Below are 115,343 nucleotides of genomic sequence, written 5' to 3' on the forward strand. Positions count from 1 at the left end.
GGGAAAAGTCGTGGTGTGCGCGGCGATGAAGAAGCTGCTGCAGCTGGCTTATGGCGTGCTGAAATCGGGTCGTCCGTTCGATGCCGAAATATGTCTTGCCAGGTAACCGGCAAGACGGTATCTACAGCAGGACGGCAAGCCTGAGCTGGTCAGGTAAATTCAATCCCACACATTGCGCGATGAATCGCGCCGCTACGGGTTAGTGCACCTACTTTCTGCGAAATAATTTGTGCCACAGCAGCCCGTCAAGCCCGAGCTGTTCAGGCAGGTTTCAGTCCCATTCCGCAACGATCGCGGGTTTAGTTGCGGCGCACTTTATTGCGCGATGAATCGCGCCGCTACGGGTTAATGCACCTAATTTCTGCGAAATAATTTGTGCCACCGCAGGACGACAAGCCCGAGCTGGTCAGGCAAGTTATAGCCCCATTCCACACCGGTTGCGGTTTTGGTAGCGGCGCAATTTATTGCGCGATGAATCGGACCGCTACGGGTCAGTGCAGCTAATTTCTGCGAAATAATTTGTGCTAGCGCAAGGCGGCAAGCCTGAGAGTCCCCGGGAGCATACATTAGTATGTGACCGGGGCGAGCAGGCGCTGCCAACGCCGCGATAGTGCAAAGAATGAAGCAGAAGTTCTGCGAAATAATTTGTGCCACCGCAGGACGACAAGCCCGAGCTGGTCAGGCGAGTTATAGCCCCATTCCACATCGGTTGCGGTCTTGGTAGCGGCGCAATTTATTGCGCGATGAATCGCGCCGCTACGGGTTAGTGCACCTAATTTCTGCGAAATAATTTGTGCCACCGCAGGACGACAAGCCCGAGCTGTTCAGGCTGGTTTCAGCCCCATTCCACAACGATCGCGGGTTTAGTTGCGGCGCAATTTATTGCGCGATGAATCGCGCCGCTACAAATGTTATGCGGCCTGCAGTTACCTGCATTAATACGAAGCAGCCAATCTGCGAAATAATTTGTGCTAGCGCAAGGCGGCAAGCCTGAGAGTCCCCGGGAGCATACATTAGTATGTGACCGGGGCGAGCAGGTGCAGCCAACGCCGCGGTAGTGCAAAGTATGAAGCAGGCGCAGCCAGCGCCGCGATAGCGCAAAGTATGAAGCAGAACTAGCGTTCGTCGCGCCGTCCGCCGACTGCCGCCCAAATCCGGCGCACATGCACGGTCACTTCTTCGCGGTCGTGATACAGCTGGCGCGCCTGGATCTGCGCGTTTACGCCCTTCTCCTTCAGCGCCGCGTCCATCATTGCCAGGTTCTGCGTAACTTCTTCATAGCGCTTTTTCATTGGCAGCTTGAGGTTGAAGATCGCCTCACGGCACCAGCCGTTGACCAGCCATTCGGTCATCAGGCTGGCGACGCGCACCGGTTTTTCCACCATGTCGCACACCAGCCAGCTGATGTTGCTGCGCGGCGGGCGGAATTTGAACCCGTCTTCGCGGCAGTGCGTAACCTGTCCGGTATCCATCAGGCTTGGTGCCATCGGGCCGTTATCCACCGCGTAGACCCACATGCTGCGCTTCACCAGCTGATAGGTCCAGCCGCCGGGGCAGGCACCGAGATCGACCGCATACATGCCGCTGCCCAACCGTTCATCCCACTCATCGGCCGGCACGAACACATGGAATGCTTCTTCCAGCTTCAGCGTAGAGCGGCTTGGCGCATCGGCCGGGAACTTCAGGCGCGGAATGCCCATGTAAAACGGCGAGTTGTTGTGCGGCAGCGAATAACCAACATAGCAGGTGCCCGGCGCGATAAAGAACACATGCACCACCGGACGTTTATTGCTCTCATAATTCAGCAGGATTTTGCTGTCGCGCAGGCTGGCGCGCAGCGGTACCGTCAGCTTGCGGCAAAATTTGGTCAGCTCTTTGGCTTCATTGGTGTCGGGCACTTCAACGCGCAGCTCGCCGCCCTTCTCCACTACGCCGCTCAGCATACCGACGATCGGGGTAATACGATCTTCTGGCGGGAGATCGCGCAGCAGCTCGCCCACCACCAGCATTTGCCGGGCAAAAATCAGCTCCGCGAACGGCAGCGTGGCGATCAGTTTTTCCGCCTCTTCCGGCTGATAGCACTCAAACAGCACGTAACCGGCGTCATCTTTAACGCGCGGAAAACCGTAGATTTCGCGTTCCGCTGCTTTGGCACTGATTTCTGCCGCACACTCTTTCTCAAATCCCGGACGGCAATAGAGTAAAACTTTATTCATGGCGATCTGCCTTTCGTTTCAGACGCAGCGCGCCAATCAACATCAAAAACCAGCCAATCAGGAAGCACAGGCCTCCAACCGGCGTAACAAACACCCAAAACTTCAGGTGCGACAGCGCCAGACAATACAGGCTGCCGCTGAACAGGACGATACCCAGCGCCATCGCGGCGCTACTCCAGTAAAACCAGATATTGGCGCGACGCAGCATCGCTGCGCCAATACCGATAATCGCCAGCGTATGATACGCCTGATATTCAAGGCCGGTATGGATCCACGCCATCTCGGCCGCGCCGAGCGCTTTGCTCAGCACGTGCGCCCCAAAAGCACCAAACGCCACCAGCAGAAAGCCGCTGATGGCGGCAAATATAAACATGGCACGACTGGACATTCATTTATCCTCATGGTGAAACCGCACATCACTGTGCGGCAGGCAACGCGTTAGTGATCGTAGCGGAAGCGGAATTTTTCTTGTTCAGTTGCGGCTTTTTCCAGAATCCACTGCCGAAAGGCGGCTATTTTACCCAGTTCTGCCTGGCTGTCATGACAAACCAGATAAAAAGCATTTTTACTCACTAAGACATCGTTGAAAGGACAGACCAGCCGTCCGGCCTCAATTTCACTCTGCGCCATCACGTTATTGGCCAGCGCCACGCCCTGGCCGTGGATCGCCGCCTGCAGCACCATGGCGCTGTGGCTGAAGATCGGCCCCTGCTGAACATTAATGTGCTGCAAGCCCAGCTGACGAATATAGGATTGCCAGTCACGGCGCGAGGCGTCATGCAGCAGCGTGAAATGCGCCAGATCGGCTGGTGATTTGAGCGGATTGTCGCCGGTCAGCAGCAGCGGCGAGCACACCGGCAGCAGATATTCGGCATACAATTTTTCTACCCGCAAACCGGGCCAGTTGCCGCGGCCGTAAAAAATCGCCACGTCGACATCGTCGGCCAGCTTCTCCTCATCACGGTCTACCGCCTGGATACGCACATCAATGCCCGGATAAGCCAGATTAAAGCTGGAGAGGCGCGGAACCAACCACTGAATGGCGAAACTCGGCAACAGGCTGACGGTGAGAGCCCCTTTGGCACTGCGCGCCTGCAGTTTGCGCGTGGCATCGTTCAGTGCCGAAAAAATCTCTTTGATATCGAGATAGTAGCTTTGACCCTCTTCGGTCAGTAACAGCGAACGATTGCGCCGGCGAAACAGCTTGAGACCGAGAAAATCTTCCAGCGATTTAATCTGATGGCTGACAGCCGCCTGGGTGACAAACAGCTCCTCAGCGGCTTTGGTGAAGCTCAAATGACGGGCCGCAGCGTCGAAGACGCGAAGAGCATTAAGCGGCGGAAGGCGTTTTGACATGGTTTTCCGTACCCGGATTGACAGCGTAACACTGCAACTTATACAAAGTCGTTACGTATTAGATTTTTTAATCCGAGACATTATAATTTGTCCGTTGAGGAAGCTCCAGCAAATACCTATAGTTGCCGCACTTCCTGAGCCGGAACGAAAAGATTTCTGGAAACGTGCGAGAGATCGCAGACTTTTAGAGAGCTTTTGGCTTGTGGTCGTGATGTTGTGTTTGCATTTTGATCTGACGATTGCAGATCAAACTTTTAATTCCTGTAGATTTACCCTGTCTGTCCATAGTGATTTTAAATAGCACCGCAAATTGCGGTGCTTTTTTTTACCTGCTAGCCGGGCTTACTGGCCCATTTCCACCATCTCTTTCACATCTGAGCGGTTAATCTGCTGCTCGTTGCCATTGGCATCTTTATAGCTGATCATACCGGTTTCATCGTCAACTTTTGGTTTGCCATCCGCAACAATGGTGCGACCATCATTAGTATGCATGACGTAGTTGCTGGAACAGGCGGCCAGGGTAAAGGCCATGGTGCACACGGCCAGCACTGCGGCGAGTTTATTCATCTTCTATCTCCTTGCAGATTGATTGCATTAAACCACCCGCGTGCGCTGACCAGTGGCAGCAAACAGAGCGATCGACTGGAACAGACCGATTCGTTATGCGGGTTTCGGTTCAAACCTTGCAATAATTAGCATAACGCGCTTTTCCAGCTTTGCCAGGCCACGGCGTGGCTTTCAGCCTGGTCCTAACATCCAAGTAAGTGAGCTGAGTATGACCCATTTCTCTCCTGGCGAGTTTCGTCAGCAGTTTCCCGCGCTGAGCGATGCGGGTGTCTATCTCGACAGCGCTGCCACCGCGCTGAAGCCGCAGGCGGTGATTGACGCGACCGCACAGTTTTATTCGCTGAGCGGCGGCACCGTCCACCGCAGCCAGTTCGCCGCTGCCCGCGCGCTGACGGCACAGTATGAACAGGCGCGTGCGCGCGTGGCGCACTGGCTGCAGGCGGCGGACGATCGGCAAATCGTCTGGACGCGTGGCACCACGGAAGCCATCAACCTGGTGGCGCACAGCTGGCTGGCGCCGCGCCTGCAGCCGGGCGACGAGATTGTAGTGAGCGAAGCCGAGCACCACGCCAATCTGGTGCCGTGGCTGATGGTGGCGCAGGCCAGCGGTGCGAAAGTGATTAAGTGGCCGCTTGGCGCTGACCGGCGGCCGGATATCGCCCTGCTGCCGCAACTGCTCAACGCGCGCACCCGGCTGCTGGCGATAGGTCAGATGTCTAACGTGACCGGCGGCTGTCCGGATCTGGCGCAGGCGATTACGCTGGCGCACGGCGTTGGGGCGAAAGTGATGGTGGATGGCGCGCAGGGCGTGGTGCACTGCCCGCCGGATGTGCAGGCGCTGGATATCGACTTCTACGCCTTTTCCGCGCACAAGCTGTACGGCCCGATGGGCACTGGTGTGCTGTACGGCAAAGCGGAGCTGCTGGACGCGATGCCGCCGTGGCAGGGCGGCGGCAAGATGCTGACGCAGGTCGATTTCAGCGGCTTCACGCCGCAGCCGGTGCCGTGGCGCTTTGAAGCAGGCACGCCGAACGTGGCGGGCGTGGTCGGGCTGAGTGCGGCGCTGGACTGGCTGGGGCAGTACGATGCGGAAAAAGCCGAACGCTGGAGCCAGCAGCTGGCCAGCCTTGCCGAAGAGCAACTCAGCGCTATTCCCGGCTTCCGCAGTTTCCGCTGCGGCAGCGCCAGCCTGCTGGCGTTTGATATCGCCGGTATTCACCACAGCGATATCGTGACGCTGCTGGCGGAACAGGGCATCGCGTTGCGCGCCGGCCAGCACTGTGCCCAGCCGCTGATGGCGGCGCTTGGCGTCAGCGGCACGCTGCGCGTCTCATTTGCCCCCTATAATAATCTGCAGGACGTGGACGCGCTGGTGCGCGCCATGCACCATGCCGTGGATTTACTGAGTGAGTAACGTAATGACATCAGCCCTGCTTGCCCCCCATCCGTTTGGTGATCTGATTACCGAAGCCAGCCTGACGGAGAAGTTTGCCCATTTTCATCAGTGGGAAGATCGCTATCGCCAGCTGATTCAGCTCAGCCGCCAGCTGCCGGCGCTGCCGGAAGCGCTGAAAACGGCGGACATTGAGCTCTCCGGCTGCGAAAACCGCGTCTGGCTCAGCAGCCAGCAGCGGGCCGACGGCACGCTGCATTTTTACGGCGACAGTGAGGGGCGCATTGTGCGCGGATTGCTGGCGGTGCTACTGACAGCGGTGGAAGGAAAAACGCCCGCAGCGCTGTTAGCCACAGACCCGCTGGCGCTGTTTGATACCTTAGGGCTGCGCGCGCAGCTGAGCGCCTCGCGCAGCAGTGGTTTACAGGCGCTGGCTGAGGCGGTACAGCGTGCTGCCCGCGCGCATCAGGCAGACTGACGCGCCGCGCGCGCGAGGAATTTTTTCAGCGCGTGCGACACTGCAACAAAACCAAAGGTGGCGGTCACCATGGTGGCCGCACCAAAGCCGGCGGCACAGTCCATGCGCTTTGGCCCTTCCGCCGTGCTGCGCGAAGCGCATACGCTGCCGTCCGGCTGCGGATATACCAGGGCTTCGGTAGAGAACACGCAGTCGATCCCCAGTTTACCCTTGCTGTTTTTCACTACGCCAAAATCACTTTTCAGCCGCTCGCGCAGTTTGGCAGCCAGCGGATCCTGAATGGTTTTGGCTAAGTCACTGACCTGAATCTGCGTCGGATCGATCTGTCCGCCGGCGCCACCGGTAGTGATCAGCGGGATCTTATTGCGCCGGCACCAGGCGATCAGCGCAGCCTTAGGGCGCACGCTATCAATCGCGTCAATCACATAGTCGAACCCCGCCGCCATCAGCTCAGCGGTATTGTCCGGCGTGATAAAGTCATCGATGCAGATCACCTCACACTCCGGATTGATGGCGTGAATACGCTGCGCCATCACCTCGGTTTTCGCCTGACCGACATGCCCCTGCAACGCATGAATCTGACGGTTGGTATTAGTAATACACACATCGTCCATGTCGATCAGGGTAATTTTACCGATGCCGGTGCGCGCCAGCGCTTCGGCCGCCCAGGAACCGACGCCGCCGATGCCGATGACGCAGAAATGCGCGTCAGCAAAACGCTGCAGTGCTTCCTGCCCGTAGAGACGCGCCGTGCCGCCAAATCGCTGGCGCCAGGCGTCGCTGACAACTTTCATAGCTAACCTTTTAGTACGATGCGCGGACGCGCACCCGACAAACCCAGGGTGCGCAGCCTATCAATTTGCGCCGATAATCAATGAACCATTATTGCCGTTTTGCGGATTGCTGAACAGCGGCTGGCCGGTTCCCGGCGCGGCTTTCAGTACCCAGACGCGGCCATAATGGTTGTAGAAGCCCGCCAGATGCGCCGCATCCGGGCCGACACCCTGGTAGATATCGAAGTGCTGGCCTTTGATCGCGCCGCCCACGTCCAGCGCGACCATCAGGCGCATCTCATATTTGCCGTTGAATTTGCCCTTCTCATTCAGCTGCGGCACTTCAGCCAGCAGCGCCGTGCCGGCGGGAATCAGCGAACGATCGGACGCTACCGAGGCTTTGGCAATCAGCGGTACCGCGCTGGCACCGCGCACCGGCACATACTCTTCCGGCTTGAAGAACACGAACGACTGGTTGGTTTCCAGCACATTGCGCACTTCCTGCGGCGAGTGCTCCTGCGCCCACTGCCGAATCGCCTGCATCGACATGTCTTCGCGCTTCACTTCACCGCGATCGATCAGCTCTTTGCCAATACTGTGGTAAGCCCAGCCGTTCTTGCCGCCGTAGCCGAAGAAGCGCAGCGGACGGCCATCGCCGAAATCGACATAGCCGCTGCCCTGCACGTCCATCATAAAGTTGTCGATCAGCGAGTTGCTCCAGGCAATCACATAACGCTCATCCAGTGCGCCACTATAGATAGAAGCGCGGCTTGGCAGCTTCTGTCCGCGTGGGCGCGGCGGCATGCGATAAATCGGATACTGGAATTCGCCCTGACGGGTATAACGCGCTTCCACCACCGGCGTGTAGTAACCGGTAAACTGTACGTTGCCGTAGCTGTCGGTGCCTTCCATCTGATAGGCGTTCAGGCCGAACTGGCGCAGCTGACGCGTATCGGCGCCGGAGAGCAGCCAGTTCTGAATCGCACTGTAAGTGCCGAGGTTGCGGCCATACAGACCGGACGACGCCGACTGGATCTGCTGCACCTGCAGGCCGAAATCACGGCCATTGACCGGACGCCCTTTGGCGTTCGGCTCATTCACCAGCCCGAGCGGTTGCTCCAGCTTGCCATCAATATATTGCTGACCGCGATCGGTCGGCTTAGAGCTACAACCGGCTAACAGCGCCAGAAATGCGCCAGTAAGTGCATACTTCGCCCAATGTCCTTTCATTACCTTCTCTTTTTAAGCTGGTTGTTTGCACGGCGACGATAGCAAAGGGGCAGACAGAATGAAATCTGCCGCAGGCTAGCGCGCTCACATCTGTATAATAAATCGCCCAATGGCCAAATAATTCAGCAACTGTTTGTCTATTTAGCGCTTTAACGCAAAAAAGGGGTTGCATCATCATACGCCCGGTGTATAGTGCGCATCCACGGACGCGGGGTGGAGCAGCCTGGTAGCTCGTCGGGCTCATAACCCGAAGGTCGTCGGTTCAAATCCGGCCCCCGCAACCAATTCTTCGTAATGAAGAGACAATGTGGCAAGTCGCTTAGCGCGACAGACGGACGCGGGGTGGAGCAGCCTGGTAGCTCGTCGGGCTCATAACCCGAAGGTCGTCGGTTCGAATCCGGCCCCCGCAACCAATTGTCTTAACGAAGAATACAATGTGCAAAGTCGCTCAGTGCGACAGACGGACGCGGGGTGGAGCAGCCTGGTAGCTCGTCGGGCTCATAACCCGAAGGTCGTCGGTTCGAATCCGGCCCCCGCAACCACTTCTTCAGACGAAGAACATCACAACACCCTGACGGGTGTTTTTTTGTTTCTGCGCCCGGTAAAAAGCGGCATCGCTGCCGCCCTGCCCTAACGCCGTGCCAGCACGCCGCCTTTGTCAAAATACGCCTTGATGCCGTGCAGAATGGCTTCCGCCACCTGATGCTGATAGCGCGGCGTACGCAGCTTCCGCTCCTCTTCAACGTTACTGATAAACGCCGTTTCCACCAGAATCGACGGGATATCCGGCGCTTTCAGCACCGCAAAGCCGGCCTGATCCACCGTGCGTTTATGCAGGTGGTTAATGTGGCCCATGCGCGTCAGCACTTCTTTGCCAAACTTCAGACTGTCGCTGATGGTCTGCCGCTGCACCATATCGAACATGGTGTGGTCGAGATAGCGATCGCCGCTCATGCTGACCCCGCCGATCAAATCCGCTTCGTTCTGCGTCTGGGCGAGAAAGCGCGCAGCGGCCGAGGTTGCGCCGCTGGTGGAGAGCGCGAAGACCGAAGAGCCGCGCGCCGCCCGGCTGGTAAAAGCGTCAGCGTGAATCGAGACAAACAGATCGGCGCGCTGTTTGCGCGCTTTCGCGACCCGCACGCGCAGCGGTATAAACACATCTTCGTTGCGCGTCATGTAAGCCTTCATATTACGTTCTTTGTCGATCAGCGCTTTCAGATAGCGTCCAATCTTCAGCACGATATCTTTCTCGCGCGTTTTGTACTTGCCGTGCGCGCCGGGATCTTCCCCGCCGTGACCGGGATCGATCATGATAATAATCGGTCGATCGCGCCCGGCTTTGCCCGGTAGCGGCGCCTGCGCCGGTTGATCGCGCTCCAGTTCGCCCTGGTTGTAATCCTTCAGTAACGCCAGCAGCGGATCCTCTTCCTGTGACGACTGGCTGGGATAGAGATCGACCACCAGCCGGTGGCGAATACCCGCGACCGGATCGAGGGTGAAGGTTTTCGGAGCCACGCTGCGCTTCAGCTCCAGCACCACGCGCACCGTGGTGGGATCGAACTGACCGACGCGCGCGGTTTTAATGTAGGGATCGTCCACCCGCACCAGCTTATCAATGCCTTTCAGCGCGCTGTTGATATGCAGGTTCTGGATATCGATCACCAGCCGTTCGGGATTGCTCAGCGTGAACTGCTTATAGTGCAGCGCGACGCTGGATTCCAGCGTCACGCGCGAGTAAGTCGAGGATGGCCAGATGCGCACGGCCACAATGTGCTGACTGGCCGCAAAACCGCTGCGCGTCACGCTCAGCAACCACAGCGCACCTGCGCCCTGTAAAAGTCGTCTTCGGGTAAAAGCTTCGGACATGCCGCTCCAGCTACTGTGTTATGTCTAAAAAATCGTCAGTTGACGAGCAGAAGGCGAAAACTTTATTCAATGAGGAATGTCTTGTCTTGCCGGAAAAACCAGATAATGCAGTCTGTTAGCGCGGCTTGCATCAGGAAAATCGTAAAGTAACGTCAGGTCCGATGCTTGCAAAAAGTAGCGAAAAAGCATAAAAATACAAAAATTTCGAATAACCATTCACAGAGGGTTTGCCGTGAAGGAACGCAGTACCGAACTGGTTCAGGGTTTTCGCCATACCGTTCCCTATATTAATGCCCACCGTGACAAGACGTTTGTCATCATGCTGGGTGGCGAGGCCATCGAGCATGAGAACTTCTCCAGCATCGTTAACGATATCGGCCTGTTGCATAGTCTCGGCATTCGCCTGGTGGTGGTTTATGGCGCACGGCCGCAGATCGATGCCAGCCTCGCGCAGCAGCAGCTGGAGCCGATTTACCACAAACACACGCGCGTGACCGATGCCCAATCGCTGGAGCTGGTGAAGCAGGCGGCCGGGCGTTTACAGCTCGATATTACGGCGCGTCTGTCGATGAGCCTGAATAATACGCCGCTGCAGGGCGCGCATATTAATGTGGTGAGCGGTAACTTCATCATCGCTCAGCCGCTGGGCGTGGATGACGGCGTCGATTACTGCCACAGCGGCCGCATCCGCCGCATTGACGAAGAGGCGATCCATCGTCAGCTGGATAACAATGCCATTGTGCTGCTGGGGCCGGTGGCGGTCTCGGTGACCGGCGAAAGCTTTAACCTGACCTCGGAAGAGGTGGCGACGCAGCTGGCGATCAAGCTAAAAGCCGAGAAGATGATCGGTTTCTGCTCCGAACAGGGTGTAACCGACCGCGAAGGCACCATCATTTCCGAGCTGTTCCCGAACGAGGCGCAGACGCGGATTGATGAAATGGAGAGCGACGGTGATTTTCTCTCCGGCACCGTGCGCTTCCTGCGTGGCGCGGTCAAAGCCTGCCGCAGCGGCGTGCGCCGCAGCCATCTGATCAGCTATCAGGAAGATGGCGCACTGCTGCAGGAGCTGTTCTCGCGTGACGGTATCGGTACGCAGATTGTCATGGAGTCGGCCGAGCAGATTCGCCGCGCCAACATCAACGACATCGGCGGGATTCTCGAACTGATTCGTCCGCTGGAGCAGCAGGGCATTTTGGTGCGCCGTTCACGCGAGCAGCTAGAGATGGAGATTGACAAATTCACCATTATTCAGCGCGACAATATGACCATCGCCTGCGCAGCGCTCTATCCGTTCCCGGACGAGCAAATCGGCGAGATGGCCTGCGTGGCGGTGCACCCCGACTATCGCAGCTCGTCACGCGGCGAGCTGCTGCTGGAGCGCGTAGCGCTGCAGGCGCGGCAGATGGGGCTGAAGAAGCTGTTCGTGCTGACAACGCGCAGTATCCACTGGTTCCAGGAGCGCGGCTTCACGCCGGTGGATATTGAGTCGCTGCCTGAAAGCAAAAAGCAGATGTACAACTATCAGCGTCGTTCCAAAGTGCTGATGGCAGACTTACGCTAAGCGCCACTGCTCATCAAAGCGCCGCTGAGGGAAAGTCCCCGCGGCGGCGCAATCATCTACCCTCTTCTCCCCCTAAGCGATCCAGCAGCCCGCTGCGCCGCTGCGTGCGCAGCTGCACCGCGCGCCGGAACACCGCTTCATCACTGAACAGCGTCAGCTGGCTGCGCGCCCGGGTAATAGCCGTGTAAATCAGCTCGCGCGTCAGTACCGGCAGGAACTGAGCCGGCATCACCAGCGCGGTGTGGTCAAACTCCGAACCCTGTGATTTGTGCACCGTCATCGCCCATGCCGTGTCATGGGCCGGCAGGCGACTTGGCTGTACCGCTTTGATGCTGCCATCAGGCAGCGAGAAAAACACCTTGAGCAGCCCTTCCTCATCGAACAGCGTAATGCCGATGTCACCATTGAACAGGCCGAGCGCGCTGTCGTTACGCGTCACCATCACCGGACGCCCCTGATACCAGCGGCTGCCCCCTGCCGGACGCCGAATCAGCTGCAGCTGCATCAGCTTGTGCTCAATACGCTGATTGAGCCCCTGCACGCCAAATGGCCCTTCGCGCAGGGCGCACAGCAGCTGATAACGGCCAAACGCAGCAATCACCTCGGCCGGTGCGGCACGCTGGTTAATCAGCTGGAGAAATGGCCGATAGCCTTCGGCAATCTGCGTCAGCATCGCCTGATACGCTTCGGCATCGTTGAGCGGCTGGCGCACGATATCGCTGAAGCCCGCCTGAAAGGCCGCCTCGACCGCCTGCGCTTCGCCGGCGTTGACCGCCGCAGCCAGCTGACCGATGCCGGAGTGCGCCGCGAAACGGTAGCTTTTGCGCAGCAGGCAGATGGCATCACGCACCGCCGGGGCCACCGCATCATCGGTGCCGGCAACCTCGCAGCCGGTCAGCGTGGTGAGCTGCAGCGCACGCACCGGACTATAGCCCGCCTCGGCACAGCGGCAGATATCCCCGAGTACCGCACCGGCTTCAACCGAGGCCAGCTGGTCGCGATCGCCGAGAAAAATCACCCGCGCGTGAGCGGGCAGCGCGGCGATCAGGTTTGCCATCATGCCGAGATCGACCATCGAGGCTTCATCGACCACCAGCACGTCGAGATGCAGCGGATTACCGGCGTGGTAGCGCAGGCGCTGCGTCTCCGGCTGGGCACCGAGTAAACGGTGCAGCGTGGTGGCTTCTGCCGGAAAACGCTGGCGCTCCGCATCGCTGACGTCGAGACTGCGCAGCGCCTTACCCAGCGACTCGGTGAGCCGCGCCGCCGCCTTGCCGGTAGGGGCGGCCAGCTGAATGCGCAGGGTTCCCTCACTGAGGCGAATCAGCGCCGCCAGCAGCTTCGCCACCGTGGTGGTTTTGCCGGTGCCAGGCCCGCCGGAGATCACCGCGGTTTTTTGCGTCAGCGCCACCGCCGCCGCAATTTTCTGCCAGTCCTCAGGCTGACTGCCGAAAAAGGTATCCAGCACGCTGCGTACCTGTTCGGGTGCAAACAGCTGCGGCGCCGCCTGTGGCTGGAAGAAGCGCGCCACTTCCCCTTCGTGATGCCAGAGCCGGTGCAGATAGAGCCGGTTATCACGCAGCACCACCGGTGCCGGGCGATCGCTGGCGCTGAGCGCCTGCCAGTCCGCCAGCAGCGTCGGCCAGTCCTGCGGCTCGCCGGCGGCCTGCCAGATGGCGTGCGCCATCTCCGGATGACGACCGCTGAAAAGCCCTTCGCGGGTAAGCTGCGACAACGGCAGGCAGACGTGACCGTCACCGGCTTCCGCGCTGAGACAGGCAGCCGCCAGCAGATGCGCGGGCCGATCGTCGTCGGCCAGCAGCCGGGCAAACTGAATATCCAGCGCCCGCAGCAGGCGCAGTTCTGCCGCCTGTGCCAATAGCGTACTCATGCTACTCATGCTGCTGCTCCCGGCCCGCGAAACAGGCTATCCAGTTGTGAAACGAAATCTGACGTCGGTCGGGTATGGAACACCCCGTTATCTGGCGAGCTGCCATCCATGCCGCGTAAAAACAGATAGAATACGCCGCCAAAATGCTGTTCATAATCGTAATCCGTCAGGCGGTGCTGCAAATAGCGATGCAGTGCCAGCGTATACAGCTGATACTGCAAATCGTAACGGTGGTCGATCATCGCCTGCGCCATCGCCTGCGGTGTGTATGCCTGATGGCTCTCGCCCAGCCAGTTAGATTTGTAATCCAGCAGATAGTATTTGCCCTGCCAGCGAAATACCAGGTCGATGAAGCCTTTCAGCATGCCCTGCACCTGGCGGAAGTCGAGCGGCGGCGCCTGACGCGACAGCGGATCCTGTCGCATCAACGCGTCCAGCGCCGGTGCCGTCAGCAGTCCGTCAATCGGCAGATAGAACTCCATCTCGATCAGGCGATTGCCCGGTGTGATGTCGCTCAGCCGGGTCCCTTCAGTGTTGAGCGGCGTGTTCACCACGCGGGTAATCCACTCGCTCAGCATCGGCTGCCAGTGCAGCGGATAGCCGCTCTGCTGCAACTGCTGTTCCAGCTGCGGCGCTGAAGGCGGCTGGGTGAAGTCGAGCGATTCAAACAGCGTATGCAGGAAAGTCCCGGGCGCTGCGCCGCGCGGGAAATGGTGCGGCGTCAGCGCGGCTTCCAGCACTTCCGCCTCGCGATCTTCCCCGACCGCTTCCGCATCGAAGCCCGGCATCACATCCAGCAGACGGTGACTGCCGTGCTGCTGCAGCCCGGAGTAGCTGGTAACCCGCCACGGATCGGCCAGCGCACGCGTGATACTGCGCGCATCCAGCGTATCGTCAATCTCGTCCGGCGTCTGCCAGCGTTCGTGGCCCTGCGGCTGCGCCAGCACCACTTCGGTGCCCGTCACGTCGATGTCGTGCAGCAGGGTCGCCAGCTGTTCTGCCGTAGCCGGCTCGCCGCGCTGCAGCAGAAAACCCAGCGCGCTTTTGTGCACATCGCTTTCGCCCTCTTTCTTACGCGTACCGCGAAACAGCGGGGCGACACCTACACTGCAGTGATGCACCGAACGCGTCAGCGCCACGTACAGCAGACGCAAATCCTCTGCCAGCCGCTCCTGCTCTGCCAGCGCCAGACTTTGCTCATCATTCTGCAAATCCAGCACCGCGTTGTAATGCTCGCGGTCGTGATAGAGCGCGATATCGGCCTCGCGGAAACCGGCGGCAAACGGCAGCCACACCAGCGGATACTGTAACCCCTTGGATTTATGGATAGTGACAATCTGCACCAGGTGGCGGTCGCTCTCCAGCCGCAGCTGCTGGCTGGCCGACTGGCTGTCTGGTCGGGCGATCTGCTGCGCCAGATAACGCACCAGCGCGTGCGGACTGTCGAGCTGGGCCGCCGCCTCCTGCAGCAGTTCGCCGAGGTGCAGCAGATCGGTCAGGCGACGCTCGCCATTCTCTGAGGCCAGCAGGTTTTCTGCCAGCTGGCGCTCCAGCATCAGCTGACGCAGCATCGGCAGTACGCCACGCTGGTGCCACAATTGCTGCCAGCGGGCAAAGGTATCCACCAGCGCATCCCAGCCGCGCGCATCCTGATCCAGCGCGTCCAGCTGCGCGGCATCAAAGGCAAACAGCGACGTGGCCAGCGCGGTGCGCAGCATCCGCTCCTGCTCGGGCGCGAGGATCGCCTGCAACAGCCACAGCAGCTCGCGCGCCTCGGGCGTGGTATACACGCTGTCGCGGTTGGAGAGATACACCGAAGGGATGCCGAGCTGATTGAGCGCGGCGCGAATCAGATTGGCTTCGTTCCGGCTGCGCACCAGTACGGTAATGTCCGAGGCCTGCACCGGCCGCTGATCGGGGGTTTTGCCCAGCAGCGCGCGCTGTTGCTGACCCGCCTGCAGCCAGCGGCTGATATCAGCGGCGCACTGCTGCGCCATCAGCTGCTGGTATTCGCTGACGCTGCAGCCTGCGCCCGGCTGTAGCCAGAAGCGCAGCGCGGCCTGCTCCTCGCCGTCGATACTCAGCGACAAACGCTGATTGGGCGGCGCGGCATTGACCGGCAGAAACGGGATGTCCGCAAACAGAAACGGTGCGGGCTGGCGCATAAACAGCTGATTGACGCTCTCCACCATCGCCGGTGACGAGCGCCAGTTGGTATCCAGCGTGTAGTGCGCGTGAACTTCACTTCGCGCGCGAATATAGGTAAAGATGTCCGCACCGCGGAAGGCGTAAATAGCCTGTTTCGGGTCGCCAATCAGCAGCAGCGCATGCTGCGGCTGCTGTAAATAGAGCGTGCGGAAAATACGGTACTGCAGCGGGTCGGTATCCTGGAATTCGTCAATCAGCGCCACCGGAAAGCGCTGGCGAATCGCCTGCGCCAGCTGCTCGCCGCCGGGATGTTGCAGCGCCTCGTCCAGCCGGCTCAGCAGATCGTCAAACCCCAGCAGCGCCTGCAGGCGTTTCTCTTTACGCACCGCGTGACGCACCTCCACCAGCGCGCGTGCAATCACCAAATCGCGCAGCGACAGCGGCTGCGCCAGGAATGTATCAATGGCGGCAAACAACGGGTGCTGCGGTGGCGCGCCCTTTTTGGTTTTTTCATTGAGCACCTGCTGACCGAAACGCGCCAGCTCGGTGGGAATCTGGTAATCCGCGGTCTCGCTCTGCGCCCAGGCGCTGACTTTGCTGACCCACAGCGGCAGGTTTTTACTGCTGTAGCTGCGCTTATCAACATCAGACTGCCCGACCAGCGTCAGCACCTCTTCGCCCAGCGCCCGCCACTGCGCTTTCATTTCGGCAATGCGTGCCAGGTTGCTGCTGTGGCGCGATGTCAGGGTTTCACTGTCGTGCGGCGCCAGGCGCAGGCTGGGCGACTCGCCCTGCAGCCACGGGCGCAGCGTCGATAACAGCTGTTCCGGCCCGCTCCATTCCGCAACGATGACGCGCGCAATATCCAGCGTCAGCGGATAGCAGTGGCGCCGCCAGAAATCCGCCGTCGCCTGACGCAACAGCTGCTGTTCATCTTCAATCAGCTGCTGCTCGAACAGCATACCGGACTCAAACGCGTTGAGATTGAGCATGCGCTGGCAGAAGCCGTGAATGGTGAATATCGCCGCCTCGTCCATCTGCCGTTCCGCCGCCAGCAGCAGCGAGGCCGCCTCAGCGGGCTGGGCAATGTCGGCCAGCAGCTGCATCAGCATCGGATTTGCGCTGACGCCGCGCAGACAGGCCAGCCGCAGCTCATGAATATTTTCCCGGATACGGCCGCGCAGTTCGGCGGTGGCGGCTTCGGTAAAGGTCACCACCAGAATCTCTTCCACCGACAGCGGGCGCGCATAGGCATTCTGCCCGCCAAGTCCCAGCAGCAAACGCAGGTAGAGCAGACCAATGGTAAAGGTCTTACCGGTGCCGGCGGAGGCCTCAATCAGACGCTCACCCTGCAGCGGCAGCGTCAGGGGATTGAGCGATTCAGGGCGCTGACTCATGGCGCATCACTCTTCACGGAGAGCGACTGCTGCAGCCGGGCGACTTCATCCCAGGTGGTAAAGCCCGGCAGCGGCGCGTAATCCGCATCGTGGGTGCCATCGTGACTGCCGCCAATCTGCGAGATCATCGCCATGCCCTGCTGCGCCAGCACAGCCTGATGGAAAAAGTCAGCCAGGCTGGCCGGTGTCAGCTGCTGAATTTGCGCAATGGCTTTTTCGCGCGTATCAAACGCGAAGTTCTGGCGATTGAAATCACGACTGTAACGGTTGGCCTCTTCATCCAGCGTTTGCGGACGCTGTTTCAGGTCGTTGATCAGTGCCTGCTGATACTGGGCGAAATCCTCCGCTTTCATGCTGCGCAGACGCTGTTCCGCCTGCGGATAGAACGCCTGGAAACGCTGCAGCAGATAAGCGGGCGCTTTACTGTTGCTTTGCAGCAGGAAGCCAATGCCCCACTGGCGGCCAATCGGCATCTGATAAGCGAACACCGCATAGCCCAGCTGCTCCTCGGTGCGCAGCTGATTGTAGAACCACGGCTGCACAATCTGGCTCAGCATGGTGCTGTTAGCCATACTTTGATACTCGCTGTAGCCGAGCGGCACATACAGCGTCGCCAGCGCCGAGTCGGTGCTGCTGCCGGTTTTCTGCAGGTTGGCTTTGATCGGCTTATCCACCACCACATAATCGCTGTGCCAGTAACCGTGCCCCGCGCTGTGCAGCTGCTGTTTAAGCTCTTCGCCCAGCTGCCTGACGCGATCGGCCGACAGATTGCCGACCACCATCATTTCCGGCGTGGCGTGCTGGATCAGCGCATCGCGGTAATCCATCACCTCCTGCAGCGTGATCTGTTTCACCTGCTGGCGTCGCGCTTCACGCTGGGTATAAGGCAGCTGGGACAGCATTTGCATCGGCTGAATCGCCTGTTCAAACGCTTTGCCCTTTTCCGCTGCTTCCAGCCGATCCAGATACCAGGATTTCGCCTGCTCCAGCTGCTGCGCATCCGGCTGGAAGCTGGCGTAACCTTCAACCAGCTTTTTCAGCAGCTCCGGCAGGCGCTGGGTGAAGCCGCTGGCATTGAACACCAGCCCGTCGTCCTCACCGGTAGAGAAGCTGATGCCGCCCACCGAAGCCTGCGAATTCAGCTCATCCAGCGCCAGGCTGGAGAGGTAGTCGTTGAGACCAAACAACACCTGCTGGCGCGCATCGCTGATCGCGGATTTGTTTCGCAGCGCGAGCGTAATAGCGGCCTTCGGCTCGCTGGCGTAGAACTGGCTCGGCATCCAGTAGATGCGCATGCTGTCGCCATTGGTCAGCGCCACCGGATGATCGTAGTGCTTACCGTCAGACGGGATGAGGGAGAAATCCGACGGAATGTAGGGATTCAGGGTCGGCAGCGACAGCGGAATCTGCTGCGCCTGCTGCTGCCAGTCGCTGAACTGCGCGGCGCTGATTTTATCCACCTGATAAGGCGCATTCACAAAGTAAGCCTGTTTGTTGTGCGGCTCAGCGGGACTGATGTACCAGATGCGGGCGTTCTGCGGCGTCATCTCAGCCAGACGGGCGTTGATCGCGGCCGCATCATAGCGGTCGGCCAGATAAGGTGCATCCAGCGTGTGCGTCACCGGCACGCGCAGCATGGTATCCACCAGCCACTCAATGTAATCCATATCGCGGGTAATTGATGGATAGCGGAAATCCAGCGCCAGCACGTGCGCAACTTCATCGAAATAGCGCTTGTCGATGCCTTGCTTGCGCAGCATATCAAGGTAGCTGAATACCGCAGCCACCACGCGATCGCGCTGCGCCAGGCCTTTGTCGGTCAGCGAAACCGAGATGGCAAACACGCCGCTGTTGCGCTCGGTCATCGGATCCGCGCCGGCATTGACGCCATCCGCCAGTCCCTGCTGCTGCAACCAGTCGTTCAGGGTATTTTTGCTGCGGTTGCCCAGCAGATAACTGATTAAGGTGTCGGTTTTGCTGCGGAACTGGTCGCTGTCGTTGGCGATGCGAAACTCAATTTTCAGCTGCTTGCGCGGCTGCGCTGGCACGTAATGAATGATGATGCCTTTCTGCGCATCGGTGACCACCGGCACGGTAATATCCGGCACGCTGGCATGATGATTGGCCACGCGGCCAAAGGTCTGTGCAGCGATCGTCGCCATCTCCGGCAGCGGTTTGTTACTGTAAATCACCGCTTTCATCAGATTCGCCGAGTAGTGGCGGTGATAGAAATCGAGCAGCGCCTGATGCAGGTTGCTGTCGGGTTTGTCACTCAGGGTATCAAGGTTACCGCCCGAATAGCGCGAGCCGGGGTGCGCCGGGTTGAGGGTTTCCGCGCCAACCTGCGCCATACGCAGCCCATCGCGCGAGCGTGCCATCGTCAGCTCAGCGTTAACCGCATGCCGCTCGCGGTCCGCGTTGGTCGGGTCGAGCAAGGGTTGCGCAATCGCATCCGCCAGACGATCCACCGCCGGTTGCAGCGCATCGTTTTCGACTTCCAGGTAAAACGCGGTGCGGTACGAGGCTGTGCTGGCATTGTGGCTACCACCGTGCTTCTTGAGAAACTCCGCCAGGTTATCCGGCTGCGGATAATTTTTTGACCCCATCAGCACCATGTGTTCCAGATAGTGTGCCAGGCCCAGCTGACTGTCGGGATCGTCCAGAGAACCGATCGGTAACGTCAGCGCTGCCAGCGATTTCGGCGCGGCAGCATCTGACACCAGCAGCACCGTCATGCCGTTGCTCAGGGTAATGGCCTGATAACTGCGCGGATCGTGATCGCTCTTGCGGATGGTTTCATCAATCGGCTGCCAGCCGCGCCCGTCGTCGGCAAAGGCATTCAGCGCCAGCATGCTCAGCAGCAGCGCTCCTATCCAGCGTGCGTAAATCCGCATTTCAACCCCTTAACGTTACCCTTATCCGCCGGCGTTGCGCCGGTCGGGATACTCAAACACTTTCTTATAAGACGGTGGCTGCCAAGGTACAGGCCGCACTTCCGTTGCTATTCATCATCCTGATGCGCGAGGCGCACCGGCAAATACCACTGACGCGCCGCAGCGATGATCTGCTGCTGCGTCGGCTCGTCCAGCGTGCGGCACAGGCGCTGCAGATAGGGATCGCTGCCCTCGCCTTCAACCTGGTAGCCACCCTGCCACGCCTGCAACAGCTTGTTGAGCGCCTTTTTCTGCGTAGCGTCATCTTCCTGAAGCTGGCCGGATTTGCTGTCAAAGCTGGCGTCCAGCCAGGCGCCGCCGGATTTATTCAGCAGCAGCAGCGGCTGCGCCAGACCCGCCTCACAGGTGGCCACATATTCAGCCAGCTGCGCCTGCGCCTGGGCGGGAGCCACCGCCGCGAAGCGCCAGCGGCTTTGTTTGCGACCGTACATGCGGCTGGTGCCGTTGCCGCCCAGCGCACAATACACCAGATGTTCCAGCCACAGCAGCAGGCCATCGTTGATGTTGAGCACGCCCGGCCGCCAGCGTAGCAGCCCATCAGCTTGCACCTGAGTCAGCCAGCCGGTCAACTGCGTTGCGCCCAGCGTCAGGTTGACTTCCCAGCTCTCCGCCGGCAGCCGCTGCGCGCTCACTTCCGCCGCCACTTCCTGCATCTCTTCGGTCTGGCTTTGCCAGAAAAGTTCCCCGAAGGCGCCGTAAGGCAGATTACCGGCGGCGCGATGGTGCGCATACAGCTGGGCCGGATCGTCACCGTTGACCAGCGTATTGAGCAGTTCAGCGTTGATCTGATAGCGCTCCAGGCTGTCCGGTGCGAACGGTTCGCTGTCCGGCAGTTCGCTCTCCTCCATCCAGAAAGCCACGCCGAGGCGCTGCTGAAACCACGCCCGCACCGGATGACGCCAGAAGCGCAGCAGCTGCTCCAGCGACAGCGTGGTCAGCGGCTGAACCGGCAGCGGCTGGACAAACCCGGGCTGCGCCACGCCGCTGCCGGTCGCCGCCGGCAACCATTCTGCGGCGAAGCTCTGCACGTGACTTCCCGGCTGGAAATTTTCCGCTGCAAACGGCATGCGGCTGTGCAGGCGTTGCAAATGTGCCCGCACCCGCTGCTCACTGACGTCCGGCTCACAGGCTTCATCGCCCGGCAGACAGAAGCTTTGCGCCAGATAATCCACCAGTTCAGTCACCAGCACCGAGGGATAGCGCTCGGTGTTGTCCTGAATCGCCCGGCCAATGTAGCTGATGTACAGCTGCTGCTGCGCCGAGATCAGCGCTTCAAGGAACAGATAGCGGTCATCATCACGCCGGCTGCGATCGCCTTTCCGCGTCTGCTGCTGCATCAGGTCAAAACCCAGCGGCGCCAGGGTGCGCGGATACACGCCGTCGTTCATGCCCAGCAGGCACACCACTTTGAACGGGATGGAGCGCATCGGCATCAGCGTACAGAAGTTGATCGGCCCGGCCAGGAAGCGCTGGCTGATGCGCTGCTGATCGAGGCGCGCACGCAGCTCATCGCGCAGCAGCGTGACCGGAATCGGCTGCTGATAGGCGGCCTGCATCCCCTGTTCAATGATCTCCTGCCACTGCGTTTCGACCAGCAACAGCGCCGCCTCGCTGTCGGCATCGCCGCTGAAAAAGCTGTCGATCAGCTCACGGCACAGCGGCAGCCACTCGGCCAGGGTGCGTGTCTGCGTAAGGCGCGTGCGCCAGCTGTCGAGCCGCGCCAGCAGCTCGGCCAGATGGCCCGCCAGCTCGGCGATCAGGCCGCTGGATTCGTCATACGGCAGAATGCCCTGCCAGTCGCCGTTGCGGCTTTCCAGCGCGTAGCCCAGCAGCATACGCTGCAGGCCGAAGCGCCAGGTGTGCTGGCCGGTGACCGGCAGCGCCAGCGCTTCCACGCTGGCGTCATCCAGTCCCCAGCGGATGCCGGATTCCATCACCCAGCGGCGCAGCAGGCGCAGGCCGCTCTCCTCGACGGAGAAACGCTGTGCCAGCGCCGGCACCTCCAGCAGCGCCAGCACCTCTTCTGAGGCAAAGCGACTGTCCGGCAGAGCCAGCAGGCTGAGCAGCGCGAGGATGGCCGGATGCGCCTGACTGGCGCGCCGGTCAGAAATGGCGAACGGCAGATAGCGCTCAGGCGGCGCACTGGCAAAAGCCGCCTGAATAAAAGGCGCGTAGCTGTCGATGTCTGCCACCATGACGATGATATCGCGCGGCTTCAGATCCGGATCGGCTTCCATCAGCGCCAGCAGGTGATCCTGCAGCACTTCCACTTCACGCTGGGCGCTGTGACACACCTGCAGCGTGATGGAACGATCGTGTGGATCGAGCCGGCGCTTGTCCATGCTGTCTGCCAGCTCGCCAGCGCTGAGCCCAATCACCGCGCGATCGTCAAGATTGAGCAGATCGGCCTGCAGGCAGTGCAGCAGATTATCCGGTGACATCTCCACAAACGCATCGATGTCGTTGGCGGCTGACTCCATCTGGCTCAGCAGAAACAGGTTGTCGCGGCCCAGCTTGCCCCACGAGGCCAGCAGTGGATTGGTCAGCTGCTGCTCGCCCAGTTCGTTAAACAGCGCTGGCGCGGCATCCGGATCGCGGAACAGCGGCTGCGTCTCCTGCGAATGCAGGCGCAGCCGCTGGCGGCTCTGCAGCTTCGCGAGGAAGGCGTAATCCTGAATGTCGCCCCAGTAGTGACGACAGGGATTGGTAAACAGCAGGTGAATATCAATGTGGCGGCCCAGCGCTTCCAGCGCCTGCAGATAAACCGGCGGCAGCGCAGAGATACCGCAGATGAAGACGCGCTGCGGCAGCCCCGGCGGCGGCTTTGTCGCCTGCTCCAGCGCCTGGATAAACCGTGCATAGAGGTTGGCACGGTGCCACATCGGCTGACCGAGGCTGCGCGTGAATTCGACCAGATCGCGCCACAGCGCCGCCTGCCACTGCTGAGCATCGCTCAGCCCATCCACCTGTTCGCCGCGCTCCCAGCGGTTCAGCCAGTCGGAGCGGTAGACCAGATACTGGTCGAACAGATCCGCCACGCGTGCGCTGAGCTGGTAGAGTTTGCGCTGATCGTCGTCATCATGCAGATAGCTGCGCAGCGGCTGAAACGCCTCCTGCTCCAGCAGCACCGGCAGCCGGTGCATCAGCTTCCAGCTCATGCTGGCTTTGGTGAAAGCACTCTCTTCCGGGATATCCGGCAGCACTTTAACGAACATGCTCCAGATAAAGCTGGCGGGCAGCGGAAAATCAATGTTGGCGGCAATGTTGAAGCGGTTAGCCAGCTCCATCTGCAGCCACTGCGCCATACCCGGGCTCTGTACCAGCACCTGCTCAGCCGCGAGCGGATCGGCCAGCGGCTGGAGTTTTATCAGCTCTACCGCTAAGTCTTTCAATAAATCTAACCGATTGGAGTGGTAAACCCGGAACATAAAACTCCTTAAAGAAGGGAAAGCGCAGCCCGGTCACTCTACCCTTAATCGTCTGGCCTGCCTACCCGCCGGCATCACCTTCGCGGCAATTGAGCCGCGCCAGCGACGCCGTGCGCTGATGGGGTCCGGTGACGGTAACGCGATCCAGCACGCAGCCGCCAGGTAAACTCTGCGGCTGATGCACAATGTGCCAGCCGGCGGTATCACGCCCGAGCAGCGCCTGCCCGGCCACCTGCCACGCCTGGCGCTGCTGCCACTGCTGGCTAAATCCCAGCGCCAGTGCGCGATGATACTGCAGCAGCGTGCTGATGGTCATCGCCAGCAGCAGCATGGCGACCAGCGTTTCCGCCAGGCTAAAACCCTGCTGTCGCCTCTGGCAGCTGACACTGCTCCGCCTTTGCCAGCGGGCAGTAGTCGATCCAGCCATGCGGCTGTGGCTGCAGCTGACCGTTGCGCAGCGACACCCACTGATAGAGCACGAGCGCGCGTCCGGTGCCGCGCGCCGATAATAAGCCATGATTCTCCTCCTGCCGCAGCAGACAGCTTTGCCACGCGTCGGCCTGAGCGGTCTGACACTGCCAGCCCGCGGCCTGTGGCCAGTTTTGCTGCTGGCCCCACGTTAAAGCGGCCTGCGCCTGCCAGAAATCCTGCTGATGCTGCTGCTCGTCGGCGACCAGCGCCATGCCCTGCGCCAGCTGCGTGCGCGCGGCCTGTGGCCAGTTTTGCTGCTGGCCCCACGTTAAAGCGGCCTGCGCCTGCCAGAAATCCTGCTGATGCTGCTGCTCGTCGGCGACCAGCGCCATGCCCTGCGCCAGCTGCGTGCGCGCGGCGTGCAGCGTGAGCCCGCCCATTAGCAGTAACATCACGACCATGCCAAGCGTACTGTTGCCCCGCTGCTTCACAGATTCAGCCCCTCAATCATCATCGTCAGCTCTGCCTGCTGGGGGCCCGCCGTGGCGGCCAGCTGCAACAGCAGCCGCGAGTTCTGACGCTCAACCCGGAAGGTGCTGAGGGTGAGGAATGCCGGATCGGTGATGCGCTCCCAGCCGTTGCTGTTGCACTCGTCCACGCCGCGCTGCATCTCCAGCTGTCCGTTGCGCAGACGATAGCCGTAATAATCGCTTTCACTGTGACCGACGCCTTCCCAGCGTCCGTTACTGTTTTCGTCCCATCGCAGCAGTACACAGCTGCCGCTGCTCATCAGCGTGAGCGCCGCACCGGCGCACTGACCGTGACAGTAACCGGCACGGCGCAGCGCTTTGGCCAGCGAGCCGGCAATCTGCTGCAGCTCCTGTTGCAGCTGGACCCGCTGCTGCAGGCGCAGGTTCTGCTCCAGCAGCAGCGGCAGAAAGCGGCCGACGCTGACCATCAGCACCGCGCCAATCGCCATGGCGATCAGCATCTCCAGCAGACTGAAGCCCCCCTGCGCTATTCGCATCCCTTCTCTCCTGGCTGGCAGACCCGGATGCGCGCCCGGGCGGAGAGGATGACGCGCCAGCGGCCAGCTGCGCTCTCCAGTTCGATACTGCCGGGCCGGGCCACATCGCGTCGGCCGTAAAAGCCCGGCTCGCCGATCAGCGCAGTAATGCGCACTTCGCGATAAGGCGGCCGGAACAGCCAGCGGGACGGCAACTGACACCCTTCTGCAGGCTGCGGCCCGGTGCCGAGGCAGCCGTTTTCGCCCGGTCGCAGCCACAGGCTGAGGTCGCGGTTGTGCCAGCTGGCGTGCGCGCGCAGCCGCAGCAAAAAACTCTGCAGCTGCAGTACGCTGTCACGCAGTTGCTGATACTGCTGCCAGCGCTGCCAGCCCTGTAAGGCTGCGATGCTGAGGATGCCGGCAATCACCATAACCAGCAGCAGTTCCGGCAGCGTAAAGCCGGCGTTTTGGGTTCTGTTCATAACCGGCACTCTGCGCCTGCCGGACGAAAAGCAACAGCGGCAAATAGAGAAGATGGAAAGCGTGCAGCAGGAAAGTTATGCCCGGTGCAGACAACACCCTTTTTTTGCGCGTCGGATTCAGAAAATCCCCGTAGAAGCGGGCGGAGGCGAGGCAAAAAAAAGCCCTGCGCGATGGCAGGGCCTGATGCTGAAGAGCGGCAGATTACACGGCAACCGGCGCTTTGATCGCCGGATGCGGATCGTAGCCTTCGATCTCAAAATCATCGAACTGGTAATCAAAAATCGACGCGGGCTTACGCTTAATCACCAGTTTCGGCAGCGGTCGCGGTTCACGCGTCAGCTGCAGTCGCGCCTGTTCGAGATGGTTGCTGTACAGGTGCGTATCGCCGCCGGTCCAGACGAAATCACCCACCTCAAGATCGCACTGCTGTGCCACCATATGCACCAGCAGCGCATAGCTGGCGATATTGAACGGCAGGCCGAGGAAGATATCGCACGAACGCTGGTACAGCTGGCACGACAGCTTGCCATTCGCCACGTAGAACTGGAAAAACGCGTGGCACGGCGCCAGCGCCATCTGATCCAGCTCACCGACGTTCCATGCCGAAACGATAATGCGGCGCGAATCGGGATCGCGTTTCAGCTGCTCAATCACCTTGCTGATTTGATCGATCTCTTCGCCGGAAGCCTTGCCCCAGCTGCGCCACTGCTTGCCGTAGACCGGTCCCAGATCGCCGTTTTCATCCGCCCACTCGTCCCAGATGGTGACCTTGTTCTCTTTCAGGTAGCCGATGTTGGTGTCGCCTTTGAGGAACCACAGCAGCTCATGAATGATTGAGCGCAGATGCACCTTCTTGGTGGTGACCAGCGGAAAACCGTCCTGCAAATTGAAACGCATCTGGTGGCCAAAGATGGAGAGCGTGCCGGTACCGGTACGGTCGGCCTTTTCTGCGCCTTCATTCAGCACATGTTGCATCAAATCCAGATACTGTTTCATTTTACCTCACGCGTTTGTTGCTGCGGGCGACGACGATACGCCCAGACCATCATAATCACTCCGGCCAGAATCATCGGGATCGACAGAATCTGGCCCATACTGATACCGCCTTCGAACAGGCCAAGCTGGGCATCCGGCTGGCGGAAAAACTCCACGATAATGCGGAATGCGCCGTAGCCAATCAGGAACAGGCCGGAGACGCTGCCCATCGGGCGCGGCTTGCGAATAAACAGGTTGAGAATGATAAACAGCACGATGCCTTCCAGGCACAGCTCATACAGCTGTGACGGATGGCGCGGCAGCACGCCGTACGTGTTCAGCAGTTCCTGATATTGCGGGTTGTTGGCCGCCAAAGCGAGGTCTTCGCTGCGCGAACCCGGGAACAGCATGGCGAATTTAAAGTCAGGCGCCACGCGGCCCCACAGTTCGCCGTTGATGAAGTTGCCGAGACGGCCAGCACCGAGACCAAACGGGATCAGCGGCGCAATGAAATCAGAGACCTGGAAGAAGGTGCGTTTGGTACGGCGGGCGAAGATTAGCATCACCACGATCACCCCAATCAGACCACCGTGGAATGACATGCCCCCGTCCCACACTTTGAACAGATAGAGTGGGTTGTCGAGGAACAGCGGCAGGTTATAGAACAGCACGTAGCCGATGCGGCCGCCGAGGAACACGCCGAGGAAGCCCGCGTACAACAGGTTTTCAACTTCTTCTTTCTTCCAGCCGCTGCCGGGTTTGTTGGCGCGGCGCACCGCCAGCCACATAGCAAACACAAAGCCTACCAGATACATCAGGCCGTACCAGTGCAGCGAAACCGGTCCGATGGAGAAGATCACCGGATCGAATTGGGGAAATGAAATGTAGCCGTTAGTCATCTTTCACCATGTTTTTTCTGCCCGCAAAAGGGCGTGGCTAAAGGGCCATACAATAAAAGGCTGCGCATCATAGCACAGCCGCTTTTCACAATTTCCGCAGAAATGTAAACAGTTAACGTCCGCCGCGAATCAATCCGCCCAGGCCGCGCCGCTCCATGAAGGCCGACACCAGATGGCGCACTTCCGTTGCGGTGTGCGCCATCACGCCCTGCTGGCTCAGTTTCTGCGCCTCTTCATAATCGAGGTGGCGCAGCAGGTATTTGACGCGCGGAATGTTCTTGCCGTTCATGCTGAGATGGTGATAACCCAGACCCACCAGCAGCGCGACGCACATCGGATCGCCCGCCATTTCACCACACAGGCATAGCTCCAGTTTGGCCTGGCGGGCTTCACTGGCGATGGTTTGCAACGCCCGCAGCATCGCCGGATGCAGCGAATCATAAAGGTTGGCGACGCGGGTATTGTTGCGATCGACCGCCAGCAGATACTGGGTGAGATCGTTGGTGCCGACGGAGATAAAGTCCACGCGTTGCGCCAGATGCGGGATCAGGAACAGCATCGACGGCACTTCAATCATCACGCCAATGCGCGGTTTTGGAATGGCATAACCGAGCATCTCTTCCACCTCGCGACCGGCGCGATCGATCAGGCGCCGCGCCTCTTCGATCTCGTCAATATGACTGATCATCGGCAGCAGAATGCTCAGGTTGCCCGAAGCGACGTTGGCGCGCAGCATGGCGCGCACCTGCACCAGGAAGATCTCCGGCTGGTCGAGCGTCAGACGAATGCCACGCCAGCCGAGACAGGGGTTCTCTTCACTGATCGGCATGTAAGGCAGCTGTTTGTCAGCGCCGACATCCAGCGTACGCAGCGTCACCGGTTTATCGTAAAACAGTTGCAGCATGCCCTGATATTGCGCCACCTGCTCCTCTTCCGACGGGAAGCCGCTTTGCAGCATGAACGGAATTTCGGTGCGATACAGGCCGATGCCGTCAACCCAGTTGTCGAGCGCCTGTTCGTGTTCCGGGCTGAGACCGGCGTTGAGCATCACCTGCACGCGCTCGCCGCTTTTCAGCTCGCCGGGCTGTTCCACCACGTCTTCGGCCATTTTGCTCAGCGCGTTCTCTTCGCTGATCAGCCGCTGATACTCCTGCACCAGCACCGGCTCCGGATCGATCAGCACTTCGCCGCGATAGCCGTCCACGATCAGCAGCCGCTTGTTGAGCTGCGACGGCAGGATATCCGCGCCCATCACGGTCGGAATACCCATGGCGCGCGTGAGGATCGCCGCGTGCGAGTTGGCTGCGCCATCGCGCACCACTACGCCCGCCAGCCGCTCCTGCGGCAGCTCCGCCAGCGTGGTGGCGGTGAGTTCATCGGCCACCAGCACAAAACGTTCCGGCCAGGCGTTGGTGCCCACCAGCGTGTCGTCAAGGTGGAACAGCAGCCGCTGGCCGAGCACGCGCAAATCCCCGGCGCGCTCGCGTAAATAGTGATCCTGCAGGCTGGCAAACTGTGCGGCAAACTTCTCGATCACCGTTTTGACCGCCCACTCGGCTACCGATCCGCGCTCGATCTCGGCAAACAGATCTTTTTTCAGTCGCGCATCGGTGAGCAGGTGCGAGTAGAGATCGAAGATCGCCGCGCTCTCTTTCTGCACGCTGGCCGCGAAACGCTTGCTGAAGCGACGAAACTCGTTGCCCGCCTCGCCCATGGCGACAATCAGGCGCTCGCGTTCACGCTGCGGATCGAGCGTAGAGGCGGCGGACACCTGGTCGAGCAGCGGCTGCGTTTCATCAACCCAGCCAGGTGCAACGGCGACGCCCGGCGCGGCGGCAATCGCTTTGACGCGTGTCTGGCGGAACTGACCGAACAGCTGGCCAAGCTGCGACTGCGACAGCAGCGCGGCCATCTGCGTGGCCAGCGTAACCAGAAATGACTCTTCGCTTTCGTCGAACTGACGATGCTCTCGCTGTTGCACCACCAGCACGCCGAGCAGCTGACGCCGGCTGATGATTGGCACACCCAGAAACGAGCGGTAGCGCTCTTCTTTGACGGAGGGAATGTATTTGAAGCTGGGATGACTTTGCGCATCGGCGAGGTTGATCGGTTCGGCCAGGCGGCCCACCAGCCCGACGATACCTTCGTCGAACGCCAGCGTAACCGTGCGGCCGCGCGGCTTTTTCAGGCCGCGCGTCGCCATCAGGTAGTAGCAACGCCGATCGTGATCGGCGAGGTAAACCGAGCAGACCTCGGTCTCCATCGCCAGGCATATTTCGTTGACCAGAATGTCGAGTGCTTCATTCAGACGCGGTGCACTCGCCACTTTTTCTACAATTTCGCGCAACTGAGTGAGCATAAAGGGCGTGGCCTATCCTCTTTTACGTCGATGGGCGGCGTTGTTATTGCGCTGCCCCGCACTCTCCTGCATAGACATCACCACGCCAGCGAATTCCTTCATGACGCGGCGATACACATCGCGCTTGAAAGAGACAACCTGACGTACCGGATACCAGAAGCTGACCCAGCGCCAGCCATCGAACTCCGGCGTGCTGCTGTGTTGCACATTGATATCCGCGTCACTACACATCAACTGCAGAAGAAACCACTTTTGTTTCTGGCCGATACACACCGGCTTTGTGTCCCAACGCACCAAACGTTTTGGCAACTTGTAACGTAACCAGTTACGGGTTGAAGCAAGTATTCGAACATCTTTGCGGTGTAAACCCACTTCTTCGAACAGTTCGCGATACATCGCCTGTTCAGCGGTTTCACCCGGATTGATGCCTCCCTGAGGAAACTGCCAGGAGTGCTGTCCAAAGCGCCTGGCCCATAACACTTGTCCTTGCCTGTTACAGATTACGATACCAACATTCGGGCGGTAGCCATCATCATCGATCACTGGACTACCTCAAAGCTAAATTTGAATAGCCTGATTGTTTCATACTCCTTACAGGCGGTAAACCACTGGATATCCGCGCCACTGACCGGATAACAATGGGATAACTCACAGATAATAGCCATGTTATAAACAGACAGGGGCATTTAACGGCGATCTTATTCACCTTTTCTGTGGATAGCTTTGTGCAGAACACGGGAATGAGTTGAATAACCGCTTCGGAAAATTCTCATGCACGCCGGGGAGAATAGCACTAAAACCCCCATTTATCATAGCGATAGCCTATTAACCCGTTCAGATACACAGCGTGAAAGCCGGTTATTCTTCCCCACGCGCTTACCGCTGCTCAAAGATCCATCACCGTTGATTTTATCCACAGAGAATGTCCTAAACCTGGGCAGAGAATGGAAAAAAAGCGCGCAGTTCGGCAAAGTCAAGGCTGTAAATGGAAACAGGGGTGGGCAAAACGTGGGGTTATCCCACTTTTCTGTGGATAACTGGGTTTAAGATCCTGTTCATTGTCGATAACAAACCGGGATAACCGCCTCTTACCCTGGTGAGCGCCAGGTCAATCGCGCTAAAAAAGCATGCTGAATCATGCTATTATCACGTTTACATTGTCCGGCACGATGTGGACAACGCGCACTGACCTTTACTGACCACATTTTGACCAATGCGAGTTTTATCATGAATTGCCCTGCCGCCTTGCCTGCTGCGCCCCGTAACGAAGCCGAACTGCTCCAGCGTGCCCAACAGCTGGCTGGTCAGAGCTTTGCCGCGCTGGCCGCGCAGCTTGGCCTGCCGATGCCCGCCGATTTACGCCGTGATAAAGGCTGGGTTGGCATGCTGCTGGAGCTGCTGCTTGGCGCCAGCGCCGGCAGTAAAGCCGAGCAGGATTTTGCGCATCTGGGTATTGAACTCAAAACCATTCCGGTCGACGCGCAGGGTAAGCCGCTGGAAACCACCTTTGTCTGCGTGGCACCGCTCACCGGCAACAGCGGCGTTACCTGGCAAACCAGCCACGTGCGCCACAAGCTGGCGCGGGTGCTGTGGATCCCGGTGGAGGGCGATCGCGCCATTCCACTGGCCGAGCGCCGCGTGGGTTCGCCGCTGCTGTGGCAGCCGAATGCGCAGGAAGAGCAGCAGTTACGTGAGGACTGGGAAGAGCTGATGGACATGATCGTGCTCGGCCAGGTGGAGCGCATCACCGCCCGCCACGGTGCGTGGCTGCAAATCCGGCCGAAAGCGGCAAACAGCAAAGCGCTGACCGAAGCCATCGGCGAACACGGCGAGCCGATCATGACGCTGCCGCGCGGTTTTTACCTCAAGAAGAGCTTTACCGGACCGCTGCTGGCAAGGCATTTTCTGCTGTAATTCCCGGTACAACCTCGCCCTTGCAGGATCACTTTAGGCAGCGCCGCCTGCGCTGTGTATAATTCCCGTTTACTTTTCGTTTAGGAATGAAGGATTCATGTTTGACTGGATTGCTGATCCCAACGCCTGGCTGGCGCTGGGAACATTAACCATTCTGGAAGTGGTGCTGGGTATCGATAACATTATTTTCCTGTCTCTGGTGGTCGCGAAACTGCCGCAGCACCAGCAAAACCGGGCGCGCCGGCTGGGTCTGATGGGGGCGATGTTGATGCGCCTCGGGCTGCTGGCCTCCATCGCCTGGGTGGTGAGACTGACGCAGCCGTTGTTTTCCATCATGGACCACGCCTTCTCCGCGCGCGATCTGATTCTGCTGTTCGGCGGCCTGTTCCTGCTGTGGAAGTCGAGCATGGAGATCCATGAAACCATCGAAGGCGGCGAAGAGGAGCACAAAACCAATGTGCACTCTTTCTTCGGCGCCATCGTGCAGATCATGCTGCTCGACATCATCTTCAGCCTGGATTCGGTGATCACTGCCGTCGGTCTGTCCGATCACCTGTTCATTATGATGGCGGCGGTGGTTATCGCAGTGCTGATGATGATGGTGGCCGCGCGCGCGATTGGCGAGTTTGTTGAGCGGCATCCGTCGGTCAAAATGCTGGCGCTGGCGTTTCTGATTCTGGTCGGCTTTACCCTGATCCTCGAGAGTTTTGGTATGCATGTACCAAAAGGTTACATTTATTTTGCGATGTTCTTCTCCATGGCGGTAGAGTGTCTGAACCTGATGCGCAGCAGGAAAAACAAAGCGTAACCTGTCAAGGGCGAGCGCATCTCGCCCTGTTATTTTAGGAATGATGCGATTACTCCAGCTGGCAAAAGCATTTATTACTACACTTTTGCTGTTGAAGTGGCTTGAGGGAGCTGAGAATGAAAGGGTTGGTAAGTGCAGTGGGCCTGCTGCTGGCGGCGCTGGCATTAAGCGGTTGCAGCAGTGATTACGTTATGGCCACCAAAGATGGCCGCATGATTATGACCGAAGGTAAGCCGTCGATTGATAAAGAAACCGGTCTGGTGCAGTACACCGACGAACAGGGCCATGTTATGCAAATTAATGGTGACGAGGTTTCCACCATCATTGAGCGTTAAGTGCCAAATTGCCTCGCCTGTACGCGTTTTCCCCCTGTGCAGGCGATTTCCCGAACTTTCCCCCCTTCCTTCTGCGCCACTTCACAGGCTATAGTCCCAGAGAACACAACATTCCGTTTCATAATGAAAAAAGGAAGCCGGCAATGCATTATCACCGTATCCCCCATAGCACGCTGGAAGTCAGTCAGCTGGGGTTAGGCACGATGACGTTTGGTGAGCAGAATAGCGAAGCCGACGCCCACCAGCAGCTTGATTACGCCGTTAGCCAGGGTATTAACCTGATTGATACCGCCGAGATGTATCCGGTGCCACCGCGTCCGGAAACCCAGGGCCTGACCGAAAAATACATTGGCAGCTGGCTGCAAAAGCGCGGCAGCCGCGACAAAATCATTCTGGCGAGTAAAGTCGCCGGCCCGGTGCGCGGCAGCGATGCGCTGATTCGCCCCAACCAGGCGCTGGATCGCAAGAACATCCGCGAAGCGCTGGACGCCAGCCTGAAACGCCTCAATACCGATTACCTCGACCTCTACCAGCTGCACTGGCCGCAGCGCCAGACCAACTACTTTGGCAAGCTCGGTTATCAGTACAGTGATAACACCGCCACCGTTACGCTGCTGGAGACGCTGGAAGCGCTGACCGAACAGGTGCGCGCGGGCAAGATCCGTTACATTGGCGTCTCGAACGAAACGGCCTGGGGCGTGATGCGCTACCTGCAACTAGCGGAGAAGCATGAGCTGCCGCGTATCGTCACCATTCAGAATCCGTACAGCCTGCTAAACCGCAGTTTCGAAGTGGGTCTGGCAGAGATTAGCCAGCATGAGGGCGTGGAACTGCTGGCTTATTCCAGCCTGGCCTTTGGTACGCTGAGCGGCAAATACCTCAACGGGGCGAAACCGGCCGGCGCACGCAATACGCTGTTCAGCCGCTTTACCCGCTACAGCGGCGAGCAGTCACAGCAGGCGATTGCTGCTTACGTGGCGCTGGCGAAACAGCACAACCTTGATCCGTCACAGATGGCGCTGGCCTATGTGCGGCAGCAGCCGTTTGTGGCCAGCACCCTGCTCGGTGCCACCACCATGGAACAGCTGAAGGTTAACGTGGAGAGTTTCAACCTGACGCTGAGCGGCGAGGTGTTAGAGGCGCTGGAGGCGATTCACCGTCAGTACACGTATCCGGCACCGTAATCTCCCTGGTGCGCGTTAACGCGCACCCTACAGGGTTTATGGCCCTGGCGTACGTGCTGCGGTTTTGGTGCGCGTTAACGCGCACCCTACAGGGTTTGTGTTACCCTCGCATACCTGCTGTGGTTTTGGTGCGCGTTAACGCGCACCCTACAGGGTTTGTGTTACCCTCGCGTACCTGCTGCGGTTTTGGTGCGCGTTAACGCGCCCCCTACAGGGTTTGTTATCCTTGCGTACCTGCTGTGGTTTTGGCGTACGCGCCGGGCCAGGGTAGGATCGCCATTCATGGCGACCTGGTCCCTTTCTGCGCCGCTCAGCGACGCGTTCTCCACCACAGCACGGCAATCGCCATGGCGAACAGCGCGCCGAAGCCCACGCCCGTCACGACCGCCGGCGTCCCCAGCTTAATCGCCACAGTATACAGCCCCAGCATCAGCAGCATCGCGCTGTTCTCACCCAGGTTTTGCACCGCAATCGCGTTGCCTGAACCCACGGTATCTTTGCCGCGCTCCTGCAACAGCGCGTTGAGCGGCACCACAAAGAAGCCGCCAAGCGCACCAATCAGCATCAGTAGCAGATACGCATTCAGCAGGCTATGCTGCAGCGAGAACAGCACCACCATCACGCCAATCAGCACGCCGGCCGGCATGCAGCGCCGCACCGTTTGCAGCGTGACCAGTTTTGCCGCCGCGGCCGCGCCGATAACGATACCGATCGCCACCATGGCATTTAGCGTGGTCGGCGTTTTATTGTCCGTGATGCCGAGCGCCACCGGCACCCACAGCACCAGCAGGAAGCGCAGCGTGACGCCGGCGCCCCAGAACAGGCTGGTGCCGAGCAGCGAAAAGCGGGTTTCACCGTTACGCCACAGCAGCTGTGCCGAGGCGATAAAGCTGCGCAGCATCGCGCCAGCGTGCCAGCTCTGGCTGGGGCGCGCTGCCTGCAGACGCGGAATGAACAGGTTCGCCACCACCGCCAGTGTGTAAGTGAGTGCACACACCACCAGTGCTGCCAGCAGATGCCAGTCGGCGAGCACGCCGCCTGCCACCGAGCCGAGCAGAATCGCCGCGATAGTCGACGACTCCATCAGCCCGTTGGCTTTCACCAGCCGCGCGCCGCTGGTGATCTCCGTCAGGATGCCGTATTTCGCCGGCGAATATGCCGCCGCGCCAACGCCCACCAGCGTGTAGCCGAGAAACGGATTAAAGCCGAAGCAGATCACCAGCGCACCGAGCAGCTTAAGGCTGTTGGCAAACATCATCACCCGTCCTTTGGCAAAGCTGTCGGCCATCTGTCCGACAAACGGCGCGAGCAGAATGTAAGTGGCCACAAACAACATCTGCAGGATCGGCTGGCTCCAGTCCGGATAGAACTGACTTTTCAGCAGCGCCAGCGTGGCGAACAGCAGCGCATTGTCGCCAAAGGCAGAGAAAAACTGTGCCACGATCACCGCCAGCATACTGCGCGACAGCAACGGGGCGTCCGGATTCACCGACTGACTCATGCCCGCTCCTCTTCTGCCAGCTGTTTCAGGCTGACGTAGTCAGGTTTACCGCTGCCCAGCATCGGCAGCTGTTTCATGTAGCGAATATCGCGCGGCACGGCCAGTTCTGGCGCACCCATCTCACGCGCGGCCTGCTGCAGCCGCTCGCGGCTGAGTTCACTGTCAGTGGTAAACAGCACCAGCGCTTCGCCACGCTGGCCATCGGGCCGCAGCGACGCCGCGTGCTGTTTCTCCGCCGAGGCTTTCAGGGCAATCTGCTCCACGCTCTCCAGCGACACCATCTCTCCGGCGATTTTGGCGAAGCGTTTAGCGCGCCCCTGAATCTGACAGAAACCGCCCTCGTCAAAGCTGACAATATCCCCGGTATCGTACCAGCCGGCTTCCTGTTCGCCTTCGCCGTTATCCGCCACCGGTGGCTCCAGCACGCCGGGGTTTTCCACCCGCAGGTAGCCATTCATGACGTTCGGACCGAGCAGCTGCAGCCGTCCGCCCTGCTCAATGCCGGGTACCGCAATCAGACGTGAATCCATGCCCGGCAGAATACGCCCGACGGTATGCGATTTGGCGGCCATCGGCACGTTGATTGCCACCACCGGTGCACACTCGGTCACGCCGTAACCTTCGAGGATGCGGATGCCGTACTTCTCCATGTAGATCTGGCGCGTGCCTTCCTGCAGCTTCTCAGCACCGGCGACGACGTAGCGCAGCCGGGCGAAATCGTACGGGCTGGCAAAGCGCGCATAGTTGCCGAGGAAGGTGGAGGTGCCAAACAGCACGGTGCAGTTACGGTCGTATACCAGTTCCGGCACAATGCGATAGTGCAGCGGGCTGGGATAGAGAAATACCTGCGCGCCGGTCAGCAGCGGCGTGAACAGCCCGACGGTGAGGCCGAAGGCGTGGAACAGCGGCAGCGCCGACATAAAGCGATCGCGCGGGGTGAAATCCGCCACGGTGCGAATCTGCTCCACGTTCGCCAGCAGGCTTTTGTGCGAGTGCACCACGCCTTTGGGATTGCCTTCCGAGCCGGAGGTAAACAGCACCATTGCCGCGTCTTCTGGCTGCTGCGCAACCTGCGCCCGGCGTGGCAGCAGCAGGTGCGCGAGGATCCACAGTTTGTCCTGCAGCGTGACGGTATCTTTCAGATCCTCCAGATAGATCCACTGCACCTCCGTCAACCCCTGCGGCAGGTGCCACAGGTTGCCCTTCTCGAGGAACTGGCGCGAGGTAAACACGGTTTTTACCTGCGAGGCGGTCAGCGCCGCGCGCATGCCGTTGATGCCGGCGGTATAGTTGAGCATGGCCGGCACGCGCCCGCGCAGTGAAGCACCGAGAATCGCTGCCGCGGTCACCGTGGCGTTCGGCAGCAGCAGGCCAACGAATTCGCCCTGCTGGCTGTAGCGCTCCAGAATGCGTCCGACACCGAGCGCTTTTTTCAGCAGTCCGGTGTAGCTGTCCGGCTTAAAGTTGATGTCTTCGATGCAGGCTTTACTCAGCCCGTAACGGGTGCGCGCATTGAGAAAAGCGTCGAACAGCGTTTCGCGCGGGCGCACCGCCATGCGCGCTTCCATCATCACATGGTGTAAATGCTCACCGGCCAGCACGCGGCGGTCGCGCGCGCGTTTCGCTTCCGGCATGGGAATTACCGTGGCCGGCAGCACCGTCAGGGTAATGCGCGGGAACAGGCGGCGTTTAAACACCCCGGCCAGGCGGCCAAACGGCGTGTACTCTGCGCCTTCAATGCGCATCGGCACCACGGTGGCGGCGGATTTCGCAGCGACGAAGCCAGCGCCGCTGTAGATTTTCATCAATGAGCCGGTGACGGTAATGCGCCCTTCCGGAAAGATCACCACCGGACGCCCTTCGTTGATCATGCGCACCAGATGTTTGATCGACATCGGTTTGGTGGGGTCGAGCGGCACGAAGTCGATGACCGGCCTGAGCAGGCGCATATACCACTGTTCGCTGATCGAAGAGTAGACGGCGAACACCGGTTTGATGGGCAGAAACAGCGCCAGCAGCACGCCATCGAGAAACGACATATGGTTTGGCGTAATCAGTACTTTTTCTTTGTGCAGGGCAGTCAGATCGCCACGCAGCTCAACGCGCCATAACAGGCGACAGAGGAAACGCAGAACGGTAAATAGCATGCCAGCTCCTTAGCAGCGGTAAAAAATGGTTCTTACCTTGCAGGATCCGGGGATGTTCGACAAGTAGCGCAGTGATTTATCGTGATGAATTCAGGGTGATTCGCCCTGCCAGCCGCCGCCCAGCGCGGCGATCAGCGCCACGCTGCTCACCCACTGGCTGCTCTGCAACGACAGCAGGCTCTGCTGCTCGCTCAGGCTGCTGTTTTCCGTGGTAGCGACATCAAGGTAATCAATCATGCCGGCGTCATACTGGTTGCGCGTTACGCGTGCTGACGCCTGTGCTGCCACGGCGGCGCGCTGCTGCGCGGCGATTTCCCCCTGCAGGGTATTCAGTTCCACCAGGTTATCTTCCACTTCTCCCAGCGCGCTCAGCACCGTCTGGCGATAGGTGGCCACGCTGGCATCATAGGCGGCACGCGCCTGCGCCACTTTCGCCGAGGTCGCGCCAAAATCGAGCAGCGTACCGCTGAGCTCCGGCCCCAGCGACCAGGCGCGATTCGGCAGCGACAATAAACTGTGGATCGCCGAGGCGGTCACGCCACCGCTGGCGCTGAGCGTCAGGTCGGGATAATAACCGGCAATCGCCACCCCGACCGCCGCGTTGGCGGCCGCCACGTTACGTTCGGCATAGGCGATGTCCGGACGGCGCTGCAGCAGCGCCGAAGGCAGGCTCTGCGGAATGGACGGCAGCGTGGCATCCAGCTTCGCCACCGGCAACGTAAAGTCGGCTGGCGCACGCCCCAGCAGCAGCGCCACCGCGTGCTCCAGTTGCGCGCGCTGCCACTGATAATCCTGCGCCGAAGCGCGGGCGCTCTCCAGCTGCATCTGCGCCTGCGCCATGGTGGCGCGGGATTCGCTACCGGCGCGGTACTTGTTGTTAATCACGCTGAGATAGCGCTGATAAGCTTCAATGCTGCGCTGATAGAGCGCGATCTTTTCGTCGATGATGCGCAGCTGAAAATAGTCCTGCGCCAGCTCTGACTGGGCGCTCAGCGTGACATTGGCCAGTTCAGCCTGGCTGGCCTGCGCGCTGGCCTTATCCTCTTCCTGGGTGCGGCGCAGTTTGCCCCACAGATCCAGCTCCCAGCTGGCACTCAGCGTGGCGCTGTGGCTGTTGCTGACGCTGCGCTGACCGCTGGTGCTGGCACGGCTGCCGCTGCGCGTGCTGCTGGCATCGTAGTCAAGTGAGGGAAACAGCGCCGCGCGCGACTGCGCGCTCAGCGCCTGGGCTTCGCGATACTGCGCCGCATAACTGGCGACGTTCTGGTTGGAGATGCTCACCTGGCGCAGCAGGCTGGACAAGGTGGCATCGTGATACACCGTCCACCACTCCCCTTTGCGACTGGCGTCCTGCGGCGTGGCCTGCGTCCAGCCTTTGGCCTCTTTATAATGCGTCGGCAGCGCCATCGCCGGACGCTGATAATCGGGGCCAACGCTACAGCCAGCAACCAGTAGCGCCGCCGTCAGCGCGCCAATGTTCATCATTTTCATCAATCAGGATTCCACATGACGCACGCGCCGCCACTGACGCTGGGTGGCGCGGCTGAGACGATCCAGCCAGAGATAAACCACTGGCGTGGTAAACAGGGTCAGCAGCTGGCTCAGGGCCAGACCGCCGGCAATCGCAATCCCCAGCGGACTGCGTAAATCAGCGTCGCCACCGCTGCCCAGCGCCAGCGGCAGAGCGCCGAAGAAGGCGGCCAGCGTGGTCATCATGATCGGCCGAAAGCGCATCAGGCACGCCTGCGTAATCGCCTGCTGCGGCGACAGCCCCTGGCTGCGCTCGGCGTGCAGGGCAAAATCGATCATCATGATGGCGTTTTTCTTGACGATACCGATCAGCAAAATGATGCCGATCAGCGCAATCACCGTCAGCTGCGTATTGGTCAGCAGCAACAGCAGCAGCGCCCCGACGCCTGCCGACGGCAGCGTGGAGAGAATGGTCAGCGGGTGAATGTAACTCTCATACAGCACGCCCAGGACGATATACACCGCCGCCAGCGCCGCGATGATCAGCCACGGCATAGTGGCGGTGAGCTGAGAGAACGCCGCGGCGGTGCCGGCAAAGCCCGCCTGAATGCTGGAGGGCAACCCCAGCTGTGCCATCGCTTGCTTAATCAGCGTCTGCGCCTGCTCCAGCGACACGCCGTCGTTGAGGTTGAAGGCGATGGTGCTGGTCGCTGACTGGCCCTGATGCGCAACCGACAGCGGCGCGTTGCCGCCGCTGAAGCGGGCAAAGGCCGCCAGCGGCACGCGATCGCCGCTGTCGTTAATCACATACAGTTGTTGCAGCATGGCCGGATCGCGCGTGTCGCTGTCCTGCAGGGCCATCACCACATGGTACTGATTGAGCGTGTGATAGAGCGTGGCAATCTGTCGCTGGCTAAAGGCATTGTTCAGCAGCGTGTCCAGCATCTGCACATTAACGCCCAGCCGCGTGGCGCGGTCGCGATCGATGCTGATCACCACCTCCTGTCCGCCGGTTTGCGCATCGGAATCCACGCTGTTGAGTTGCGGTATCGCGGCCAGCGCCGCCTGGACTTTCGGCGTCCAGCGGCGCAGCAGGTCGAGATCGTCAGCCTGCAGGCTGTACTGATAAGTGGCGTTGGCGCTGCGCCCGCCGATGTGCAGATCCTGCGCAGCCATCAGGAACAGCTGCGCCCCGGCAATATGGCGGGTTTTCTGGCTCAGCCGGTTAGCCACTTCGGTGGCACTGGCGCTGCGCTGGTCAAAATCTTTCAGCCGGACAAAAAAGTTGGCGCTATTGCGCGAGCCAAACATGCCGCTGCCCATTGACGACATCACGCTGTCTACCGCCGGATCGGCCTCAATGATTTTGGTGAACGCCAGCATCTTTGGCTTCATCGCCTGGAAGGAGATGTTCTGGTCAGCGCGCAGGGCGCCCATCAGCAGGCCGGTGTCCTGATTGGGGAAAAAGCCCTTTTGCACCACGCTAAACAGAAACAGATTGAGCAGCACGGTGAGCAGCAAACTCAGCAGGGTGATCTTCTGGTGCGCCATCACCCACGCCAGGCCACGCGCGTAGGCGGTCAGCAGCGCGTTGAGCGCATTTTCGATCAGCTGATAGAGCGGATGCGGCCGCCGGGTGACCTGCGGCTTCGGCCGCAGCAGCCGGGCGCACAGCATCGGGGTCAGGCTGAGCGAGACAAACATGGAGATCAGCAGCGAGACCGTCAGCGTCACCGCAAATTCGCGGAACAGGCGGCCAACAATGCTGCCCATCAGCAGAATCGGGATAAACACCGCCACCAGCGACACCGTCATCGACAGCACCGTAAAGCTCACCTCATGGGCACCGCGCAGGGCGGCACGCAGCGGACTCAGACCGGCTTCGATGTGCCGGGTGATATTTTCCAGCACCACGATGGCGTCATCAACAACAAAGCCCGTGGCGATGATCAGCGCCATCAGCGACAGGTTATCGAGACTGTAGCCGAGCAGATACATCACCGCGCAGGTGCCGATTAACGACACCGGCAGCGCCAGCGCCGGAATCACCACCGCCTGCAAATTACGCAGGAAGACAAATACCACGGCAATCACCAGCAGCATCGCCACCAGCAGCGTCTCTTCGGTGTCATACAGGGAGGCGCGCACCGTTGGCGAACGGTCTACCACCACTTTGAGCTGGGTATCGGCAGGCAGATCTTTCTCCAGCTGTGGCAGCTGCGCTTTGATGGCATCGATGGTGTCGAGCATGTTAGCGCCGGCCTGACGCTTGATGGCGATCATCACCGACGGCTGTGAATTGAGAAAACCGGCCTGATACTGATCCTCCACCGAGTCATACACCGTGGCGACATCATGCAGTCGCACCGCCTTACCCGCGTGGTAGCTGACTATCAGGTCGCGGTACTGTGCCGCTTTGTCCAGCTGGCCGTTGCCGTCCACCATCCAGGACTGGCTGCTGCCCTGCAGCATGCCTTTCGGCAGATTGGTGGTGCTGCTGGCGACGGCGCTGCGCACCGTATCCAGCGCAATGCCATAGTGCGTCAGCTGTTGCGGCTGCAGATCGATGCGGACCGCCGGCAGCGCGCTGCCCATCAGCGACACCTCGCCTACGCCCCTGACCTGGCCCATCGCCTGCTCGATTTTGCTTTCGGCGAGGTCATACAGTTCACCCGGCGTGCGCGTGGCTGAGGTAAGCGCCAGCATCACAATCGGCGCGTCCGAGGGATTCGCTTTGCGATAGGTCGGCAGCGACTCCATGGCACTCGGTAACAGGCTGCGTGCCGCATTGATCGCCGCCTGCACGTCGCGCGCCGCACCATTGATATCGCGGTCAAGTTCAAACTGCAGTATCACGCTGGTCGAGCCCTGCGAGCTGGTCGACGTCATCTCCGTCACACCGGCAATCTGGCCGAGCGAACGCTCCAGCGGCGTCGCCACCGTGGCCGCCATGGTTTCCGGGCTGGCGCCGGCCAGGCTGGCGCTGACCATGATGGTAGGAAAATCCACCTGCGGCAGCGGCGCGACGGGCAGCAACCGGTAGCCCAGCGCCCCGAGCAGCAGGATCGCCAGCGTCAGCAGCAGCGTGGCAACCGGGCGAAAGATAAACAGCCGGGTGATGTTCATGGCTCGCCCCGCGCCTGCTGCTGCCGGCGCTGCACGTAGCGCTTACCGCGCTGCGCCAGCCCATCAAACCACAGATAGATCACCGGGGTGGAGAACAGCGTCAGCACCTGGCTCACCAGCAGGCCACCGACAATCACCAGCCCGAGCGGCTGACGCAGTTCAGCACCGGAGCCGGAGGCCAGCATCAGCGGCAGCGCCCCGAGCAGCGCCGCCATGGTGGTCATCAGAATCGGCCGGAAGCGCAGCAGACAGGCCTGATGGATCGCTTCGCGCGGCGTCATATGCTGCTTATGCTGCGCCTCCAGCGCGAAGTCGATCATCATAATGGCGTTCTTTTTAACGATGCCAATCAGCAGAATGACGCCAATCAGCGCGATCAGGCTGAATTCGCTGCCCGCCAGCATCAGCGTCAGCAGCGCCCCGACCGCCGCCGACGGCAGCGTGGAAAGAATGGTCACCGGATGAATAAAGCTTTCATACAGAATGCCCAGCACCACGTACATGGTGATCAGCGCCGCCAGAATCAGCCATAGCGTGTTGCCGGTGGCACTCTGAAACGCCGCGGTTTCACCCTGATAGCGCAGCGTTATGCTGGCGGGCAGTTTAAGCTGCTGCGTGACCTGCGCAATCGCCCGCTGCCCCTCCTCCAGCGAATAACCGGGGTTAAGATTGAACGACACCATCACCGCCGGGAACTGATTCAGGCGCATGTGCATCAGCGCCCCGGTCCGCGCATGCACGCTGGCGATGGCGGTGAGTTTCACCATGCCGGTGGTGGTGGTCTCACTGTCGCTGTCGCTGCTGGTTGATGCGCTGCTGCTCACCGGCAGATAAACGTCATCAAATGACGCCGGCGACTGCTGATACTGCGGCGCCACTTCCAGCACCACGCGATACTGGTTCGCCTGGGTAAAAATGGTGGAAACCAGCCGCTGACCAAAGCTGTTGTACAGCGCGGTATCGACGTCAGCTGCCGTGATGCCGTAGCGCGCCGCTTTATCGCGATTCAGCTCCACATAGGCCACGCGCCCCTGATCCTGCAGGTTGCTGACCACGCCATTAAACTCCGGGCGCTGCTGCAGCGCAGCTATCAGCTGCGGCGTCCAGCGCACCAGGTTTTCGCTGTCGGCATCATCAAGGGTGAACTGGTACTGGCTCGGCGTCACCTGATCGTTGACCGTCAGGTCCTGTGCTGGCTGCAGATAAAGCTGAATGCCGGCGACCCGGCGCGCCGCCTGCTGTAGCTGCGCAATCACCTCATCGGCTTTGACGTCGCGCTGGTCAAACGCTTTCAGGTTGATCTGCAGGCGCCCGCTATTGAGGCTGGTGTTATTGCCGTCGATACCAATGGTTGAGGACACACTCTCGACCGCCGGATTTTGCAGGATCACCGTTGCCAGCGCCTGCTGACGCTGCGCCATCGCCGTGAAGGAGACATCCTGCGACGCCACGGTCACCCCCTGAATCAGCCCGGTATCCTGCGTGGGAAAGAACCCTTTCGGGATGGCCAGATACAGCAGCGCGGTGAGTGCAAAGGTTGCCAGCGCCACCAGCAGCGTCAGCTTCTGATGGTTGAGCACTACGCTGAGCAGGCGGTCATAGCCGCGGACCAGTTTGTCAAACAGCTCGCCGCCTTTGCGCGCAAAGCGTGACTGTTGCGACTCCGGAATATGCCTTAACAGCCAGGCACACAGCATAGGCGTCAGCGTCAGCGACACCACCATCGACACCAGAATCGAGACGGCCAGGGTGATGGCGAATTCGCGGAACAGCCGTCCGACCACATCGCCCATAAACAGCAGCGGAATCAGGACCGCAATCAGGGAAAACGTCAGGGAAATAATGGTGAAGCCAATCTGCTGCGAGCCTTTCAGCGCGGCCTGCATCGGCGTTTCCCCCTGCTCCAGCCGGCGCGAAATGTTCTCCACCACCACAATCGCGTCATCAATGACAAACCCGGTGGCGATGGTCAGCGCCATCAGCGACAGGTTGTTGAGGCTGAAATCGGCGAGATACATCACGCCAAAGGTGCCAATCAGCGACAGCGGTACTGCCACGCTGGGAATCAGCGTCGCCGCCACGTTGCGCAGAAACAGGAAGGTCACCATCACCACCAGTGCGATCGACAGCATCAGTTCAAACTGTACGTCGCTGATTGAGGCGCGGATGGTCTGCGTGCGATCGGCAAGCACGCGCATTTTCACACCATCCGGCAGCGCCGCCTGCAGTACGGGCAGCTGCTTTTTAATGCTATCCACCACCTGAATGACGTTGGCGCCAGGCTGGCGCTGCACGCTGATGACAATCGCCGGACGGTTATTGGCCCACGCCGACTGAAAGCGATTCTCCGGCCCCTGTTCGATATGGGCGATATCTTTCAGCCGCAGCGCCGCACCGTTCTGCCAGGTGAGAATCAGATTGCCGTATTCGGCCGCGGTGCGCAGCTGGTCGTTGGCGTCGATGGTCACCGAGTGATATTTGCCGTCGAAGCCGCCTTTCGAACCGTTGACGTTGCTGTTGGCGATCAGCGTATTGACGTCTTCCAGCGACAGCTTGTGCGCCGCCAGCGCTTTTGGATCCATCTGCACGCGAATCGCCGGCTGATTGCCGCCCGCCAGGGTCACCATCCCCACGCCATTGATTTGCGACAGCTTCAGCGCCACGCGCGTGTTCACCAGATCCTGCACCTCAGTCAGCGGCAGCGTGTCGGAACTGGCGGCCAGCGTGATCACCGCACTGTCGGCCGGATTGACCTTTTTATACGTCGGCGGATTGGGCAGATCGTCCGGTAGCAGATTATTCGCCGCGTTGATTGCCGCCTGGACTTCCTGTTCGGCGACGTCAAGCGACAGATCGAGGCTGAACTTCAGGGTGATAATCGATGATCCGCCCGAGCTGGCAGACGTCATCTGGCTAAGACCGGCCATCTGACCGAGCTGACGCTCCAGCGGCGAGGTCACGGACGAGGCCATCACGTCCGGGCTGGCGCCAGGATAAAGGGTGGTAACCTGGATGGTCGGATAATCCACCTGCGGCAGCGCCGAGGTGGAGAGAAAGCGATAAGCGAACAGGCCGGCGATCAGCACGCCGATCATCAGCAGAATCGTCGCCACCGGGCGCAGGATAAACAGACGAGACGGATTCATGGCTGGGTACTTTTGCTGTCGTCAGCCAGCTGGACTTTGCTGCCGTTAGTCAGACGATCGATCCCCTCGGTCACCAGACGATCGCCTGGCGCCACGCCCTGCAGGATCGCCTGACGATCTTCCCCCAGTGCCGGTCCGGTGGTGACCGCTTTGCGCGTCACGCTATTGTCTTTGTTGATAATAAACACAAAGCTCCCGTCGCTGCTCAGCTGCAGCGCCTGCGCCGGAATCACCGTCGCGTTTTTCAGCGTGCCGGTTTGCAGACGCAGATTAACGAACTGGTTGGCAAACAGCGCTTCGTCTTCGTTAGGAAAGCTGGCTTTCAGTTCGATGGTGCCGGTGCTGGTATCGATCTGATTGCTGATGTATTTCACCTCACCCTGCGCCAGTATGGTGCTGTTGTCCTGATCGAAGGCCGTCGCGGGCAGGCTCTGGCCGTTGCGCAGTGCGCGCGTCAGCTGCGCGATGTAGCTCTGCGGCACGCTGAACGTCACCGCGGCAGGCTGCATTTGCGTCACCACCACAATGCCGGTGGTGTCGCTGGTCTGCACCATATTGCCGGGATCGACCAGCCGCAGGCCCACGCGGCCGCTGATCGGCGAGGTGATGCGGGCATACTCAATATCCAGTTTTGCGCTGGCGATTTGCGCCTGATCCGCCGCCACCGCGCCCTGATACTGGCCGACGGTAGCAATCTGGCTATCCAGATCCTGGCGCGACAGCGAGTCCTGCGCTGCCAGCTTTTTGTAGCGTGCCAGCGTCAGTTGCGCACTGTGCAGCAGCGCCTGGTTCTGGCTGAGATCGCCCTGATACTGCGCCAGCGTCGCCTGATAACTGCGCGGATCGATCTGCGCCAGCAGCTGACCGGCGCTGACTTTCTGCCCTTCAGTAAAGAACACCTGCTGCAACTGCCCGGCCACGCGGCTGGTGACGGTGACGCTGGCGTTGGGGATCACCGTGCCGAGCGCATTCAGGTACACCGGCACGTCGGCCGTCGCGGCAACGCCGCTGTGCACCAGCGTTGCCGGGCCGCTCATTGGCGCCGCGCCGCGATGACCGCCTGGCGGCAGGTCGCCGGGTGCTGCGCCCCGCTTGCCGCCTGCCACACGCCAGATCACGCCTGCCGCGATCAGCAGCACCAGCAACACAAGCAGCCATTTCAGCCAGCGGGAGAAACCAGAACGGGAAGCATGGATAGTCATCAGCGTCTTCAGATCAGCAAAAGTGTGGGTAAAAACCCCGGTAAGCAGGGGATTATTTCAGCGAAAATCATCACGACGCGCATTATCGGCGGATCGCCAGAACGTTTTCTATACGCAAACCGTAAGCGTTTCGTTAAGAGATGCAGGATTTAAACCGCGCCCGGCAGCGGCCGGTGATGGCGCGCGCAGGCGCTATAAACGGGAGAGGAGGACAACTTACAGGCAAAAAAAACCCACGCATCCGCGTGGGTCGGTGCAACCGAACAGGGTGAATACCACAAGGGTATCGCTGCCGCAGCAGCCGATCTTCACACCAATCAATACCTCTGGGACCTTTATCGTCGCGCAATGGCGGCACGGATAACAGCCGCAAATCGCAACGGAGTTCGGCGAAATGCAACGAGGTGTGAAAAGCTCGACTGCGCGTTTACATCCTGATTTCGTTAAGATTTATCTGATGCCGGTTTACTGTAAATCGCGTCGGGTGCCACGTTCATGTGTTTCAGCACCGGCCCCATGATGTTGCCGAATACCGGCGCGGCCACCGAGCCGCCAAAGTGATCGCCGGCAGTAGGATGGTTAATCATCACCACCAGCGCCACTTCCGGATGGCTGGCCGGCGCGATGCCGGCGGTGTAGTTGACATAGCCGCCGTCATATTTGCCGCTGCTGCCCATCTTCTCCGCGGTACCGGTTTTGGTCGCTAGCCGGTAGCCCGGAACCGCCGCTTTCACCCCGGTACCGCCCGGCAGCACGTCACTCTCCAGCATGTGCACCACGGTTTGCACGATCTGTGGATCCGCCACCTGCCTGCCCAGCACCGGTGGCGTCACTTTGGTGATCGACAGCGGGCGATAGACGCCATACGAACCGAGCGTGGCGTATTCACGCGCAATCTGCAGCGGCGTTACGCGCAGACCGTAACCGAACGAAAAGGTGGCGCGCTCAATGTCCGCCCAGCGCTGGCGATGCAGCGGGAAGTAGCCCACGCTCTCACCGGTCAGCCCCAGCCCGGTCGGCTTGCCGAGTCCAAAAGCCTGGTAGGTGTTCACCAGCGCTTCCGCCGGCATCGCCAGCGCGATGTGCGACACGCCGATGTCGCTGGATTTCTGCAAAATGCCGGTCATGGTCAGCCGCGGCCAGTGGCCGACATCACGGATCAGGTGGCCGTTGACGCTGTAGGGCGTGGTGTCGATCACCGAATCGGGGCGCACCAGATGACGCTGCAGCCCTTCCATCACCACCAGCGGCTTCACCGTCGAACCGGGCTCGTAGCTGTCGTTGATGGCGGTATTGCGCATTTGCGCCGGCGTGGCGTTGTCATAATTGTTGGGGTTGAACGACGGATAAGACGCCATAGCGAGGATTTCGCCGGTGTCGATCTTCACCAGCACCGCCGCGCCCGAATCGGCCTTGTTGAGCAGCACGCCGTCGCGCAGCTTGCTGTACAGCGTAAACTGGTCAAACTTATCGATGCTGAGCTGCACCGTCGGCGGCTGCTTCGGCGGCTCGTAATCGATCATCGCAATAATGTTGCCGTCCCCGTCCTGGCGATACACCTCTTTACCCGGCTCGCCCTGCAGTACCCGGTCAAAGCCCTTCTCCAGCCCGTTAAGCCCGTTGTTGTCCGCCCCGACGATGCCAATCAGCGGCGCCGCGGCTTCACTCATCGGATAAAAACGGCTGTCGTCATACACCGAACTGATGCCTTTCAGATGCAGCTCAGCAATATCTTTGGCAATGCCCAGCTCGATTTTGCGCCCGAGATAGAGGAAGCGCTTTTTCGGATTGGCGGTGATCTGTGTGCGCAGCTCGTCCGGTCGCAGATTCAGCGCCGCCGCCAGATAGCTCCATTTGGCGCTGGTGAAATCGGGATTGGCCTCCAGCACGCGCAGCGGATCGGCGATGATATCGCGTGATGGCACGCTGAGCGCCAGCGCCTGGCCGTCGCGGTCGAGCAGCGTGCCGCGGTTGGTCGGCAGCGTCACGGTACGCAGCGAGCGCTGGTCGGCCTCGTGCTCCAGCATCGGATGATTGATCAGCTGCAGATCCCCGACGCGCGCCAGCAGCAGGCCCATGCAGCCTAATACGCCCAGACAAATCAGACGAAAACGAAACGGGTTAAACGGGGCTTTAATCTGGTCTTTTCCCAGAAATTTTTTAATCGGGGGCATGGCGATCCGCTGCGATAAAAGATGAATCCAAAGGGGTTAGCTGCAGTTATAAAGAAAGGTAAAGCGAGTTGACAGGAAAACAATGTATCAGTTCGTTTATGCCCGATTGAGGTCACCGCAACGGGACGCATCACACCGGCAGATCGCAGGCAAAAAAAACCTGCGCATCTGCGCAGGTCGGTGTAATCAAGAAAACTGTTGATGTTCACCCATCAATACCTCTGGGACCCTGACTGTAGCAAGTTGCTCAGCGCAGAAACTATCACTCAAACGCAACAGTTACCGGCAAAATGTAACCAGCGGTGAGATTGTTAGCCGATTGTGCAACTGGCGTGTTTTTTGATTTCCACCAGGCAGCTCATGGCGTTTGGTCCCTGAGTTAACGACGAGGTCCCGATGTCGAGCGTCAGCACGTTAGGGTTGCCGGCGCGGTCCCACGGCTGCCACGCTTTGCCAAAACCGGGATCGAACCAGGCACCGGTGGCGATGATCACCACGCCGGGCGTCAGGCCGTCCGTCAGGCGGACACCAGCCAGCATACGGCCACGCGCGTTGCTCACTTCAATCTCATCGCCGTCGCTGATACCGCGCGCGGCGGCGTCGTCAACGTGCATATACAGCGTTTCGTGACCGGCAGTTTTGCCGGCCTGCACCGTGGCGGTGGCATCCAGCTGGCTGTGCAGGCGATCCGCAGGCTGCACCGAAATCATGTGCAGCGGGAACTGCGCGCTGAGCGCTGCGCCAAGCCACTCCTGCGGCGCGCGCCACTCCGGATGCCCGGCGAAATCCGCCAGCTGGTAATCGGCGATGGTCTGGCAAAACAGCTCAATTTTGCCGCTGGCGGTGTGAATCGGATGCGCCTGCGGATCGGCGCGGAAATCATCCATAAACACGTACGGCTTGCCGCCCTGCGGAATCTCAACAAAACCGCGCTGCCAGAATGCCTCGAACTCCGGGAACGCGATGTCCAGCTGCGCATGCGCCTGCGCGCACTGCTGGTAAAGATGCTCAATCCACTGCATCTCGTTGCGTCCTTCGGTAAAGCGATCACGGTAGCCAAGGCGATCGGCCAGATCGGCAAAAATATCAAAGTCGTTACGCGCCTGATGCTGCGGTTTAATCGCCTGGTGCATCGCCAGCACGAAGCGGTCACGCGACGAGCCGCCAATGTCGTTGCGCTCCAGCGTGGTGGTGGCCGGCAGCACGATGTCCGCCATCTGCGCCGCGGGCGTCCAGACGATATCCTGCACGATGACCGTATCCGGGCGCTGCCAGCCCTCGACCAGCCGGTTGAGCTGCTGGTGATGGTGGAACGGATTGCCGCCTGCCCAGTGCACCAGGTGAATGTCGGGATAGTGCAGCGTCTCGCCCTGAAACGCATACGGCTGGCCGGGATTGAGCAGCATGTCGCTGATACGCGCCACCGGGATCGACAGGTTCGCCGGATTCGGGCCGGTGCTCATCAGCGGCGCCGGGCCTTCCTGGCGCGGATTGCCGACGCTGTTCATCGAGCCATGGCCAAAAGAGAAGCCGCCGCCCGGCAGTCCCGGCTGGCCCAGCATCGACGAGAGCGCAATCATCATCCAGTACGGCTGCTCGCCGCGATGGGCGCGCTGCACCGCATAAGCACAGGTGATGAAGCTGCGTTTGCCCGCCAGCTGCTGCGCCAGCAGCGCGATACGCGCCGCCGGGATGCCGGTTATCGCACTGGCCCACGCGGGCGTTTTTGCCACGCCGTCGCTTTCGCCCAGCAGATAGGCACGCAGTTGCGGCCAGCCGGTGCAGTGGCTGGCGAGGAAAGCCTCATCGATAGCGTTGCGGCGGGTAATTTCATAGCCGAGCGCCAGCATCAGCGCCACGTCGGTGTTCGGGCGAATCGGAATCCACTCGGCGTTAACGAATGCCGGGCAGTCATCGCGCATCGGGCTGATGTTAATGATCGGCGTGCCTTTGGCGCTCAGCTGCTGCAGCGCCGGTTTCAGGCTGTGCTCGCCGGCGCCGCCGGAGGCCACCTGCGCATTTTTCAGCGCCAGGCCGCCAAAGGCGACGAAAATTTCTGCATGCTCCACCACCTGCGGCCAGTCGGTGACGCGGCCGGTGAGCGGCATATAAGTGCCAATCACGTACGGCAGAAAGAACTGTGCCGCGCCCCAGCTGTAGTTACCCTGCTGATCAACGCCACCGCCGCCCTGGAAATAGAAGCGACGAATCAGGGTGCGCGCGTGGTTAACGCGACCGGCTGATGACCAGCCGTACGAACCGTTGAAAATGCCGGAAGCGCCGTAGCGGTCGCGCACCCGGCGGTTCTCTTCCGCCACCAGATCGAGCGCGGTGTCCCAGTCCACGGCGACAAAATCTTCCCGGCCGCGCAGCGTGCGATCGCTGTTTTCACGCGACTTCAGCCACGAACGGCGCACCATCGGCTGACGGATGCGTTTATCCGAGTACACCAGTTCAGGGAGAGTGTGGATCATCGGGGAAGGATCGGCATCGGCGAAGAAAGGTTCGCAGGCAATCAGGCGCTGATTTTCGGTGACGGCGGTAAACGCGCCCCAGTGCGCAAGGTGCGGCACACGAGTTTTCATGGTTATGGGTCCGGCAGGCAGGTGTGATTCAGGCTGGCAGCATAGCACGGTGCCGTTACCGGGCTAAAGCCTCGCCGTGAGCGTCTGATTTTCCGCACTTTTGCGACAGCGCTGACATTCTGGCGGGTTGCGGCTGCCGGGCTTTTCCGTAACACTGAGAGCATGTGTAAACGTTTTCCCGGATGTCGACCATTGCATGGCTACTATTAAGGATGTTGCCCGCATGGCGGGGGTGTCGGTCGCGACCGTGTCCCGCGTCATCAATAATTCGCCCAAAGCCAGCGAGAGTTCGCGCCTCGCCGTTACCCAGGCCATGGAACAGTTGCAGTATCACCCGAACGCCAATGCCCGCGCGCTGGCGCAGCAATCCACCGAAACGCTCGGGCTGGTGGTAGGCGATGTGTCAGACCCGTTTTTTGGCGCGATGGTGAAAGCGGTCGATGAAGTCGCCGGGCAAACCGGCAACTTTCTGCTGATTGGTAACGGTTACCATAACGAGCAGAAAGAGCGTCAGGCGATTGAACAGCTGATGCGCCATCGCTGCGCCGCGCTGGTGGTGCACGCCAAGAAAATTCCCGATGACGATTTAGAGCTGCTGATGAAGCAGGTGCCGGGCATGGTGCTGCTGAACCGGCTGCTGCAGGGGTTTGAGTCACGCTGCATTGCGCTGGATGACCGCTACGGCGCCTGGCTGGCTACGCGCCACCTGATTCAGCAGGGTCATACGCAGATCGCCTTTATCTGCTCGACGCACACCATCTCTGACGCCGAAGATCGGCTGCAGGGCTACTACGATGCGCTGAAGGAGCACGGTCTGCCGTGCAACGACCGGCTGGTGGCGTGGGGAGAACCGGATGAGGTCGGTGGCGAGCAGGCAATGACGGAACTGCTCGGACGCGGCAAGCAGGTGAGCGCGGTGGCGTGCTACAACGATTCGATGGCCGCCGGTGCGCTGGCAGTGCTGAGCGATAACGGCATTCGCGTGCCGGAAGAGATGTCGCTGATTGGCTTTGATGATGTGCTGGTGTCGCGCTACGTGCGTCCGCGCCTGACCACGGTGCGCTATCCGATTGTGACCATGGCGCAGCAGGCCGCGCAGCTGGCGCTGGCGCTGGCCAACGGCACCGCGCTGCCGGAGGTGACCAATATGTTTAGCCCGACGCTGGTCAGGCGGCATTCGGTGGGTGGACCGGGTTAAACGGGGGCGGGCTTTCCCTCACCCTGACCCTCTCCCTGAGGGAGAGGGAACGTTCCAGAGCGCGGTCAGCCCTTGCGGAGAGGAACGTTCCAGAGCGCGGTCAGCCCTTGCGGAGGGGAACGTTCCAGAGCGCGCGGTCAGCCCTTGCGGCAAGGAGAGCGCGGTCAGCCCCCTCGCCCGCTTGCGGGAGAGGGTTGGGGTGAGGGCCAGCGCGCACCCAACCCACTATAAATCCTGCGAATACACCTTCACCTGCACCTCAGGAAACTCCAGCGCATCACACTGATACTGCCAGCCGAATCGCTCGTAGTAGCCGCCAAACGTCGACCACAGCCACACCGTTGCATAGCCGCGCTGGCGGGCGTAATCCAGCACGTGCTGCTGCAGGGCGGCGCTCAGCCCCTGCCCGCGCGCCGCTTCATCCACATACAGCGCGGCAACCCACGGATAGAGATCCTGACGGCTAATCAAATCACAGCGCCAGAACCCTACCGTGCCGTGCGGCACGTCATCGTCGTCCAGCGCGACAAAGGTCACCGGAAACGCGGCACCGTTCAGGCTACTGCGAACAATGCTGTCGTAAAACGCGCGCGAGGTGCCATCACCAAACGCCTGCCACAGCCAGTCGGTGATCTGGCTGGCGTGATGCGGCACGCTGCTGAGCGGCACGATGCGCATCAGTTCAGCTCCAGCGCCAGCAGTTCCTGAATGGTCTGCGCACGGCGAATCTCACGCGGCACGCCCTGCTCAAACAGTACTTCCGGGATCAGCGGACGGCTGTTGTAGTTGGAGGACATTGATGCACCGTAAGCGCCGGTATCATGGAACACCAGATAATCGCCGACCTGTGCCGCCGGCAGCGCGCGGGTTTCCACTTTGCCCCCTTCCAGCTGGGTAAACACATCTCCCGACTCACACAGCGGCCCGGCCACCACGCTCTCCACATGCGCCTCACCCGGCGCGCTGCCATCGGCAGGCAGCAGCGAAATATGGTGATAGCTGCCGTACATCGACGGACGCATCAGATCGCTGAAACCGGCATCCACCAGCACAAAGTGACGGCTGCCCATCTGCTTCACCGCCCGCACCTGCGACACCAGCACGCCCGACTCCGCCACCAGGAAACGGCCCGGCTCGATCTCCAGCTTCACCGCATGGCCGAGGTGCGCCGCGATACGCTCGCGCGCGCCGTTCCACAGGCCGTAATAGTGCTGCGTATCAATCGCCTCCTCACCAAAGCGGTAAGGAATCGACAGCCCGCCGCCCGCCGAAATGGCCTGCAGATCCTGACCAAAGGCCACCACCTGATCGACCATCGCGTCGCACACCTGCTGCAGATGGCCATAATCGACGCCGGAACCGATGTGCATATGTAAACCTACCAGCTGCAGGCCATGCTGCTGGATCGCCGTCAGCGCCAGCGGCAGATCGCTGTGCCAGATGCCGTGCTTACTGTTTTCGCCGCCGGTATTGGTTTTCTGGCTGTGACCGTGGCCAAAGCCCGGATTAATGCGCAGCCAGACGCTATGACCCGGCGAAACCGCGCCAAGCTGATGCAGCATATCCACTGAGCCGGCATTTACCGGCACCTTCAGCTCGGCGATGCGCGCCAGCGTCGGTGAGTCCAGCACATCGGCGGTGAACACAATATCCTCGCCGCCCGGCTGAAAACCGGCAGCCAGCGCACGTTCGATCTCGCCGAGCGAAACCGAATCGACCTTGACGCCGGCAGCGCGCATCAGCCGCAGAATATGAATATTCGAGCAGGCCTTTTGCGCAAAGCGCACCACGTCAAACGCGCTGAGCTGCGCAATACGCTGCTGAATGATTTCGGCATCGTAAGCCCAGAACGGGCCGCTGTAGCGCTGCGCCAGCGGCAGCAGATTTGTGGCGTTAAGCGCCGTCTGGGAATCGTTAAGTGGACGTGGCATGAGCATTCTCCTGAGTCGTTGCTGTCATTTAGCCACAGCACAGTGATGCAGAAAAATATCTGTTTAAGCGTCAGCTATGCAAATATGATATGGATGACACGGAGGCGACGATGGCAAAAATTAACTGGCGGCATATCGAAATCTTTCACGCGGTGATGACCAGCGGCAATCTGACCCAGGCCGCCACGCTGCTGCACACCTCGCAGCCAACGGTGAGCCGCGAGCTGGCGCGGCTGGAGCAGCAGCTGGGCTTACAGCTGTTTGAGCGGGTGCGCGGCCGCCTGCAGCCCACCGTGCAGGGGCTGCGGCTGTACGAAGAGGTGCAGCGCTCGTGGTACGGTCTGGATCGCATCATGGATGCCGCCGAAGGGTTGCGCAATTTCCGCCAGGGCGAGCTGTCCATCGCCTGCCTGCCGGTCTTTTCCCAGTCGCTGTTGCCGCCATTGCTGCAGCCGTTTTTACAGCGCTATCCGCAGGTGAGCCTGAATATTATTCCGCAGGAGTCGCCGCTGCTGGAGGAGTGGCTGTCGGCGCAGCGCTACGATCTCGGTCTGACCGAAACCCAGCATGCACCCGCCGGGACTGAACGCCTGGCACTGCTGACCAGTGATGAAGTGTGCGTGCTGCCGCCGCAGCATCCGCTGTGTCAGCGGGCGGTGCTGACGCCGCAGGATTTTCACGGTGAAAACTATGTCAGCCTGTCGCGCAGCGATAGCTATCGTCAGTTGCTGGATGCGCTGTTCCATGAGCAGCAGGTGGAGCGGCGGCTGGTGCTGGAGACGCACAGCGCCGCGTCGGTGTGCGCGATGGTGCGCGCCGGGGTGGGCATTTCGATTGTTAATCCGCTGACGGCGCTGGATTACGCCGACAGCGGCGTGGTGATGCGCCGCTTCAGTATTGCCGTGCCGTTCACGGTGAGCCTGGTGCGGCCACAGCATCGGCCGGCATCGGCGCTGGTCGATCACTTCTGCGACCACCTGCAGCAGCAGGTGGCCACCTTTCCGCAGCGCATCGCCCGGCGGCTGGCTTAAGCGCGCACCGTCTCGCGCTGACCGCCCGATTTGCGGAAGGTCAGCAGACAAACCACTAATCCCGCTGCCGCCAGCGCTGCCGCCGCGACCGGCACCGCCGTCAGGCCATAGCCTTTGTCGATCACAGCGCCGCCCACCCACGCACCGAGTGCGTTACCGACGTTAAAGGCCGAGATGTTGAGCGTCGACACCAGATTTGGCGCCTCTTTACCGTGGCGCACCACGTTGATTTGCAGGCCCGGCACGGTGGCGAAGGTCGCCATCGCCCACAGGAACAGGGTTACCTCTGCCAGCCACAGCGCATGGCTGGTCCAGCTGAACAGCAGCGAGAACACGGCAATCAGCGAGAAGCTGAGGATCAGGCTGAACGACACTTTCCAGTCCGCCAGTTTCCCGCCAACAATGTTACCCACCGTCAGGCCAGCACCAATCAGGAACAGCGTCCAGCTGACACCGCGATCGCTGATGCCGGTCACCTGTAACAGCAGCGGCGCAATGTAGCTGAACAGCGCAAACATCGCGGCGGCAAAACACACCGTCATCAGCAGCGACAGCCACAGTTTGCCGTTGGCCAGCGCGCTGATTTCGCTCGCCAGGTGCACCGGTTTTTCATCTTTGTTAGTCGGCAGGCTGACAATCAGCGCGATGAACGCGAGAATGCCGATAATCGCCACGCCCCAGAAGGTGGCGCGCCAGCCAAACAGCTGACCAAACCAGGTGCCGAGCGGCACGCCCAGCACGTTGGCCAGCGTCAGACCGGTAAACATCAGCGCCACCGCCGACGCCTGACGGCTCGGCGCCACCAGGCTGGCCGCGACCACTGAACCGATGCCGAAGAACGCACCGTGACACAACGCGGTAATAACGCGCGCCAGCATCAGCAGGTTATAGGTATAAGCCAGCGCACAGAGTACGTTGCCGATGATGAAGATGATCATCAGCAGAATCAGGGTACGTTTACGCGGCAGTTTCGCGGTCAGCAGCGCCATGATTGGCGCGCCGATGGCCACGCCCAGCGCATAGCCGCTGATCAGCCAGCCCGCAGAAGGAATCGACACCTGCAGGTCACCCGCCACTTCCGGCAGTAACCCCATGATGACGAACTCCGTGGTGCCGATGGCGAACGCACTCAGCGCCAGCGCCAGTAATGCAACAGGCATAACACACTCTCCCAAAATAATTTTGCAGGCGGGCCGCACGACGAACGCCGTACGGTTAAGACAGACGCGTATCCCTCCGACAGTGCGGGGATGTTTATTTTTGAACTGCGTCACAGTCTGCTATTAAAGCACAGCCTCTGACTCTCAACCACCCGGGCGGCAGCAAGGCTATTTTGTCTGCGCGGCAATAATCCCGGCGCTAAAAAGTGTCGCTAATGCATCACTGAGACAGGACGGCGATAACAGACTACGCTTGATAACAGGTTGTGATCGCTGTCACAGCGACGGCGCTTTCTGGCGTTAAATCAGGCAGTAAAGGATGGTCGCACATTGCCGATACCCCAATGGATTGCCCGGTAATGCGGCGTCAACACAACAGGGGGACAGAGTTATGCGATGGATCATCGCGCTGGCGATCGGCGGCTTAAGCGGCTGCTCGGTCGGGCACTATGAATACAGCTCAGAAGCGGCCAGGCGCGTCGATATGACCGTCACCGGCATCCCCACCGTGCTCGGCATGGGTGCGCTGGGCACCACTATCCCCCTGACGCGCGAGTACAGTCTGACGGCGGCGCACGTGGCCAAATATTCGCTGTATCGGGTGAAGGCCTGGCATCCGGAGTGCGATATCGCCGTGGTTTATCATGCGAATAAGGAAGCCAACCTGCCCCCGCAGTTCCGCAACAGCCATATCGGCGACAACGTAAATCTGTATGGGTATAGCTTTATCTCCGCGCTGCCGGTGGCATCAAGCGGCAAAAACCTGATCAATACGACGCTGAGCAATGACTGGAATAAGGCCAGCTGCGTGGTGGTGGCGGCCAATGCTGGCGTGGTGAAAGGCATGTCCGGCGGCGCGGTGTATAACGCCAGCGACGACACGCTGGCCGGGGTGATTGTCGGTTATAGCAGTCGGATTGATGATAATAAGAGCGGCAAAACGCTGTTTAAAGATGTGGCGCTGTATGTGCCTTATGCGCGGTTCCAGGCGTGGCTGGATGGGGTGGTGAAGTCTTAGGTTGGGTGCGCGCTGATGCCCTCACCCCGGCCCTCTCCCACGGGGAGAGGGAGAAAACCAGAGCTGACCTCTCCCACCGGGGAGAGGGAGAAACCAGAGCGGACCTCTGCCACAGGGAGAGGGAGAAAACCACAGCGGTCCTCTGCCACAGGGAGAGGGAGAAAACCACAGCGGCCCTCTCCCACCGGGGTACAGGCAAGTCCCCTCTCCCCATGGGAGAGGGTTAGGGTGAGGGTGAAGGCAACCTGATTACTTACCGGTCGGGCGCAGAGCCGGGAACAGGATCACGTCACGAATGGTGTGGCTGTTGGTGAACAGCATGACCAGACGGTCGATACCAATGCCCAGACCTGCAGTCGGTGGCAGACCGTGCTCCAGCGCGGTGACGTAGTCTTCGTCGTAGAACATCGCTTCGTCATCACCGGCGTCCTTCGCGTTAACCTGTTGCAGGAAACGCTCGGCCTGATCTTCCGCATCGTTCAGCTCGGAGAAGCCGTTACCGATTTCACGGCCGCCGATGAAGAACTCAAAGCGGTCGGTGATTTCCGGGTTCTCGTCATTACGACGCGCCAGCGGTGACACCTCTGCCGGATACTCGGTGATGAAAGTTGGCTGAATCAGGTGCGCTTCTGCCGTCTCTTCGAAGATCTCGGTCACCACGCGGCCCAGACCCCAGCTCTTCTCCACTTTGATGTGCAGCGCGTTGGCAATCGCCACGGCTTTATCAAAGTCATCCAGATCGGCGAGGTCCGTTTCCGGACGGTATTTCTTGATCGCTTCACGCATGGTGAGCTTCTCAAACGGCTTGCCGAAATCGAAGGTGTGCTCACCGTATGGCACTTCCGTCGTGCCCAGCACGTCCTGCGCCAGGGTGCGGAACAGGCTCTCGGTCAGTTCGATCAGATCTTTGTAATCCGCATACGCCATATAGAGTTCCATCATGGTGAACTCTGGATTATGGCGCGGCGAAATCCCTTCGTTACGGAAGTTACGGTTGATCTCAAACACGCGATCGAAACCGCCAACCACCAGACGCTTGAGGTACAGCTCCGGCGCGATACGCAGGTACATGTCGATGTCGAGCGCATTATGATGGGTGATGAACGGACGCGCGGAGGCGCCGCCCGGAATCACCTGCATCATCGGTGTTTCCACTTCCATAAAGTCGCGGTTAACCATGAACTGACGAATGCCGGCCATGATTTGTGAGCGAATTTTGAAGGTCTTACGCGAATCGTCGTTGGAGATCAGGTCAAGGTAACGCTGACGGTAACGGGTTTCCTGATCGGCGAGGCCGTGGAATTTGTCCGGCAGCGGACGCAGCGCTTTGGTCAGCAGGCGCAGCTCAGAGATGTGGATCGACAGCTCGCCGGTTTTGGTTTTGAACAGCTTACCGCGCGCGCCGAGGATATCGCCGAGATCCCATTTTTTGAACTGCTCGTTGTAGACGCCTTCCGGCAGATCGTCACGGGAAACGTAGATCTGGATCTGACCGCCCACATCCTGCAGGGTGGCGAACGACGCCTTACCCATGATGCGGCGGGTCATCATACGACCGGCTACGCTCACCTCAACGCCGAGCGCTTCCAGCTCGTCGTTCTCTTTGCTGTCATAGTCGGCATGCAGACGATCGGAGGTGGTGTCACGGCGGAAATCGTTAGGAAACGCCACGCCCTTTTCACGCAGCGCGCTGAGTTTTTCGCGACGCGCTTTCAGTTCGTTGTTTAACTCAAGGGCGGCATCAGCGCTCTGCGGTTGTTGTTCAGACATGTCGGTTCCTTATAGCCCTGCTTTTAAACTTGCTTCAATAAAACGGTCAAGATCGCCATCCAGTACGGCCTGGGTGTTACGCGTTTCTACGCTGGTACGCAGATCCTTGATGCGCGAATCGTCAAGAACGTATGAACGGATCTGGCTGCCCCAGCCGATGTCCGACTTGTTCTCTTCCGCCGCCTGCTTGTCGGCATTCTTCTTCTGCATTTCGTATTCATACAGCTTGGCACGCAGCTGTTTGAAGGCCTGATCTTTGTTCTTATGCTGCGAGCGGTCGTTCTGGCACTGCACCACAATGTTGGTCGGCAGGTGAGTAATACGCACCGCTGACTCGGTTTTGTTAACGTGCTGACCACCGGCACCCGAGGCGCGATAGACGTCGATACGCAGGTCGGCCGGGTTGATTTCGATGTCGATGTTGTCATCCACTTCCGGGTAAATAAATACTGAACTGAATGAGGTGTGACGACGACCGCCGGAGTCGAACGGGCTCTTACGCACCAGACGATGAACGCCGGTTTCGGTACGCAGCCAGCCGTAAGCGTAATCACCGATGATTTTGATGGTGGCTGATTTGGTACCGGCCACTTCGCCTTCGGACTCTTCGATGATCTCGGTTTTGAAGCCTTTGGCTTCCGCCCAGCGCAGATACATGCGCAGCAGCATGCTGGCCCAGTCCTGCGCTTCGGTGCCGCCGGAGCCGGCCTGAATATCCATGTAGCAGTCGGCGCTGTCGTATTCGCCGGAGAACATACGGCGGAACTCCAGTTCACCCAGCTTCACGTCCAGCGCGTCCAGCTCGACTACGGCTTCGTTAAAAGTCTCTTCGTCGTCGGCTTCAACCGCCAGCTCCAGCAGACCCTGCACGTCTTCCAGCCCTTGCTGCATCTGGTCGAGCGTTTCAACTACCGCTTCCAGCGAGGCGCGCTCTTTGCCCAGCGCCTGCGCGCGTTCAGGTTCGTTCCAGACGTCCGGCTGTTCCAGCTCGGCGTTTACTTCTTCGAGGCGTTCTTTCTTGGCATCGTAGTCAAAGATACCCCCTAAGAACGCTGCTGCGCTCGCTGAGGTCCTGGATACGATTTTTGACCGGATTAATTTCAAACATGGCTTTTCAGTCTTTTTTGACGATTCGGTGAGAGGAGATAAAAGTAACGAGCTAGTTTACCCGAAAGCGCGCCTGGTTTGTAGCTTTGCACATCAATGGCTATACCGCGTATGAACCGGCAGAAAATAATTGCGCCAGTTCTGGAAACCAGCAGGTATGGCGGTTGCCAGAAATCCCGCTGTCACTCGCCACCTACGCGGTGTGTCTTCAGAATTTTCCTACATAATCACGGCAATAAACGCCAGCTGGCGTCATTAAAACCCATGATTTCTCAGACAAAATCATTAAAACTCCACCATCAGAAATGTCTGGTTCGAAGCGTGATATAGCGTGATTAGCCTGCGCAATGCTGCGCTGTCCTGGCCATCAACCGGCCAGTGCGCACCTTATCCTTTCTGCACCCTGACGGAATCTCAGGGGTTCGTGCTTCATCTATTGCGTTCTGTCTGTCAGCCACGTTGCTCAGGAGTATTCGTGACAGGGAAAGACTGCATTCAGGCCCGTTAACGTGAACGGGCGACAACATGCCCTGAGAGGCATGAGGAGTTGCCATGCATTATCCTGTTGTTACTTTTCGATCCTCACCGCGCCTGCTGGCGCTGATCATCCCGTTTCTGCTGAGCGCCTGTGGTGGCGGCGGCGGTGGTAGCGGCGGCGGCAGCACCCTGACCCCGGTCACGCCGGTCGTTGAACCTGCGGTGCCGGCCACGGCCGCCAGCAATAAAGTAGGCATCATTGACTCTGGTCTGGCCCCGGGCCGCAGCGAAATTAATTACGCCAACGTGAATTTCTCCAGTTATGTCGACAGCAACACCGCGCTGAATGACAACATGGGGATCAACGGGCACGGCACGCTGGTGGCGATGACGCTGCTGGGGCTGTCGCCTGACAGCGCGCTGTATGTGGCGCAGGCGTCACAAAATAATATTTTCAGCTACGACAATACTGCGCGCGCCGTGCAGGGCTTAGTGGCGCAGGGCGTGCGCATCTTCAATATGTCCTACGGTTCGCAGGAGCGCCTCACCAGCCAGCAGGCGTTAACCGATGCGCGCCAGCGCTATCAGTCGCTGTATCAGGGGCTCAACGCGGTGGCTGCGGCAGATGGGCTGGCGGTGATGATCACCGGCAACAACAGCGGCGCCACGCCGGCACCGGACGTGCTGACACCGCTGATGTATAACGACCCGCAGCTGGCGCGTAATCTGCTGGCGGTGACCGGTATCCTGAGTCATACCGGTTATGACCTGCCAGGCCGCGCAGCCGGCACCGGACCGTTTGACGCCTGCGGCGCGGCCGCCGCGTGGTGCCTGACCGCGCCGGGCTATACCGATTACCTGTATCAAAACTCCGACGGCAGTTGGGTGCAGGCGCGCAGCTACGGCACCTCGTTTGCCGCACCGCGCGTGACGGCCGCGGCCTCGCAGCTGCTGCAGCGTTTCCCGTGGATGAGCGGCCATAACCTGCAGCAAACCCTGCTGACCACCGCCACCTACCGCAGTGATGCGCACGATAACGTCGCCGACAGCGCGAACGGGCGGCCATACAATGAGACGTTCGGCTGGGGCGATCTTAACGCCGCCAAAGCCTTAAACGGGCCGGGACAATTCTGGGCAGAGGACTTCAGTGCGCGCCTCGACGGCGGCCAGTATGTGTTCAGCAATGACATCAGCGGCGATCGTGGGCTGGTGCTGGACGGCAGCGAACGCGGCGGTACGCTTCAGCTGACCGGCAACAACAGCTATCAGGGCCTGACGCAGGTCTCCGCCAATAGCCTGCTGATTGACGGTGCGATTGCCGGCAACGCGCTGGTGAACGGCAGCGGCAAACTGGGTGGCAGCGGACGCATCGGCGGCAATCTGGTCAACCAGGGATCGGTTAACGGCGGCCTGCAGGTGGCGGGCAACTATCAGCAAAGCGCCGACGGTACGCTCAACGTCACGCTGAACAATCCGCTGCGCGTGACCGGCAACGCGGCGCTCAACGGCACGCTAAACCTGGCGCCGCCCTCCGCCAGCTACGTGGTGAAACAGCAGGAAACGCTGCTGACCAGCGGCGGCGGCGTGAGCGGTCAGTTTAGCCAGGTCAATACCGGCGTATTTCTCGACGGTTCCGTCAGCTATGACGCCCACAGCGTTACCGGCCAGCTAACGCGCAAGAACACCGCCGCAGCGGCACAGGCGATGGGAATCGATAGCACCAGCGCGCAGCAAACCGGCCGCAACCTGGAGCAGGCGTTTGAGCTGGCGGACCGCTGGCAGGGTCAGGCGACGCTGAGCAGTGCGCAGCAGTCAGCGCTGGCGGCCGCAGGCGCCTTCCAGACGCTGGCGGACACCCGCAGCGCACAGGCGGCAATCAACTCCCTGTCCGGCCAGGCGCATGCCTCCGGCAATGCGGTGCTGTTCAACGCGCTTGATTATCAGACGCGCCTGCTCAACAACCGCATCGATGATGCCAGCGAACAGGGGCGCTTCGGCTTCTGGCTGGAGAGCGGTCAGCTGCGCGGCTCGCTCGATCAGGACGGCTATCTCGGCAACCGCTATCGCAATACCCTGACCGCGCTGGGTGCCGACAGCGATTTTGGCCTGCCCGGCCTGCGCCTCGGCATCGCCTGGACGCACACTCAGCTTGATGCCACCTATGACGACACCGGCGGCAACAGCCAGAACAGCCTGCAGGGCGTAATGCTGTATGGGCGCTATGCGGTGACGCCAGCCTGGTACTGGCAGGCCAATCTCAGCTATCAGCATGGACGCGACAAACTGCAGCGCCTGGTGCTGCTGGACGAGGCCGCGCCGGTCTCCTCTTCCGCCCGCACTGACAGCTGGCAGGCAGCGTTACAGAGCGGCTATCGCTGGACGCTACAGGAGGATTATCGCATTGAGCCCTATCTCGGCTGGCGTGAAACCGGCCTGCAAACCGGCAGCTTCAGCGACAGCGGCAGCGCGTTTGGTCTGCAGGGCGACGGCGACAGCTATCGCCGCAGCGTCGGTTACGGTGGCCTGAATCTCAGCGCGCGCCAGGACTGGTCGGCGGGCTGGTGGAGCATGCTGAGCCTGTATGGCGAATACCAGTACGCGTTCAGCAATCCGTCGATGGACGTCAGCGCGCGCTGGAGCGGCTTCGGCAGTGGTCAGCAGAGCTTCACCATCCCGGGTATGCAGCTCGATCGCCGCTCGCAGTGGTTTGGTGCGCGGGTTGATCTGGTGCAGTCGGCACGCGCGCGGCTGTTCCTGCGTGCCGACCGCCACGTGGCCGATCGCGGCGATGAGAAGGTGCTGCGCGGCGGTGTCGACGTCACGTTCTAAAGGTTACGACTGCGGCCAGATATGGTCGATGATCAGCTGTACCGAGCGGTTGCCGCGGTATTCGTTGATATCCAGCTTGTAGGCCAGCTGCACCTGACGCACGCTGCTGTCTGGCCACAGGCTGGTGTCGACGTTAAAAGCGATACCATCCAGTAACGGGCCGCCGCCCAGCGGCTCGACCATCACCTTAAGGTGACGCTCGCCCACCAGACGCTGCTGCAACAGCTTAAACTGACCGTCGAACACCGGCTCCGGAAACGCCTGGCCCCAGGGGCCGGCTTCCCGCAGCATTTCCGCGGTGTGCAGGGTAAACTCCTGCGCATGCAGTTCGCCATCGGACCACATCACGCCCTGCAGCGCCTCGCCTTCCAGCCATTCGTCGATCAGCGCGGCAAAGCGCTGGCGGAACTCATCGTACTTCGCCTCTTCCAGCGACAGCCCCGCCGCCATGGCGTGCCCGCCAAATTTGATGATCAGCCCAGGATAGAGCGTGTCGATACGTTCCAGCGCGTCGCGCAGGTGCAGCCCGGCAATCGAACGGCCAGAGCCCTTCAGCGTGCCGTCACCGGCGGGCGCGAAGGCGATGACCGGACGGTGGAAGCGCTCTTTCAGGCGTGACGCGAGGATGCCAACCACGCCCTGATGCCACTCCGGGTGATAAAACGCCAGCCCGAGCGGCAGATCGCGATGCTGGCGCTCCAGCTCATCGCACAGCGCCAGCGCCTCGCTCTTCATGCCCTGCTCAATCTCTTTGCGCGTCTGATTAAGCGCATCAAGTTCGCTGGCCAGCATGCGCGCCTGGGCAATATCTTCCGTCAGCAGCAGCGCAACGCCAACCGACATATCGTCCAGCCGGCCGGCAGCATTGAGGCGTGGCCCGACGGCAAAACCGAGGTCGCTCGCCGCCAGCTGACGCGCATCGCGGTTGGCAATCTCCAGCAGCGCGCGGATGCCGGCACGGCATTTCCCGGCGCGGATGCGGCTCAGCCCCTGCCACACCAGAATGCGGTTGTTGGCATCCAGCGGCACCACGTCGGCCACGGTACCGAGCGCCACCAGATCCAGCAGTTCAGCCAGATTGGGTTCACTGTGTCCGTCGCTGAACCAGCTATGCTGACGCAGATGAGCACGCAGCGCCAGCATCAGATAAAACGCCACGCCGACGCCTGCCAGCGAACGTGACGGGAATGCGCTGTCGCTCAGGTTAGGGTTAACGATGGCCTCTGCCGCCGGCAGCGTTTCGCCCGGCAGGTGGTGATCGGTGATCAGTACCGGAATACCGTGCTGGTGCGCGGTGTCGACGCCCGCGTGCGACGAAATTCCGTTATCCACGGTGAGGATCAGCTCGGCGCCGCGCGCGCGCGCCTGCTCCACCACTTCCGGGCTCAGGCCATAGCCGTCTTCAAAGCGGTTCGGCACCAGATAATCGACGTTGCCGCCCATGCTGCGCAGCGCCAGTACGGTGAGCGCAGTGCTGGTGGCACCATCGGCATCGAAATCGCCCACCACCACGATACGGCGTTGCTGCTGCAGCATCTGGTGCAGCAGCGTCACGGCGCGCTCAATGCCGCCAAGGCTTTGCCACGGCAGCAGGAATTTCGCGCCACGTTCCAGTTCGACGGCGTCTTTGACACCGCGCTGCAGGTAGAGACGACGCAGCAGCGGCGGTAGATCATCGGGTAACTGCGCGTCGGCCTGGGCTTCACGCCGACGCAATTCTACAGAGTGCATCACTGTGTCTTAACCACCACGCTTCTGGCCGTCCAGTACCTGCTTCAGCTCCTGCGGTCCCTGGTAGCCAGGAATCATCATGCCGCTGTCGGTGAGGATGGCGGGCGTGCCCTGAATACCAAACAGAATGCCCAGCTTGTAGTGCTGGTCGAGATTGATTTTGCAGCTCGCCGGCGCATCCATTTGCGGTGCATCGCCTTTCATTGCGGCATCAAACGCCTTGTTGCGATCGGCGCTGCACCAGATGGCGGTCATGGCTTTCTCCACCTGGCCGTGCAGGCCTTCACGCGGGAACGCCAGATAGCGCACGGTGATGCCCAGCGCGTTGTAGTCAGCCATCTGCTCGTGCAGCTTGCGGCAGTAGCCGCAGGTGATGTCGGTGAACACGGTAATCACGTGCTGCTCTTTCGGCGCTTTGTAGACAATCATTTCCGGTGCCAGCGCGGCGACTTTTTTCTCCAGCAGCTGATTGGTGACATTCACCGGCTGCGCGCCGCTGACATCGTACAGCGGGCCCTGAATCATGTGCTTGCCGTCTTCGGTGACGTACAGCACGCCGCTTTCGGTCATCACCGTTTTGATACCCGGCAGCGGCGACGGCTGGATTTCCGCCTGCTGCATACCCAGTTTTTTCAGTGATTGCTGAATCGCGCTGTCATCGGCATGGGCCAGCGCAGAAAAGGCGCTGACCAGCAGAGCCAGCGTCGTAACGGTTTTTTTCATCTCAAATCCTTGTTGCCGCTGCTCAGGCGCGCGGATGATGCTGTTGATGTAACTGACGCAGGCGCTCGGTCGCCACGTGCGTGTAAATCTGGGTGGTCGACAGGTCGCTGTGCCCCAGCAACATCTGTACGACGCGTAAATCGGCACCATGGTTCAGTAAATGTGTGGCAAATGCGTGGCGCAGCACGTGCGGTGACAGCTTTTCGCTGTCGATGCCGGCAAGGGTGGCATAGTGTTTGATGCGATGCCAGAAGGTCTGGCGTGTCATCTGCTGCGCGCGGTTGCTGGGGAACAGCACGTCAATGGTCTGTCCGTTCAGCAGCCAGGGCCGCCCGTGTTCCATATAGTGCTCCAGCCAGTAAATGGCTTCTTCACCTAATGGCACCAGCCGCTCTTTATTGCCTTTACCGATGACGCGCACCACGCCCTGACGCAGGCTGACATCACTCAACGTCAGACCGACCAGCTCAGAGACGCGCAGCCCGGTAGCGTACAGCAGCTCCAGCATCGCTTTGTCACGCAGTTCGAGCGGTATGTCCGTCGCCGGCGCCTGTAACAGGCGCTCGACCTGATTTTCTGACAGGTCTTTTGGCAGGCGCTGCGGCAATTTCGGCGCTGATAACAGCGCGCTGGGATCGTCACTGCGCAGCTTTTCGCGGTACAGATACTGAAACAGACGGCGCATTGCGCTCAGGGTACGCGCTGAGCTGGTGGCTTTGTAACCGCCCTCAATCCGCTCAGCCAGAAACTGCTGTAAATCAGCGGCTTCCAGCGTCAGCAGCGTGCGCTCATGGTGGTGCAGCCAGGCAGTGAGCGTCTGCAAATCCTGACGATAGGACGCCAGCGTGTTCTGCGCCAGGTTGCGCTCAATCCAGAGCGCGTCGAGAAACTGTTCTATCAGATCGCTGTCCTGCACTGTTGCCCCTCGCCGTGTGAAATCGTGCTCATTATGCCTGAAACTGGCCTGCTTCTGGTACAATTGCGCCAGAGTGAGTTTCAGTCAGAGCATTAATTGCATGAATATCGGTCTGTTTTACGGTTCCAGTACCTGTTACACCGAGATGACGGCGGAGAAAATCCGCGACTTTATCGGTGAAGAATTAGTCACACTGCATAACCTGAAAGATGACGATCCGTCGCTGATGGAGCAGTACGATTTACTGATTCTCGGTATTCCGACCTGGGATTTCGGCGAACTGCAGGAGGACTGGGAAGCGGTGTGGCAACAGCTGCCGGCGCTCAACCTGCAGGGCAAAATTGTGGCGCTGTACGGAATGGGCGACCAGGTCGAGTACAGCGAATGGTTCCTTGATGCGCTGGGTATGCTGCACGAACTGCTGCTGCCGATGGGCGTGCAGTTTGTCGGTTACTGGCCGCTCGACGGCTACCAGTTCACCAGTAAAAAACCACTGACCGCCGATGGTCAGCAGTTTGTCGGTCTGGCGCTCGACGACGTTAATCAGTTTGAGCTGAGCGAAGAGCGCGTCGAGCAGTGGTGCGAACAGATTCTGACCGAAACCGCCGCGCTGCTTTAATGCGGCGTCGCGCCATCCAGCAAAAAACAGCGGGCGCGTAACGCGCGCCACGCGTCGGGCGGCATGCTGTCGTGCAGCAGCCACAGCCGCCAGCGCTGCCCGCGCCGGTTACGCAGCACCAGCAACACGCCCCACGGTAGCCAGTCCGGCGTCCGTTGCGCCTGCCAGCGCTCACCGCGCCAGTACCAGTCACCCTTGTCATCCAGCATGAGCGCTCCGCAGCGCTGCTGCAGGCGACGCGCGTTACGCCAGTACTGCAGTGTCAGCAGAATCACTACCGCGATCTGAACCCAGGCCCAGCCCGCCGGCCAGCGACAGCTCAGCAACAGCGCGCCACCCAGCCCGAACAGCGTCACATTCAGCACACGCGCGCTGCGTGACGCGCGCAGATCACATTGCCACCGGCCCGCGTTCACGGTTGCGCTGCTGAATCAGTTTCACCATGCGTTTGAACTCGGGATCGGCCGGTTCGCCGTGGTTCATCATCCAGTTAAACAGGTCCGGATCGTCGCTCTTCAGCAGCGCGACAAACACCTGCTTGTCGCTGTCGCTCAGCGAATCATACTCATATTTAAAGAACGGCATGATCGAGACATCCAGCTCCAGCATGCCGCGACGGCATGCCCACTGGACGCGCGCTTTGTCATGAATATCCATGTGTCTTCTTCCACAGCTGATAACAGTGGCGCTCAGTGTACCTGCTTTTTCGCCGCGCTGCAGGCGTGCAACCAGACGCTGCGCGCGATGACGCACAGCAATGCCACCGGTTACAGGGTTATCACGCGATTTGTGCGCCAGATTCCGCAAACAGGTTGCAATGGCGCACTGCTCTTTTAACATTGGTAAGCATATTACTGGATAAACCTTATTGATCAGGACGGACTCATGCCGATTTTCACCCTTCCGCCTCGCCAGCCCGCTGCGGCGTCGCGCCTGCCTTTAACGCTGATGTCGCTCGACGAGTGGGCGCTGGTGTCGGTGCAGGGCAAAGACAGCACCTCTTATCTGCAGGGTCAGCTGACGCTGGACGTGGCGGCGCTGGACGCAGTGCAGCATCGCCCGGCAGCGCACTGTGATGCCAAAGGCAAAATGTGGAGCAATCTGCGTCTGTTCCATCGTGGAGAAGGTTATGCCTATGTTGTGCGGCGCAATCTGCGCGAGCAGCAGGTGACCGAACTGAAGAAGTATGCGGTGTTCGCCAAAGTGACCATTGCGGCCGATGATGACGCAGTCCTGCTCGGCGTTGCCGGTTTTCAGGCGCGCGCCGCGCTGGCTAACGTTTTCGCCACGCTGCCGGATGCCACAACCCCAGTGGTACAGCAGGATGACACCACCCTGCTGTGGTTCGCCGAGCCAGCCGAGCGTTTTCTGCTGATCACCACGCCGGCGCAGGCCGAAGCGCTGCAGCAGAAGCTGGCCGGGGAAGCGCAGCTGAATGACAGCACGCAGTGGCTGGCGCTGGATATTGCGGCGGGCGTGCCGGTGATCGACAGCGCCACCACGGCGCAGCTGATTCCGCAAGCCACCAACCTGCAGGCGCTGGATGCCATCAGCTTTAAAAAAGGCTGTTATACCGGCCAGGAGATGGTGGCGCGCGCCAAATTCCGCGGCGCCAATAAACGTGCGCTCTACTGGCTGGCGGGCAGCGCCAGCAAAATACCGGACGCAGCCAGTTCGCTGGAGTTGCAGATGGGCGACAAATGGCGTCGCACCGGCACGGTGCTGAGCGGCGTACAGCTGGATGATGGCAGCGTGTGGGTGCAGGCGGTGCTGAACAACGATCTGGAGCCGGATAGCGTGCTGCGCGTTGAAGGCGATGAAAACGGTAAGCTGACCATTCAGCCGCTGCCCTATTCGCTGGAAGAGTAACGGTTACGGCTGGTATGCCGCAGGGTCGCCATCAGTGGCGACCCTGGCCTTGTTACATCACGTAAAAATAGATGGCGCAAAAGTGCAGCACGCTGCCGCCCAGCACGAAACCGTGCCAGATGGCATGATTGTACGGGATACGGCGCGACACATAGAAAATTACCCCGAGTGAATAGACAATCCCGCCCGCCGCCAACAGCCAGACGCCGCCGGCCGACAGTTTGGTTGCCAGCTGATAAATCACCACCAGCGACAGCCAGCCCATGCTGAGATAGGTCACCAGCGACAGCACTTTAAAGCGATGCGCAATGGTCAGCTTAAAGATGATGCCCGCCAGCGCCAGACTCCAGATCACCACCATCAATCCCTGCGCCAGCGGCGATTGCAGCCCGACCAGCAGAAATGGCGTGTAAGTCCCGGCGATCAGCAAATAGATGGCGCAGTGGTCAAATTTCTTCAGCCAGTATTTGGCGCGCTGGTGCGGAATGGCGTGATACAGCGTCGAGGCGAGGAACAGCAGAATCATGCTGCCGCCGTACAGGCTATAGCTGGTAATGGCGGTGATATTCGCCTGCATTTCAACGGCCTGGGTCAACAGCAACACCAGCCCCACGATGCCAAATAAACAGCCCAGGCCGTGGCTGATGCTGTTGGCGATCTCTTCGGCCAGTGAATAGCCCTGGGCAATAAGTCGGTTCTGTATCATGGCGTCGGATTCCTGAACATCGTAACGAAAGTTGTGCTTTTTCTGTGCACCAGAGTAGCGAAGAACAATTTCAGAGTACACATGTACGCTAAAATTATTCTGTGAAGAGGTGTGACAACCCAGCGGCAAACCAATCTGTTACACTGAGGCTTCTTTTTGCCGTGAGCGCCGCCCGAATGTTTTCACACAGCGACCTGTCCCGTTTGAATGACCTTGAGATGCAGGTTTATCACTTCATCATCAAACACCGGGAAAGTGTCAGTTATATGACCATCCGCGAACTGGCGGCGCAGGCGGGCGTCTCGACCACCACGGTGCTGCGCTTCTGCCGCAAAATGCACTGTGACGGCTGGTCAGAATTCCGTATCCGTTTTCGCCTGGCGCAGGAGGAAAGCGCGCCGGTGCTGCTGCCCTCCGGTGTCGGTGAAATGCTGAGCTTTTTTAAAAGCATCAATAACGCAGAATTTGATCAGCAGATTGCCACCGCGGCGCAAATGATTATTGAGGCTGAGCACATTTTCTTTATTGGTGCTGGTACTTCAGGCAGCCTTGGCAAATATGGTGCGCGCTATTTTTCTAATATTGGCAAATTCAGCCATCACATCGATGATCCTTATTACCCGGTGAGTAAGAGCGCCTGGGAAAATGCGCTGGCGATTATTTTATCCGTCTCTGGCGAAACCGAAGAGATCCTGCGCTTTGCCAGTCAGTTCAGCCTGCATCACTGTAAAATCATCTCCATCACCAATCACGACAACTGCTCGCTGGCGAAAATGGCGGATTTCAATCTCTCCTATCATGTGCCGCAGGAGAAACTGCCTGACCGCTTCGATATTACCACCCAGGTACCGGTCATTTATATTCTGGAGACGCTGGGCCGTTATATTGCCCGCCTCACGCAGGTATAAAACAGCCTGTTTTTCGGCGGTAACAAGTCACATTTCCGCGCCGGTGTTATAGCGTGACTTTGCTATTTCAGTTGTTACACTGCGGGCAGTATTATTTTCGCCAACAGCGTGACGAGGTATTGAAATGAGTGAAGGATTGCAGTTACCCAGCGGATTTCTCTGGGGCGGCGCGGTGGCAGCCCATCAGGTTGAGGGCGGCTGGGATCAGGGCGGCAAAGGCGTCAGTATCGCCGATGTTCTCACCGGCGGCGCACACGGCGTAGATCGCGTCATCACGCCCGGCGTTCAGCCCGGCCAGCACTATCCCAACCATCAGGCGGTGGAATTCTATTCGCACTACAAACAGGACGTGGCGCTGTTTGCCGAGATGGGTTTCAAATGCTTCCGCACCTCGATTGCCTGGACGCGCATTTTCCCCAACGGCGATGAACTGCAGCCCAATGAAGCCGGCCTGCAATTTTACGATGACCTGTTTGATGAACTGCTGAAATATGGCATCGAACCGGTGATTACCCTGTCGCACTTTGAGATGCCTTATCATCTGGTTAAAGAGTACGGCGGCTGGGCTAATCGCAAAGTGGTCGATTTCTTTGTGCGCTTCAGTGACGTGGTGATGACGCGCTATCGCCACAAAGTGAAGTACTGGATGACCTTCAATGAAATCAATAACCAGCGCAACTGGCAGTATCCACTGTTCGGCTACTGCTGCTCCGGCGTCGTGTTCACAGAGCATGAAAAGCCGGAGCAGACGATGTATCAGGTGATGCATCACCAGTTCGTTGCCAGTGCCAAAGTGGTGAAGCGCGGCCACGAAATCAACCCGGATTTCCAGATTGGCTGCATGATCGCCATGGTACCGGTCTATCCGTTCTCCTGCCATCCGGATGACGTGATGCGCGCACAGGAGTCGATGCATCAGCGCTACGTGTTCAGCGACGTGCAGATGCGCGGCGCGTACCCGGCTTATACGCTTAAAGAGTGGGCGCGCAAGGGCTATCACATTGAGATGGAAGCCGATGACGCCGAAACGCTGCGTCAGGGCTGCTGCGACTACATCGGTTTCAGCTACTACATGAGCAATGCGGTGGACACCAAAGCCAGCGGCGTCGACGACCCGATCACCGGCTTCGACGGCGTAGTGCCTAACCCGCATGTGAAAGCGTCCGACTGGGGCTGGCAGATTGATCCGGTCGGCCTGCGCTACGTGCTGAATGCGCTGTATGAGCGCTATCAGAAGCCGCTGTTTATCGTTGAGAACGGCTTTGGTGCCATTGATAAAGCCAATGCTGAGGGCGTAATCGAAGATGACTACCGCATTGATTATCTGCGCGCGCACATCGAAGAGATGAAAAAAGCGGTGGCGCTGGATGGTGTCGATCTGCTGGGCTATACGCCGTGGGGCTGCATCGACTGCGTCTCCTTTACCACCGGCCAGTACAGCAAGCGCTACGGCTTTATCCACGTTGATAAAAACGATGACGGCAGCGGCAGCTTTGCCCGTTCGAAGAAGAAGAGTTTCGCCTGGTATCAGCAGGTAATTGCCAGCAATGGTGAAGTGTTGTAACCGCTAATGGCGCGCGACGTATAAATGTGCGCCGCGCGCAGACAGGCTGTGAAGTGCGGCTCAACGGCCGCCTGATGCATCAATAAAGCTGCCGGTGACGTATGAAGCGGCGTCACTGGCCAGCCAGACGATGGCGGCAGCGATCTCCTCCGCCTGGCCGCCGCGCTGCATCGGCAGCGATGCCGCGAGACGATCAACGCGCCCCGGCTCGCCGCCGTCGGCATGCATATCGGTGTAGATCAGCCCTGGCCGCACGCTGTTGACGCGAATCCCCTGCGCCGCCACTTCCAGTGACAAACCTCTGGTCAGCGTATCCATCGCGCCTTTCGACGCCGCGTAATCGACATACTCATTGGGCGAGCCGGTACGCGCGGCCGCTGACGAGACGTTAACAATGGCGCCGCCCTGACCGCCGTGTGCGGTGCTCATGCGTTTTACCGCTTCGCGACAGCAGATAAACGTGCCGGTGACGTTGGTTGCCAGCACGCGCTGAATGCGCGCAGCATCCAGATCCTCAACCCGGCACTGGGAGAAGAGAATACCGGCGTTATTCACCAGCACGCGCAGCGCGCCCGGCTGCTGATCCAGCTGGCGGAACATGCGCACCACCTGCGCTTCATCGGCAATATCCGCCTGTAAGGCAAACGCGCTGCCGCCCTGCGCTTCGATATCTGCCACCACCTGCAACGCTTCTGCTTCGCGCTGCCGAAAATTGATTGCCACGCGATAACCCGCCTGCGCCAGCAGCAGCGATGTTGCCCGTCCAATTCCGCGGCTACCGCCGGTGACCAGTGCCAGATCCATATGCTTCTCCCATAAAAAAAGGCCGACAAATCGGCCTTGAGTATTACTGAAGGGTTTGAATTACGCCTGCAGATTACTGGTATTCGCTCATCGGAACGCATGAACAGAACACATTGCGATCGCCAAACACATCGTCCAGACGCTTAACGGTCGGCCAGTATTTGTTGGCGCTGCCGGCCGGGAAGACCGCCAGCTCGCGGCTGTACGGATGACTCCAGTCGCCGACGATTTCCATCTGGGTATGTGGTGCATTCACCAGCGGGTTGTCGTCAGCCGGCCATTCACCGTCGGCCACGCGATCAATTTCCATGCGGATCGCCAGCATCGCGTCAATAAAGCGGTCCAGCTCGATTTTGCTCTCGGACTCAGTCGGCTCGACCATCAGCGTGCCGGCGACCGGGAAAGACATGGTCGGCGCATGGAAGCCATAGTCGATCAGGCGTTTCGCGATATCCAGCTCGCTGATGCCGGTCTGCTCTTTCAGCGGACGAATGTCGAGAATGCACTCATGCGCCACGCGGCCGTCGCGGCCGGCGTACAGAATCGGGTACGCCGACTGCAGCCGGCTGGCGATGTAGTTGGCGTTGAGAATCGCCACCGAGCTGGCCTGCTTCAGCCCTTCGGCACCCATCATGCGAATGTACATCCAGCTGATGGGCAGAATAGATGCACTGCCGAACGGCGCCGCAGAAACCGCGCCCTGCTGGGTCAGCACGCCGTCAATCTGCACCACGCTGTGGCCCGGTACGAATGGCGCCAGATGCGCTTTTACCCCGATCGGCCCCATGCCCGGACCGCCACCGCCGTGCGGAATGCAGAAGGTTTTGTGCAGGTTGAGATGCGACACGTCAGCGCCAATGTAGCCAGGCGTGGTGATCCCAACCTGCGCGTTCATGTTTGCGCCGTCGAGGTACACCTGGCCGCCGTACTGATGCACGATCTGGCACACTTCGCGAATGGTCTCTTCGTAGACGCCGTGCGTCGACGGATAGGTCACCATGATGCACGACAGCGCGTCACCGGCCTGCGCTGCTTTTTCACGCAGATCGCCGAGATCGATGTTGCCCTGCTTATCACAGGCCACCACCACGACCGCCATGCCCGCCATCTGCGCGGACGCCGGGTTGGTGCCATGTGCCGAACTCGGGATCAGACAGATCGTGCGGCCCGCTTCATTACGGCTCTCATGATAGCGACGGATGGCCAGCAGACCGGCGTATTCGCCCTGCGCACCAGAGTTCGGCTGCATGCACAGCGCATCGTACCCGGTGAGCTGAACCAGCCACTGGGACAGCTGGCCGATCATCTGCAGATAACCGCTCGCCTGCTCTGCCGGGCAGAACGGGTGCAGTTCAGCGAATTCCGGCCAGGTGATCGGAATCATTTCGGCGGCGGCATTCAGTTTCATGGTGCATGAGCCGAGCGGGATCATTGCCTGATTCAGCGCCAGATCCTTTTTCTCCAGGCTGTGCATATAGCGCATCATCTCAGTTTCGCTGTGATGACGGTTGAACACCGGATGGGTAAGGAATTCGCTGGTACGCTGCTGGCCTGCCGGAATGGCGCTATTTTCCGCCGCCACCGCGGCGTCCAGCGCCTCGATATCCTGGCCGTGCGCATCGCCCAGCAGAATGGCAAACAGCGCCAGCACGTCTTCACGCGTGGTGGTTTCATCCAGCGTGATACCGACCGCATTGAGGATATCGCTGCGCAGGTTGACGCCGAAGCTCAGCGCACGGTTCAGCACCGCCGCTTTATCGGCAACTTCAACGGTCAGCGTATCGAACCAGCTGTGATGGCGCAGCTTCAGGCCGCCGTTTTGCAGGCCTGCTGCCAGAATCGAGGTCAGACGGTGAATGCGCGAGGCGATGCGCTTCAGTCCGGCCGGGCCATGGTAAACCGCGTACAGGCCGGCGATATTCGCCAGCAGCACCTGGGAAGTACAGATGTTGGAGTTGGCTTTCTCACGGCGGATGTGTTGTTCGCGCGTCTGCATCGCCATGCGCAGCGCGGTGTTACCGGCGGCATCGCGTGACACACCGATGATGCGGCCCGGCATGGAGCGCTTGTGCTCATCACGGCTGGCAAAGAAGGCCGCGTGCGGACCGCCGTAGCCCATCGGTACGCCAAAGCGCTGGGCGGAACCAAAGACGATATCAGCACCCTGTTTGCCCGGCGCTTCCAGCTGCACCAGCGCCATGAAATCCGCCGCCACGCTCACCACCACTTTGCGGCTTTTCAGCTCAGCAATCAGTTCACGGTAGTCGTGCACTTCTCCGCTGGTACCGACCTGCTGCAGCAGCACGCCAAACAGATCGTCGTGCTCGCGGGCTTTTTCGGCGCGATCGATAATCAGCTCAAAGCCAAAGGTTTCGGCGCGGGTGCGCACCACATCCAGCGTTTGCGGATGGATGTCATCGGCGATAAAGAATTTGGTCGCGTTTTTCAGCTTGCTGACGCGTTTAGCCATCGCCATCGCTTCGGCGGCCGCGGTGGCTTCATCCAGCAGTGAAGCTGAAGCGATATCCAGCCCGGTGAGATCGAGCGTCAGGGTCTGGAAGTTGAGCAGCGCTTCCAGACGGCCCTGCGACACTTCCGGCTGATACGGCGTGTACGCCGTGTACCAGCCCGGGTTTTCCAGCATGTTGCGCAGAATCACCGGCGGGGTGATCACGGCGCTGTAACCCATTCCAATCCAGGATTTGTAACGCTGATTCTGGCTGGCAATGGCTTTCAGCTCTGCCAGCGCCTGCTGTTCAGTCGCGGCATCGCCTACCGCCGGCGGGCCTGGCAGCTGGATATCAGCAGGCACAATTGAAGCGATCAGCGAAGCCAGCGAGCTGGCACCAATCGCTTCCAGCATGGTGGCCTGCTGCGCGGCATCAGGACCGATATGGCGCTCAATAAAAGCACCGTTATGTTCGAGCTGGCTGAGAGTCTGGGTCATTTACAGTACATCCTGAATCGGGCTGGGTGACAAAATGGCATTAAAACAGGCAGATAAAAAAGAAGGCGCCGCAGTGCAGCACCTTCAGAGACTACCGGTTACTCGTCGATGGACGCTTTGTAGGCAGCGGCATCGAGCATCGCGTCGAGCTCGGACTCGTCGCTGGCTTTGATGCGAAACAGCCAGCCGGCGGCATACGGTTCGCTGTTAACCAGCTCCGGGGCATCGCCCAGCGCTTCGTTGACCGCCACGATTTCACCGCTCAACGGGGCATAGATATCCGATGCCGCTTTCACGGATTCGGCTACCGCACAGTCGTCACCGGCGGCAAAGCTGGCGCCCACGTCAGGCAGGTCGACAAACACCATGTCGCCCAGCAGTTCCTGCGCGTGTTCGGTGATGCCCACGGTAAACGTACCGTCAGCTTCTTTACGCACCCACTCGTGGCTATCACGGTACTTCAATTCATTTGGCACATTGCTCATCGCCATTTCTCCTGAAAAAAAATTACTGAGCGACCGGCTTGCCGGCGCGAACAAAAATAGGTTTAGTCACTTTCACCGGCATTTCACGATTGCGGATTTCAACAATCGCCTGCTCACCGATACTGGCCGGCACGCGCGCCAGCGCAATGCTATAGCCCAGCGTTGGCGAGAAGGAGCCGCTGGTAATGATGCCCTGCTGCGGCTGTCCCTGCGCATCGGTAAAGCGCACCGTCAGACCGTTACGCAGCACGCCTTTTTCGGTCATCACCAGCCCGACCAGCTTTTCCGTGCCGTTCTCGCGCTGCGCTTCCAGCGCCTCACGGCCAATGAAGTCACGGTCGGCGGGCTCCCAGCTGATGGTCCAGCCCATGTTGGCGGCCAGCGGCGAAACGCCTTCATCCATTTCCTGACCATACAGATTCATGCCAGCTTCGAGACGCAGCGTATCGCGTGCGCCCAGTCCGGCTGGTTTCACGCCCGCGGCCAGCAGCTGCTGCCAGAAATCTGCGGCCTGAGCAGCAGGCAGGGCGATTTCATAACCGGCTTCACCGGTATAACCGGTCGTGGCGATAAACAGATCGCCGGCCTGTACGCCAAAGAACGGCTTCATGCCTGCCACCGCGTCACGCTGTGCCGCGCTTAACAGGCTCTGTGCTTTTTGCTGCGCGTTCGGTCCCTGTACAGCGATCAGCGCCAGATCGTCACGCTCGGTGAGCGCAACCCCAAACGGCTGCACATGCTCAGCGATCCACGCCAGATCCTTCTCGCGCGTGGCGGAATTGACCACCAGGCGGAAGAAATCTTCGCTCATAAAGTAAACAATTAAATCATCAATGACGCCAGCTGAAGCATTCAGCATGCCGGTATAGAGGGCTTTGCCGGGCTGGGTCAGTTTGGCGACGTCGTTGGCCAGCAGGTAACGCAGAAATTCACGGGTGCGCGCGCCGTGCAGATCGACAATGGTCATGTGGGAAACGTCAAACATTCCGGCATCGTTGCGCACCGCATGGTGCTCATCCATTTGCGAGCCGTAGTGCAGCGGCATCATCCAGCCGTGGAAGTCCACCATGCGGGCACCGCAGGCCTGATGCTGTTCGAATAGAGGCGTTTGCTGAGTCATAACCATCCTGTGAAGACAAGTGAGTGTGACGCGCCTGCGCCGTCAGTTTTGAGCGACGCAAACGTTCTCTTTACGCTGAAGTTACCACCGAATACGGCAATTAACCATAAGGAAAACGAGGGTGAAACCTTATCATCCTTTGTGCTGCCCCGGCAGCCACGACAGCACATCTCACTGCATTTATGTGATTTACCGCGCATATAATTCACCTGTTGCGCAGTAATTCAGCCGAATAATGGAACCTGTGCCGCAGACAAGGGAAATGGTTCGGGAGCAAAAAGCATTTTGGATTAGTTAAAGTAATGCGAATTGAGACCTGAAATTAGAATAAATCAAATGAAGGGCAATTTGGGTGCAGCGATGCACAATAATGGTGCCGGGGCGGGTTTTGCAGTGGCGTTACCGGGTGCGCACAGGGTCGCGATGGATGGCGACAACGCTGTGCAGTTCGGTGATTCATGAGCGGCAGCCGACTGCCACGCCCACCCTTGAGGGCGATCGCGTAACGTCAGTGCAGGAAAAACGGCACCTGAAACGGTGCCGTAATAAGGAGGGTTAGCGGATCCAGCCGGGCAGGTCGTTGAGGCCCATGGCCTGCTTCAGCAGTAACGGCTTCACGCCGGGCAGCGTGTCGGCCAGCTTCAGCCCGACGTCGCGCAGCAGTTTTTTCGCCGGATGCTGCCCGGCAAACAGCTCACGGAAACCCTGCATGCCGGCCAGCATCAGCGCTGCGCTGTGCTTGCGGCTGCGTTCATAACGCCGCAAATAGAGATGCTGGCCGATATCTTTGCCCTGCTGATGCAGACGGCGGATTTCGCCAATCAGCTCGGCGGCATCCATAAAGCCGAGGTTAACCCCCTGCCCGGCCAGCGGATGGATGGTATGCGCCGCATCGCCCACCAGCGCCAGCCGGTGCGCAGCAAAGTTGCGGGCGTAACGCGCCGTCAGCGGAAAGGTTTTACGTTCGCTTTCCACCTGGCACAGACCAAGGCGCATATCGAATGCCACCGACAGCTGCTGGTTAAACAGCGCTTCCGGCATGGATTGCAGTCGCGCCGCTTCCTGCGGTGACAGCGACCAGACGATGGAGCACAGGTGCGGATCCTGCATCGGCAGGAAGGCCAGAATGCCGTCGCCGTGGAACACCTGGCGCGCGATGGCATCGTGCGGCATATCGGTGCGTACATTGGCCACCAGCGCGTGATGTTCGTAATCCCAGAAGGTAATCGGGATATCCGCTTTGTCACGCAGCCACGAGTTGGCCCCGTCCGCAGCAATCAGCAAGCGCGCGCTCATCATGCTGCCGTCCTGCAGGGTAATAAAGGCTTCGTTATCGCCAAACGCCACCTGCTGCAGCTGAGCCGGTGCAATCAGCGTCACGTCGTTGCACTGGCTGGCGCGCTGCCACAGCGCACTGTGAATCACCTCGTTTTCAATGATATGTCCGAGGTGCGACAGCCCCTGCTGCTCGTCATCAAAGCTGATCGAGCCAAAGCTGTCCTGATCCCACACTTCCATGCCGTGATACGCGCTGGCGCGCAGCGCGAGAATGGTGGACCAGACATCAAGTTTTTGCAGCAGACGCTCGCTGGCGGCGTTGATGGCCGAGACGCGAACCGACGCTGGCGCCGCCGCATCAAATTGTGGCTCAGGCGCTTTTTCCAGCACCGCAACGCGCAGGCCGCTGCCCTGTAAGCCACAGGCCACCGCCAGACCGACCATGCCGCCACCGGCAATCGCCACATCAAATGTTTGCATTGCTGCCCCTTAATTCATGCTTAACGCTTAACCCAGCCGAGCGTGCGCACGGCAAGTGGGTTTCGCAGCCATGGCAGGTGGTCCATTGCCACCAGCCCAAGATTTCGTCCTGCCACCAGCGGGGCATAACGGTTGGCGAACAGCCGCACCAGACCGTCGGTGACGCCAATGGTCGCCGCGCGATCCGGCTGGCGGCGCGCAGCAAAATGGTGCAACACCGCGTGGCTGCCCGGATCCTGCTGGTGACGATGCGCCGCCGCAAGGGTTTCAGCCAGCGACATCACATCGCGCAGTCCGAGGTTAAAGCCCTGCCCGGCGATCGGATGCAGCGTCTGCGCCGCATTGCCGACCAGCGCCAGCCGGTGCGTCACCTGACGCTCTGCGGTCTGCAGCGCCAGCGGATAGATTTCGCGCTGGCCGGCGTGAGTAAAGCGCCCCAGCCGCCAGCCAAAGGCGCGCTGTAATTCATGCAGGAAGGTGGCATCGTCCCACTGCTTAACCGTGGCTTCGGCAGCCGCCGGATGGCACCACACCAGCGACAGACGGTTGCCGGACATTGGCAGCAGCGCCAGCGGGCCATGCCGGGTGAAGCGCTCAAACGCGCGGCCCTGATGCGGCAACTGCGTCGCGACGTTGGCAATCACCGCCAGCTGCTGGTAGTCGTCGCTCTGCCAGCGAATGCCGCAGGATGCCGCCAGCGGCGAGCGTGCGCCGTCAGCGGCCACCAGCAGCGCGCCCTGTAACGTTGCGCCGCTGCTGAGCGTCGCCTGCACGCTATCGGCGCTGCGGGTTACTGAGGTCACGTGATCCGGGCAGCACAGCGTCACGCCGGGTGCCTCACGCAGACGTTTAAATAGGCGCTGTCCCACGTCATACAGCTCGACCACGTTGCCCAACGCCGACAGCTGATAATCCTCAGCCTGCAGCTGAACAAACCCGCTGTGCCCGCGATCGGAAACGTGGATGTGGGTAATGGGCGTGGCGCAATCCGCCAGCGAACGCCACAGGTCAATTTCCGCCAGCTGCTGACATGTGCCCGCCGCTAGCGCGATGGCGCGCCCGTCAAAGCCCGGGTGCGCGCGGCTGTCCGGCTGATGACGTTCAATCAGCGTCACCGGCAACTGGCCCTGCGTCAGATGCGAAATCGCCAGTGCCAGCGTGGCGCCGGTCATACCGCCGCCTGCAATCAGGATACTCATACGCTGCGCGCCGCCGCCATCAGTGCTTCGATCGCCTCAGCGTCTTTTACCACGCTGTCGGTCAGGTTTTCATTACCGTCGGCGGTGATGACGATGTCGTCTTCGATACGGATACCGATGCCGCGATACTGCGCCGGCACTTTGGCATCCGGCGCGATATATAGGCCCGGTTCAACGGTGAGCACCATGCCAGGCTCAAGCAGGCGGTCGCGGCTGGGCGTGCCGTAGTGGCCGACGTCATGCACGTCCAGCCCCAGCCAGTGACCAAGGCCGTGCATAAAGAACGGACGGTGCGCCTGCTCTTCAAACAGCGTATCGATATTGCCTTCCAGAATGCCCAGATCGACCAGACCGGTGATCATGATACGCACCACTTCGTCGTTGACTTCATGGATGCTGATGCCCGGGCGGAACATCGACAGCGCCTTATACAGCGAGGCGAGCACGATGTCGTAGATCTCGCGCTGCGGCTGGCTGAATTTACCGTTAACCGGGAAGGTGCGGGTAATATCGCCGGCGTAGCCATGGAATTCGCAACCGGCATCAATCAGCACCAGATCGCCGTCGCGCATTTCGCTTTCGTTTTCGGTGTAGTGCAGAATGCAGCCGTTCTCACCGGAGCCCACAATGGTGTTGTAAGACGGAAAGCGCGCGCCGTGGCGGGTGAATTCGTGATGGATTTCGCCTTCCAGCTGATATTCAAACATACCGGGGCGGCACGCCTGCATCGCACGGGTATGTGCCAGCGCGCTGATTTTTCCTGCGCGGCGCAGAATGGCGATCTCGTCTTCGCTTTTAAACAGGCGCATCTCATGCACCCAGGGACGCCAGTCGGTCAGCGTCTCCGGCGCGCTGAGGTTTTGCCGGAAACCGCGGCGCAGTTTCTCCAGCGCACTGAACACCAGCGTATCCGCTTCCGCGTATTCACCCTGTGCGTGATAGACCACATCGAGTCCGTTGAGCAGCTGGTGCAGCTGCTCGTCAATCGCATCCCACGGCAGCGCGCGGTCAACGCCCAGCTTCGCCGGTGCGGCTTCCTGACCAAGCCGACGCCCGAACCAGATCTCTGCCGTCAGGTCGCGTACGCGGTTAAACAGCACGCTATGGTTATGATTGTCATCGCTCTTGATTAAAACCAGCAGCGCCTGCGGCTCGTTGAAGCCGGTGAAGTACCAGAAGTCGCTGTTCTGGCGAAAGGGATATTCGGTGTCGTTGCTGCGCGTCACTTCAGGTGCAGCAAAAATCAAAGCCGCGCTGCCGGGCGCCATGCGGGCGATCAGCGCCTGACGACGTTGCCGGAAGGTTTCCAGTGTAATCATATTTGCACTCCCTGTAGAAAACGGGCAGCGACCTGCCCACGATGACGCGCTTAGTGTAGCGTAGGTTTTTGTACTTCCGGTGCGGTCGGCGTGCGTGGCCGGGTGAAGGTGTCATGGCACAGCAGCGCGGCAACGCGCACGTACTCAATCACCTCTTCCAGCGACTGTTCGAGCTCTTCCTGATCTTCATCTTCATCGTAGCCAAGTTGCGCAATGGTGCGCAGATCGTCAATCGCTTCGCCGGTCTCACCGGTCACTTTGTCCAGCTTCGGCTGCGTCACGCCCAGGCCCAGCAGGAAGTGATTAACCCAGCCGGCCAGCGCGTCAGCACGATCGAACACCGTGATGTCTTCCTCATCCGGCAGCATCAGCTGGAACAGGAAACCCTCTTCATCCAGCGTGTTGGCCAGGTTTTCATGCAGCGCCTGCAGCGGCTGCGACAGGCTTTGCGAGAACGCCATGCCCTCGTTAGTCAGGTCGTGCACCAGGGTTTTCCAGCTGCTGTCCTGATTGCCGCCGCACAGAATGCCACACAGCAGCCCGTGCATCTCGGCGGGCGTCATGCCTACGCCCTGCCGGGAAAGTGCCGCGGCCAGCGCGTTGTAAGTGGGTGTTGCGTTCTGTAAAGACATAAGCTTTGGTCGTCGTTGGCAGAATAAGTTCGTGTTATGCTACCACCAGGTGCCTCAGGGTTTCCAGAAAAGGGGTTGTAACTTATCACGCGGGTCTATATAGTTGCGCACCTCCCAACCCATTGACAGGTAAGGGAGATGCGAACGAAGTAATCAGTCAGGATGGTGGCATGTCTGCACAACCGGTAGATATTCAGATTTTTGGTCGTTCATTGAGAGTGAATTGTCCGCCTGAACAGCAAGATGCGCTGAATCTGGCCGCAGAGGATCTCAATCAACGGTTGCAAGATTTAAAAGTTCGCACTAGAGTCACAAATACAGAGCAGCTGGTGTTCATCGCCGCGTTAAACATTTGCCACGAGCTGGCACAAGAGAAAGGTAAAACGCGCGATTACGCAGCCAATATGGAACAACGCATCCGTATGCTGCAGCAGACCATTGAGCAGGCATTAGTTGAGCAAGGTCGCATAACTGAACGTCAGGGCCCTAAATTCGAATAACACTTCATGGTACTCGTGTTAGAGTAACGGTGAAGTCAATTTTCTCTGAGATGTTTGCAAGCGGGCCAGTCCCCTGAGCCGATATTTCATACCAACAGAGTGTGACGCTCTGTAACCTGTGAGCATGCTCGGTCCGTCCGAGAAGCCTGATGGTTACGACGGCATACTCACCTTGAACCAAGGGTTCAAGGGTTACAGCCTGCGGCGGCATCTCGGAGATCTCCTCTTAGTTCCACCCTGTTATTCCCGGTGTGATAATGTGGCTATCAACAGCCTTATCAGCCGGGGACATCATGCCAGCACCTTCTCTTCTCGACCGTCAGGATATTCGTCAGCATGTGCGCCATCTGCGCCGCAATCTTACGCCTGAGCAACAGGTTGAGGCCGCCGATCTGCTGGCTGAACATGCCATCAATTTTGCCCCGCTGGCCAGCGCACAACGCATCGCGCTGTTTCTCTCCGTCGATGGCGAAATCAATACCCGACCGCTGATTGCCAAACTGTGGCAGCAAAAGAAGCAGGTCTTTCTGCCGGTGCTGCACCCATTTGCGCCCGGTCATTTGCTTTTTTTGCGCTACACGCCAGAAACCCCGCTGCGACCTAACAAGCTGCGCATCCCTGAGCCGCCGCTGGATATTACGCAGCTGGCGACACTCGATCAGCTGGATGTGATGCTGGTACCGCTGGTGGCGTTTGACGCGCAGGGACAACGCTTAGGCATGGGCGGGGGTTTTTACGATCGCACGCTACAGCACTGGCAGCAGCATGGCTTTTTACCGCTGGGTATTGCGCACGACTGCCAGCGCGTGGATGCGCTGCCGGTGGCGGCCTGGGATGTGCCATTGCCGGCAATTCTGACGCCGTCAAAGCTGTGGCAGTGGGAAACGCTGGCGGGATAAAGACAGGGCGCCCAGCGGCGCCCTGCACTGTCAGTACAGCAGACGGGCGCGCATGGTGCCCGGAATCGCCTTCATCAGCTGCAGCGCTTTCTCCGCCACATCCTCTTCGGCATCAATATCGATAACCACATAGCCCATCACTGGCGAGGTTTGCAGATACTGAGCGGCAATGTTGATGCCCTGCTCGGCAAAGATCTGGTTGATGGCGGTCAGCACGCCCGGGCGGTTTTCATGGATGTGCAGCAGGCGGCTGGCGCTGGCAGCGTGCATCGGCAGCGAAACTTCCGGGAAGTTTACTGCGGAGAGCGTCGAGCCGTTGTCAGAGTACTTGGCCAGCTTGCCAGACACTTCCAAACCGATGTTCTCCTGCGCTTCCTGCGTTGATCCGCCGATGTGCGGCGTCAGGATCACGTTGTCGAATTCGCACAGCGGCGAGTTGAACGGATCGCTATTGGTTGCAGGTTCAACCGGGAAGACGTCGATGGCGGCACCAGCCAGGTGCTTGCTGGCCAGCGCATTACACAGCGCCGGGATGTCGATCACGGTACCGCGCGCGGCGTTGATCAACAGCGCGCCGGGCTTCATCAGCGCCAGCTCTTCGCTGCCAATCATGTTCTGCGTGGACGGCGTTTCCGGCACGTGCAGGCTGACCACATCACTCATGTTCAGCAGGTCAGAGAGATGGCGCACCTGGGTGGCATTGCCCAGCGGCAGCTTGTTTTCGATATCGTAGAAAAATACGTGCATGCCGAGGCTTTCCGCCAGCACGCCGAGCTGCATCCCGATATGGCCGTAGCCAATGATACCCAGCTTCTTACCACGCGCTTCGTACGAACCGGTGGCGATTTTATTCCAGATGCCGCGGTGGGCTTTGGCGTTGGCTTCCGGAATGCCACGCAGCATCAGCAGCATTTCGCCGATCACCAGTTCCGCGACCGAACGGGTATTGGAGAACGGGGCGTTGAACACCGGCACGCCGCGTTTCGCTGCCGCGCTGAGATCAACCTGGTTAGTACCAATACAGAAGCAGCCCACCGCCACCAGCTTTTCAGCCGCCGCGAAGATCTCTTCAGTCAGTTGGGTACGGGAACGGATACCAATGAAGTGGGCATCGCGGATGGAGGACTTCAGCGTCTCAGCATCCAGTGCGCCTTTGTGGAACTCGATGTTGGTGTAACCTGCGGCGCGCAGATTATCCAGCGCACTCTGGTGAACGCCTTCCACCAGCAGGAACTTAATCTTGTCTTTTTCCAGTGATACCTTTGCCATTTCCCGACCCTATTCAGAATTCAACGAGGACTACCATAAGGTAGCCTTCTGTCAAAATATCAAAATTTTCCGGCGCGGCAATACAAACGATTGCCTGCACGCCAGCACGCGCCCACGTGCAGACAACACAAATCCACACAAAATCGTGAGATGACGAGAGCGCAAAGTACGAACCTGCTGTTGATGAATCATTTGTGACATAAGTCACCAAATTTCACTGCAGCAAGAAAAGATGTTTTGCGGATGGAAATAACCGGCGCTGGCGGCGCGCCGGTGAGATCAATTGGTGATGGTTTTCACGCCGTCCGGCGTGCCAATCAGCGCAATATCCGCTCCGCGTGCGGCAAACAGCCCCACGGTGACGACGCCCGGCAGCGCATTGATGGTTTTTTCCAGCGCAATCGGGTCAAGGATGCGCAGATTATGTACGTCGAGAATAATGTTGCCGTTATCCGTAACCACGTGCTGACGATACTCCGGCAGGCCGCCCAGCTTCACCAGCTCCCGCGCCACATAAGCGCGCGCCATCGGAATCACCTCCACCGGAAGCGGGAAGTTGCCCAGCACATCGACCTGCTTGGACGCATCCGCGATGCAGATAAATTTCTGCGCCACCGCCGCGACAATTTTCTCGCGCGTCAGCGCTGCGCCGCCGCCCTTGATCATCTGCATCTGCGGATTGATCTCATCAGCACCGTCGACATACACCGACAGCGCATCCACATTGTTGAGATCGAACACCGGAATGCCCAGCGATTTGAGCTTTTCGGTTGAGGCTTCCGAACTGGAAACCGCGCCCTCGATCTGATCCCTGATGGTACCAAGCGCGTCAATAAAATGCGCCGCCGTTGAACCGGTGCCTACGCCAACAATGGTGCCTGGCTGCACGTACTGCAGCGCTGCCCAACCTACCGCTTTTTTCAGTTCATCCTGGGTCATGGTATGTTTAAAACCTGTGCGACATCGAAGTGCGCGTAGTATAAAACAAGGCGCTGTCAAAAAGCGCGGCTGACCGACGTTGGATGTAAGCCTTTGGAAGCCAGCCCGCAAAAACGCGTCGGCCGCACAGCTTCGCCGTTTTATGGCATAGTAGTTTCCACCCTGAACGAGAGAGAGCAACAATGAAACGCCCGGATTATCGAACGCTTCAGGCGCTGGATGCTGTGATTCGCGAACGCGGCTTTGAGCGTGCCGCCCAGAAGCTGTGCATCACGCAGTCTGCGGTGTCGCAGCGCATTAAACAGCTGGAAAATTTATTTGGTCAGCCGCTGCTGGTGCGTACCGTGCCGCCGCGCCCGACCGAGCAGGGACAAAAATTGCTGGCGCTGCTGCATCAGGTGGAGCTGCTGGAAGAGGAGTGGCTGGGCGATGATAACGGCGGCACCACGCCACTGCTGCTGTCGCTGGCGGTGAACGCCGACAGTCTTGCTACCTGGCTGCTGCCGGCGCTGAAAGATGTACTGGCCGACTCGCCGGTGCGCCTGAATCTGCAGGTGGAAGATGAAACCCGCACGCAGGAGCGTTTACGGCGCGGTGAAGTGGTCGGCGCGGTGAGTATCCAGCCGCAGCCGTTGCCAAGTTGCCTGGTGGATCAGCTGGGTGCGCTGGACTATCTGTTCTGCGCCTCGCCGGAATTTGCCGCGCGCTATTTCCCCAATGGCGTGACGCGCTCGGCGCTGCTGAAAGCCCCGGCGGTGGCGTTTGATCACCTCGACGATATGCATCAGGCCTTTTTGCAGCAGAACTTTGATTTATCGCCGGGCAGCGTGCCGTGCCACATCGTGAACTCGTCAGAGGCTTTTGTGCAGCTGGCGCGACAGGGATCGGTGTGCTGTATGATTCCGCACCTGCAGATTGAGCGCGAGCTGGCGCAGGGAGAGCTGGTTGATTTGACACCGGGTCTGTATCAGCGCCGGATGCTTTACTGGCACCGTTTCGCGCCGGAAAGCCGTCTGATGCGCAGCGTGACCGATGCGCTGATTGCCCACGGCCACCGCGTGCTGCGCCAGGATGAAGTTGCGGCTTAGCGCCGTTCAGATTAGCGCACAACAGTCGTAGCGGCGCGATTCATCGCGCGTTTTAACAGCGGTTCTGCTGCTGGAGAGCGCGATGAATCGCGCCGCTACAATTTTACAGGCTAACTTACTGCGCCGTATTCGGTTTGATTTCGAAGACCACATCCACCTGATCGTCAAAATGGATGCTCTGCTGCTCGTAGGTCTGCTGCGCGGTGGTGTCCGCTGCGGCACCGGCCGCTTTGTACATGCGCGCCATCGGCATCGGCTGGTAGTTAGCCACGTGATAGCGAATGCTGTACACCGGGCCCAGTTTGGCATTGAAGCCTTCCGCCAGGGCGCTCGCCTGCTGTGTGGCATTGGCAATCGCCGCTTTACGCGCCTGATCTTTGTAGCTGTCTGCGTTAGCCACGCCCAGCTCGACAGAACGAATCTCATTCAGGCCCGACTTCAGCGCGCCGTCCAGCAGCTCATTCAGCTTATCCAGCTGGCGCAGCGTCACTTCCACCTGACGCACCGCACGGTAGCCTTTCAGCACCGATTTACCCTCTTTGGTGTAGTCATACTCCGGCTGGGTGCTGAGATTAGCCGCATCAATATCTTTCTTCTCGATGCCGTTCTTTTGCAGGAAATCAAAATATTGCGCCACGCGGTCGTCAGCCTGTTTTTTTGCATCCGCCGCGTCTTTCGACGAAACATTCACCACGATGGAGAGCGTAGCCATATCCGGACGGGCATCCACGCTGGCCTGTCCTGATGTCACCACGTGCGGTCCGTTCGGCACTTCTCCCGCCTGGACCAGACCGGACAGTGCGCCCGTGCTCATTACGGCGGCCAGCGCCAGTGCTTTCAGTTTCACGAAAGTCCTCCTTGAAGGGTTCAATTTGCAGGTCGCCACTATGGCGAAACCCAAAACACATTACTATGCGTGATGGTCTGAGTTTGAAATTAGCAAAAAGTTCGGCTTTGCTCAGGTTTAACGTATCCGCGATCGCAAATTTATCGCTACAGATTCGCTGAAAAGCGCCGCCTGCGTTTCTATTAAAGAAACACTTCTGCCCCTCGGGAGAGTTGTATTATGACAGAACAGCCACTTAGCCAAAGCGCGGTCAGCGTGCGAGCCGGACGCACACGCTTTATGATGCTGGCACTGGTGTTTATCAACATCATCATTAACTACATGGATCGCACCAACCTGTCGGTGGCCGCCACGCAGATGGCCGGTGAACTGCGCTTCTCGCCGCTGGAGATGGGGCTGATCTTCTCGGCGTTCGGCTGGATCTATGCGGCGCTGCAAATTCCCGGCGGATTCCTGATCGATCGTCTCGGTGCGCGGCTGGTATACGGCGCGGGGCTGTTTGCCTGGTCGCTGATCACCGCGCTGCACGCTTTTGCCAGCAGCTTCGGCGCGCTGTTCGGTCTGCGCCTCGGCGTCGGCGCCTTCGAGGCACCGGTGATGCCGGCTAACAATCGGGTGATTTCCAGCTGGTTCCCCGAGCAGGAGCGTGCCAGTGCAATTGGCATCTACTCGTCCGCACAGTTTGTTGGCCTCGCCTGTATGACGCCGCTGCTGTTTCACGTGCAGGCTGCGTTTGGCTGGCGCGGGCTGTTTCTGATTACCGGCGTGGCGGGCATGATTTGGGCGCTGGTGTGGTATCTGCTGTATCGCGAGCCGCACCAGCATAAAGGCGTATCAGAGGCTGAACTTAACTATCTGCGTGACAACGGCGCACTGCTGGAAAATCGTCAGGACAGCCAGCCGCCGCGCGCACGCTGGGCCGATCTGGCGCAGATGTTTCGCAGCCGCAAGCTGGTCGGCATCTATATTGGCCAGTTCACCATCTCCGCCACCTTCTGGTTTTTCCTCACCTGGTTTCCTACCTATCTGGTGGAGTATCGCCACATGGACTTTATCAAGAGCGGCTATGTGGCGTCGCTGCCCTACTTCGCGGCGTTTTGTGGTGTGCTGCTGGCTGGCTTTGCCTCAGACCGCATGATCCGGCGCGGCGTCTCAGCCAGCGTGGCGCGCAAGCTGCCGGTGATCCTCGGCTTGTTCCTGACGCTGTTCATTCTGGGTGCTAACTACACCGAAGATTCGCGGCTAATCATCCTGTTTATGTCGCTGGCGTTTTTTGGTAATGGCCTGGCGACCATCACCTGGGTGTTTGTTACCGCGCTGGCGCCGCGCCATCTGATCGGTCTGGCCGGCGGCGTATTTAACTTTACCGGCGCGCTGTCATCCATCGTAGTGCCGATCGCCATCGGCGCCCTGATTGACGGCAGCAACTTCGCGCCGGCGCTGGCCTTTATCGCCGTGCTGGCCGCTATTGGCATCTGCAGCTATCTGTTTGTGGTAGGAAAAATTGACCATGTCAGCGCGCGCTGATGAGCCGTTTCGCCAGCGCGTGCAGCTGTTGCAGACGCTGCGCCAGCTGGGCTTCATCGGCCTGCCAGATTTTGGCGAAGGCCAGCGCCGCACGATTGTTATTGATCGGCTGCGCCATACTGATTTCGCCGTCCTCGCGATGCCACACCAGATAATCCCCGGTGCGTTTGCGCGCCAGCAGCGGCGCAATCTGCGCCCACTGTTCGTCACTGAAGCGTGGCCGCAGCACCTCGTCACTCTCCGCCGCCAGCAGCGCGACGCCAATCACCGACTGCCACGCGGGCAGCATGCGGAATCCGGCCAGCGCCTGGCTGGTACTGGTGCGCTCGCCGGGCTCCGAGTGCCAGATGTAGATGACCTGGTCCTCCCACAGCACGCCAAGCGCCACCACGATATCGCGCGGCGCGTGCGCCTCCAGCTGCGGCAGTGCCGAAGCAAACAGCGACGATCCACGAATGGCCTGCGCCGCCAGCGCATGAATGCCCGGGCCCGGCAGATAGCGCCGGTGTTCATCCTGAATCGTCAGGCCGATGGACGCCATGGTCATCAGCAGACGATTTACCCGCGTGCTGTTCATCCCCATCTGGCGCGCCAGTTCACGGCCGCCGACCGCTTTGTCACTGGAGACCAGATATTGCAGGCAGCGAATTCCGTCAATCAGGCTCTGGTTGGGTTGCGAAGACATAAATCACCTTGTGACGGTAAAAATTCAATCTTAGCAGCCTTCAGGCGGGAGTAACCTCATGATGCAAACTTTCTCTTCTCAGGCCGCGCGTGCCTTTCCGTTGCAGTCGTTACACGCCGATGTGCTGGTCGCCGGTGGCGGTCTGGCTGGCGTCTGCGCCGCGCTGGCTGCGGCACGCGCGGGCCAGCAGGTGGTGCTGATTCAGGATCGCCCGGTGCTCGGCGGCAACGCCTCCAGCGAAGTGCGGCTGTGGGCCAACGGCGCGACGTCGCATATGGGTAATAACAACCGCTGGGCGCGTGAAGGCGGCATCATGGGCGAGATCATGGAGGAGAACCTCTGGCGCAACAAAGAGGGCAACCCGGTGCTGTTCGACATGGTGCTGCTGGACATCGTGCAGGCGCAGCCGCGTCTGACGCTGCTGCTCAATACCATAGTCAGCGACATCGAAAAATCCGCGCAGCGCCTGCAGGCGGTTCAGGCTTTCAACGCCATCAATCAGACCCGCTATCGCGTGACGGCCGACCAGTTTATTGATGCCAGCGGCGACGGCGTGCTCGGCTATCTGGCCGGGGCAGCGCACCGTGTGGGCGCAGAATCACCGCAGGAGTTTGGCGAAAAAATGGCGCCGGGCGAGCAGTTTGGCCACAAGCTCGGCCACTCGATTTATTTTTATACCAAACGCAGCGCGCAGCCGGTGCGCTTTGTACCGCCCTCCTTCGCGCTGAAAGAGATCACCGCCATTCCGCGCTATAAACGTTTGAGCTCCGATCTCAACGGCTGCGATCTGTGGTGGCTTGAGTGGGGCGGCCGGCTGGATACCGTGCATGAAAGCGAAACCATCAAGTGGGAACTGTGGAAGATTGTCTGGGGCGTGTGGGATTACATCAAAAATTCCGGCGAGTTTGCCGATGCCGACACGCTGACCATTGAATGGGTTGGGCTGATTCCCGGCAAGCGCGAGAGCCGACGCTTTCTCGGCGATACTCTACTGTGTCAGCAGGATATCATCGCGCAGCGCGACCACTACGATGCGGTGGCCTACGGCGGCTGGTCGATTGACCTGCATCCGGCCGACGGCGTGTACAGCGCTCACGACGGCTGCCGCCAGTTCCACAGCAAAGGCACTTACACCATTCCGTTTCGGGCGCTGTACAGCCAGTCGCTGGATAATCTGCTGCTGACCGGTCGGCTTATCTCTGCCACGCACGTTGCCTTTGGCAGCGCGCGCGTGATGTGCACCTGTGGCGTGCTGGGCGAAGTGGTGGGCCGCGCGGCGGCGCTGTGTCAGCAGCACAACCAGACACCGCGTCAGCTGGCGCAGCCGGAGCATATTGGTCAGCTGCAGCAACAGCTGCTGCGCCACGGCGCGTACATTCCGCGTCAGCAGCTGGCACATCCGGCCGGTGCCGCTCAGGTCAGCGCCAGCAGCACCTTCGCGCTGCACGCCCTGCCCGCGGATGGCGGCTGGCACGCCCTCACCTCACGCTGCGCCCTGCTGCTGCCGCTTAAAGCCGGAGAACGCCTGCCGGCGCTGACGGTGCGGCTGCGGGCGTCATCCACGCAGACGCTGAAGGTTTCACTGCTGACCAGCGACAATCCGGCCAATACCTGCGGCGATCGGCTGCTGGCCACACACAGCCTGCAGATTGACGCTGAAGAGGCGTATTCGCTGCCGTTTGACTACCGTGCGGAGTGCGATCGTTACCTGTTTATCGCCTTTGAAGAAAATCCGGCGGTTGAAGTGGCGCTCACCCGCCAGCGCCTGCCGGGCATTATGATGGTCTTCAACAGCCTCAATCCGCGCGTCGCGAAACGCACCCGGCAGATAAACGACGGCGATTACGGCGTGGAAGAGTTTGATTTCTGGCTACCGCGCCGCGCGCCCAATCAGATCCTGATCGCGTTTAGTCTGGCGACACCGCTGCGGCTGTGGCACTGCGACTATTTGCTCAACGGTAAACTGCGGCCGGAAAGCCACACCAACGGCTGGCTGCCGGCGGCGGACGATCGCCAGCCGTGGGTGTGCTGGCAGTGGCCGGACGCGCAGCGCGCCAGCCAGATTACGTTGCTGTTCGATAACGATTTCGATCATGCGATGGAAACGGTGCAGATGGGCCATGCGCAGGCGGTGACGCCGCACTGCACTACCCATTATCGCCTGTGGCTGGATGACAGGCTGCTGGCCGAGGTCAGCGATAATCATCACTCGCTGTGCCATCATGTGCTGCCACCGGATACCGCATTCCGCCAGATTCGGCTGGAGCTGCTGGCCAGCGCAGGCGCCCTGCCCGCGCTTTACGGCCTGCATGTGCATCACCAGCCGGCGATGCCCTGACGCGCCAGCTGCAGGGCGATAAACCACATCACGCCACCCACCAGCAGATTAATGATGCGCTGCGCGCGCACGGTGCGCAGGCGCGGCGACAGCCAGGCGGCCAGCAGCGCCAGACCGAAAAACCACACCAGCGAGGCGCTGGCGGTGCCGAAAGCGAACCAGCGGCGCGCCTCCGCCGACGGCAGCTGACTGCCGAGGCTGCCGAGCACCACGAAGGTGTCGAGATAGACATGCGGATTGAGCCAGGTCACCGCCAGCATAGTGGCGACAATGCGCCAGCGCCCCTGCTTCAGCGCCGCCTCTGACGCCAGCGTGACATCGCCCTGCCAGGCACTGCGCAGCGCGCCCCAGCCGTACCACAGCAGAAACGCCACGCCAGCCCAGGTGATCAGCATCAGCAGAACCGGCGACTGCTGCAACAGCGCGCTGCCGCCAAATATTCCGCCACAGATCAGCGCAATATCGCTCAATGTGCACAACGATGCGGTCATCAAATGGTAATGGCGCTTAATGCCCTGGTTCAGGACAAAGGCATTTTGCGGGCCTAACGGCAGGATCAGCGCAGCACCAAGGGCAAGCCCTTGTAAGTAAACAGATAACACAGAAGAGTTCCTGAAAAAGGGGTGTTGTTGTGCAGTATAGTGAGGCGCGGATATTAGCGGAAATGGAAAGAATTAATCGGTCATTAGCGGAACTGATAAAACAAGGGCACCAGCCGGTGCCCTGATAACTTACTCGCTGCGCGCAGGCTGCTGCGCCTCGCTCTGCACCTGATGCAGGTGCACGTCCATCTGCGGATAAGGAATACCGATACCGTACGCATCCAGCGTGCGCTTGAAGTTCTTCATCAGATCCCAGTAGACGTTCTGCAGATCTCCGCTTTTGCTCCAGCAGCGCACCACAAAGTTCAGCGACGAAGCCGCCAGTTCGTTCAGGCCAATCTGAATACCCAGATCTTTCAGTACGCGCTCGTCAGCTTCCACCACTTCACGCAGCAGATCGATCACCTGATCGACATCCGCATCGTAGGCGACGCCAATAATGAACTCGTTGCGGCGGATAGGTTCGCGCGAAAAGTTAACGATGTTGCCGGCGATGATTTTGCCGTTTGGCACCACCACGATTTTGCCGTCAGCGGTTTTCAGCGTGGTCGAGAAGATCTGTACATTCTGTACGGTCCCCATTACGCCACCGAGATCGACGAACTCACCGGTGCGGAATGGACGGAAGGTCACCAACAGTACGCCTGCCGCCAGGTTGGAGAGCGACCCCTGCAGTGCCAGACCGACGGCCAGACCGGCAGCACCCAGCACGGCGATCACAGAGGCAGTCTGCACGCCGACACGGCCCAGCGCGGCAATAATCGTGAAGGCAATGATACCGTAGCGCACCAGCGCCGAGAGGAAATCAGCCACGGTGGCATCAATATGACGCGCGACCAGCAGACGATTGACGCCGTTCGATACCACGCGCGCGATAATCATCCCGACAATAATGATGGCGATAGCCGCCACGATGTTCACCGCATAGCTGAGGATCAGCGCCTGGTTGCGCACCAGCCAGCCACCTGCATTGTTAATGCCGTCAACGACGTTAAGATCTTCCATTTGTTAGCCCTGTTGTTGAGTTTCCCGCAGGAAAGTACAAAAACTGCCAGATTCAATCCGACACTCCCGAGTACAAGGGTAAACAATAATGGGGCGAAGCGCCAAAAATGTGCTGTATAAACCGGGATTTCCAGACGGGACGCATAAAAAAAGGCCCTTTCGGGCCTTTTTTGTACGGTAAGCAAAAATTACAGTACGTCGACAGCGTTCAGCTCTTTGAAAGCCTGCTCTAAGCGCACAACCATGGAAGATTGTGCCGCACGCAGCCAGACGCGTGGGTCGTAGTATTTTTTGTTCGGGCTGTCAGCGCCGTTCGGGTTGCCAAGCTGACCCTGCAGGTACGCTTCGTTGGTTTTGTAGTACTGCAGGATGCCGTCCCAGGTTGCCCACTGGGTATCGGTATCGATGTTCATCTTGATCACGCCGTAGCTGATAGACTCTTCGATTTCTGCAGCAGAAGAACCGGAACCGCCGTGGAACACGAAGTCCAGCGCGTTGTGCGGCAGGCCGTGTTTCTCTGAAACGTATTTCTGCGAATCACGCAGAATGGTTGGGGTCAGTTTCACGTTGCCTGGCTTGTACACGCCGTGCACGTTACCGAAGGACGCAGCGATGGTGAAACGCGGGCTGATTTTGCTCAGCTCGGTGTAAGCGTAATCTACGTCTTCTGGCTGAGTGTACAGTGCAGAAGCGTCCATGTGGCTGTTGTCCACGCCATCTTCTTCACCACCGGTGCAGCCCAGTTCGATTTCCAGCGTCATATCCAGTTTCGCCATGCGCGCCAGATACTTAGAAGAAATCTCGATGTTCTCTTCCAGTGACTCTTCAGACAGGTCGATCATGTGTGAAGAGAACAGAGGTTTACCGGTTTTCTTGAAGTGCTCTTCGCCAGCATCCAGCAGGCCGTCGATCCACGGCAGCAGTTTCTTCGCACAGTGGTCGGTGTGCAGGATTACTGGCACGCCGTACTGTTCAGCCATCAGATGCACATGGTGTGCACCAGCGATTGCGCCGAAAATCGCAGCGCCCTGTGGTTTGTCGGTTTTGAAACCTTTACCGGCGATGAAGGCAGCACCACCGTTGGAGAACTGAACGATGACCGGCGCTTTAACTTTAGCCGCAGCTTCCAGTACCGCGTTGATGGAATCCGTGCCGACGCAGTTAACGGCTGGCAGAGCGAATTTGTTTTCTTTCGCTACTTTGAAGATTTTCTGAACGTCATCACCAGTGACAACGCCGGGTTTTACGAAATCAAAAATTTTAGACATGGTTGTGTCCTGTTTCGTTTATCGTCCACTCCCCAATGGGAATGCGATCTGTTCGCCCACAGCGGGCAAGCCTTCAGACAGCGCCGAAGCGCTGCCCCCAAAAATTACTGCTTCGCGCGCTCTTCCAGCATGGCTACTGCCGGCAGTTTTTTGCCTTCCACGAACTCGAGGAACGCACCGCCACCGGTAGAGATGTAGGAAATTTTGTCCTCGATACCGAACAGGTCGATAGCCGCCAGGGTATCACCGCCGCCGGCAACAGAGAACGCGTCGCTGTCTGCGATAGCGTTGGCAACGATTTCGGTGCCCTTACGGAAGTTCGGGAACTCAAACACGCCAACCGGACCGTTCCACAGAATGGTTTTTGCCTCTTTCAGCAGTTTCGCCATGTTCTGTGCGGTTTCGTCACCGAAGTCCATAATTTCTTCGTTATCCGCTACTTCGGAAACCTTTTTCACGGTTGCCGGGGCAGTTTCGGAGAATTCCGTGCCGACGCGTGAATCGGTAGGTACCGGAATGCCGTACTGGTCGCGCAGGCCTTTTGCGGCCTCAACGAAGTCTGGCTCGTACAGCGATTTGCCGACGTTGTTGTCGATCGCCACGAAGGTGTTAGCGATACCGCCACCGACAATCACGGTGTCAGCGATTTTCACCAGCGACTGCAGCACGTCGAATTTGGTCGACACTTTAGAACCACCCACCACGGCGACCAGCGGACGCTGTGGGTTGCTCATTACTTTGCCCAGCGCTTCCAGCTCGGCTGACAGCAGCGGACCGGCACAGGCGATAGGGGCGAATTTGCCTACGCCGTGGGTTGAAGCCTGCGCGCGGTGCGCGGTGCCGAAGGCATCCATGACGAACACGTCACACAGGGCGGCATATTTCTTCGACAGGGTTTCGTCGTCTTTTTTCTCGCCTTTGTTAAAGCGAACGTTTTCCAGCACCACCAGTTCGCCCGCGCCCACTTCAACGCCGTCGAGGTAGTCTTTGGCCAGGGTCACGTTAGTGCCGTTCAGTTTTTCTTTCAGGTAGTTAACAACCGGCAGGAGGGAGAACTCTTCGTTGTATTCACCTTCGGTCGGGCGACCCAGGTGAGAGGTAACCATCACTTTCGCGCCCTGTTTCAACGCCGCTTCGATGGTAGGCAGAGAAGCACGAATACGTGCATCTGACGTCACTTTCCCTTCTTTCACTGGTACGTTGAGATCGGCACGGATCAGAACGCGTTTACCAGCAAGATCCAGATCGGTCATCTTAATTACAGACATGGTGAACCCTCTCGTTGATTCTCATAAGTTTTGCCAGACGCAGTCCGCGTCTTACCTGAAACCGCTTGCGGCCATTGCTAACGTGGTGTCGATCATGCGGTTAGCAAAGCCCCATTCGTTGTCACACCAGACCAGGGTTTTGATCAGGTGGTGACCGCTGACCCGCGTTTGCGTGCCGTCCACTATGGCACTGTGCGGATCGTGGTTAAAATCTACTGAGACTAACGGTAATTCCGTATAGTCAACTATACCACGAAATGCCCCCTCTGACGCGTTTTGCAGCAACGCGTTGACCTCACACGCCTTCACCGCCTGGCGCACCGAAACGCTCAGATCAATGGCGGTCACGTTGATCGTCGGCACGCGCACCGCGATAGCCTCGAAGCGATCGTTAAATTTCGGAAAAATACGGGTAATGCCAGCGGCAAGACGCGTATCGACCGGAATGATCGACTGGCTGGCGGCACGGGTACGGCGCAGGTCGCTGTGATACGCGTCAATCACCTGCTGATCGTGCATCGCCGAGTGAATGGTGGTCACGGTGCCCGACTCAATGCCAAAGGCGTCATCCAGCAGCTTGATCACCGGAATAATGCAGTTGGTGGTGCAGGATGCGTTGGAGACAATGCGGTCAGTTTGTTTAAGAGCCTGTTCGTTAACGCCGAACACTACGGTGGCATCCAAATCGTTGCCGCCGGGATGCGAGAACAACACTTTCTTCGCGCCAGCCTGCAGATGCGCTTCACCATCGTCGCGGCTGCCGTACACGCCGGTGCAGTCCAGCACGATATCGACATTCAGCTCGCGCCACGGCAGCGCGGCAATCTCCGCCTGATGCAGGATACGGATGGTATCTTCGCCAACCCACAGCTGATCGCGCTCCTGGCGTACCTCAAAGGCAAAGCGGCCGTGGCTGGTGTCGTACTTAAGCAGATGCGCCATGCCAGCCGCTTCCGCCAGTTCGTTAATCGCCACTACGGTGATTTCCGCCCGGCGACCGGTTTCATACAGCGCACGCAACACGTTGCGCCCGATACGACCAAAACCATTTATTGCGATACGAATGGTCATCTCACTTCCTGCAGCCACACCTGAAAAAACGTGCCAAATACCTTGAGCGTTTCGCTGCGTTTTGTACAGGGAATTCTTGCCCGGTTACGGTTGCTGACGGAGAGCACACGGCTGCAACTGAAACGGTTCAGCGAGAATAAAGCATGGAAGGAATAACAGGAATGATTGCGATCAACTGTGCTGCTGATTATTGGATCTGCGTCACAAATTCAGGCAATGGCGATTATTACTGCAGGAATAATTGAACCGTTTCAGGTTCAGGCGATAACAGGGCCGGCGATCTGCACATCGGTGTCGCGGCGCAATTTATTGCGCGTGGTTAAGCATAAAGATAGCAGCAGAAATGCGCAATGAATCGCGCCGCTACAACGCGCAGCGGCGCGACGGGTTACGCGAAATTAAAGAATCGATTTCGCGGTTTTCACCACGTTGGCCACGGTGAAGCCGAACTCTTCGAACAGCTTCTCAGCTGGCGCTGACTCACCGAAGGTGGTCATGCCAACGATGGCACCGTGCAGGCCGGTGTATTTGAACCAGTAATCCGCAATACCGGCTTCGATAGCAACGCGTGCGCCAACTGCTTTCGGCAGCACAGACTCACGATAAGCCGCATCCTGCTTATCAAACGCATCGGTAGACGGCATGGACACCACGCGCACCTTACGACCTTCCGCGCTCAGCTGCTCGTAAGCGCCGACTGCCAGCTCAACTTCAGAACCGGTCGCAATCAGAATCAGCTCCGGCGTGCCGTCGCAATCTTTCAGCACGTAACCACCGCGCGCCACGTTAGCCAGCTGCTCAGCACTACGATCCTGCTGCGCCAGGTTCTGACGTGAGAAGATCAGGGCTGATGGGCCGTCAACGCGCTCGATAGCGTATTTCCATGCCACCGCAGATTCCACCTGGTCACACGGACGCCACAGGCTCATGTTCGGGGTGGTGCGCAGGCTGGCCATCTGCTCAACCGGCTGGTGCGTCGGGCCATCTTCACCCAGACCGATAGAGTCGTGGGTATAAACCATCACCTGACGGATTTTCATCAGCGCCGCCATACGTGCCGCGTTACGCGCGTACTCGACGAACATCAGGAAGGTTGCGGTGTACGGCAGGAAGCCACCGTGCAGCGCAATACCGTTGGCGATGGCAGTCATACCAAACTCACGCACGCCGTAATGAATGTAGTTGCCTGCGGCATCTTCATTGATCGGCTTCGAGCCAGACCACATGGTCAGGTTGCTTGGTGCCAGGTCAGCCGAGCCGCCCAGATATTCCGGCAGCAGCTTACCGAAAGCTTCGATGGCATTCTGCGACGCTTTACGGCTGGCGATCTTCGCCGGATTAGCCTGCAGCTGCTCGATGAACTTCTGCGATTCCGCCTGCCAGTTAGCGGGCAGCTCGTTGTTCACGCGGCGTTTGAACTCTGTGGCCAGTTCCGGATGTGCAGCGGCGTAAGCAGCAAACTTCTCGTCCCAGGCCTTCTCTTTCGCCTGGCCAGCTTCTTTGGCATCCCACTGTGCGTAGATTTCAGAAGGAATCTCAAATGGCGCGTAGTTCCAGCCCAGTTGTTTGCGGGTCAGCGCGATTTCGTCGTCACCCAGCGGAGCACCGTGCGAATCGTGCGTACCGGCTTTGTTCGGGGAACCAAAACCGATGATGGTTTTGCACATCAGCAGCGATGGCTTGTCGGTGACCGCTTTGGCTTCTTCTACCGCTTTTTTGATCGCGTCGGCGTCGTGACCGTCCACGCCACGCACCACGTGCCAGCCGTACGCTTCGAAGCGTTTGGCGGTGTCGTCGGTGAACCAGCCATCCACGTGACCGTCGATAGAGATGCCGTTGTCGTCATAGAACGCCACCAGCTTGCCGAGCTTCAGGGTACCGGCGATGGAGCACACTTCGTGCGAGATGCCTTCCATCATGCAGCCGTCGCCCATGAACACGTAAGTGTGATGGTCTACGATGTCATGACCCGGACGGTTGAACTGCGCCGCCAGCGTGCGCTCAGCAATGGCGAAGCCCACGGCGTTCGCGATGCCCTGACCCAGTGGGCCGGTAGTGGTTTCTACGCCTGCGGTGTAGCCGTATTCCGGGTGGCCTGGGGTTTTAGAGTGCAGCTGACGGAAGTTCTGCAGCTCGCTCATCGGCAGGTCATAGCCGGTGAGGTGCAGCAGGCTGTAAATCAGCATCGAGCCGTGGCCGTTGGACAGCACGAAACGGTCGCGATCTGCCCACAGCGGGTTAGTTGGATTGTGGTTCAGGAAATCACGCCACAGCACTTCAGCGATATCGGCCATGCCCATTGGGGCACCCGGATGTCCCGATTTCGCTTTCTGTACTGCATCCATACTTAACGCGCGAATGGCGTTGGCAAGCTCTTTACGAGAGGGCATCTTCTACTCCAGGTCGGATTAATGCTCCGCCACGCTTAACTGATTGTAATTAATGAGTTATAAGGCGAAGCGAGAAAAAAGTCGCACATCAATGTACATGAAAATCGGGGCAAAAGTACATGTATCAGGATGCTAAATCTGCGGTTCAGGGTTGCATTTCGGGGCCTGTCTGCTAGCCAATCCGCCCCTGGCACGCTATAACCAATGCGTTTAAACACCTGCGTGGTTTTTCAGGTGTTTGTTTTCTCTACTTGTTACTCAAAGGATGCTGATATGAAAATTCGCGCCATGGTTGTCGCGCTGGGAATGGTTTCGCTGCTGAGCGGCTGCGAAGGAATGGATAATAACGCACTGTTGCAGTCCGGCGCGCAGGCGTTTCAGGCTTACTCACTGAATGACGCCCAGGTTAAAGAGCTGAGCGATCAGTCATGTGCCCAGATGGATAAAGAGAACCAGCTGGCGCCGGCCAACAGCAGCTATCAGCAGCGGCTGAACAAAATCGCCGCCGCGCTGGGCGATAACATCAACGGCGTACCGGCCAACTACAAGGTGTATCTGACCAAAGACGTCAACGCCTGGGCGATGGCGAATGGCTGTATCCGCGTTTATAGCGGTCTGATGGATATGATGAGCGACAACGAAGTGGAAGGCGTGCTCGGCCACGAAATGGGCCACGTCGCGCTCGGCCATACGCGCAAAGCGATGCAGGTGGCTTTCGCGACCACGGCGGCACGCAACGCTGCGGCGTCGGTGGGCGGCGTGATTGGTTCGCTGTCGCAGTCACAGCTGGGCGAAATGGGCGAGAAACTGGTTAACGCGCAGTTCTCACAGACCCAGGAGTCGCAGGCGGATGACTATTCGTACGATCTGCTGAAGAAGCGCGGCATTAATCCGCTTGGTCTGGCGACCAGCTTCGAGAAGCTGGCGAAGCTGGATCAGGGCCGCCAGAGCTCAATGTTTGACTCGCATCCGGATTCTGAGTCGCGCGCGCAGCATATTCGCGACCGCATCGCGGCGGATGGTAAGTAGTCGCCGGTCTTCCCCTCACCCCAGCCCTCTCCCGCACGCGGGAGAGGGAGTAGTCCGTGCTGTTCTCACCGCCCGCTCGATCGGTTCCCTCTCCCGCATGCGGGAGAGGAAGCAGTCCGTGCTGTTCTCACCGCCCGCTCGATCGGTTCCCTCTCCCGCATGCGGGAGAGGAAGCAGTCCGTGCTGTTCTCACCGCCCGCTCGATCGGTTCCCTCTCCTGGGGGAGAGGGTCAGGGTGAGGGCAGCCGCCCGCACCGCCGCTTAACCTTTATTCGCCGCCTGCACGTGCAGCATATCCAGCGCCAGCGTCGCAGCGGCCAGTGAGGTCAGGTCGGCGTGATCGTAGCCCGGTGCCACTTCCACCAGATCCATCCCCACAATGTTCATGCCCTGCAGGCCGCGGATCAGCTTGGTGGCTTTATCGCTGGTCAGGCCGCCAATCACTGGCGTACCGGTGCCTGGCGCATGAGCCGGATCGAGGCAGTCGATATCAAACGTCAGGTACACCGGCAAATCGCCCACGGTGCGCTTCACTTCGGCCAGAATGTCGTCCACGCTGCGGTCATTAACCTGCGCGGCGTCCAGCACGTTGAAGCCCAGGCTCTTATCGAACTCGGTACGGATACCAATCTGCACCGAATGCTGCGGATCGATCAGCCCTTCCTGCGGCGCAGTGTAGAACATGGTGCCGTGGTCAAAAGTCGGGCCGTTGGAGTAGGTATCGGTATGCGCATCGAAGTGCACCAGCGCCATCTTGCCGAAGTGTTTGGCGTGCGCGCGCAGCAGCGGCAGTGTGACATAGTGATCACCGCCAAAAGTCAGCATGCGCTTGCCGTTCGCCAGCAGCTTTTCCGCGTGCGCCTGCAGCTTGTCGGACAGATCCTGTGAATCGCCGAAGGCGTACACCAGATCGCCACAGTCCACCACATTGAGGCGCTGACGCAGATCGAAATCCCACGGCCAGCGGCAGCCTTCCCACGCCAGGTTAGTAGAGATCTGACGGATCGCGCCCGGCCCTAAACGGCTGCCCGGCCGGCCTGACGTTGCGGCATCAAACGGCACACCGGTAATCACCCACTCGGCGTCGCTGTCGTAAGGCTGGAAGTTCAGCGGAAAGCGCATGAAACCGAAGGCGTTAGAAACCAGGGAGTTGTCGTACTGATTGCCCAGCGTGTTGTACATAACGAGTCCTCTTAAATCCTTAAATCGGTTAGCCAGTTAAGGTATAGATGAAAAAAATCCCCTCCGCGTCGTTAGGCCCGACGAGGAAGGGATTGATGGGCGTGATTATCGCCGAGATTGCCGCGCATCGCAATTAGCGCTCGCGCATCGCCTCTTTGGCCTTGTTAAACGGTTTGACCAGATAATCCATGATGCTCTTCTCGCCGGTTTTGATATCCACGGTGGATACCATGCCAGGGCTGATGGAAAAGCGCCGGCCAGCCTTGTTCTGCACATAGTCGTTATCAGTACGAATAAACACGCGGTAGTAGTAAATCTCCGGTTTGACTTCGTCCTGGATGGTATCCGGCGAAATGCTTTCCACCACGCCGTTCAGGCCGCCGTAGATGGCGTAATCGTAAGCGGAGATTTTTACCACCGCGCGCTGGCCGGGATGGATAAAGGCAATATCGCGCGGCGACAGGCGCGCTTCAATCAGCAGCCGATCGTTCATCGGTACGATGTTCATCAACTCACCGTTGGGCGGAATCACCCCGCCCACCGTCGAGACTTTGATGTTTTTCACGATGCCGCGCATCGGCGCGCGGATAGTCAGACGCGTTACGGTATCTTCGCGCCCTTTAATCACCTGCGCCAGGCTGTCGGCTTCGGCGCTGGCCTTCGCCAGCTCTTCGCGCGCCTGCACGTAATACTGCGAGCGCATATCGGTAAGTTTCAGCTCCAGGTCGGACTTATCGCGCTGTAAGCGCAGCACTTCCACGCTGCTGGCGGCACCGGTTTTCGCCAGTCGCTGAGTAATAGCCAGTTCGCGATTAGCCAGCGCCAGCGACTCCTTAAACTGCCGGGTTGCATCATTGAGCTGGGCGCGTTTGGTGTTATACAGCCGGGTTTCCGCCGCGATAAGATCCGGGTAGCCATTCAGCTCGGCGGGAAACGTGAGCGGATCATCGTTCACTTCTGCACGCAGGCGCGAGGCCGCTGCCAGTGCGGCCCGGTAGCGCGCCGCGCTCTCGCCGACGCTGGACTGCGAGCGTGTGGCATCCAGTTTCGCCACGATCTGCCCGGCCTGCACGCGATCGCCCTCATGCACATACAGTTCCGTGAGAATGCCGCCCTCCAGCGATTGCAGCACCTGCTCGCGCGAACTGGGGATCACCTTCCCGGTGCCGGTTGAGACCTCATCCAGCATGCCAAACCACGCCCACACCAGCGCCACCATGATCAGCGCGGTGCTGATGACGATCAGCCGCACTGCGCCGGTGTAGTGGCTTTCCGATTTCAGTTCACCGAGCAGATCGTCGGACGAATCCACCTCTGCGGCGGTCACCAGCCGCAGTTTTGCCGGCAATTGTTTCATCATGCCTGTCCCTCCCCCGCTGCTCCGCTGGCGCGCGGTGCCGGCAGCGCGTTCTCTTTCGGGCTGTCCATTACCAGCTGCCCCTCTTTCAGCACCAGTATGCGATCCACCAGCGACAGAATCGCCGCGCGGTGCGTCGCCACGATCAGCGTGCGGCCATTCAGCCAGGCGCCCAGCCGCTCAATAAAATCTTTCTCGGTATGATCGTCGAGCGAAGCCGTCGGCTCATCCAGCAACACGATATTAGGATCGCGCAGCAGCATGCGCGCCAGCAGCAGCGACTGGCGCTGACCGCCGGACAGCCCGACGCCGCCCTCCATGACCGGATGATCGAGCCCGAGCGGCAGACGGCGAATAAAATCGGCCCCGCCACTGACCGTCAGCGCGGCAAAAATCGCTTCGTCGGTGGCGTGCGCCGCGCCCATGGTGAGGTTTTCCCGCAGCGTACCGTGGAACAGCCGCGCGTTTTGCGTCAGCAGCCCGACGTTGCGCCGCACGTCCGCGACATCAATATGCGGCAGGCTGAGGTTGTCCAGCCGCAGCTCGCCGCCCACCAGATCCATGCCGCCGGCCATCGCCTGCAGCAGCGTGGATTTGCCAGAGCCGTTGCGCCCCAGCACGGCGATGCGCTCACCCGGCTTGATGGTCAGCGTCTTGATGCGCAGCGCCACCGTCAGCGAATCGCTGTAGTAGCGGAACATGGCATCGGTGAACTGATAGTGGCCAAACAGCACCGGACAGTGAATGCGCGTTTCGTCTTTACTGTTCTCCACCGGCAGATTCATCAGCGCATCGAGGCTGCTCTTCGCCGCTTTTACCTGCTGCCAGCGCGCCAGCACGCCACACAGCGTCGCCATTGGCGCAATCATGCGCGAAGACAGCAGCGACGCGGCGACAATCGCCCCGGTGGTGATATCGCCGTTGATCACCATCGGCGCCCCGACCACGATCACGCTGGCGTACACCAGTCCCTGAATGGTGACGCCCCAGCTGATCAGCGCATGCATCACTTTGCGCATCTCGACGCCCGACTGCGCGGTGATGCGGATATAGCTGTTCCACTGCTGCAGAAAGCGGTCCTCCGCCTGCATCAGCTTGATATCTTCCAGCCCCTGCACGCGCTCCACCAGCACCGCGTTGCGCAGCGTCGACTCTTTCAGGTTTTGCTGCGCCAGCTTCGCCAGTTTTTTCTGGCTCAGCACGCCGGGCAGGATCATCAGCAGCACCGCCACCGGCGCGATCCACGCCAGCTGCGGCGCGATGATCGCCATCACCAGCATAAACAGCAGGAAGAACGGCATATCGACGATCGCCGTCACCGTGGTCGACGTCACCATTTCGCGCACCGCTTCCAGCTCGCGCAGCTGCGAGATAAAGGTACCGGTCGATCGCGGCACCGCACTGTTACGCAGCCGCAGCGCGTGGCCGAACACGCGATCGGAGACGCGCATATCGGCGCGCTTGCCGAGCAGATCGGTGACGTGATCGCGACCGACGCGCAGAATATAGGTGAACACCACCGAGAGGATCACCCCGATATACAGCACGTACAGCGTGGGGTACGACTGCGCCGGAATCACCCGATCGTACACCTGCATCGAGAAGATGATGCCGACCAGCGCCAGCAGGTTGATCAGGAACGATCCCAGCATCACGTAGCCGTAAGGACGCATGTCATGCAGCACCAGACGGCGCAGCCAGTCGGGCCTGACCGTGGCGAGATAGCGATCGACACGGCTATCTTTGGCGGCCGTCACCGGACGCAGCGCCGCGGCGTAGCAGATCTGCGGCAGCAGCGTGTTCAGCGCGATCGGCGCCGGTTGTTCATCGCCAGCCAGGTGCACGCGCACCGTGTCATCGCCATCAAAGCTGGTGATGACGCCGACCTGGCCGTCGCTCAGTTCCACCGCCAGCGGCAAGCGCCAGCTGCTGATCTCCCACTGATGCTCTTCATACAGCTGCAGCGACAGCCCGGCCTGACGCGCCAGATGGCGCAGCGCTTTATCACGTGACTGTTTGCCCTGCCATTCGCTGGCAGCCATGATCATGCCCGGCGAGCACGGCAGGCGATAATGGGTCGCGATGAGAATAATGGCGGTGGCCCAGCCGTGCAGCGGCACCTCGCCACCGGCGGCGCTGGCGGGATTGCCATTGGGGGCGTCCGGAATCTGTAATTGCGTCATGGCTGGATCTCCACGGACTGGATGCGCTGGTTATTCAGCGCAAACGCTGACCGCATCTGCCCGGTGCTGTATAAGCAGTCGAGCTGCAGTGAACGTAACTGACTGATGGTTTGCTGCATGGCGAAGCGCGTCTGAAACACTTCCTGTTCGGCGTTGAGCACGTCCAGCAGCGGACGGGTGCCGAGCTGCAGATACTGGTCCTGATACAGCTGCTGCGTCTTCTCGCCCAGCGTCTGCTGACGCGACATGATCGCCAGGCTCTGCGACAGGCTCAGCGCTTCGGTTTGCGATTCGCTGAGCTGCTGCTGCGCTTTGAGGCGCGCCGAGTTCACCGCCGCATTGGCCGCCTGCAGCGCGCTGGCCGCCGCATCGCGCGCCGCGGTAATGCCGCCACCCTGATACAGCGGCATCTCAACTTTGACGAACGCGGAATACTGGGTGCGGTCGAGCGTTTCGCTGCCGGAGTAGTGATTGTTGAGGTAATGCGTGACCTGCGGTTCCAGCGAAATGGTGGGTAAATTCTGCGCGTTGGCGTTATCCAGTTTGGCTTGCGCCTGCCGCGCCTGCGCCCACGCCGCCAGCACCGCCGGATTGGATTTGTCGTCAGCTTTGCCCACCGCGCAGGCGCGCGTCAGGCTGGGCGGAAACGCATCGCTGACCTTTTTCACCAGTGGCCAGCCGAGATAACTTGCCAGCGTGGCACGCCAGCGGTTGAGGCTGGCCTGATACTGGGTGAGCGTGGTGCGCGCGCCTTCGATACGCGCGTCGGTCTGGGTGGCGTCCGAGAGCGATGCCGCCCCCTCTTCATTGCGCTGACGCGCCAGATCGCCAATCTTACTCAGCGCCGTCAGCTGATCCTGGGCGATCTTTACCAGTTGCTGATAGCCCTGCACCTGCACCAGCGCGGCGGCGGTGTCGTGCGCGACGGTATCAATACTCACCAGCACGCTGGCCTGCTCCTGCGCCACCCCGGCTTCGGCGGAGCGCACCGAACTGCTGACTTTGCCGAAGTCATACAGCATCTGCGATACCGACAGCACAAATGACGGGCTGAAGCCTTTTTCGCTGTAGGCGTTGCTGTAGCCGTTGTTCATGCCGGCGCTGATTTGCGGATAGTATTTGGCCTGCGCCACATCGACCTGGCTGGCCTGCTCCAGCATTTTGCCAATCGCCTGGGCGATGTCCGGATGCCACTGGATGGCGCGCTGTACGGCCTGGTTAAGGGTTAAGGTATCCGGCACGTTAGCCAGCGCGGGTTCGGCCACCTGACCGGTTAAGGAGGGAAGATCCTGCTGCTGCGCCAGACCGGCTGAGGTTATGCGCCCCGCCTGCGTCACGGCATCACTGGCAGCCATAAGATGAGAACTGTGAAAAAACACAATGCCAGCACACAGGGCGCTGAGCTTACAGGTACGGCGAGTTGTTGCGCCTGATTGCATCAGATCCATCGATTGTTCACCAGTATAAGAGAGAAAGGGGCACCTCCCTGTGCCCGTTATGCTTCCCTGCGTTACACCCACTAAGCCGTGTGGTTTTGATGCGGTTGCTGCAGCAACTCCTCCAGTGAGACGTTTACGCCTTCCAGGGTAATCAGCTGCGTACTGCTGTACCCCGTGCCACTGCCGTCACGGTCAATCGACAACACCGTATTGCCGTCCGCGGTATGATCCACTTTCACAAAGTCATTGATATTACTGGTGGAATCATTCCAGCCGATCAGCAGACTGCTGACGTCGATCTTGTCACCCTGCGCGACGCTGAAGTCGGTCCAGGTGTCGTGACCGTTGCCGCCGGTGGCATCTGCGCTGCTCAGCAGGTGGTAAACCAGCGTATCTGCGCCGGCACCGCTGGTAATGGTGTCGTCGTAGGCGCTGCTGGTGAGGCTGTCAGCCGCGGCGCTGCCCGTAATGGTCGGGTGAAGCTCAATGGTAAAGGTGTTGCTGGTGATGGTGCCGTCGGACGACGCCAGGGTGTAGGTAAACACCTCCTTATGCGTGATGTTCTGGATATTCACATCCGCGTTCAGGGTATAGGTATAGCTACCGTTGGCGGCGATGGTCAGCACACCAAAGTCCCCGGCCACCGCCGTGCTGCCCACGCTGCTCACGGTGGTGAGATCGCCGTGCTCATTGAGGATGCTCAGCGTGCCGCTGTGGCTGACGTTGCTGTCTCCCCAGATGCTGCCGCTGGCATCATGCTCGCTGCTGGTGGTGGTTTCCGCCGCCAGACTGGTGGTGGCGAACAGCGCGGTGGCCGCACCGTTATGCAGCGTCACCGTCAGCGTCGCCGAGGTCACTGCACCGCTGGCATCCCGCACCGAGTAGGTGAAGGTGTCTGCGGATGGCAGGGTATCGATATCCAGCCCGGCCTTCAGCGTGTAGGTGTAGTTACCCTTCGCATCAATGGTCAGCGTACCGTAGGTGGTGTTGATCACCGTATTGCCGCTGGACGCCACCGCGCTGCTGCCCACCGACGCCACCGCCGTGCCGGACGGAATCGTCCCGGCGATCGAGCTGGTGTCGTTGGTCAGCAGGTTACCGGTGACCGTCGCGGCGGTGGTGACCGCCAGCGTGGTGAAATCCGACACCGTACTTACCGTGGTGGTTGGCAACACGCTAATGTTGGTGGTGGCTGCGACCACCACCGCATAGTTGCCGGTCCCCAGTCCGGTGTAGGTGACGTTTGCCCCTTTCAGCGTACCGATCGTCAGCAGCGCGCTGATGTAGTTGGTCTTGATACTGATCAACTGCCACGAGCCGTTCGCCTGCTGTTCGTACAGGTTTAACGAATAGTTGGCGGCCACGCCGAGACTGGTCACCGAACCGTTGAGCGTCACGGTACGGCTGTCATCGTTACCCACGCTGAACAGGTAAGCATTACCGTTGTTCAGTACGCTGGCATTGAGCACCGTACCCAGCCCCACGGTCAGCAACGCGGTGTGCGACGAGTTGACCGTACCGTTATTCACCGTTGCCTGCGTGCTGGTGTAATCCACCTCGTTGCTGTCGTTGGTCGCCACGATGCGAATCGCACCGGTCAGCGAGGCTCCCGGCGAGACGTTACCGGCGCGATCCGTCTGGATCACCGAGAGCGGCGCACCGGTAATCTGCGCGGTGGTGAGCGTCACCGACCAGTTGCCGCCGCTGCCGACCGTGGTGGTGCCGAGCGCGTTGCCGCTGGCATCGCGCACCGTCACCGTGGCCCCCACTTCACCGCTACCGGTGACAAGGGTACCGGCGCTGTTGATCGCCAGTCCGCTTACCGCCGCCGGAGGCAGGGTATCCACATTTACCGTCGCCGTGATGTTGCCGGTGCTGACGTTACCCGCCGCATCGGTCACCGTGGTGCTCAGCGTGTGCGCGCCGTTCGCCAGCGTGGCGGTGGTGAAGCTCCAGCTGCCATCACTCCCCGCGGTCACAGAACCAATGGCGCTGGCACCGTCGTAGATGGTGACCACGGCACCTGCTTCGGTGGTGCCGCGCAGCGTTGGCGTGGTATCGCGCGTAAAGGCACCGTTCGCCAGCGTCACCGGCGTACCGCTGATGTCATCAATGATGGTCAGCGTACTGGCGACCGGCACCACGGTATCGACGATCAGCGTGGTCGACACCTGCGGGCTGACGTTGCCCGCCGGGTCGGTCTGCGTCACGTTCAGCGTGTGGCTGCCGTTGCTCAGCGCGTTGCCCACCACGAAGCTCCAGCTGCCGTTGCTGCCCACCGTGGTGGTGCCCAGCAATGTGGTGCCGTCGTACACCGTGATGCGCGCGCCCGCCTCACCGTTGCCGCTCAACAGCGGCGTGCTGTCGTTGGTGACGCCATTATTCGGAATGGTCACCGCCGTGCTGCCGTTGTTGTTGAGCGCCAGCAGATTGGTGATGGCCGCCGGTGCCGTGGTATCGATGATCACCGTGGCCGCGGTGGTGCCGCTGACGTTACCTGCGGCATCCGTTACCGTCACCGTGATCGGATGCGGACCGGCGCTCAGCGCCGCCAGTGGCGTGAAGCTCCAGCTGCCGTCCGCCTGCACAATCGCCGTGCCCAGTGCCAGACCGTTGTCCAGAATGGTGACGCGTGCCCCGGCCTCCGCCGCGCTGACGCTGCCGCGCAGCGTTGGCGTGGTGTCGTTGGTCGCGCCGCCGTTGACGATGGTGGCACCGGTCGCATCATTAATAATGGTGAGACTGGTGTTCGCTGGTGCCACCGTATCCACGGTGAGGTTAATCACCTCGGAACGGGGACTGACGTTGCCCGCGCTGTCGGTCACCGTCACGCTCAGCGCATGGGCGGCATTGCTCAGCGTCGGCGAGACGAAGCTCCAGCTGCCGCTGGCGTTAGCCTGCACCGTTCCGAGCAGCGTGTTGCCATCGTAAACCGTGACAATTGCGTTCGCTTCCGCCGTGCCCTGCAGCGTCGGCGTGCTGTCGTTGGTGACCCCGTTATTAACGATAGCCACACCGGTGACGTCGTTGGTCAGCGTCAGTCCGGTTGCCGCCAGCGGCGGCGCGGTGTCGACGGTCAGCGCAAGGGACGCTGCGGGACCGGTATTGCCAGCCGCATCGGTGGCCGTCACGCTGAAGGAGTGTAAACCGTCAGACAAGGTACCGGTGACGAAGCTCCAGCTGCCGTTGCTGGCGGCGGTTACCGAACCCAGCACCGTATCACCATCGCGGATGGTCACAATGCTGTTGGCTTCCGCCGTGCCGCTCAGGCGTGGCGTGCTGTCATTGGTGACGCCCCCTGCCGCAATCGCCACCGGCGTGCTGCCGTTGTTGTTCACCGCTGCCAGCCCGGTGATAGCCACCGGCGGCGTGGTGTCGATCACCAGCGTGGCGCTGGTGGTGGCACTGACGTTACCGGCCGCATCGGTGACCGTGACGTTGAGCGTATGAAGCGTTTCGCTCAGCGCCGCGGCTGGCGTCAGCGTCCAGTTGCCGTCACTGCCCACCAGCGCGGAACCGACCAGCGTGGAGCCATCCAGTACGGTGACGATGCTGCCCGCCTCCGCCCGGCCGCTCAGCACCGGCGTGGTATCGCTGGTGACGCCGCCATTCGGGATGACGCTGCCGCTGACGTCGTTGGTGACCACCAGCGTGGCCGCGCCCGGCGCAACCGTATCGACGGTGATAGTCACCGGCGTGGTGCGCGGGCCGGTATTGCCCGCCGCATCGGTGACCACCACGCTCAGCGCATGCGCGCCGTTACCCAGCGTCGGCGAGACAAAGCTCCATGCGCCGCTGCCGTTCACGAGCGCCGTGCCGAGCAGCGTGTTGCCGTCATAAACGCTAACCGTGGCGTTGGCCTCGGCGCTGCCGCTCAGCGTTGGCGTGGTGTCGTTAGTCGCGCCGCCAGCCGGTATGCTGACGCCGGTAACATCGTTAGTGATGGTCAGGTTGGTGGCCACCAGCGGTGGCGTCGCATCAACGATCAGCGTCACGCTGAGCGCCTCGCCGGTGTTACCCGCCGCGTCCGTTTCCGTGACGCTGAAGGTATGGCTGCCGTCGCTCAGTGCCGCAGAGGTGTAACTCCAGTTACCGCTGCTGCCGACCGTCAGCGAGGCCACCACATCGCCATCGAGGCGAATCGTCACCACGCTGCCCGCTTCTGCCACACCGCGTAACAGTGGCGTGTTGTCATTAGTGGTACCGCCGTCAGCAATCGTCACCGGCGTGCTGCCGTTGTTGTTGCTGGCCGTCAGCGTCAGATCGTCCGGCGCCAGGGTATCAACGATCACCGTCGCGCTGGTGCTGGTGCTGACGTTGCCCGCCGCATCGGTCACCGAAACGCTCAGGGTGTGCGATCCTTCACTCAGCGCTGTCGCTGGCGTGTAGCTCCAGTTGCCACCGGACGGCACGGTCAGCGTGGTCAGCACATCACCATTGTTGAGGATGGTGACCGTGCTGCCCGCTTCCGCTACGCCGCTCAGGGTTGGCGTGGCATCGCTGCTGTAGCCGCCGTTGAGCACCGGCTGCGCGGTATCATCGTTGGTGATGACCAGCGTCGAAGCGTTCGGTGCGATGCTGTCCACAGTGAAGTTAAGTGCCGCGGTGAGAGCACTGCTATTCCCCGCCGCATCGCTGACGCCCACGCTCAGCGCGTGCGCCCCTTCGCTCAATGCAGGCGTGGTCAGCGTCCAGCTTCCCCCTGCGCCCACCACCACCGACGCGATAGCGGTGTTGCCATCGTACACCGTGACCAGGCTGCCCGCATCGGCGCTGCCGCTGAGTACCGGCGTGTTGTCATTGATGACGCTGCCGTCGCTGATCGGCACCGCCGTGCCGCTGCGATCGTTGCTGATCACCACATCAGCGGCCACCGCCGGCGCGGTGGTATCCACGGTGAAGCCGAGGGTAGCCGATGGCGTCCCTTCATCACCGCCAGGGTTTTGCGCAGTGATGTAGTAGGCGTAGCTGCCTTCAGCCAGCGTCGGCGTATAGCTCCACTGGCCGTTAGCATCCGCCGTAACGCTGGTGATTACCTCACCCGTAATGCCGTTATAGATACGGATGGTTTGATCGGCTAAGGCAGAGCCGCTGAGCGTTGGCGTGGTGTCGCGGGTTACCGCGCCGTCTGCCAGCGTCACCAGCGTCGTGCCCGTGTCGTCAGTGATTTGCAGCGTCGAGGTGGCTGGCGGCAGATCGGCCTGCACGTTAAGGCTGAACGCCGGCGTCGCCGTGCTGACGTTGCCCGCCGCATCGGTGACGGTGACGGTGAAGCTGTGAGGTCCGTTGTTGAGCGCCGCGGTCGTAAAGCTCCAGGCCCCGCCCGATCCGGCCAGCGCAGTGCCCAGCAGTGTGGTGCCATCGTAAATGCTCACCGTGCTGCCAGCTTCTGCCGTGCCGCTCAGGGTTGGCGTGTTGTCATCGGTCGACGCGCCGTCATCCAGCGGGCCCGTCGTGCCACCCACGTTGTCGGCGACCACCAGGTCTGGAACCGCTTCTGGCACCAGCGTATCGATGGTGATATTCACCGGCCCCGCCGGCTCGCTGACGTTGCCAGCGGCATCCACCACCTGCACCGAGAAGGCGTAGCTGCCATCCTGCAGCGCGCTGGTTTCAAAGCGCCATACGCCATTGGCATCGGCGACCACCGAGCCAATCACCGTATCGTCCTGCAACAGATTGATGATGGCACCCGCCTGCGCCGTTCCGCTCAGCACCGGCGTGGTGTCGTTGGTAAAGCTGCCATCCACCAGCGGCAGAGCGGTCGGACCGTTATTGGCGTTGACCTCAAACGACAGCACCGGATCTGGCCCGACGGTATTAACCGTCACGCCAATGCTCACCGGGTCGCTGACGTTACCCGCGTTGTCACTGACGACGACCGTCAGCGTGTAGTTGCCGTTATCCAGCGGCGACGTATTCAGGCTCCAGTTGCCTTCGCTGTCCACCGTCGCCGATCCCACCAGCACGTTGCCGTTGTACACGTTGACGAGACCACCCGCCTCACCGCTGCCGCTCAGCAGCGGCGTGTTGTCGTTGGTGGCGCCACCGTTGGCGATGGTGACAAGGTTATCCGGATCGTTGTCATTCTGCAGCAGCACGGCGCTGACCGGCTGCGGCGGCGTGGCATCAACCTGAACGGTGAAGCTGGAAGACGGCGCACTGACGTTGCCGAGGCTGTCCGTCACCGTGGCCGTCAGGGTGTGCTGACCATCGGTGAGCACGGGCGACAGGAACACCCATTCGCCGTCCGCATTGGCGGTGGTCGAACCCAGCACCACATTGCCATCGTAAATGGTCACCAGGCTGTCAGCCTCCGCCGTACCGCTCAGGCGTGGCGTGTTGTCATTGGTAAAGGTGCCATCGGGCACCAGTACCAGATCGGTACCGTTGTCGTTATTCACTTCCAGCGTGGCCTGGGCCGGAGCCTGGTTATCCACGGTAAAGGTAATTGGTGTCGACGCCGGTCCGGTGTTACCGGCCGCATCGGTGACCGTCACCGTCAGGCTGTGCGCCGCGTTGGTGAGGGTTGGCACGTTGAAACTCCACGCGCCGTCACTGCCCGCAATCGCCGTACCAATCGGCGCGCCATTATCCAGAATGTTCACCGTGCTGCCCGGCTCAGCAACGCCCGCCAGCAGCGGCGTGGTATCGCTGGTGGTCGACCCCGACGGAATATCCACCAGCGCACTGCCGTTGTCATTGGAGAGACTGATTTCCGTCACCTGATCCGGGGCGGTGGCGTCAATCACCAGCTGTGCCGTGACCGGCGCGCTGACGTTGCCCGCCGCGTCGCGCGCCACAACGGTCAAGGTGTAGCTGCCGTCACTCAGCGCGCTGGCTGGTGTGAAGCTCCAGCTGCCGCTGCTGCCCACGGTGACGCTGCCCACCGGACCGTTCTGCGAGGTAATCACAATCAGGCTGCCCGGATCGCCGCTGCCGCTCAGCACCGGCGTGTTGTCACTGGTTAAGCCGCCGTTCGGGATGGTGACCGGATCGCCGTTGCCATTGTCGCTGGCGACGCTCAACTGGGTGACCGCCGACGGTGCGACGGTATCGACGGTGATCGCCACGCTGGCGCTCGGTGCGCTGACATTGCCGGCGACGTCGGTGACCGTCACGCTGAGGCTGTGCGAGCCATCGGTCAGTTCAGGTGAGAAGGTCCATGCGCCGTCGTTATCTGCCGTCGCCGTGCCGATCGGCGTCTGTCCGTCATAGACGATGATGGTGCTGTTCGGCTCCGCCGTTCCGCTGAGCAGCGGCGTGCTGTCATTGGTGTTGCTGCCTGAGGCGATCGGCGTGGCCGGATCGACATTGTTGTTCACCAGCAGCAGATCGACGACCGCGTCCGGCGCCGTGGTATCCACGGTAAAGCTAATCGGCGCGGAAGGATCGCTGACGTTACCCGCCGCATCAGTCACCGTTACCGTCAGGCTGTGATCGCCCTCGTCCAGCGTACCGGTAACAAACTGCCAGCTGCCATCGGCGCCCACGGTCACAGAACCGATCGGCGTTGTGCTGTCGCCATCGTAGACAGTGATGATACTGCCGGCCGTGGCGCTGCCGGAGAGCTGCGGCGTGGTGTCGTTGGTCGCGCCATTGGCGGCAATCGCCACCAGCGTGCTGCCATCGTTATTGCTCAGCACCACGTCC

General features: G+C 60.0%; 82 protein-coding genes, 3 tRNA genes, 1 other RNA gene and 1 pseudogene (1 of these 87 running past the window's edge). 26 read left to right on the plus strand and 61 right to left on the minus strand.

From position 1 onward, the window contains the following. Positions 1-106: pseudogene (locus tag C1Y42_RS12705) on the plus strand (IS110 family transposase); the annotation flags it as partial. A 1,009-nt stretch (positions 107-1,115) separates the two neighbouring features. Here the strand turns inward: C1Y42_RS12705 and rlmM are convergent. From rlmM to C1Y42_RS12740, 4 genes are all read right to left on the minus strand, one after another. Then, positions 1,116-2,216, minus strand: a complete 1,101-nt coding sequence (rlmM, locus tag C1Y42_RS12720) for a 23S rRNA (cytidine(2498)-2'-O)-methyltransferase RlmM (protein ID WP_021507383.1) — start codon at positions 2,214-2,216, stop codon at positions 1,116-1,118. Further along, a complete protein-coding gene (locus C1Y42_RS12725) occupies positions 2,209-2,604 on the minus strand; it encodes a DUF423 domain-containing protein (RefSeq protein WP_021507384.1) in 396 nt (131 codons plus the stop codon). The genes rlmM and C1Y42_RS12725 overlap by 8 nt, the downstream gene beginning before the upstream one ends. A gap of 50 nt (positions 2,605-2,654) precedes the next feature. Next, positions 2,655-3,572, minus strand: a complete 918-nt coding sequence (locus C1Y42_RS12730; RefSeq protein ID WP_010616414.1) for a transcriptional regulator GcvA — start codon at positions 3,570-3,572, stop codon at positions 2,655-2,657. 342 nt (positions 3,573-3,914) lie between these two features. Continuing rightward, positions 3,915-4,139, minus strand: a complete 225-nt coding sequence (locus tag C1Y42_RS12740) for a YgdI/YgdR family lipoprotein (RefSeq protein ID WP_010616412.1) — start codon at positions 4,137-4,139, stop codon at positions 3,915-3,917. A 208-nt stretch (positions 4,140-4,347) separates the two neighbouring features. Between C1Y42_RS12740 and csdA the strand changes: the two genes are divergently transcribed. Both csdA and csdE read left to right on the plus strand, forming a co-directional pair. Then, positions 4,348-5,553, plus strand: a complete 1,206-nt coding sequence (csdA, locus tag C1Y42_RS12745; protein WP_104093651.1) for a cysteine desulfurase CsdA — start codon at positions 4,348-4,350, stop codon at positions 5,551-5,553. Between the two features lie 4 nt (positions 5,554-5,557). Further along, positions 5,558-6,010: a cysteine desulfurase sulfur acceptor subunit CsdE gene (csdE, locus tag C1Y42_RS12750; RefSeq protein ID WP_058771612.1), complete on the plus strand. Its 453-nt coding sequence runs from the start codon at positions 5,558-5,560 to the stop codon at positions 6,008-6,010. Here csdE and tcdA read toward each other — a convergent pair. Together tcdA and mltA are read right to left on the minus strand one after the other, a co-directional pair. Beyond that, the gene (tcdA, locus tag C1Y42_RS12755) at positions 5,998-6,804 is read right to left on the minus strand and encodes a tRNA cyclic N6-threonylcarbamoyladenosine(37) synthase TcdA (protein WP_021507387.1); all 807 of its coding nucleotides are present in this window, start codon (positions 6,802-6,804) and stop codon (positions 5,998-6,000) included. The two genes, csdE and tcdA, sit on opposite strands and share 13 nt — an antisense overlap. A gap of 60 nt (positions 6,805-6,864) precedes the next feature. Continuing rightward, positions 6,865-8,013 carry a murein transglycosylase A gene (mltA, locus tag C1Y42_RS12760; protein WP_021507388.1) on the minus strand — a complete coding sequence of 383 codons (1,149 nt, stop codon included), beginning with the start codon at positions 8,011-8,013 and terminating at the stop codon, positions 6,865-6,867. Positions 8,014-8,220: 207 nt separating this feature from the next. On the opposite strand from mltA, the gene C1Y42_RS12765 reads away from it, so the two are divergent. The 3 genes from C1Y42_RS12765 to C1Y42_RS12775 all read left to right on the plus strand — a co-directional run bounded on the left by C1Y42_RS12765 (position 8,221) and on the right by C1Y42_RS12775 (position 8,555). Further along, positions 8,221-8,297, plus strand: a tRNA-Met gene (locus tag C1Y42_RS12765). 52 nt (positions 8,298-8,349) lie between these two features. Then, a tRNA-Met gene (locus C1Y42_RS12770) sits at positions 8,350-8,426 on the plus strand. 52 nt (positions 8,427-8,478) lie between these two features. After that, positions 8,479-8,555, plus strand: a tRNA-Met gene (locus C1Y42_RS12775). Between the two features lie 88 nt (positions 8,556-8,643). On the opposite strand, the gene amiC is transcribed toward C1Y42_RS12775, so the two are convergent. Further along, positions 8,644-9,879 carry an N-acetylmuramoyl-L-alanine amidase AmiC gene (amiC, locus tag C1Y42_RS12780; RefSeq protein WP_104093652.1) on the minus strand — a complete coding sequence of 412 codons (1,236 nt, stop codon included), beginning with the start codon at positions 9,877-9,879 and terminating at the stop codon, positions 8,644-8,646. Between the two features lie 232 nt (positions 9,880-10,111). Between amiC and argA the strand changes: the two genes are divergently transcribed. Continuing rightward, the gene (gene argA, locus C1Y42_RS12785) at positions 10,112-11,440 is read left to right on the plus strand and encodes an amino-acid N-acetyltransferase (RefSeq protein ID WP_021506712.1); all 1,329 of its coding nucleotides are present in this window, start codon (positions 10,112-10,114) and stop codon (positions 11,438-11,440) included. Positions 11,441-11,492: 52 nt separating this feature from the next. Here the strand turns inward: argA and recD are convergent, their stop codons facing one another. The 12 genes from recD to rppH all read right to left on the minus strand — a co-directional run bounded on the left by recD (position 11,493) and on the right by rppH (position 29,934). Then, positions 11,493-13,340 (minus strand): exodeoxyribonuclease V subunit alpha, encoded by a 1,848-nt coding sequence (gene recD / locus C1Y42_RS12790; protein WP_104093653.1) that lies wholly within the window; start codon positions 13,338-13,340, stop codon positions 11,493-11,495. Further along, the gene (gene recB / locus C1Y42_RS12795) at positions 13,337-16,876 is read right to left on the minus strand and encodes an exodeoxyribonuclease V subunit beta (protein WP_104093654.1); all 3,540 of its coding nucleotides are present in this window, start codon (positions 16,874-16,876) and stop codon (positions 13,337-13,339) included. The genes recD and recB overlap by 4 nt, the downstream gene beginning before the upstream one ends. Continuing rightward, positions 16,873-19,770: a pitrilysin gene (gene ptrA, locus C1Y42_RS12800; protein WP_104093655.1), complete on the minus strand. Its 2,898-nt coding sequence runs from the start codon at positions 19,768-19,770 to the stop codon at positions 16,873-16,875. The genes recB and ptrA overlap by 4 nt, the downstream gene beginning before the upstream one ends. 107 nt (positions 19,771-19,877) lie before the next feature. Next, the gene (gene recC, locus C1Y42_RS12805; protein WP_104093656.1) at positions 19,878-23,258 is read right to left on the minus strand and encodes an exodeoxyribonuclease V subunit gamma; all 3,381 of its coding nucleotides are present in this window, start codon (positions 23,256-23,258) and stop codon (positions 19,878-19,880) included. 61 nt (positions 23,259-23,319) lie between these two features. After that, positions 23,320-23,610: a prepilin-type N-terminal cleavage/methylation domain-containing protein gene (locus C1Y42_RS12810; protein ID WP_230857086.1), complete on the minus strand. Its 291-nt coding sequence runs from the start codon at positions 23,608-23,610 to the stop codon at positions 23,320-23,322. Position 23,611: 1 nt separating this feature from the next. Continuing rightward, entirely contained in the window at positions 23,612-24,160 is a 549-nt protein-coding gene (locus C1Y42_RS12815) for a DUF2509 family protein (protein ID WP_104093657.1), read from the minus strand. Continuing rightward, on the minus strand, positions 24,157-24,696 hold the full coding sequence (locus C1Y42_RS12820; protein WP_104093658.1) for a prepilin peptidase-dependent protein: 540 nt from the start codon (positions 24,694-24,696) through the stop codon (positions 24,157-24,159). Before C1Y42_RS12820 ends, C1Y42_RS12815 begins: the two co-directional genes overlap by 4 nt. Further along, on the minus strand, positions 24,687-25,157 hold the full coding sequence (locus C1Y42_RS12825) for a prepilin-type N-terminal cleavage/methylation domain-containing protein (protein ID WP_104093659.1): 471 nt from the start codon (positions 25,155-25,157) through the stop codon (positions 24,687-24,689). The genes C1Y42_RS12820 and C1Y42_RS12825 overlap by 10 nt, the downstream gene beginning before the upstream one ends. A gap of 202 nt (positions 25,158-25,359) precedes the next feature. Further along, a complete protein-coding gene (thyA, locus tag C1Y42_RS12830; protein WP_021506704.1) occupies positions 25,360-26,154 on the minus strand; it encodes a thymidylate synthase in 795 nt (264 codons plus the stop codon). After that, a complete protein-coding gene (lgt, locus tag C1Y42_RS12835) occupies positions 26,151-27,032 on the minus strand; it encodes a prolipoprotein diacylglyceryl transferase (protein WP_021506703.1) in 882 nt (293 codons plus the stop codon). The genes thyA and lgt overlap by 4 nt, the downstream gene beginning before the upstream one ends. 112 nt (positions 27,033-27,144) lie before the next feature. Next, the gene (ptsP, locus tag C1Y42_RS12840; RefSeq protein ID WP_058757064.1) at positions 27,145-29,391 is read right to left on the minus strand and encodes a phosphoenolpyruvate--protein phosphotransferase; all 2,247 of its coding nucleotides are present in this window, start codon (positions 29,389-29,391) and stop codon (positions 27,145-27,147) included. Between the two features lie 12 nt (positions 29,392-29,403). Then, positions 29,404-29,934 carry an RNA pyrophosphohydrolase gene (gene rppH, locus C1Y42_RS12845; RefSeq protein ID WP_031279497.1) on the minus strand — a complete coding sequence of 177 codons (531 nt, stop codon included), beginning with the start codon at positions 29,932-29,934 and terminating at the stop codon, positions 29,404-29,406. A gap of 684 nt (positions 29,935-30,618) precedes the next feature. Here rppH and mutH point away from each other — a divergent pair. The 4 genes from mutH (at position 30,619) to C1Y42_RS12870 (ending at position 33,632) form a co-directional block, all read left to right on the plus strand. Beyond that, positions 30,619-31,305, plus strand: coding sequence for a DNA mismatch repair endonuclease MutH (mutH, locus tag C1Y42_RS12855; protein ID WP_104093661.1), 687 nt, complete (start codon positions 30,619-30,621; stop codon positions 31,303-31,305). 97 nt (positions 31,306-31,402) lie between these two features. After that, the gene (locus C1Y42_RS12860; protein WP_021506699.1) at positions 31,403-32,113 is read left to right on the plus strand and encodes a TerC family protein; all 711 of its coding nucleotides are present in this window, start codon (positions 31,403-31,405) and stop codon (positions 32,111-32,113) included. Positions 32,114-32,229: 116 nt separating this feature from the next. Next, positions 32,230-32,448: a YgdI/YgdR family lipoprotein gene (locus C1Y42_RS12865; protein ID WP_021506698.1), complete on the plus strand. Its 219-nt coding sequence runs from the start codon at positions 32,230-32,232 to the stop codon at positions 32,446-32,448. 143 nt (positions 32,449-32,591) lie between these two features. Then, positions 32,592-33,632 (plus strand): NADP(H)-dependent aldo-keto reductase, encoded by a 1,041-nt coding sequence (locus C1Y42_RS12870; protein ID WP_021506697.1) that lies wholly within the window; start codon positions 32,592-32,594, stop codon positions 33,630-33,632. 310 nt (positions 33,633-33,942) lie between these two features. Here C1Y42_RS12870 and lplT read toward each other — a convergent pair whose 3' ends face one another. The 8 genes from lplT to C1Y42_RS12910 form a co-directional block, all read right to left on the minus strand. Further along, a complete protein-coding gene (lplT, locus tag C1Y42_RS12875) occupies positions 33,943-35,133 on the minus strand; it encodes a lysophospholipid transporter LplT (RefSeq protein ID WP_104093662.1) in 1,191 nt (396 codons plus the stop codon). Next, the gene (aas, locus tag C1Y42_RS12880; RefSeq protein ID WP_104093663.1) at positions 35,130-37,280 is read right to left on the minus strand and encodes a bifunctional acyl-ACP--phospholipid O-acyltransferase/long-chain-fatty-acid--ACP ligase; all 2,151 of its coding nucleotides are present in this window, start codon (positions 37,278-37,280) and stop codon (positions 35,130-35,132) included. The genes lplT and aas overlap by 4 nt, the downstream gene beginning before the upstream one ends. A gap of 90 nt (positions 37,281-37,370) precedes the next feature. Next, complete coding sequence (locus C1Y42_RS12885) at positions 37,371-38,762, minus strand: efflux transporter outer membrane subunit (RefSeq protein ID WP_370445702.1); 1,392 nt, start codon at positions 38,760-38,762, stop codon at positions 37,371-37,373. 12 nt (positions 38,763-38,774) lie between these two features. Then, the gene (locus tag C1Y42_RS12890) at positions 38,775-41,876 is read right to left on the minus strand and encodes an efflux RND transporter permease subunit (protein ID WP_104093665.1); all 3,102 of its coding nucleotides are present in this window, start codon (positions 41,874-41,876) and stop codon (positions 38,775-38,777) included. Then, a complete protein-coding gene (locus C1Y42_RS12895; protein WP_104093666.1) occupies positions 41,873-45,022 on the minus strand; it encodes a multidrug efflux RND transporter permease subunit in 3,150 nt (1,049 codons plus the stop codon). Before C1Y42_RS12895 ends, C1Y42_RS12890 begins: the two co-directional genes overlap by 4 nt. Continuing rightward, complete coding sequence (locus tag C1Y42_RS12900; RefSeq protein WP_104093667.1) at positions 45,019-46,224, minus strand: MdtA/MuxA family multidrug efflux RND transporter periplasmic adaptor subunit; 1,206 nt, start codon at positions 46,222-46,224, stop codon at positions 45,019-45,021. The genes C1Y42_RS12895 and C1Y42_RS12900 overlap by 4 nt, the downstream gene beginning before the upstream one ends. 443 nt (positions 46,225-46,667) lie before the next feature. Continuing rightward, a complete protein-coding gene (locus tag C1Y42_RS12905) occupies positions 46,668-48,398 on the minus strand; it encodes a penicillin-binding transpeptidase domain-containing protein (protein ID WP_058757072.1) in 1,731 nt (576 codons plus the stop codon). A 311-nt stretch (positions 48,399-48,709) separates the two neighbouring features. Next, positions 48,710-50,983: a molybdopterin-dependent oxidoreductase gene (locus C1Y42_RS12910; RefSeq protein ID WP_058775881.1), complete on the minus strand. Its 2,274-nt coding sequence runs from the start codon at positions 50,981-50,983 to the stop codon at positions 48,710-48,712. 196 nt (positions 50,984-51,179) lie between these two features. Here C1Y42_RS12910 and galR point away from each other — a divergent pair, with 196 nt between their 5' ends. Next, positions 51,180-52,181: an HTH-type transcriptional regulator GalR gene (gene galR, locus C1Y42_RS12915; protein WP_031279486.1), complete on the plus strand. Its 1,002-nt coding sequence runs from the start codon at positions 51,180-51,182 to the stop codon at positions 52,179-52,181. A 225-nt stretch (positions 52,182-52,406) separates the two neighbouring features. Here galR and C1Y42_RS12920 read toward each other — a convergent pair whose 3' ends face one another. Together C1Y42_RS12920 and lysA are read right to left on the minus strand one after the other, a co-directional pair. Next, positions 52,407-52,859, minus strand: a complete 453-nt coding sequence (locus tag C1Y42_RS12920; protein ID WP_058757074.1) for a GNAT family N-acetyltransferase — start codon at positions 52,857-52,859, stop codon at positions 52,407-52,409. Next, positions 52,859-54,112, minus strand: a complete 1,254-nt coding sequence (gene lysA / locus C1Y42_RS12925; protein ID WP_104093668.1) for a diaminopimelate decarboxylase — start codon at positions 54,110-54,112, stop codon at positions 52,859-52,861. Before lysA ends, C1Y42_RS12920 begins: the two co-directional genes overlap by 1 nt. 110 nt (positions 54,113-54,222) lie before the next feature. On the opposite strand from lysA, the gene C1Y42_RS12930 reads away from it, so the two are divergent. Further along, a complete protein-coding gene (locus C1Y42_RS12930; protein WP_058771565.1) occupies positions 54,223-55,143 on the plus strand; it encodes a LysR family transcriptional regulator in 921 nt (306 codons plus the stop codon). On the opposite strand, the gene C1Y42_RS12935 is transcribed toward C1Y42_RS12930, so the two are convergent. Continuing rightward, positions 55,140-56,303, minus strand: coding sequence for an MFS transporter (locus C1Y42_RS12935; RefSeq protein ID WP_059012302.1), 1,164 nt, complete (start codon positions 56,301-56,303; stop codon positions 55,140-55,142). The genes C1Y42_RS12930 and C1Y42_RS12935 overlap by 4 nt on opposite strands. A 391-nt stretch (positions 56,304-56,694) precedes the next feature. Between C1Y42_RS12935 and C1Y42_RS12940 the strand changes: the two genes are divergently transcribed. Continuing rightward, complete coding sequence (locus C1Y42_RS12940) at positions 56,695-57,321, plus strand: hypothetical protein (RefSeq protein WP_021506683.1); 627 nt, start codon at positions 56,695-56,697, stop codon at positions 57,319-57,321. A 249-nt stretch (positions 57,322-57,570) separates the two neighbouring features. Here the strand turns inward: C1Y42_RS12940 and lysS are convergent, their stop codons facing one another. Both lysS and prfB read right to left on the minus strand, forming a co-directional pair. Continuing rightward, positions 57,571-59,091, minus strand: coding sequence for a lysine--tRNA ligase (gene lysS / locus C1Y42_RS12950; protein ID WP_021506681.1), 1,521 nt, complete (start codon positions 59,089-59,091; stop codon positions 57,571-57,573). Positions 59,092-59,100: 9 nt separating this feature from the next. Next, positions 59,101-60,199, minus strand: a protein-coding gene (prfB, locus tag C1Y42_RS12955; RefSeq protein ID WP_104093670.1) for a peptide chain release factor 2 whose coding sequence is annotated in 2 segments (ribosomal slippage) — positions 59,101-60,123 and positions 60,125-60,199 — 1,098 coding nt in all. Because the reading frame shifts where the segments join, the coding sequence is not laid out codon by codon here. Between the two features lie 551 nt (positions 60,200-60,750). On the opposite strand from prfB, the gene C1Y42_RS12960 reads away from it, so the two are divergent. Beyond that, positions 60,751-63,504, plus strand: coding sequence for an autotransporter domain-containing protein (locus C1Y42_RS12960; protein ID WP_104093671.1), 2,754 nt, complete (start codon positions 60,751-60,753; stop codon positions 63,502-63,504). A 3-nt stretch (positions 63,505-63,507) separates the two neighbouring features. On the opposite strand, the gene recJ is transcribed toward C1Y42_RS12960, so the two are convergent. From recJ to xerD, 3 genes are read right to left on the minus strand one after another with little or no spacing between them, the layout of a single operon-like run. Continuing rightward, on the minus strand, positions 63,508-65,235 hold the full coding sequence (gene recJ, locus C1Y42_RS12965; protein ID WP_104093672.1) for a single-stranded-DNA-specific exonuclease RecJ: 1,728 nt from the start codon (positions 65,233-65,235) through the stop codon (positions 63,508-63,510). A gap of 9 nt (positions 65,236-65,244) precedes the next feature. Next, positions 65,245-65,958, minus strand: coding sequence for a bifunctional protein-disulfide isomerase/oxidoreductase DsbC (gene dsbC, locus C1Y42_RS12970; RefSeq protein ID WP_021506677.1), 714 nt, complete (start codon positions 65,956-65,958; stop codon positions 65,245-65,247). A 22-nt stretch (positions 65,959-65,980) separates the two neighbouring features. Then, positions 65,981-66,874 (minus strand): site-specific tyrosine recombinase XerD, encoded by an 894-nt coding sequence (xerD, locus tag C1Y42_RS12975; protein WP_058757089.1) that lies wholly within the window; start codon positions 66,872-66,874, stop codon positions 65,981-65,983. Positions 66,875-66,974: 100 nt separating this feature from the next. Here xerD and fldB point away from each other — a divergent pair, with 100 nt between their 5' ends. Then, a complete protein-coding gene (fldB, locus tag C1Y42_RS12980) occupies positions 66,975-67,493 on the plus strand; it encodes a flavodoxin FldB (protein WP_010616927.1) in 519 nt (172 codons plus the stop codon). Here fldB and C1Y42_RS12985 read toward each other — a convergent pair. Both C1Y42_RS12985 and sdhE read right to left on the minus strand, forming a co-directional pair. Further along, positions 67,490-67,858, minus strand: coding sequence for a protein YgfX (locus tag C1Y42_RS12985; protein ID WP_233210720.1), 369 nt, complete (start codon positions 67,856-67,858; stop codon positions 67,490-67,492). The genes fldB and C1Y42_RS12985 overlap by 4 nt on opposite strands. Positions 67,859-67,883: 25 nt before the next feature. Next, positions 67,884-68,150 (minus strand): FAD assembly factor SdhE, encoded by a 267-nt coding sequence (sdhE, locus tag C1Y42_RS12990; RefSeq protein ID WP_010616925.1) that lies wholly within the window; start codon positions 68,148-68,150, stop codon positions 67,884-67,886. Between the two features lie 228 nt (positions 68,151-68,378). Here sdhE and ygfZ point away from each other — a divergent pair, with 228 nt between their 5' ends. After that, complete coding sequence (gene ygfZ, locus C1Y42_RS12995; RefSeq protein WP_104093673.1) at positions 68,379-69,362, plus strand: tRNA-modifying protein YgfZ; 984 nt, start codon at positions 68,379-68,381, stop codon at positions 69,360-69,362. Between the two features lie 52 nt (positions 69,363-69,414). On the opposite strand, the gene C1Y42_RS13000 is transcribed toward ygfZ, so the two are convergent. Continuing rightward, positions 69,415-70,068 (minus strand): hemolysin III family protein, encoded by a 654-nt coding sequence (locus C1Y42_RS13000; RefSeq protein WP_104093674.1) that lies wholly within the window; start codon positions 70,066-70,068, stop codon positions 69,415-69,417. Positions 70,069-70,244: 176 nt separating this feature from the next. Between C1Y42_RS13000 and C1Y42_RS13005 the strand changes: the two genes are divergently transcribed. Continuing rightward, positions 70,245-70,976, plus strand: a complete 732-nt coding sequence (locus tag C1Y42_RS13005; RefSeq protein ID WP_104093675.1) for a MurR/RpiR family transcriptional regulator — start codon at positions 70,245-70,247, stop codon at positions 70,974-70,976. A 124-nt stretch (positions 70,977-71,100) separates the two neighbouring features. Then, positions 71,101-72,540 (plus strand): 6-phospho-beta-glucosidase, encoded by a 1,440-nt coding sequence (locus C1Y42_RS13010; RefSeq protein ID WP_031279480.1) that lies wholly within the window; start codon positions 71,101-71,103, stop codon positions 72,538-72,540. Between the two features lie 60 nt (positions 72,541-72,600). Here C1Y42_RS13010 and C1Y42_RS13015 read toward each other — a convergent pair whose 3' ends face one another. The 8 genes from C1Y42_RS13015 to C1Y42_RS13050 form a co-directional block, all read right to left on the minus strand. Continuing rightward, positions 72,601-73,344, minus strand: coding sequence for an SDR family oxidoreductase (locus C1Y42_RS13015; RefSeq protein ID WP_021506668.1), 744 nt, complete (start codon positions 73,342-73,344; stop codon positions 72,601-72,603). A 73-nt stretch (positions 73,345-73,417) separates the two neighbouring features. Next, positions 73,418-76,291 (minus strand): aminomethyl-transferring glycine dehydrogenase, encoded by a 2,874-nt coding sequence (gcvP, locus tag C1Y42_RS13020; RefSeq protein WP_058775871.1) that lies wholly within the window; start codon positions 76,289-76,291, stop codon positions 73,418-73,420. A gap of 98 nt (positions 76,292-76,389) precedes the next feature. Then, positions 76,390-76,776: a glycine cleavage system protein GcvH gene (gene gcvH, locus C1Y42_RS13025; RefSeq protein WP_058781308.1), complete on the minus strand. Its 387-nt coding sequence runs from the start codon at positions 76,774-76,776 to the stop codon at positions 76,390-76,392. 22 nt (positions 76,777-76,798) lie between these two features. Beyond that, complete coding sequence (gene gcvT, locus C1Y42_RS13030; protein WP_104093676.1) at positions 76,799-77,896, minus strand: glycine cleavage system aminomethyltransferase GcvT; 1,098 nt, start codon at positions 77,894-77,896, stop codon at positions 76,799-76,801. A 555-nt stretch (positions 77,897-78,451) separates the two neighbouring features. After that, entirely contained in the window at positions 78,452-79,654 is a 1,203-nt protein-coding gene (gene ubiI / locus C1Y42_RS13035) for an FAD-dependent 2-octaprenylphenol hydroxylase (RefSeq protein WP_104093677.1), read from the minus strand. 20 nt (positions 79,655-79,674) lie between these two features. Beyond that, positions 79,675-80,853: a 2-octaprenyl-6-methoxyphenyl hydroxylase gene (ubiH, locus tag C1Y42_RS13040; protein WP_104093678.1), complete on the minus strand. Its 1,179-nt coding sequence runs from the start codon at positions 80,851-80,853 to the stop codon at positions 79,675-79,677. After that, positions 80,850-82,172, minus strand: a complete 1,323-nt coding sequence (gene pepP / locus C1Y42_RS13045) for a Xaa-Pro aminopeptidase (RefSeq protein ID WP_104093679.1) — start codon at positions 82,170-82,172, stop codon at positions 80,850-80,852. Before pepP ends, ubiH begins: the two co-directional genes overlap by 4 nt. Positions 82,173-82,222: 50 nt before the next feature. Beyond that, entirely contained in the window at positions 82,223-82,804 is a 582-nt protein-coding gene (locus tag C1Y42_RS13050; protein WP_104093680.1) for a YecA family protein, read from the minus strand. A gap of 170 nt (positions 82,805-82,974) precedes the next feature. Between C1Y42_RS13050 and zapA the strand changes: the two genes are divergently transcribed. From zapA to C1Y42_RS13065, 3 genes are all read left to right on the plus strand, one after another. Next, entirely contained in the window at positions 82,975-83,304 is a 330-nt protein-coding gene (gene zapA, locus C1Y42_RS13055) for a cell division protein ZapA (protein WP_021506660.1), read from the plus strand. 39 nt (positions 83,305-83,343) lie between these two features. After that, positions 83,344-83,527: non-coding RNA, 6S RNA (gene ssrS / locus C1Y42_RS13060), on the plus strand. A gap of 70 nt (positions 83,528-83,597) precedes the next feature. Beyond that, positions 83,598-84,203, plus strand: coding sequence for a 5-formyltetrahydrofolate cyclo-ligase (locus C1Y42_RS13065; protein ID WP_058771549.1), 606 nt, complete (start codon positions 83,598-83,600; stop codon positions 84,201-84,203). A 30-nt stretch (positions 84,204-84,233) separates the two neighbouring features. Here C1Y42_RS13065 and serA read toward each other — a convergent pair whose 3' ends face one another. After that, positions 84,234-85,472, minus strand: a complete 1,239-nt coding sequence (gene serA, locus C1Y42_RS13070; RefSeq protein ID WP_021506658.1) for a phosphoglycerate dehydrogenase — start codon at positions 85,470-85,472, stop codon at positions 84,234-84,236. 279 nt (positions 85,473-85,751) lie between these two features. After that, a complete protein-coding gene (rpiA, locus tag C1Y42_RS13075; RefSeq protein WP_021506657.1) occupies positions 85,752-86,411 on the minus strand; it encodes a ribose-5-phosphate isomerase RpiA in 660 nt (219 codons plus the stop codon). 182 nt (positions 86,412-86,593) lie between these two features. Here rpiA and C1Y42_RS13080 point away from each other — a divergent pair, with 182 nt between their 5' ends. Next, positions 86,594-87,499, plus strand: a complete 906-nt coding sequence (locus C1Y42_RS13080) for a LysR family transcriptional regulator ArgP (protein WP_021506656.1) — start codon at positions 86,594-86,596, stop codon at positions 87,497-87,499. A 115-nt stretch (positions 87,500-87,614) separates the two neighbouring features. Here C1Y42_RS13080 and C1Y42_RS13085 read toward each other — a convergent pair whose 3' ends face one another. Beyond that, entirely contained in the window at positions 87,615-88,346 is a 732-nt protein-coding gene (locus tag C1Y42_RS13085; RefSeq protein WP_058771547.1) for an oxidative stress defense protein, read from the minus strand. Between the two features lie 219 nt (positions 88,347-88,565). Here C1Y42_RS13085 and C1Y42_RS13090 point away from each other — a divergent pair, with 219 nt between their 5' ends. Further along, a complete protein-coding gene (locus C1Y42_RS13090) occupies positions 88,566-89,873 on the plus strand; it encodes an MFS transporter (RefSeq protein ID WP_058775867.1) in 1,308 nt (435 codons plus the stop codon). Here C1Y42_RS13090 and C1Y42_RS13095 read toward each other — a convergent pair. Next, entirely contained in the window at positions 89,860-90,558 is a 699-nt protein-coding gene (locus C1Y42_RS13095) for an IclR family transcriptional regulator (protein ID WP_021506653.1), read from the minus strand. The genes C1Y42_RS13090 and C1Y42_RS13095 overlap by 14 nt on opposite strands. 61 nt (positions 90,559-90,619) lie before the next feature. On the opposite strand from C1Y42_RS13095, the gene C1Y42_RS13100 reads away from it, so the two are divergent. Continuing rightward, positions 90,620-92,896: an FAD-dependent oxidoreductase gene (locus C1Y42_RS13100; RefSeq protein WP_370445703.1), complete on the plus strand. Its 2,277-nt coding sequence runs from the start codon at positions 90,620-90,622 to the stop codon at positions 92,894-92,896. Here the strand turns inward: C1Y42_RS13100 and argO are convergent. The 6 genes from argO to tkt form a co-directional block, all read right to left on the minus strand. After that, positions 92,875-93,498: an arginine exporter ArgO gene (argO, locus tag C1Y42_RS13105; RefSeq protein WP_104093682.1), complete on the minus strand. Its 624-nt coding sequence runs from the start codon at positions 93,496-93,498 to the stop codon at positions 92,875-92,877. The genes C1Y42_RS13100 and argO overlap by 22 nt on opposite strands. Positions 93,499-93,627: 129 nt before the next feature. Then, positions 93,628-94,503 (minus strand): small-conductance mechanosensitive channel MscS, encoded by an 876-nt coding sequence (mscS, locus tag C1Y42_RS13110; protein WP_104093683.1) that lies wholly within the window; start codon positions 94,501-94,503, stop codon positions 93,628-93,630. Positions 94,504-94,691: 188 nt separating this feature from the next. Continuing rightward, a complete protein-coding gene (gene fbaA, locus C1Y42_RS13115; protein ID WP_058757103.1) occupies positions 94,692-95,771 on the minus strand; it encodes a class II fructose-bisphosphate aldolase in 1,080 nt (359 codons plus the stop codon). A gap of 104 nt (positions 95,772-95,875) precedes the next feature. Next, on the minus strand, positions 95,876-97,039 hold the full coding sequence (gene pgk / locus C1Y42_RS13120; RefSeq protein ID WP_058771544.1) for a phosphoglycerate kinase: 1,164 nt from the start codon (positions 97,037-97,039) through the stop codon (positions 95,876-95,878). A 51-nt stretch (positions 97,040-97,090) separates the two neighbouring features. Then, positions 97,091-98,110, minus strand: a complete 1,020-nt coding sequence (epd, locus tag C1Y42_RS13125; RefSeq protein WP_104093684.1) for an erythrose-4-phosphate dehydrogenase — start codon at positions 98,108-98,110, stop codon at positions 97,091-97,093. A gap of 398 nt (positions 98,111-98,508) precedes the next feature. After that, entirely contained in the window at positions 98,509-100,500 is a 1,992-nt protein-coding gene (gene tkt / locus C1Y42_RS13130; RefSeq protein WP_058757105.1) for a transketolase, read from the minus strand. Between the two features lie 273 nt (positions 100,501-100,773). On the opposite strand from tkt, the gene C1Y42_RS13135 reads away from it, so the two are divergent. Next, positions 100,774-101,529, plus strand: coding sequence for a M48 family metallopeptidase (locus C1Y42_RS13135; RefSeq protein ID WP_021506645.1), 756 nt, complete (start codon positions 100,774-100,776; stop codon positions 101,527-101,529). A 261-nt stretch (positions 101,530-101,790) separates the two neighbouring features. Here C1Y42_RS13135 and speB read toward each other — a convergent pair whose 3' ends face one another. From speB to C1Y42_RS13160, 5 genes are all read right to left on the minus strand, one after another. Then, entirely contained in the window at positions 101,791-102,711 is a 921-nt protein-coding gene (gene speB / locus C1Y42_RS13140; protein ID WP_021506644.1) for an agmatinase, read from the minus strand. A 133-nt stretch (positions 102,712-102,844) separates the two neighbouring features. Beyond that, a complete protein-coding gene (locus C1Y42_RS13145; RefSeq protein ID WP_370445704.1) occupies positions 102,845-104,068 on the minus strand; it encodes an HlyD family type I secretion periplasmic adaptor subunit in 1,224 nt (407 codons plus the stop codon). Further along, a complete protein-coding gene (locus C1Y42_RS13150) occupies positions 104,068-106,251 on the minus strand; it encodes a type I secretion system permease/ATPase (RefSeq protein ID WP_104093686.1) in 2,184 nt (727 codons plus the stop codon). Before C1Y42_RS13150 ends, C1Y42_RS13145 begins: the two co-directional genes overlap by 1 nt. Then, positions 106,248-107,699 (minus strand): TolC family outer membrane protein, encoded by a 1,452-nt coding sequence (locus C1Y42_RS13155; RefSeq protein ID WP_031279469.1) that lies wholly within the window; start codon positions 107,697-107,699, stop codon positions 106,248-106,250. The genes C1Y42_RS13150 and C1Y42_RS13155 overlap by 4 nt, the downstream gene beginning before the upstream one ends. A gap of 71 nt (positions 107,700-107,770) precedes the next feature. Continuing rightward, positions 107,771-115,343, minus strand: the 3' portion of a protein-coding gene (locus tag C1Y42_RS13160) for an Ig-like domain-containing protein (RefSeq protein ID WP_104093878.1). It continues 5,411 nt past the right edge of the window; 7,573 of the gene's 12,984 nt are visible here — the last part of the coding sequence; its start codon lies off the right edge, out of view; it ends in the stop codon at positions 107,771-107,773.

This window comes from Pantoea sp. ICBG 985, from assembly GCF_002928365.1.
Lineage (GTDB): Bacteria > Pseudomonadota > Gammaproteobacteria > Enterobacterales > Enterobacteriaceae > Pantoea > Pantoea dispersa.

Coding starts and splice junctions, on each gene's coding strand:
- C1Y42_RS12935 (WP_059012302.1), bottom strand. CDS start 56,303: ATGCCTGTTGCATTACTGGCGCTGGCGCTGAGTGCGTTCGCCATCGGC.
- C1Y42_RS13145 (WP_370445704.1), bottom strand. CDS start 104,068: ATGAAACAATTGCCGGCAAAACTGCGGCTGGTGACCGCCGCAGAGGTG.
- C1Y42_RS12865 (WP_021506698.1), top strand. CDS start 32,230: ATGAAAGGGTTGGTAAGTGCAGTGGGCCTGCTGCTGGCGGCGCTGGCA.
- C1Y42_RS12890 (WP_104093665.1), bottom strand. CDS start 41,876: ATGAACATCACCCGGCTGTTTATCTTTCGCCCGGTTGCCACGCTGCTG.
- lgt (WP_021506703.1), bottom strand. CDS start 27,032: ATGACTAACGGCTACATTTCATTTCCCCAATTCGATCCGGTGATCTTC.
- serA (WP_021506658.1), bottom strand. CDS start 85,472: ATGGCAAAGGTATCACTGGAAAAAGACAAGATTAAGTTCCTGCTGGTG.
- C1Y42_RS13150 (WP_104093686.1), bottom strand. CDS start 106,251: ATGACGCAATTACAGATTCCGGACGCCCCCAATGGCAATCCCGCCAGC.
- ubiI (WP_104093677.1), bottom strand. CDS start 79,654: ATGCAAACATTTGATGTGGCGATTGCCGGTGGCGGCATGGTCGGTCTG.
- C1Y42_RS12860 (WP_021506699.1), top strand. CDS start 31,403: ATGTTTGACTGGATTGCTGATCCCAACGCCTGGCTGGCGCTGGGAACA.
- C1Y42_RS12730 (WP_010616414.1), bottom strand. CDS start 3,572: ATGTCAAAACGCCTTCCGCCGCTTAATGCTCTTCGCGTCTTCGACGCT.
- epd (WP_104093684.1), bottom strand. CDS start 98,110: ATGACCATTCGTATCGCAATAAATGGTTTTGGTCGTATCGGGCGCAAC.
- C1Y42_RS12910 (WP_058775881.1), bottom strand. CDS start 50,983: ATGAAAACTCGTGTGCCGCACCTTGCGCACTGGGGCGCGTTTACCGCC.
- ubiH (WP_104093678.1), bottom strand. CDS start 80,853: ATGAGTATCCTGATTGCAGGCGGCGGTATGACCGGCGCCACGCTGGCA.
- gcvH (WP_058781308.1), bottom strand. CDS start 76,776: ATGAGCAATGTGCCAAATGAATTGAAGTACCGTGATAGCCACGAGTGG.
- C1Y42_RS13010 (WP_031279480.1), top strand. CDS start 71,101: ATGAGTGAAGGATTGCAGTTACCCAGCGGATTTCTCTGGGGCGGCGCG.
- C1Y42_RS12820 (WP_104093658.1), bottom strand. CDS start 24,696: ATGCGAATAGCGCAGGGGGGCTTCAGTCTGCTGGAGATGCTGATCGCC.
- ptrA (WP_104093655.1), bottom strand. CDS start 19,770: ATGCGGATTTACGCACGCTGGATAGGAGCGCTGCTGCTGAGCATGCTG.
- C1Y42_RS13095 (WP_021506653.1), bottom strand. CDS start 90,558: ATGTCTTCGCAACCCAACCAGAGCCTGATTGACGGAATTCGCTGCCTG.
- C1Y42_RS12930 (WP_058771565.1), top strand. CDS start 54,223: ATGGCAAAAATTAACTGGCGGCATATCGAAATCTTTCACGCGGTGATG.
- pgk (WP_058771544.1), bottom strand. CDS start 97,039: ATGTCTGTAATTAAGATGACCGATCTGGATCTTGCTGGTAAACGCGTT.
- C1Y42_RS12725 (WP_021507384.1), bottom strand. CDS start 2,604: ATGTCCAGTCGTGCCATGTTTATATTTGCCGCCATCAGCGGCTTTCTG.
- gcvT (WP_104093676.1), bottom strand. CDS start 77,896: ATGACTCAGCAAACGCCTCTATTCGAACAGCATCAGGCCTGCGGTGCC.
- C1Y42_RS12905 (WP_058757072.1), bottom strand. CDS start 48,398: ATGCCCCCGATTAAAAAATTTCTGGGAAAAGACCAGATTAAAGCCCCG.
- C1Y42_RS13050 (WP_104093680.1), bottom strand. CDS start 82,804: ATGTCTTTACAGAACGCAACACCCACTTACAACGCGCTGGCCGCGGCA.
- C1Y42_RS13015 (WP_021506668.1), bottom strand. CDS start 73,344: ATGGATCTGGCACTGGTCACCGGCGGTAGCCGCGGAATTGGACGGGCA.
- mutH (WP_104093661.1), top strand. CDS start 30,619: ATGAATTGCCCTGCCGCCTTGCCTGCTGCGCCCCGTAACGAAGCCGAA.
- csdA (WP_104093651.1), top strand. CDS start 4,348: ATGACCCATTTCTCTCCTGGCGAGTTTCGTCAGCAGTTTCCCGCGCTG.
- C1Y42_RS12960 (WP_104093671.1), top strand. CDS start 60,751: ATGCATTATCCTGTTGTTACTTTTCGATCCTCACCGCGCCTGCTGGCG.
- C1Y42_RS12895 (WP_104093666.1), bottom strand. CDS start 45,022: ATGAATCCGTCTCGTCTGTTTATCCTGCGCCCGGTGGCGACGATTCTG.
- recC (WP_104093656.1), bottom strand. CDS start 23,258: ATGTTCCGGGTTTACCACTCCAATCGGTTAGATTTATTGAAAGACTTA.
- fbaA (WP_058757103.1), bottom strand. CDS start 95,771: ATGTCTAAAATTTTTGATTTCGTAAAACCCGGCGTTGTCACTGGTGAT.
- C1Y42_RS13100 (WP_370445703.1), top strand. CDS start 90,620: ATGCAAACTTTCTCTTCTCAGGCCGCGCGTGCCTTTCCGTTGCAGTCG.
- rpiA (WP_021506657.1), bottom strand. CDS start 86,411: ATGACCCAGGATGAACTGAAAAAAGCGGTAGGTTGGGCAGCGCTGCAG.
- sdhE (WP_010616925.1), bottom strand. CDS start 68,150: ATGGATATTCATGACAAAGCGCGCGTCCAGTGGGCATGCCGTCGCGGC.
- recJ (WP_104093672.1), bottom strand. CDS start 65,235: ATGCACTCTGTAGAATTGCGTCGGCGTGAAGCCCAGGCCGACGCGCAG.
- rlmM (WP_021507383.1), bottom strand. CDS start 2,216: ATGAATAAAGTTTTACTCTATTGCCGTCCGGGATTTGAGAAAGAGTGT.
- csdE (WP_058771612.1), top strand. CDS start 5,558: ATGACATCAGCCCTGCTTGCCCCCCATCCGTTTGGTGATCTGATTACC.
- C1Y42_RS13000 (WP_104093674.1), bottom strand. CDS start 70,068: ATGATACAGAACCGACTTATTGCCCAGGGCTATTCACTGGCCGAAGAG.
- C1Y42_RS12870 (WP_021506697.1), top strand. CDS start 32,592: ATGCATTATCACCGTATCCCCCATAGCACGCTGGAAGTCAGTCAGCTG.
- gcvP (WP_058775871.1), bottom strand. CDS start 76,291: ATGACCCAGACTCTCAGCCAGCTCGAACATAACGGTGCTTTTATTGAG.
- tkt (WP_058757105.1), bottom strand. CDS start 100,500: ATGCCCTCTCGTAAAGAGCTTGCCAACGCCATTCGCGCGTTAAGTATG.
- recD (WP_104093653.1), bottom strand. CDS start 13,340: ATGAGTAGCATGAGTACGCTATTGGCACAGGCGGCAGAACTGCGCCTG.
- C1Y42_RS13005 (WP_104093675.1), top strand. CDS start 70,245: ATGTTTTCACACAGCGACCTGTCCCGTTTGAATGACCTTGAGATGCAG.
- lplT (WP_104093662.1), bottom strand. CDS start 35,133: ATGAGTCAGTCGGTGAATCCGGACGCCCCGTTGCTGTCGCGCAGTATG.
- mltA (WP_021507388.1), bottom strand. CDS start 8,013: ATGAAAGGACATTGGGCGAAGTATGCACTTACTGGCGCATTTCTGGCG.
- pepP (WP_104093679.1), bottom strand. CDS start 82,172: ATGATTACACTGGAAACCTTCCGGCAACGTCGTCAGGCGCTGATCGCC.
- C1Y42_RS12740 (WP_010616412.1), bottom strand. CDS start 4,139: ATGAATAAACTCGCCGCAGTGCTGGCCGTGTGCACCATGGCCTTTACC.
- fldB (WP_010616927.1), top strand. CDS start 66,975: ATGAATATCGGTCTGTTTTACGGTTCCAGTACCTGTTACACCGAGATG.
- tcdA (WP_021507387.1), bottom strand. CDS start 6,804: ATGAAAGTTGTCAGCGACGCCTGGCGCCAGCGATTTGGCGGCACGGCG.
- aas (WP_104093663.1), bottom strand. CDS start 37,280: ATGCTATTTACCGTTCTGCGTTTCCTCTGTCGCCTGTTATGGCGCGTT.
- C1Y42_RS13135 (WP_021506645.1), top strand. CDS start 100,774: ATGAAAATTCGCGCCATGGTTGTCGCGCTGGGAATGGTTTCGCTGCTG.
- C1Y42_RS12920 (WP_058757074.1), bottom strand. CDS start 52,859: ATGCGCATCGTGCCGCTCAGCAGCGTGCCGCATCACGCCAGCCAGATC.
- C1Y42_RS13155 (WP_031279469.1), bottom strand. CDS start 107,699: ATGGATCTGATGCAATCAGGCGCAACAACTCGCCGTACCTGTAAGCTC.
- C1Y42_RS12940 (WP_021506683.1), top strand. CDS start 56,695: ATGCGATGGATCATCGCGCTGGCGATCGGCGGCTTAAGCGGCTGCTCG.
- thyA (WP_021506704.1), bottom strand. CDS start 26,154: ATGAAACAGTATCTGGATTTGATGCAACATGTGCTGAATGAAGGCGCA.
- galR (WP_031279486.1), top strand. CDS start 51,180: ATGGCTACTATTAAGGATGTTGCCCGCATGGCGGGGGTGTCGGTCGCG.
- C1Y42_RS12825 (WP_104093659.1), bottom strand. CDS start 25,157: ATGAACAGAACCCAAAACGCCGGCTTTACGCTGCCGGAACTGCTGCTG.
- mscS (WP_104093683.1), bottom strand. CDS start 94,503: ATGGAAGATCTTAACGTCGTTGACGGCATTAACAATGCAGGTGGCTGG.
- lysA (WP_104093668.1), bottom strand. CDS start 54,112: ATGCCACGTCCACTTAACGATTCCCAGACGGCGCTTAACGCCACAAAT.
- lysS (WP_021506681.1), bottom strand. CDS start 59,091: ATGTCTGAACAACAACCGCAGAGCGCTGATGCCGCCCTTGAGTTAAAC.
- recB (WP_104093654.1), bottom strand. CDS start 16,876: ATGAGTCAGCGCCCTGAATCGCTCAATCCCCTGACGCTGCCGCTGCAG.
- ptsP (WP_058757064.1), bottom strand. CDS start 29,391: ATGCTCACTCAGTTGCGCGAAATTGTAGAAAAAGTGGCGAGTGCACCG.
- dsbC (WP_021506677.1), bottom strand. CDS start 65,958: ATGAAAAAAACCGTTACGACGCTGGCTCTGCTGGTCAGCGCCTTTTCT.
- ygfZ (WP_104093673.1), top strand. CDS start 68,379: ATGCCGATTTTCACCCTTCCGCCTCGCCAGCCCGCTGCGGCGTCGCGC.
- C1Y42_RS13080 (WP_021506656.1), top strand. CDS start 86,594: ATGAAACGCCCGGATTATCGAACGCTTCAGGCGCTGGATGCTGTGATT.
- C1Y42_RS12885 (WP_370445702.1), bottom strand. CDS start 38,762: ATGAACATTGGCGCGCTGACGGCGGCGCTACTGGTTGCTGGCTGTAGC.
- C1Y42_RS13065 (WP_058771549.1), top strand. CDS start 83,598: ATGCCAGCACCTTCTCTTCTCGACCGTCAGGATATTCGTCAGCATGTG.
- zapA (WP_021506660.1), top strand. CDS start 82,975: ATGTCTGCACAACCGGTAGATATTCAGATTTTTGGTCGTTCATTGAGA.
- C1Y42_RS13090 (WP_058775867.1), top strand. CDS start 88,566: ATGACAGAACAGCCACTTAGCCAAAGCGCGGTCAGCGTGCGAGCCGGA.
- speB (WP_021506644.1), bottom strand. CDS start 102,711: ATGTACAACACGCTGGGCAATCAGTACGACAACTCCCTGGTTTCTAAC.
- C1Y42_RS12900 (WP_104093667.1), bottom strand. CDS start 46,224: ATGACTATCCATGCTTCCCGTTCTGGTTTCTCCCGCTGGCTGAAATGG.
- amiC (WP_104093652.1), bottom strand. CDS start 9,879: ATGTCCGAAGCTTTTACCCGAAGACGACTTTTACAGGGCGCAGGTGCG.